This is a genomic window from Chromobacterium vaccinii, assembly GCF_001855275.1.
Taxonomy (GTDB): Bacteria; Pseudomonadota; Gammaproteobacteria; order Burkholderiales; family Chromobacteriaceae; genus Chromobacterium; species Chromobacterium vaccinii.
On sequence record NZ_CP017707.1, the window covers coordinates 4,430,925 to 4,546,267 of the forward strand.

The 115,343-nt window shown below is 65.8% G+C and carries 90 protein-coding genes, 2 tRNA genes, 4 rRNA genes and 1 riboswitch (2 of these 97 cut by a window edge); of the genes, 42 read left to right on the plus strand and 54 right to left on the minus strand.

The window, feature by feature from the left end; translation table 11 throughout:
* The 7 genes from BKX93_RS20575 to BKX93_RS20605 form a co-directional block, all read right to left on the minus strand.
* Positions 1-677: the 5' portion of an isochorismate synthase gene (locus tag BKX93_RS20575; protein ID WP_070981149.1), read on the minus strand. The gene continues 502 nt to the left of window position 1, outside the view; only the first 677 of its 1,179 coding nucleotides appear in the window; the start codon lies at positions 675-677; its stop codon lies off the left edge, out of view.
* Positions 678-879: 202 nt separating this feature from the next.
* Positions 880-4,782: a non-ribosomal peptide synthetase gene (locus BKX93_RS20580; protein ID WP_070981150.1), complete on the minus strand. Its 3,903-nt coding sequence runs from the start codon at positions 4,780-4,782 to the stop codon at positions 880-882.
* A 154-nt stretch (positions 4,783-4,936) separates the two neighbouring features.
* On the minus strand, positions 4,937-5,704 hold the full coding sequence (locus BKX93_RS20585) for an ABC transporter ATP-binding protein (protein ID WP_070981152.1): 768 nt from the start codon (positions 5,702-5,704) through the stop codon (positions 4,937-4,939).
* Positions 5,701-6,768, minus strand: coding sequence for a FecCD family ABC transporter permease (locus BKX93_RS20590; RefSeq protein WP_070981154.1), 1,068 nt, complete (start codon positions 6,766-6,768; stop codon positions 5,701-5,703). The genes BKX93_RS20585 and BKX93_RS20590 overlap by 4 nt, the downstream gene beginning before the upstream one ends.
* Entirely contained in the window at positions 6,765-7,874 is a 1,110-nt protein-coding gene (locus BKX93_RS20595) for an ABC transporter substrate-binding protein (RefSeq protein ID WP_070981156.1), read from the minus strand. The genes BKX93_RS20590 and BKX93_RS20595 overlap by 4 nt, the downstream gene beginning before the upstream one ends.
* A 10-nt stretch (positions 7,875-7,884) precedes the next feature.
* A complete protein-coding gene (locus BKX93_RS20600) occupies positions 7,885-8,166 on the minus strand; it encodes a DUF2218 domain-containing protein (RefSeq protein WP_046158729.1) in 282 nt (93 codons plus the stop codon).
* 116 nt (positions 8,167-8,282) lie between these two features.
* Complete coding sequence (locus BKX93_RS20605; protein WP_244887282.1) at positions 8,283-10,415, minus strand: TonB-dependent receptor domain-containing protein; 2,133 nt, start codon at positions 10,413-10,415, stop codon at positions 8,283-8,285.
* A 460-nt stretch (positions 10,416-10,875) separates the two neighbouring features.
* Between BKX93_RS20605 and BKX93_RS20610 the strand changes: the two genes are divergently transcribed.
* The 4 genes from BKX93_RS20610 to BKX93_RS24220 all read left to right on the plus strand — a co-directional run bounded on the left by BKX93_RS20610 (position 10,876) and on the right by BKX93_RS24220 (position 16,007).
* Positions 10,876-13,512 carry a family 20 glycosylhydrolase gene (locus BKX93_RS20610; RefSeq protein ID WP_070981160.1) on the plus strand — a complete coding sequence of 879 codons (2,637 nt, stop codon included), beginning with the start codon at positions 10,876-10,878 and terminating at the stop codon, positions 13,510-13,512.
* Positions 13,513-13,833: 321 nt separating this feature from the next.
* On the plus strand, positions 13,834-14,310 hold the full coding sequence (locus BKX93_RS20615) for an FKBP-type peptidyl-prolyl cis-trans isomerase (RefSeq protein WP_046158732.1): 477 nt from the start codon (positions 13,834-13,836) through the stop codon (positions 14,308-14,310).
* A 360-nt stretch (positions 14,311-14,670) separates the two neighbouring features.
* On the plus strand, positions 14,671-15,096 hold the full coding sequence (locus BKX93_RS20620; RefSeq protein ID WP_046168557.1) for a lipocalin-like domain-containing protein: 426 nt from the start codon (positions 14,671-14,673) through the stop codon (positions 15,094-15,096).
* A gap of 179 nt (positions 15,097-15,275) precedes the next feature.
* Positions 15,276-16,007: a substrate-binding periplasmic protein gene (locus BKX93_RS24220; protein WP_186009456.1), complete on the plus strand. Its 732-nt coding sequence runs from the start codon at positions 15,276-15,278 to the stop codon at positions 16,005-16,007.
* A gap of 450 nt (positions 16,008-16,457) precedes the next feature.
* On the opposite strand, the gene BKX93_RS20630 is transcribed toward BKX93_RS24220, so the two are convergent.
* From BKX93_RS20630 to BKX93_RS20655, 6 genes are read right to left on the minus strand one after another with little or no spacing between them, the layout of a single operon-like run.
* Complete coding sequence (locus tag BKX93_RS20630) at positions 16,458-17,558, minus strand: ABC transporter ATP-binding protein (protein ID WP_070981162.1); 1,101 nt, start codon at positions 17,556-17,558, stop codon at positions 16,458-16,460.
* Positions 17,546-19,165 carry an ABC transporter permease gene (locus BKX93_RS24910; protein ID WP_046168555.1) on the minus strand — a complete coding sequence of 540 codons (1,620 nt, stop codon included), beginning with the start codon at positions 19,163-19,165 and terminating at the stop codon, positions 17,546-17,548. The genes BKX93_RS20630 and BKX93_RS24910 overlap by 13 nt, the downstream gene beginning before the upstream one ends.
* On the minus strand, positions 19,166-20,170 hold the full coding sequence (locus BKX93_RS24915; protein ID WP_052717679.1) for an iron ABC transporter substrate-binding protein: 1,005 nt from the start codon (positions 20,168-20,170) through the stop codon (positions 19,166-19,168).
* A 24-nt stretch (positions 20,171-20,194) separates the two neighbouring features.
* A complete protein-coding gene (gene efeB / locus BKX93_RS20645) occupies positions 20,195-21,484 on the minus strand; it encodes an iron uptake transporter deferrochelatase/peroxidase subunit (protein WP_070981163.1) in 1,290 nt (429 codons plus the stop codon).
* Positions 21,481-22,602, minus strand: a complete 1,122-nt coding sequence (locus BKX93_RS20650; RefSeq protein WP_070981165.1) for an NHL repeat-containing protein — start codon at positions 22,600-22,602, stop codon at positions 21,481-21,483. The genes efeB and BKX93_RS20650 overlap by 4 nt, the downstream gene beginning before the upstream one ends.
* A gap of 33 nt (positions 22,603-22,635) precedes the next feature.
* A complete protein-coding gene (locus BKX93_RS20655; protein WP_222103270.1) occupies positions 22,636-24,126 on the minus strand; it encodes a carbohydrate porin in 1,491 nt (496 codons plus the stop codon).
* Positions 24,127-24,533: 407 nt separating this feature from the next.
* Between BKX93_RS20655 and BKX93_RS20660 the strand changes: the two genes are divergently transcribed.
* The 9 genes from BKX93_RS20660 to BKX93_RS20700 all read left to right on the plus strand — a co-directional run bounded on the left by BKX93_RS20660 (position 24,534) and on the right by BKX93_RS20700 (position 34,960).
* Positions 24,534-25,748, plus strand: a complete 1,215-nt coding sequence (locus BKX93_RS20660) for an aspartate aminotransferase family protein (protein WP_070981167.1) — start codon at positions 24,534-24,536, stop codon at positions 25,746-25,748.
* 139 nt (positions 25,749-25,887) lie between these two features.
* Entirely contained in the window at positions 25,888-26,907 is a 1,020-nt protein-coding gene (gene aruF / locus BKX93_RS20665) for an arginine/ornithine succinyltransferase subunit alpha (RefSeq protein WP_070981168.1), read from the plus strand.
* A gap of 12 nt (positions 26,908-26,919) precedes the next feature.
* Positions 26,920-27,966 (plus strand): arginine N-succinyltransferase, encoded by a 1,047-nt coding sequence (gene astA / locus BKX93_RS20670; RefSeq protein ID WP_070981170.1) that lies wholly within the window; start codon positions 26,920-26,922, stop codon positions 27,964-27,966.
* Complete coding sequence (gene astD, locus BKX93_RS20675; protein ID WP_070981171.1) at positions 27,963-29,423, plus strand: succinylglutamate-semialdehyde dehydrogenase; 1,461 nt, start codon at positions 27,963-27,965, stop codon at positions 29,421-29,423. Before astA ends, astD begins: the two co-directional genes overlap by 4 nt.
* Before the next feature lie 10 nt (positions 29,424-29,433).
* On the plus strand, positions 29,434-30,780 hold the full coding sequence (gene astB / locus BKX93_RS20680; protein ID WP_046157870.1) for an N-succinylarginine dihydrolase: 1,347 nt from the start codon (positions 29,434-29,436) through the stop codon (positions 30,778-30,780).
* A 662-nt stretch (positions 30,781-31,442) separates the two neighbouring features.
* Positions 31,443-32,372, plus strand: a complete 930-nt coding sequence (locus BKX93_RS20685; protein ID WP_046157869.1) for a branched-chain amino acid ABC transporter permease — start codon at positions 31,443-31,445, stop codon at positions 32,370-32,372.
* A 16-nt stretch (positions 32,373-32,388) separates the two neighbouring features.
* Entirely contained in the window at positions 32,389-33,480 is a 1,092-nt protein-coding gene (locus BKX93_RS20690; RefSeq protein ID WP_046157868.1) for an ABC transporter permease subunit, read from the plus strand.
* Between the two features lie 2 nt (positions 33,481-33,482).
* Complete coding sequence (locus BKX93_RS20695; protein WP_021478328.1) at positions 33,483-34,253, plus strand: ABC transporter ATP-binding protein; 771 nt, start codon at positions 33,483-33,485, stop codon at positions 34,251-34,253.
* Positions 34,250-34,960 (plus strand): ABC transporter ATP-binding protein, encoded by a 711-nt coding sequence (locus BKX93_RS20700; RefSeq protein ID WP_046157867.1) that lies wholly within the window; start codon positions 34,250-34,252, stop codon positions 34,958-34,960. Before BKX93_RS20695 ends, BKX93_RS20700 begins: the two co-directional genes overlap by 4 nt.
* 182 nt (positions 34,961-35,142) lie before the next feature.
* On the opposite strand, the gene BKX93_RS20705 is transcribed toward BKX93_RS20700, so the two are convergent.
* On the minus strand, positions 35,143-35,859 hold the full coding sequence (locus BKX93_RS20705) for a substrate-binding periplasmic protein (RefSeq protein ID WP_046168470.1): 717 nt from the start codon (positions 35,857-35,859) through the stop codon (positions 35,143-35,145).
* 445 nt (positions 35,860-36,304) lie between these two features.
* Here BKX93_RS20705 and BKX93_RS20710 point away from each other — a divergent pair, with 445 nt between their 5' ends.
* Positions 36,305-37,075 (plus strand): substrate-binding periplasmic protein, encoded by a 771-nt coding sequence (locus tag BKX93_RS20710; protein ID WP_021478330.1) that lies wholly within the window; start codon positions 36,305-36,307, stop codon positions 37,073-37,075.
* Positions 37,076-37,128: 53 nt separating this feature from the next.
* Positions 37,129-37,887, plus strand: a complete 759-nt coding sequence (locus tag BKX93_RS20715) for a YdcF family protein (protein ID WP_070981173.1) — start codon at positions 37,129-37,131, stop codon at positions 37,885-37,887.
* Between the two features lie 122 nt (positions 37,888-38,009).
* On the opposite strand, the gene BKX93_RS20720 is transcribed toward BKX93_RS20715, so the two are convergent.
* Positions 38,010-38,270, minus strand: coding sequence for a hypothetical protein (locus tag BKX93_RS20720; protein WP_070981174.1), 261 nt, complete (start codon positions 38,268-38,270; stop codon positions 38,010-38,012).
* 203 nt (positions 38,271-38,473) lie between these two features.
* Positions 38,474-39,598, minus strand: coding sequence for a multidrug effflux MFS transporter (locus BKX93_RS20725; protein ID WP_070981175.1), 1,125 nt, complete (start codon positions 39,596-39,598; stop codon positions 38,474-38,476).
* A 95-nt stretch (positions 39,599-39,693) separates the two neighbouring features.
* Between BKX93_RS20725 and BKX93_RS20730 the strand changes: the two genes are divergently transcribed.
* A complete protein-coding gene (locus BKX93_RS20730; RefSeq protein WP_070981176.1) occupies positions 39,694-40,458 on the plus strand; it encodes an AraC family transcriptional regulator in 765 nt (254 codons plus the stop codon).
* On the opposite strand, the gene BKX93_RS20735 is transcribed toward BKX93_RS20730, so the two are convergent.
* The 8 genes from BKX93_RS20735 to pdxR form a co-directional block, all read right to left on the minus strand.
* A complete protein-coding gene (locus BKX93_RS20735; protein ID WP_070981178.1) occupies positions 40,455-41,096 on the minus strand; it encodes a hypothetical protein in 642 nt (213 codons plus the stop codon). The two genes, BKX93_RS20730 and BKX93_RS20735, sit on opposite strands and share 4 nt — an antisense overlap.
* Positions 41,097-41,148: 52 nt before the next feature.
* On the minus strand, positions 41,149-42,507 hold the full coding sequence (locus BKX93_RS20740; protein WP_070981180.1) for an alkaline phosphatase: 1,359 nt from the start codon (positions 42,505-42,507) through the stop codon (positions 41,149-41,151).
* A gap of 20 nt (positions 42,508-42,527) precedes the next feature.
* Positions 42,528-43,988 carry an alkaline phosphatase gene (locus BKX93_RS20745; protein ID WP_070981182.1) on the minus strand — a complete coding sequence of 487 codons (1,461 nt, stop codon included), beginning with the start codon at positions 43,986-43,988 and terminating at the stop codon, positions 42,528-42,530.
* 97 nt (positions 43,989-44,085) lie between these two features.
* Positions 44,086-45,225: an HD-GYP domain-containing protein gene (locus BKX93_RS20750; protein ID WP_046157859.1), complete on the minus strand. Its 1,140-nt coding sequence runs from the start codon at positions 45,223-45,225 to the stop codon at positions 44,086-44,088.
* Positions 45,226-45,298: 73 nt separating this feature from the next.
* The gene (hrpA, locus tag BKX93_RS20755; protein WP_070981184.1) at positions 45,299-49,234 is read right to left on the minus strand and encodes an ATP-dependent RNA helicase HrpA; all 3,936 of its coding nucleotides are present in this window, start codon (positions 49,232-49,234) and stop codon (positions 45,299-45,301) included.
* Positions 49,235-49,309: 75 nt separating this feature from the next.
* Positions 49,310-50,521 (minus strand): zinc metallochaperone GTPase ZigA, encoded by a 1,212-nt coding sequence (gene zigA / locus BKX93_RS20760; protein WP_070981186.1) that lies wholly within the window; start codon positions 50,519-50,521, stop codon positions 49,310-49,312.
* Between the two features lie 29 nt (positions 50,522-50,550).
* Positions 50,551-51,174: a DUF1826 domain-containing protein gene (locus BKX93_RS20765; protein ID WP_046157857.1), complete on the minus strand. Its 624-nt coding sequence runs from the start codon at positions 51,172-51,174 to the stop codon at positions 50,551-50,553.
* A 106-nt stretch (positions 51,175-51,280) separates the two neighbouring features.
* Positions 51,281-52,705, minus strand: a complete 1,425-nt coding sequence (gene pdxR / locus BKX93_RS20770; RefSeq protein ID WP_070981187.1) for a MocR-like pyridoxine biosynthesis transcription factor PdxR — start codon at positions 52,703-52,705, stop codon at positions 51,281-51,283.
* A gap of 98 nt (positions 52,706-52,803) precedes the next feature.
* Between pdxR and BKX93_RS20775 the strand changes: the two genes are divergently transcribed.
* Both BKX93_RS20775 and BKX93_RS20780 read left to right on the plus strand, forming a co-directional pair.
* Positions 52,804-53,652, plus strand: a complete 849-nt coding sequence (locus BKX93_RS20775) for an isocitrate lyase/PEP mutase family protein (RefSeq protein WP_070981189.1) — start codon at positions 52,804-52,806, stop codon at positions 53,650-53,652.
* Positions 53,653-53,689: 37 nt separating this feature from the next.
* On the plus strand, positions 53,690-54,154 hold the full coding sequence (locus BKX93_RS20780) for a carboxymuconolactone decarboxylase family protein (protein WP_070981191.1): 465 nt from the start codon (positions 53,690-53,692) through the stop codon (positions 54,152-54,154).
* Between the two features lie 60 nt (positions 54,155-54,214).
* On the opposite strand, the gene BKX93_RS20785 is transcribed toward BKX93_RS20780, so the two are convergent.
* A complete protein-coding gene (locus BKX93_RS20785; protein WP_145929356.1) occupies positions 54,215-54,874 on the minus strand; it encodes a hypothetical protein in 660 nt (219 codons plus the stop codon).
* A 329-nt stretch (positions 54,875-55,203) separates the two neighbouring features.
* On the opposite strand from BKX93_RS20785, the gene BKX93_RS20790 reads away from it, so the two are divergent.
* From BKX93_RS20790 to BKX93_RS20800, 3 genes are read left to right on the plus strand one after another with little or no spacing between them, the layout of a single operon-like run.
* A complete protein-coding gene (locus BKX93_RS20790; RefSeq protein WP_145929357.1) occupies positions 55,204-56,478 on the plus strand; it encodes a sensor histidine kinase in 1,275 nt (424 codons plus the stop codon).
* Complete coding sequence (locus BKX93_RS20795) at positions 56,475-57,602, plus strand: sensor histidine kinase (RefSeq protein ID WP_070981196.1); 1,128 nt, start codon at positions 56,475-56,477, stop codon at positions 57,600-57,602. Before BKX93_RS20790 ends, BKX93_RS20795 begins: the two co-directional genes overlap by 4 nt.
* Positions 57,569-58,237 (plus strand): response regulator, encoded by a 669-nt coding sequence (locus BKX93_RS20800; protein ID WP_244887201.1) that lies wholly within the window; start codon positions 57,569-57,571, stop codon positions 58,235-58,237. Before BKX93_RS20795 ends, BKX93_RS20800 begins: the two co-directional genes overlap by 34 nt.
* 20 nt (positions 58,238-58,257) lie before the next feature.
* On the opposite strand, the gene BKX93_RS20805 is transcribed toward BKX93_RS20800, so the two are convergent.
* The 3 genes from BKX93_RS20805 to BKX93_RS20815 all read right to left on the minus strand — a co-directional run bounded on the left by BKX93_RS20805 (position 58,258) and on the right by BKX93_RS20815 (position 61,746).
* Positions 58,258-59,130: a hypothetical protein gene (locus BKX93_RS20805; protein ID WP_046168452.1), complete on the minus strand. Its 873-nt coding sequence runs from the start codon at positions 59,128-59,130 to the stop codon at positions 58,258-58,260.
* Between the two features lie 191 nt (positions 59,131-59,321).
* Positions 59,322-60,833 carry a methyl-accepting chemotaxis protein gene (locus BKX93_RS20810; protein WP_046157849.1) on the minus strand — a complete coding sequence of 504 codons (1,512 nt, stop codon included), beginning with the start codon at positions 60,831-60,833 and terminating at the stop codon, positions 59,322-59,324.
* Positions 60,834-60,963: 130 nt separating this feature from the next.
* A complete protein-coding gene (locus BKX93_RS20815; RefSeq protein ID WP_046168450.1) occupies positions 60,964-61,746 on the minus strand; it encodes a DeoR/GlpR family DNA-binding transcription regulator in 783 nt (260 codons plus the stop codon).
* A 155-nt stretch (positions 61,747-61,901) separates the two neighbouring features.
* Here BKX93_RS20815 and BKX93_RS20820 point away from each other — a divergent pair, with 155 nt between their 5' ends.
* On the plus strand, positions 61,902-62,681 hold the full coding sequence (locus tag BKX93_RS20820; RefSeq protein ID WP_070981198.1) for a Cof-type HAD-IIB family hydrolase: 780 nt from the start codon (positions 61,902-61,904) through the stop codon (positions 62,679-62,681).
* A 321-nt stretch (positions 62,682-63,002) separates the two neighbouring features.
* Positions 63,003-63,767: a hypothetical protein gene (locus tag BKX93_RS24920; RefSeq protein ID WP_145929358.1), complete on the plus strand. Its 765-nt coding sequence runs from the start codon at positions 63,003-63,005 to the stop codon at positions 63,765-63,767.
* 117 nt (positions 63,768-63,884) lie between these two features.
* Here the strand turns inward: BKX93_RS24920 and pta are convergent, their stop codons facing one another.
* The 3 genes from pta to BKX93_RS24925 are packed head-to-tail and all read right to left on the minus strand — an operon-like array spanning position 63,885 to position 67,375.
* Positions 63,885-65,966, minus strand: coding sequence for a phosphate acetyltransferase (gene pta / locus BKX93_RS20830; protein ID WP_046168449.1), 2,082 nt, complete (start codon positions 65,964-65,966; stop codon positions 63,885-63,887).
* Positions 65,967-65,981: 15 nt separating this feature from the next.
* Positions 65,982-67,175: an acetate kinase gene (locus BKX93_RS20835; protein WP_046168468.1), complete on the minus strand. Its 1,194-nt coding sequence runs from the start codon at positions 67,173-67,175 to the stop codon at positions 65,982-65,984.
* Positions 67,172-67,375: a hypothetical protein gene (locus BKX93_RS24925; protein ID WP_145929359.1), complete on the minus strand. Its 204-nt coding sequence runs from the start codon at positions 67,373-67,375 to the stop codon at positions 67,172-67,174. Before BKX93_RS24925 ends, BKX93_RS20835 begins: the two co-directional genes overlap by 4 nt.
* A 410-nt stretch (positions 67,376-67,785) precedes the next feature.
* Between BKX93_RS24925 and BKX93_RS20840 the strand changes: the two genes are divergently transcribed.
* The 18 genes from BKX93_RS20840 (at position 67,786) to BKX93_RS20925 (ending at position 87,194) form a co-directional block, all read left to right on the plus strand.
* A complete protein-coding gene (locus BKX93_RS20840; RefSeq protein ID WP_046157844.1) occupies positions 67,786-68,895 on the plus strand; it encodes an aromatic ring-hydroxylating oxygenase subunit alpha in 1,110 nt (369 codons plus the stop codon).
* Positions 68,896-68,971: 76 nt separating this feature from the next.
* Positions 68,972-69,496, plus strand: a complete 525-nt coding sequence (locus BKX93_RS20845; protein WP_046168447.1) for a hypothetical protein — start codon at positions 68,972-68,974, stop codon at positions 69,494-69,496.
* Between the two features lie 96 nt (positions 69,497-69,592).
* A complete protein-coding gene (locus BKX93_RS20850) occupies positions 69,593-70,405 on the plus strand; it encodes a DMT family transporter (RefSeq protein WP_046157881.1) in 813 nt (270 codons plus the stop codon).
* 47 nt (positions 70,406-70,452) lie between these two features.
* On the plus strand, positions 70,453-70,809 hold the full coding sequence (locus tag BKX93_RS20855) for a SpoIIAA family protein (RefSeq protein WP_046157842.1): 357 nt from the start codon (positions 70,453-70,455) through the stop codon (positions 70,807-70,809).
* Positions 70,810-70,868: 59 nt separating this feature from the next.
* Entirely contained in the window at positions 70,869-73,181 is a 2,313-nt protein-coding gene (locus tag BKX93_RS20860) for a Tex family protein (RefSeq protein WP_070981201.1), read from the plus strand.
* A 445-nt stretch (positions 73,182-73,626) separates the two neighbouring features.
* Positions 73,627-75,162, plus strand: a 16S ribosomal RNA gene (locus tag BKX93_RS20865).
* 93 nt (positions 75,163-75,255) lie between these two features.
* Positions 75,256-75,332, plus strand: a tRNA-Ile gene (locus BKX93_RS20870).
* A gap of 3 nt (positions 75,333-75,335) precedes the next feature.
* Positions 75,336-75,411 (plus strand) — tRNA-Ala (locus BKX93_RS20875).
* A 255-nt stretch (positions 75,412-75,666) separates the two neighbouring features.
* Positions 75,667-78,557 (plus strand): 23S ribosomal RNA (locus BKX93_RS20880).
* Between the two features lie 123 nt (positions 78,558-78,680).
* A 5S ribosomal RNA gene (gene rrf / locus BKX93_RS20885) occupies positions 78,681-78,795 on the plus strand.
* Positions 78,796-78,884: 89 nt separating this feature from the next.
* A 5S ribosomal RNA gene (rrf, locus tag BKX93_RS20890) occupies positions 78,885-78,999 on the plus strand.
* Together the 16S, 23S and 5S rRNA genes with 2 tRNA genes alongside form the textbook arrangement of a ribosomal RNA operon.
* Positions 79,000-79,404: 405 nt before the next feature.
* Positions 79,405-82,998, plus strand: a complete 3,594-nt coding sequence (gene putA / locus BKX93_RS20895; RefSeq protein WP_070981202.1) for a trifunctional transcriptional regulator/proline dehydrogenase/L-glutamate gamma-semialdehyde dehydrogenase — start codon at positions 79,405-79,407, stop codon at positions 82,996-82,998.
* Positions 82,999-83,131: 133 nt separating this feature from the next.
* On the plus strand, positions 83,132-84,358 hold the full coding sequence (locus BKX93_RS20900; RefSeq protein ID WP_070981204.1) for a branched-chain amino acid ABC transporter substrate-binding protein: 1,227 nt from the start codon (positions 83,132-83,134) through the stop codon (positions 84,356-84,358).
* Between the two features lie 112 nt (positions 84,359-84,470).
* Positions 84,471-84,824 (plus strand): cysteine-rich CWC family protein, encoded by a 354-nt coding sequence (locus BKX93_RS20905; protein WP_083340622.1) that lies wholly within the window; start codon positions 84,471-84,473, stop codon positions 84,822-84,824.
* Positions 84,825-84,985: 161 nt separating this feature from the next.
* Positions 84,986-85,438 carry a hypothetical protein gene (locus BKX93_RS20910; protein ID WP_145929360.1) on the plus strand — a complete coding sequence of 151 codons (453 nt, stop codon included), beginning with the start codon at positions 84,986-84,988 and terminating at the stop codon, positions 85,436-85,438.
* 18 nt (positions 85,439-85,456) lie between these two features.
* A complete protein-coding gene (locus tag BKX93_RS20915) occupies positions 85,457-85,783 on the plus strand; it encodes a DUF4180 domain-containing protein (protein ID WP_070981208.1) in 327 nt (108 codons plus the stop codon).
* Positions 85,784-85,978: 195 nt separating this feature from the next.
* A complete protein-coding gene (locus tag BKX93_RS20920; protein WP_070981209.1) occupies positions 85,979-86,761 on the plus strand; it encodes an enoyl-CoA hydratase/isomerase family protein in 783 nt (260 codons plus the stop codon).
* Positions 86,762-86,771: 10 nt separating this feature from the next.
* Complete coding sequence (locus BKX93_RS20925) at positions 86,772-87,194, plus strand: VOC family protein (RefSeq protein WP_046158480.1); 423 nt, start codon at positions 86,772-86,774, stop codon at positions 87,192-87,194.
* 61 nt (positions 87,195-87,255) lie between these two features.
* Here the strand turns inward: BKX93_RS20925 and BKX93_RS20930 are convergent, their stop codons facing one another.
* The 22 genes from BKX93_RS20930 to cbiB all read right to left on the minus strand — a co-directional run bounded on the left by BKX93_RS20930 (position 87,256) and on the right by cbiB (position 112,703).
* Positions 87,256-88,347: an SGNH/GDSL hydrolase family protein gene (locus BKX93_RS20930; RefSeq protein ID WP_070981213.1), complete on the minus strand. Its 1,092-nt coding sequence runs from the start codon at positions 88,345-88,347 to the stop codon at positions 87,256-87,258.
* Between the two features lie 97 nt (positions 88,348-88,444).
* Complete coding sequence (gene bluB, locus BKX93_RS20935) at positions 88,445-89,089, minus strand: 5,6-dimethylbenzimidazole synthase (RefSeq protein WP_070981214.1); 645 nt, start codon at positions 89,087-89,089, stop codon at positions 88,445-88,447.
* Entirely contained in the window at positions 89,086-90,378 is a 1,293-nt protein-coding gene (locus tag BKX93_RS20940; protein WP_070981215.1) for a cobyrinic acid a,c-diamide synthase CobB, read from the minus strand. Before BKX93_RS20940 ends, bluB begins: the two co-directional genes overlap by 4 nt.
* Positions 90,378-90,980 carry a cob(I)yrinic acid a,c-diamide adenosyltransferase gene (gene cobO, locus BKX93_RS20945; RefSeq protein WP_070981216.1) on the minus strand — a complete coding sequence of 201 codons (603 nt, stop codon included), beginning with the start codon at positions 90,978-90,980 and terminating at the stop codon, positions 90,378-90,380. The genes BKX93_RS20940 and cobO overlap by 1 nt, the downstream gene beginning before the upstream one ends.
* Before the next feature lie 29 nt (positions 90,981-91,009).
* The gene (locus BKX93_RS20950; RefSeq protein WP_244887202.1) at positions 91,010-92,032 is read right to left on the minus strand and encodes a FecCD family ABC transporter permease; all 1,023 of its coding nucleotides are present in this window, start codon (positions 92,030-92,032) and stop codon (positions 91,010-91,012) included.
* Entirely contained in the window at positions 92,029-92,997 is a 969-nt protein-coding gene (locus BKX93_RS20955) for an ABC transporter substrate-binding protein (protein ID WP_070981217.1), read from the minus strand. The genes BKX93_RS20950 and BKX93_RS20955 overlap by 4 nt, the downstream gene beginning before the upstream one ends.
* On the minus strand, positions 92,994-93,785 hold the full coding sequence (locus tag BKX93_RS20960; RefSeq protein ID WP_070981218.1) for an ABC transporter ATP-binding protein: 792 nt from the start codon (positions 93,783-93,785) through the stop codon (positions 92,994-92,996). The genes BKX93_RS20955 and BKX93_RS20960 overlap by 4 nt, the downstream gene beginning before the upstream one ends.
* A 3-nt stretch (positions 93,786-93,788) precedes the next feature.
* Complete coding sequence (locus BKX93_RS20965; RefSeq protein WP_070981219.1) at positions 93,789-94,895, minus strand: CobW family GTP-binding protein; 1,107 nt, start codon at positions 94,893-94,895, stop codon at positions 93,789-93,791.
* Positions 94,892-96,436, minus strand: a complete 1,545-nt coding sequence (cobJ, locus tag BKX93_RS20970; RefSeq protein WP_070981221.1) for a precorrin-3B C(17)-methyltransferase — start codon at positions 96,434-96,436, stop codon at positions 94,892-94,894. Before cobJ ends, BKX93_RS20965 begins: the two co-directional genes overlap by 4 nt.
* Before the next feature lie 167 nt (positions 96,437-96,603).
* On the minus strand, positions 96,604-97,350 hold the full coding sequence (locus BKX93_RS20975) for a cobalamin biosynthesis protein (RefSeq protein ID WP_070981223.1): 747 nt from the start codon (positions 97,348-97,350) through the stop codon (positions 96,604-96,606).
* Positions 97,347-98,150, minus strand: coding sequence for a precorrin-4 C(11)-methyltransferase (gene cobM, locus BKX93_RS20980; RefSeq protein WP_046167310.1), 804 nt, complete (start codon positions 98,148-98,150; stop codon positions 97,347-97,349). Before cobM ends, BKX93_RS20975 begins: the two co-directional genes overlap by 4 nt.
* Positions 98,147-98,875, minus strand: coding sequence for a precorrin-2 C(20)-methyltransferase (gene cobI, locus BKX93_RS20985; RefSeq protein WP_070981225.1), 729 nt, complete (start codon positions 98,873-98,875; stop codon positions 98,147-98,149). The genes cobM and cobI overlap by 4 nt, the downstream gene beginning before the upstream one ends.
* Positions 98,872-100,005: a cobalt-precorrin-5B (C(1))-methyltransferase CbiD gene (gene cbiD, locus BKX93_RS20990; RefSeq protein ID WP_070981226.1), complete on the minus strand. Its 1,134-nt coding sequence runs from the start codon at positions 100,003-100,005 to the stop codon at positions 98,872-98,874. Before cbiD ends, cobI begins: the two co-directional genes overlap by 4 nt.
* Positions 100,002-101,567, minus strand: a complete 1,566-nt coding sequence (locus BKX93_RS20995) for a precorrin-8X methylmutase (RefSeq protein WP_070981230.1) — start codon at positions 101,565-101,567, stop codon at positions 100,002-100,004. Before BKX93_RS20995 ends, cbiD begins: the two co-directional genes overlap by 4 nt.
* Positions 101,564-102,265 (minus strand): cobalt-precorrin-7 (C(5))-methyltransferase, encoded by a 702-nt coding sequence (locus BKX93_RS21000; protein WP_011135120.1) that lies wholly within the window; start codon positions 102,263-102,265, stop codon positions 101,564-101,566. Before BKX93_RS21000 ends, BKX93_RS20995 begins: the two co-directional genes overlap by 4 nt.
* The gene (cobA, locus tag BKX93_RS21005; protein WP_070981231.1) at positions 102,262-103,023 is read right to left on the minus strand and encodes a uroporphyrinogen-III C-methyltransferase; all 762 of its coding nucleotides are present in this window, start codon (positions 103,021-103,023) and stop codon (positions 102,262-102,264) included. The genes BKX93_RS21000 and cobA overlap by 4 nt, the downstream gene beginning before the upstream one ends.
* Position 103,024: 1 nt before the next feature.
* On the minus strand, positions 103,025-104,935 hold the full coding sequence (locus tag BKX93_RS21010) for a putative cobaltochelatase (RefSeq protein WP_070981233.1): 1,911 nt from the start codon (positions 104,933-104,935) through the stop codon (positions 103,025-103,027).
* Positions 104,932-109,056, minus strand: coding sequence for a cobaltochelatase subunit CobN (locus tag BKX93_RS21015; protein WP_070981234.1), 4,125 nt, complete (start codon positions 109,054-109,056; stop codon positions 104,932-104,934). The genes BKX93_RS21010 and BKX93_RS21015 overlap by 4 nt, the downstream gene beginning before the upstream one ends.
* Positions 109,053-109,382 (minus strand): (2Fe-2S) ferredoxin domain-containing protein, encoded by a 330-nt coding sequence (locus BKX93_RS21020; protein ID WP_046158466.1) that lies wholly within the window; start codon positions 109,380-109,382, stop codon positions 109,053-109,055. The genes BKX93_RS21015 and BKX93_RS21020 overlap by 4 nt, the downstream gene beginning before the upstream one ends.
* The gene (locus tag BKX93_RS21025; protein WP_070981236.1) at positions 109,379-110,425 is read right to left on the minus strand and encodes a HoxN/HupN/NixA family nickel/cobalt transporter; all 1,047 of its coding nucleotides are present in this window, start codon (positions 110,423-110,425) and stop codon (positions 109,379-109,381) included. The genes BKX93_RS21020 and BKX93_RS21025 overlap by 4 nt, the downstream gene beginning before the upstream one ends.
* Positions 110,426-110,533: 108 nt before the next feature.
* A riboswitch (cobalamin riboswitch) is annotated at positions 110,534-110,717 on the minus strand.
* 56 nt (positions 110,718-110,773) lie between these two features.
* Entirely contained in the window at positions 110,774-111,772 is a 999-nt protein-coding gene (cobD, locus tag BKX93_RS21030) for a threonine-phosphate decarboxylase CobD (protein WP_046158465.1), read from the minus strand.
* Entirely contained in the window at positions 111,765-112,703 is a 939-nt protein-coding gene (gene cbiB / locus BKX93_RS21035; protein ID WP_070981931.1) for an adenosylcobinamide-phosphate synthase CbiB, read from the minus strand. Before cbiB ends, cobD begins: the two co-directional genes overlap by 8 nt.
* A gap of 133 nt (positions 112,704-112,836) precedes the next feature.
* Between cbiB and BKX93_RS21040 the strand changes: the two genes are divergently transcribed.
* The gene (locus BKX93_RS21040; protein WP_070981933.1) at positions 112,837-114,318 is read left to right on the plus strand and encodes a cobyric acid synthase; all 1,482 of its coding nucleotides are present in this window, start codon (positions 112,837-112,839) and stop codon (positions 114,316-114,318) included.
* Between the two features lie 47 nt (positions 114,319-114,365).
* Here the strand turns inward: BKX93_RS21040 and BKX93_RS21045 are convergent, their stop codons facing one another.
* A protein-coding gene (locus BKX93_RS21045) for a hypothetical protein (protein ID WP_070981238.1) crosses the window boundary here: on the minus strand, positions 114,366-115,343 show its 3' portion. The gene runs 237 nt beyond the window's last position; 978 of the gene's 1,215 nt are visible here — the last part of the coding sequence; its start codon lies off the right edge, out of view; its stop codon occupies positions 114,366-114,368.

A 115,343-nucleotide genomic window follows, 5' to 3' on the forward strand; every position in this document is an offset into this window, starting at 1 on the left:
AGCCTGGCGCTGGCGGCGGCGTCGGCCGCCGGGTCGCTCTGGCGCTTGGCGGAACCGGCCAGCGGGAAGGTGCGCACGCGCGCGCCTTCCTTCTGCAGCAGCAGCTCGGGGCTGACGCCCACCAGGCGGCCGCCGTCTGAGAGCGGCAGCTGGAACTGGTAGCCGTTGGGGTTTTGCGCGCACACGGCGTCGAACACGCGTTCCGCCGACACCGGGCGGTCGAAGTCCACCTCCAGCACGCGAGACAGCACCGCCTTGCGGATTTCGCCATGGCTGAACTGTTCGATGGCTTGGCTGACGGCGGCCTTGAAGCCTTGCTCGTCCGGGATGCTGCGCGAGCCGACCACCTTGCTGCCGTCGCCGGCGCGCTGGGCGGCCGCCTGCAAGCGTTCTTGGCGGTCGAAGAAGGCGTGGCGGGCGGGGATGAACAGTTCGGACGGCTGGTCGATGTCGAAGGGAATGGCGCCCATCAGCACCGGGGAGGCGATGCCGTCGGCGCGGGCGCGGGCGAAGGCTTCCGCCACTTCTCGGGAGAACGCGCTGTCCGGATCGAGGGCGCCGCGTGCGGGGGTGTGGATGCGGGCATGTACACCGGCGGCCTTCAGGCTGCGGTGGGACGACATGAAATAAAACTCGCCGTCTTCGGCGCTGCCGGTCGTGGCCGACTGGGTGTGCATGGCTTGACTCCGATGATAATGATAATAATTATCGTTCAATGTATATTCAAAGTAATCGCCTGTCAATCGCCGAATACCCCTGTTCATGCCTTGGGAATATTGGAAAATTGCGCAATCGGGCTTGGATGGAAAATAAAATCCATTTTGCCGACGCAGGGGAGGGGCGAAGCCCGGCGCGAGAGCGCGCGCCGGGCGTGGGGCTTCAGGCGCGGTTCAGTCGGCGCGACAGTTCCTCGCCGATGCGGCGCATCGGTTCCGGATCGCTCATGCCGAAGTGGTCGCAGTCCAGCTCCATGCAGTCCAGCTTGCCCTGTAGATAGGGCTGCCAGTCGGCCGGCGTCGGCGCGTCACCGGGATGGCGGCCGGCGCGGAACAGCAGCATGTCGCCGGTGTAGGTCGGCGTGCGGCTGTCGCGGAACAGCCGCATGCCGTGCAGCGAGGCCTGGCCCAGCTTTTCCAACGCGGCGCGGCCCAGCGGCGCCAGCGGGCTGCCGGCGCGCAGCAGGCGCTGGTAGATGGCGTCGTTGTCCAGCGGCAGGCCGTCGGCGTCGGCGTCCACCTCGCCGTTGACGCTGAGCACCGTCACCAAGGCGTCGTGCAGGGTCGGCTCGGGCCGGCCTTGCCAGCTGCTGACCGGGTAGCTGTCCATCAGCGCCAGCAGCTCAACGGTTTCGCCGGCGTCGGAGAGCGCGGCGGCCATCGCCTGCGCCAGCGCGCCGCCCAGCGACCAGCCCAGCAGCCGGTAGGGGCCATGCGGCTGGACGTCGCGCATGCGGGCGACGTAGTCGGCCACCATCGCGTCGAAGCTGGCGGGCAGCTCGCCCTGGATGCCGGTGGCCTGCAGGCCGTAGATGGCGGTGTCCGGCAGGTGCCGCGCCAATCCCAGGTAGCACCAGGACAGGCCTTCCGCCGGATGCAGGCAGAACAGCGCCGGCAGCTTGCCCGGCTGAATGGTCAGCAGCGGCGCGAATTCGCCGCCCTGGCTCGCCGATGGCGGCCGGTGCGCTGCCGGCGCGTTCAGCGCCTGCGCCAGCGCGGCGACGGTGTTGTAGCTGAACAGCGCGGATACGGCGACTTCGCGTTGCAGCAGCTGGGCCAGCCGGTTGGCGGCCTGGATCGCCTGCAGCGACTTGCCGCCCAGCGCGAAGAAGTTGGCGTGCGGGCCTTCCGGCATGCGGCCCAGCACCTGGCTCCACACTTTCATGATCTGCCGCTCCAGCGGCGTGGCCTCGGCGGCAGGGGACGCGTTGCGGTCCGGCGCGTCATCCATGGCGGCCAGTTGCTTGCGGTCTATCTTGCCGTTGACGTTGCGCGGCAGTTGCTCCAGCCATTGCCAGCGGTCGGGAATGGCGGCGGCGGGCAGCCGTTCGGCCAATTGGCGGCGCAGCGCGCCGGCGTCCGGCTCCGCGTCGGCGGCGAGGAAGGCGGCTAGCGTGCAGCCGCCGCCGGCCAGCGGCAGGCCGATCACCGCGGCCTCGCGCACGCCGGGGCAGGCTAGCAGCGCGTTTTCCACTTCGGCCGGGTCGATGCGCAGGCCGCTGATCTTCAATTCGTGGTCCAGCCGGCCGAGGAAGCGCAGCTGGCCGCCCTGCCAGACCGCGCGGTCGCCGGTGCGGTAGGCGCGCGGCGCGCCGGGCAGCGCGTCCAACGCCACGAAGCGGCGGGCGGTCAGCTCGTCGCGGCCCAGGTAGCCGATGGCCAGCGCGTCGCCCAGCAGGCACAGCTCGCCTTCCTCGCCCTGCGCCACCGGCTGCAGGCCTGCGTCGACGATGGCGGCGCCCACGCCGGGGCGCGGCAGGCCGATGGGAATGTCGTCGCCGCCGTCCCATACCGCGGAAGGGCCTGCCAGCGCGGCGCCGGTGGCGATGATGGAGGTCTCGGTGGGCCCGTAGCTGTTGAGCAGCGTGGCGTCCGGCAGCAGCTCGCGCCAGCGGCGCGCGCGCTCTGGCAGCGCGGCCTCGCCGCCGATGATGGCGAGGCGGACGCGGGACAGCCGGCCGGCCAGTTCCGGCGTCAGCGCGTAAGCGAACTCATGCCAGAAGGCGGTGGGCAGGTCCAGCACGTCTATCTTCAGCCGTGCGATGGCGTCGGCGAAGGCGGGCATCGATTCCAGCATCGCGTCGTCGCGCAGCGCCAGCGTGCCGCCATGGCACAGCGCCAGGAAGATTTCCTCGATGCTGGCGTCGAAGTGCAGCGGCGCGAACTGCAGGATGCGCTCGCCGGCCCGGACGCGGTAGAACTGGCCGGCGCTGGAGACGAAGTGGGCCAGCGCGCGGTGGCCGACCAGCACGCCGTTGGGCTTGCCGGTGGAGCCGGAGGTGTAGAGCAGGTAGGCCGGGCTGTCGACGCCGGCGGCGCAGGCGTGCAGGCGCGGCGCGTCTTCGCCCGGCGCTTCGTCCAGGCACAGCGCCGGCGCGTCGCCGCACAGCGCGGCCCAGCGACGATGGGTCAGCGCCAGCCGGGGGCGGGCGTCGTCCAGCGCCATGGCCAGGCGGGCCGATGGGCCGAGCGGATCGAGCGGGACATAGCAGCCGCCGGCCCACAGCGTGCCGAGGATGGCGACGATGGCGTCCACCGAGCGCGGCAGCAGGATGGCGACGCGCTCGCCGTCCTCCAGGCCCTGGGCTTTCAAGCGGCCGGCCAGCGCCCGCGCCCGGTCCAGCAGCGCGCGGTAGCTGAGGGCCTGGCCTTCGCCTTCCAGGGCGGTCGCGTCCGGCCGGGCGGCGGCCTGCGCGGCCAGCCGCTCCATCACCGGGACCGCGGGCTGCTCCAGCGCCGGGCCTTGCAGGATGGACAGCGGCGGCAAATCCGGCAGCAAGCTCGCCAGCGGCGTGGCGGGCTCGGCATGGGCCAGTTGGTCGAGCCACTGCGGCAAGTCATGCCACAGCGCGTCCAGGCGTTCAGCCGGATAGGCGTCCGGGTGGGCTTCCAGGCTCAGCCGCCACTCGGTGTTGAGCAGGCTGATGTTGATCGACAGGTCTTCCACCGGGCCGGAGCTGATCGGCCGGATGCGGGTTTCCAGGCCGTCGAACGGCGCGTGGCGGTCGAAGGGCATCAGGTTGAGCACCGGGCCGAACAGCCGCTGGCGGCCGTCCAGCCGGCCCAGATCGCCGCGCAGCCATTCGTAGCGGTAGCGCTGGTGGGGGCGGATGTCGCGCAGGCCGGCGGCGGCCTGCCGGGCCAGCTCTCCCAGGCTGCGGGCCGGGTCCAGCCTCAGGCTGAGCGGCGCGATGTTCATCGCCATGCAGGGCACGCCCAGCGCGGCCGAGCCCATGCGGTTCATCACCGGCAGGCCCAGCGTGATCGCGCGCTGCCCGCCGTGCCGGGCCAGCCAGGCCGCCGCCGCCGCCATCAGCCAGGCGGCCCAGTTGACGCCGCAGGCCTTGGCCGCGCGCTGCCAGGCGTCGATCTGGCCGGAAGTCAGCGCGCGGCTGGCCTTGCGCACGCCGTCGGCCAGCGGCTGGGGCGGGGCCAGCGTGGCGGCGGCGGGGAAGGTTTGCTGCCGCGCGGTCCAGAACGCCTGGTCGCGCTCGCGCTGTGCGGACGCCTGATAAGCCTGGTCTTCCGCCAGCACCGGCTCTAGCCGCCAGTCGGGCAGCGGCGGCGCGTCCTGTCCGCGCAGCGCGGCGTTGTAGCGCGCGGCCACGACCTTGCTCAGCAGGCCGTAGGCGAAGCCGTCCAGCGCGATGTGATGGGTTTGCACGTACCACAGGCAATGGCGCGGTCCCAGCTGGATCAGCGCGCTGCGGTACAGCGGATCGACGGCCGGATCGCAGGGCTGGGACAGCGCCCCGCGCATCCAGGCGGCGGCCGCGGCTTCGGGATCGGATTCGCCGCTCAGGTCGTGCCAGGGCAGCGGCTGGGGCGAGCTGCGCCGCGGATGCTGCCACAGCGTCTCGCCGTCGAACTCGAAGCGCATGTTCAGCGCCGGGCAATGGGCAAGCGCCTCGGCGGCGCAGGCGCGCAGAATGCCGGCGTCCAGCGGGCCTTTCAGCTCGATGGCCTCGGCGGTCCAATAGCCGGGATTGTCGGGCGCCAGGCGCTGGCCCATCCAGATGCCGTGCTGGGCGTAGCTGACGGGAAGGCGGGGGGAGGTCTCGGTCATGAGGATGTCTGCCTGTTATTGTTCCGGCCGCTTGGGCGGCGCTTGAGCGAAGGCTGACATCATAAATGCGATTGAATATCAATTTCAATCGCATTGCGTGAGAAAAGAGAGAATTCAATCCGGCGGGACTACGCTGGCCGTCCCGCCGGGAGGGTCAGCCTGCGGCCAGGCCGTCCACCAGCACGTGGGGCACGCCTTGCGAGCAGCGCTCCACCCGGCCGTTGACGCCGTAGACCGCTTGCAGCGTGGCGGCGTCTATCACCTGGTCCGGATCGCCGTTGGCCAGCAGTTGGCCGGCCTTCAGCATCAGCGCTCGGTCGGCGTGGCGCAGCGCCGCGTTCAGGTCGTGCAGCACGATCACCGTCACCATGCCGCGGCGGCGGGTCTCGCGCCGCAGCAGGTCCATCACGTGGAACTGGTAATTCAGGTCCAGCGCCGACAGCGGCTCGTCCAGCAGCAGCACAGCCGGCTCGCGTATCAGCGCCTGGGCGATGCCCACCAGCTGGCGCTGGCCGCCGGAGAGCTGGTCGAGGAAGCGCAGCGCCAGGTGGTCGATTCCCAGCGACTGCAGCAGCGCGAACACCTGCTGGTCGTCGTGGCGGCGGAACAGGCCGGCGGCGGTGGCCTGGCCGGCCACCATCAGCGATTCGAACACCGTCAGATGCACGCAGGGCGGCAGCGTCTGCGGCAGGTAGGCCACCTCGCCGCGTTGGCGGCTGAGCGGGCGGCCGCGCAGGCGGACCAGGCCGTCGCCGCCCTGCAAGCCGGCCAGCGCGCGCAGCAGGGTGGACTTGCCGCTGCCGTTGGGGCCGAGCAGGGCGGTGACCTCGCCCGCCCGCATACAGGGGACGGACAGCTTGTCGATGACGCGGCGCTTGCCGTAGCTGACCGACAGGTTTTCGATGGACAGCTGATCGCTCATGTCCGGCCTCCGTTGCGCAAGACGATGACGATGAAGAAGGGGATGCCCACCAGCGCGGTGACGATGCCCACCGGCACGATGACGCCGGGAATCAGGTTCTTGGTGACCACCGAGGCCATGGACAGGATGGCCGCGCCGGTCAGCGCGCTCACCGGCAGGTAGAAGCGGTGATCCTCGCCCACCAGCTTGCGGGCGATGTGCGGCGCGATCAGGCCGATGAAGCCTATGGTGCCGACGAAGGCCACCGCCAGCGCGGTGAGCAGGCTGGCGCGCAGCAAGGAGGTCAGCCGCAGCCGGCGCACGTCGATGCCGAAGCTGGCGGCGCGGTCCTCGCCCAGGCGCAGCGCGGTCAGCCGCCAGGAATTGGCCAGCGACCACGGCAGGATCAGCGCGAAGGCGGCGAAGATCAGGCCGATCTTGGGCCAGTCGGCGCGCGACAGGCTGCCCATCAGCCAGAACACCAGGTCCTGCAGCGCGTCGGCGGTGGAGACGAATTGCAGCAGCGAGACCAGGGCGTTGAAGCTGAAGAACAGCGCGATGCCGAACAGCACCACTCCGCTGGCCGCCATCCGCGTCCAGCGCGCCACCAGGTCGAGCAGCAGCGCCGAGCCCAGCGCGAACACGAAGGCGTTGACCGGCAGCATCCACGAGGCGGGAATGCCGGGCAGGCTGATGCCCAGCAGCAGCGCCAGCGCCGCGCCGAAGGCGGCGGCCGGCTGCAGGCCCAGCGTGAACGGGTCGGCCAGCGGATTGTGCAGCACGGTCTGCATCTCCGCCCCGGCCAGGCCCAGCGCCAGGCCAGCGCCGACGGCGATCAGCGCGTAAGGCAGGCGGATGTCCCAGACGATGACGGCGGTGGCCGGATCGGCGGCGGACGGCTCCAGCAGCGTGCGCCAGAACTCGGCCAGCGGCATGCCGCTGGCGCCGGTGGCGACGTCCAGAGACAGCGACAGCGCCAGCAGCGCCAGCAGGCCGGCCACCAGCAGCAGCCGGCGCAGCAGCGCGCGGCGGTAGTCGCCGCTCACCGCGGCGGCGGTGAGCGGGGGCAGGGCGGACTCGCTCATTTGCCTCCCTTGACCCAGTAGGTGCCTTGCGGCGGGATCGCCAGGAAGTCGCGGTGCAGCTGCTGCCAGCTGGCGTCCGGGTCCAGCTTGGCGAAGCGCGTCGGCTGCAGCGTCTTGGCGAAGGCTTCCAGCAGCACGATGTGGTAGGGCGTGTTGTAGAAGTGGTGCCAGGCGCCGAAGGTGCGGCCGTCGCGCACCGCGGCGAGCGCGCCCACCGGCTTGCGCGCGGCGGCGCGGGCCAGCGATGCGCGGGCCTGGGCCGGCGAGATGTCGGCGCCGAACTGGATGCCGATCTTGTCGGCCGCGTCGGCGGTGCCGGTGCCGATGTACCAGTCGGGCTTGGAGGCCAGCACGTGCTCCATGTTCACCTCGCCCACCGCGCCGGGAATCAGCTTGTCGCCGATATTGACGCCGCCGGCGGCGTCCACCAGCTCGCCCAGGCTGCCCTTGCCGGCGCTGGTGACGTTGGGGAAGGCTGCGGCGCGCAGGTCAAGGAAGACCTTGGGCTTCTGCTGCGCGGGGATGGCGGCCACCGTCTTGCGGATGGCGTCTATCCGGCTTTGGTAGAAGCGGATGAAGCGCTCGGCTTCGGCCTCGCGCTGCAGCGCCTGGCCCATGATGCGCAGGCTGGGCACGGTGTGCTCCAGCGGCGCGTTGCGGAAATCGACGAACACCACTGGAACCTTGGCCGCCTGCAGCTGCTGGACGATGGGGTTGTTCAGGCCCGGGCCATGGCCGGAGATGCTGAAGATGGCGATGTCCGGCTTCAGGGTCAGCACCTTTTCGGCGCTGACCGAGTTCTCGCTGGTCTTGCCGATCAGCGGGATGCGGTCGATCTCGGGAAAGCGTTTCTTGTACTGGGCGTAGGTTTGCGGGTCCAGCTGGCGGAAATCGCCCTGCCAGCCGGCGACGCGCGCCAGCGGCTGTTTGCCTTCCAGCAGCGCCAAGGAATAGAACAGCCGGCCTTCGCCCAGCAGGATGCGGTTCACCTTGGCCGGCACTTCCACTTTGCGGCCGGCGATGTCGGTGACGACGGCGGCTTGGGCCGATAGCGAGGCGGCGGCGATCAGCGCGGCGGCCAGCAGGCGGGAGAATACGGTCTTCATCGGGCGCCCTTTACTTTTGCCAGTCGAGCTTGAGTTCCGGTTGCTTGGCCATCAGGCCCAGGTGCTCGTCCATGATGAATTCGATCTTGGCCAGCTTGTCGGCCGCGTCCGCCGCGCACACCATGTCCAGCGTGTCGCCTTCGCGCTGGATGTCGCAGGTGCCGATGGGGAACTGCACGTGGGCGCGCTCGGTGTCGAAATCCACCGGCACCTTCAGCGCGTAGTGCTTGCACAGTTTGTACAGCACCTTGTCGGCGTTGGCGGTGGTGAGGGAGGCGCGGCTGCTCAGCATGATGATTTCTCCATTCTTTTAAAACGGGAACAGGCAGTTGGCGGACCGATGGGGTCCGGCAACTGCCGTGCGTAGCTTCCCGTCCGCTTTTGCGGCGCGGACGGGGAGCGCGGGGTTTAGAACTTGCCGGTCAGGGTCAGCCAATAGCGGCGGCCCTCGTCGACCATCCAGTTGCCGTTAAGCGGACCGTTGCCGGTTTTGGCTCGATTGCCAGGGCGGTCGTCGATGGCGACTTTGCGGTCGCCGATGTTGTATACGGCAAAGTTAACGTCGAAGGTCTTGTTGATGTGGTAGGTGCCGCCCAGGTCCCAGGTGCTGGAACCGCCTCGGGTCCGCACTCCATTGGCACCGTTGCGGTACGCCGCGTAGTACTGCTTACCTTCGAAGTTCAAGCGAGTGTACAGATCCAGCTTCTCTACCGGATTCCAGGCCAGCTTGACGTTGCCGGCGTGCTCCGGTGTCTTGTCCAGCGGCATGCCCTCCAGCGACTGGCCGGAGAAGGTGGTTTCCTTGCCGCCGTGGCGTTTGGATTTGGTGTAGGTGTAGTTGCCGGACAGAGTCCAGCGCGGCGCGAATGTCCAGCTGCTAGAGAACTCCAGACCATGGATGTTTACGGAGTCAACATTGTCGTAGACATACACTTCAGTCATCTGGCCTGCTTTGGTGACTAGCTGGCTTGTGTACTGGCTGGTGCCATAACTGACGACTTTATTTTTAAACTGGTTGTAAAACAGCGTAGCGTTGGCTTGCAGGTCTCGATTGTTGTCGAAGTGCAGGCTGGCTTCGTAGGAGGTACTTTCCTCCGGCTTCAGTTTCCCATTGCCGCACAAAAGCCCGGCGCCTTTATTGGTGCTGATGCAATAGCCCTCAGTGCTTTGGCGTATGGTTGGCGCTTTAAAGCCCTTGCCAATGCCTCCTTTTAGCGTCCAATTCGCGTTCAGTTGATCTACCAGATACAGGCGTGGCGTGAAGTGGCTGCCAAACACGCTGTGATGGTCAAGGCGACCGCCGCCGGTCAGCTTCAGGCTGTCGGTAATGTCGTAGGTGTCTTCGGCAAACAGCGCCCAAGTGTTGACGGTGATTTTGTTCGGATTGGCGGGACCATTGAGACCGGGAATGTCGTCCTGCGCGCGCATCTTGTCGCCAACCTGCTTGCCGATTTGAGTGCCGAGCTTCAGTGTGTGCCTGTCGAACAGGAAGGAGAGCTGACCGTCCAGCGTGGTGTTGGTCAGTTTCATGCCTTTGCCGTCATCGACATTGTTGGCGCTGTGGCTCGGTTTCTCGATTTCCTGATATAGCGCGACATTGGAACGGATGATGCCGTACTTGCCGTTATGGCTCAGGCTCCAGTGGTCTCGAGTGTCGAAATAGTCGTCCTTACTACCACTAGGTGCAACGCTTTTGCCAGGGGTGGTGGTTTTACGCAGCTCGTTATGGCCTGCCTCAAACGTGATTTCATGATCCTTGCTTGGAGTGAAGCTAAGTTTGGCATTGATGTCGCCGACGTGGGCGGCATCCTTCCCGCCATCTAAGCTTTTCGAGTAGTAAATATTGTCTTCGGCCTGGTTGTTCAGCGCGCCGTACAGTTGCAGCGACAGCAGGTCTTTCACCAGCGGGCCGCCGACCCAGAAGCTGCTCTGGCCGGTGTTGCCTTCATCGGAGTGCTCGGTGATGGTGCCGCCCAGCGTCATCGAACCGTGCCATTCCTTGGGAGCCTTGCGGGTGATGATGTTGACTACGCCGCCCATCGCATCGGAGCCGTACAGCGACGACATCGGGCCGCGCACCACTTCGATGCGCTCGATCGCTTCCATCGGCGGGATCTGATACTGCTGGAAACCGCCGGTGCCGCGGCTGCGGGATTCGCGGGTGTTCTGGCGGCGGCCATCCACCAGGAGCAGCGTGTATTCGCCGGGCAGGCCGCGGATGGAGATGTCCTTGTCCCCCGGACCGGAGCCATTGATGCTGACGCCTTCCAGATCCTGGATCGCGTCGGCCAGGTTGGTGAACGGTTTCTTTTCCAGATCTTCGCGGGTAATCACCGAGATGCTGGCCGGGGCTTCCTTGATTTTCTGCTCGTAGCCGGTGGCGGTCACCACCACCGAGGGCAGCACCGTTTCGGCGGCGTGCGCGGCGGGCAGGTAGAGGGCGCCGACGGCGGCGGACAGCATGGCCAGGCGGAATGCCGGGCGCGCGAGGTGCGGGGAGCGCTTGTTTTTCATTGTATTGGTCATACCCAGAGTGTTCATCACGGAACGCATATCCAATTGGCAAGCCGGCTGGCGCATCGCAAGCCGTTCCGATCATGACGCCGGATTAGATTTGCGCAATGAATGTCAATTGAGCGGACCATTATCACATCGACTTATTTTGAACACAAATAGGAATCGTTTTTATTCGCATAAAGACCGCGCATGACGGGCTTGGCAAGCGCATCGAGCGTGCGCAAGAGCATGAATTTGTTGGGGATTGGCGTGAAATTCCACCATGTTGCAAGAAGATGACATCGCAACGGCGTTTTTACGGAATCCGCGCAAGCCCATTGCGCAAAGTTTGCATTGCGCCAGTCCTAATTGGCAGTACCGCTTGCGCGCCACTCAGAATACCAATTAAATACCAATGCCGTTTGCATCGCGCATGGCCGGGCAACGGCGAGAGCTCCGGACGCGCGCGCCCGGAACGCCATGGTGGATAGCGAGGGAGTGGACGATGGGCGTGAAGCGATTACTGGGCGCGGCCGTGCTGGCCGCCTTGTCGGCATGGGCGTGGGCCGCGCCGGATGCGGCGGCGCTGGGGCAGAGCCTGTCGCTGAAAATTGCGGTGGACACCAATAAGGGCGCGGCCGCCGGCGCGCCGTGCTCCGACCTGGGGGCGGACTGGGCGTCCTGCCTGAAAGGGAGGCTGATCCTGGAGAACAAGGGCGGGCAGGCGGTGGCGCCCGGCGGCGGCTGGAACCTGTATCTGCACAGCATCCGCCGCATTTTGAAGCTGGACACGCCGCAGTTCTCCCTCCGCCACATCACCGGCGACCTGTACCAAGTCACCCCCACCGACGCTTTCCAGGGCCTGGCGCCCGGCCAGAAGCTGGAACTGCCGCTGATAGACGAATACTGGATCCTGCAGGAAAGCGACGTGCTGCCCCGGCCCTATGTGACGGTGGACGGCCAGCAGCCGGCGCTGCTGCGGCACGACAGCAGCGACGAGGCCAGCTATCTGCTGCCGCTGGCCGGCGACAACTGGAAAAATCCGGCCGGCGAGCTGCGGCCGCTGGCCACGCCGGAACAGCGCTACCGCGCTTTCAGCCAGCGCGGCCCGCAGCTGTCCGCCGCGCAGGCGGCAAACCGCGTCATCCCGGCCACATTGCGCCAGCAGCTGGGCGGCGGCGAGCTGCTGGTTCGCGGCCTTAACCTGAACCTGTCCGGGGTCAGCCCGGCGCAGCGGGACGCGCTGGCGCTGCGCGCGGCGCAGCTGGGCCTACGCAACGAGGGCGTCAATGTCAGCGGCGGCGTGGCCGGCGCCCGCCTTCCGGCCGACATCGCCGTGTCCGGCGGCTACCGGCTGCTGATCGGCCAGCAGGGCGTGAAGGTGGAAGGCTTTGACGCCGCCGGCGTGTTCTACGGCGTGCAGACCCTGCTGGGCCTGCTGCCGCAGGGCGGCGGACAGGTGCGCTGGATGACGGTGGAGGACGCGCCGCGCTATGTCCACCGAGGCTTCATGGCCGACCTGGCGCGCAACTTCAAGCAGCCGGCCACCGCGCGCCGCCTGATAGACCAGATGGCCGCCTACAAGCTCAACAAGCTGCATCTGCATCTGTCCGATGACGAAGGCTGGCGTTTGCAGATTCCCGGCCTGCCGGAGCTGACCGACGTCGGCGCGCGCCGTTGCCATGACTTGAGCGAAACCCAGTGCCTGGTGCCGCAGCTGGGCTCCGGCCCGGCCAACCAGTCCGGCGGCGGCTATCTGACCCGCGCCGACTACATCGCGCTGGTGAGCTACGCCCAGGCCCGCTTCATCGAGGTGATTCCGGAGTTCGACATGCCGGCGCACGCCCGCGCCGCGGTAGTGTCGATGGAGGCGCGCTACCGCAAGCTGATGGCCCAGGGCCAGCCGCAGGCGGCGGCCGAATACCGGCTGCTGGACCCGCAGGACCAGTCCAACACGCTGTCGGTGCAGTTCTATGACCGCCGCACTTATTTCAATCCCTGCGTGCCGGGCAGCGGCCGCTTCGTGTCCAAGCTGGTGGCCGAGGTGGCGCAGATGCACCGCGAGGCCGGCCAGCCGCTGCAGACCTGGCACTTCGGCGGCGACGAGGCCAAGAACATCTTGCTGGGCTCCGGCTTCCAGGACGCCAGCGGCAGCGACCCGTCCAAGGGCAAGGTCAATATGGCGCAGCAAGACAAGCCGTGGGGCCGCTCGCCGGCCTGCCAGGCGCAGATCGCCAAAGGCAAGTTGAAGAGCGTGGACGACCTGCCGCTACGCTTCGCGCGCGAGGCCAGCCGCATCGTTACCCAGCAGGGCATTCCGACGATGGCGGCGTGGCAGGACGGGGTGGCCGGCTCCAGCGGCGCGTCCGATTTCGCCACCCGCAACACCATGGTCACCGAATGGGACACGCTGTACTGGGGCGCGGCGCAGGCGGTGAACGGCTACGCCGCCAAGGGCTTCAAGACCGTGCTGGCGCTGCCGGACTACCTGTACTTCGACTTCCCCTACGAGCTGAACCCGCGCGAGCACGGCTATTACTGGGCCTCGCGCGACACCGACAGCTACAAGGTGTTCAGCTTCGCGCCGGACAATCTGCCGCAGAACGCCGAAGTGATGCCGGACCGCCAAGGCCAGCCGTTCGCAGTGACCAGCTCCGCCGCGCCGGCGCGGTACGCCGGCATCCAGGGCCAGGCCTGGACCGAGGTGATGCGCACCGACGCCGAGTTCGAAACCATGGTCTATCCGCGGCTGTTGGCGCTGGCCGAGCGCGCCTGGCACAAGGCCGGGTGGGAGCGGCCGTACAAGGTGGGCGAAACCTACCAGCTGGGCGTCACCAAGCTGGTGGACAAGGCGGCGCTGAACGCAGACTGGCAGCAATTCGCCGCGGTGCTGGGCTGGCGCGAGGCCGGCAAGCTGGAGCGCGCCGGCATCGGCTACCGGGTATCGATGCCGGCTGTGCTGCCGGACGCCAACGGCATTTCGGTGACGACCGAGTGGCCGGGCGCGCGCCTGCAGTATTCGCCCGATGGCCATAGCTGGCAGAACTATCTGCCCGGCTTGCAGGTACAGGCGCGCTACTGGCGCGGCGTCACCCAGGATGGCCGCCGAGCCGGAAGGGTGGAGGTTCTGTCCGGGCAGTGAGCGGCATGGGGCGCGGGCAAGACGCTTGACCGCGTTTTGAAAGCCGAGGTCTTCGCATGGAGTTCGCGGATTGACTGGAAAGGAACGGCGGGTCGTCGGCCCGCTGTTTTCGTTGGAGTGGAGATTTGAAAAGCATGGGCTTGGCCAAGCTGCCGACTGGCAGCATCTCGGCCAAAGTTGTCCCCGCATGCGGGATGAAAGATGGCTGTTTTCGCATTGGAAGCCGCCGTATAAGCATCTGGCAAACGGAGGGCGATTCAGTTGACACTCCCCCGCTGAACTGCGAACCTTCCGGCTTCAATTTCTTTGCCATTTCCCGCCATGAAAATCACCGCCAACACCGCAGTCACTCTGCGCATGAAAGTCACCGACAGCCAGGGGCTGGTTTACGACGATGGCAAGCACCCTGTCTCCTATCTGCACGGCGATTACGACAACCTCTTCCCCAAACTGGAAGCTGCGCTTGAAGGTCAGGAATCAGGCTTTCAAACCACGCTGGAGCTCGCGACTGAAGACGCCTTCGGCGCACGCGACGAAGCTCTGGTCACCACTATGCCCAAGACCGACTTCCCGCCCGGCGTCAAGGTAGGCGGACAGATCCAGCGCCTCGGCCCGGATGGCGAGCCGCGTTACTATTTCGTCACCAAGATCAAAGGCCCGACCGTATTGCTGGACGGCAACCACCCGCTTTGCGGCAAAACCCTGCGCTTCGCCCTCAAAGTTGTGGACGTGCGTGAGGCAACCGCCGAGGAAATTGCCCACCAGCATGTGCATGGCGAGCACGGGCATCAGCACTGACACAGCCCGCCCCGCACAAACAAAGCCCTCCCCATCCGGGAGGGCTTTGTTTTGCCTGGCCCCCGCCTTCTATTGGGAGGGAGTGATCTGCTCCTGATTCGCGCCGCTTGCTAGCTCAGCTTGGAGAGCTCGACGCGCTCCCTTTCGGATGGCCGCACTTTATTCCTGGCGCGGATAGCGGCCATTCTTGATTGCTGCGAATTGATCAGAAGTTCGGCCGAATCGGCCAATCATGCTCTTGTGCTAGCATGAGTGTTATCGATCACCAGCGGCGCTTTAGCCTTCCGGGAACGGATTGGCGGCAACCTGCCCGGTATTCGACAGGCAGGCACATTCAGGCGAGCGGCGACAGGATGGAATATGTCTGAGCGCGACATCAAACTACATGGCAGCTGGCGGTTGGTTTCTTTTGATCTGGAGCTGCGGGAGTCCAAGGAACGCACCCAACCATGGGGCGCGGAGCCCAATGGCCACCTTATTTTCGGCGCCGATGGACGGATGATGGTGCTGGTCACTGCCAAGGAGCGGGAGCCGGGGAGCGCCGACGCGCAACAGGCGGCGCTGTTCCGTACCTTGATGGCCTATACCGGACGGTATCGGATGGATGGGGACAGCTTCATCGTCAAGGTGGATACCTGCTGGAACGAGGCCTGGAACGGCACCGAGCAGCAGCGTTTCTACAAGCTCGACGGCGACGCGCTGGAAGTCTTCACCGCCTGGATGCCGAACCCCTTGGCGGCGGGGAATGCAATGGGAAGAGGCGTGCTTGGGTTTGCGCGGGAGTAGTTGCCTGCGCAGAGTGGGCAGCCAGCTATTTCCTGGGCCAGAGTTTGGCTATTTGCTCTAAAGTAATAAACAATAAGCAAGTTCTAAGCAGGTGGGGTTGTCCGCGTTGTTTAATGCAAATGGATGTGACTGTGCGGTGCAAAATGAAATTGACATCAATATCAATGGCACTCCTTTGTATGGCATTCATTGGCACTGCTGCTGCCAGCTCATTTGTCGTGGGCGTAGAAGAGATTGACTATTATCCGCTGCATAGCTGCATCAATGGAAAATTTTCCGGGTATGGCAGGGATTTGCTTGATGCATTTGCAAAGCAATCCGGCCATTCATTTACTTATACGCCACTTCCGGTTTCAAGGTTATTCCATACATTTCTGAACGACAGTTCGATTGATTTCAAATATCCAGACAACCCGCATTGGCAAGCTGATCTGAAAAAAGGAAAATCCGTCCTCTATAGCGATCCAGTCGTGAATGTGATTGAAGGGTTGCTAGTGAAGCCTGAGAAAGTGGACCAGCTATCACCGGCTTCCCTTAAAACCATCGTGACCATGCGGGGGTTCACGCCTTGGCCTTTTGAGCAGGCCATGCGGCAAAAGATCAATAATGGAACCATCCGGGTCTATCAGGAGGATTCATTCAGCAAGGTGATCAGTTTGGGGATGACTGGACACTACGATGCCGTCTATGCCAGTCCGATAGTCATCAATTATTACCTTGATGAGATTGTCCACAAGCCAGGCGCGCTAGTCTTTGATAGAAAGCTTCCCTTTGAAAGCAGTGATTTTTCTCTTTCCAGCATCCGGCAAGGCGATGTAATCAAGCAATTCAATGAATTTCTTGCCAAAAACCAGCCTTTGGTTATGGAGCTCAAGAAAAAGTACCGGCTGACTGACAAAGCGACTCAATGAATTAAGGCGAGTAGCTTGGGTTGAGCTTGCGAAGCCCAGCCTAATAGGATTTTCGATGAGTATCTCGGTAAATGTTGGGCTTCATTGCATTCAGTTCAACCTACGTTCCACTACCTATAATCTTGAATTGTAGAAGGCTGATATCTATCTATGGACAGCAGCCGCCATGGCTGAAAATGGGAGAAAGTCAGAATGCTAAGCTCTATCAAACCTGGTCCGAAACCGAAGAAGGAAGATGGGACGGATGATCGTCGCCGGCATGTAGATCCGCCGAACGCACCAAAGCATCCGACACTGCCAGTCCACGATCCAAAGAAGAAGTAACTGGGTACTCAGAGCCTGCATAGTAGTACGACTAATAGTGATCAGAACAAAAAAGCCTTCCCATTTCGGGAAGGCTTTTTTACAAGTACTAGCCCCGTTCTCTGTTGAAGATAAGCCTCACTTTCCCTACCGAAACAAGGCCGGGCTGTGCTGCAAGCGAGTCGTGGCGATGCCGCCGCCGCTGCTTGAACTGCCGGCCGCCGCGAAACAGGCGGCCTCGCCTTCCACCTGCAACGCGACAGTTTCGCCCGGCTGCGGGCAGCGGTGGCCGGGGACGCGGGCGGCGAGCAGGCCGCCGTCGTCCAGTACCAGCCGCACGCTGGCGTCGTGGCCATAGAAGCTGATGTCCAGCACCCTGGCCTGCACGCCGGCGTCGCCGGCTGGCAGCAGGCGGATCTGTTCCGGGCGCAGCAGCACGGTCACGTCTCCCTGCGGCATGCCGTCCAGCAGCGGCAGCCGTCCCAGCGCGCATTGCGCTTCGCCGCCGTGGGCGCGGCCGGGCAGCAGCACGGCGTCGCCGACGAAGTCTGCCAGTTCCGGGCTGGCCGGGCGCTGGTACAGCGCCAGCGGCGCGGCCACCTGCAGCAGCCGGCCTTGCCACAACACCGCCACCCGGCGGCCCATGGTCAGCGCCTCGGCCTGGTCGTGGGTGACCATCAGCGCGGTAGTGCCGCTGGCGGCCAGCGCGTCGGCCACCGCCTGACGGGTTTCGGCGCGCAGCGCGGCATCCAGCGCAGAGAAGGGCTCGTCCAGCAGTACCAGAGCCGGCTTGGGCGCCAGCGCGCGCGCCAAGGCGACCCGCTGTTGCTGGCCGCCGGACAGCTGCTGTGGCGCGCGGCCGGCGAAATCGGCCGGCAGGCCCACCATGTCCAGCAGCTCCGCCACCCGGCGCCGTTCGCGGCGCTCGGCGCGCGGCAGGCCGAACACGATGTTGTCGGCCACCGACAGGTGGGGAAACAGCGCGCCTTCCTGCGGCACGTAGCCGATCTGGCGTTTTTCCGGCGGCAGGTGCAGCTGCGGGCTGCTGACCAGCTTGCCGCCGATGACGATGCTGCCCTCGTCGCAGCGCTCGAAGCCGCACAACAGCCGCAGCAGCGTGGTCTTGCCGCTGCCGGACGGGCCCAGCAGCGCCAGCAGCGAGCCTTGCTCCACGGTGAGGCTGATGTCGTCCAGCACCCGGTGCGTGCCGAAGCGCTTGCCCAGCTTCTCTATCTTCAGTTCCGACATGGCGGCTCTTCCTGTTGATTCCATGGTTGCGCCTGGCCGCCCAGCACCGCGCCGCGTCCCAGGCAGGACATCAAGAGCCAGGTGGCGGACAGCGACAGCGCGATCAGGATGGCCGCGTACGGCGCGGCGGCGGCGAAGGCCAGCGCGGCGGTGTCGGCCCATACCTGGGTGGCCAGCGTCTCGGTGCCTATCGGCGCCAGCAGCAGGGTGGCGGTCAGTTCGGTGATCACCGAGATGAACACCAGGCTGGCGGCGGCGCCCAGGCCGGGGGCGGCCAGCGGCAGCACCACCCGCCACAGCGATTGCCACCAGTTGAGCCCCAGCGAGCGCGCCAGCTCCTCCAGCCGGCTTTCCGCCTGCAGCAGCGCGCTCCTGACGCTGACCAGGGCCAGCGGCAAAAACATGATGGCGTAGGCCAGGGCCAGCATGGCCGCGGTCTGGTACAAGGGTTTCAGCCACTGGATGGCCAGGTTGACCAGCGCCAGCGCGATGACGATGCCGGGCACGCCCTGGGCCAGATACACCACCCGTTCCAGCAGGTGGGCCAGCCTGCCCGGATGGCGCGCCAGCAGGTAGCCCAGCGGCAGCGCCAGCAGCGTGGTCAGCGCAGCGGCGGACAGGCCCAGGCCCAGCGAAGAGGCGGCGGCGGACAGCAGCAACTGCGGCGACACCTCGGCCGGCGTCACTGCGTCCGCGCCCGGCTGCAGCGTCCAGTACAGGATGGTGGCGATGGGCGCCAGCAGCGTGGCGGATGCCTGCAGCAGCAGCCAGGCCAGCGCCGGCCAGCGTTTCCAGCCCAGCTCCAGCCGGCCGGCGGCGCGCCGCGCGCCGCGGTCCAGTCGCTGGTAGCGGCCCTGGCCGCGCACGCGCAGCTCGGCCAGCAGGATCAGCACGCCGGCCGCCATCAGCACGCTGGCCAACAGCGAAGCGCCGGCGCTGTCGAAGCTGGCGCGGTATTCGGCGTAGATCTCGGTGGTGAAGGTGTGAAAGTGCAGCAGCATGAAAGCGCCGAACTCGGACAATGTGGACAGCGCCACCAGCAGCATGCCGCCCAACAGCGCCGGCTTCAGCTGCGGCAGCGTCACCCGCAGGAAACAGGCCCATGGCGACAGGCCCAGCGCGCGCGCGGTTTCCTCCAGCGCCGGGTCCATATTGCGCAGCACCGCCGACACCGGCAGGTAGACCAGCGGCGTGTAGGCGGTGGTCAGCACCAGCCAGGCGCCCCAGAAACCCTGCAGCTCCGGGCTGATGGACACCCAGGCGAAGCTGGTGATGAAGGGCGGAATCGCCAGCGGCGCGACGCACAGCAGCGCCCACAGCTTGTGGCCCGGCAGCCGGGTGCGCTCCACCAGCCAGGCCGAGGCGGTGCCTGCCGCGGCGCAGCTGGCGGTGCTGGCCAGCACGATCAAGACGGTGTTGCCGGCCAGCCGGGCGACGATGGGGCGGAACAGCAGCTCGGCGGCGGCGCCGCCGCCGTAGCTGATCGCCTGCCACAGCGTGAAGCCCAGCGGCAGCAGCACCAGCGCGGCCGCCAGCGCGGCGCAGGCGGTGAGGCCCAGCGGCCGCCGACGGGCGCCGGCGGCCAGGCGCAGGACCGCGGCGTTCATTTACAGCAGCCCCGCCTGGCGCAGCAGCTTGGCCGACTGGCTGTCGTCGCCCAGCTTCTGCATGTCCAGCGGCGGCGGGTTCAGCTGGTTGAAGGGCTTCAGCTGCGGGGCCGGGGCCACGCTGGGCAGCAGCGGGTATTCAAACGAGATGTTGCTCTTGGCGATCAGCTGCTGGGCGCGCGGGCTGACCAGGTAAGCCAGGAACTTGTGCGCCGCGTCGGCGTTGCGCGCGGTTTTCAGGATGCCGGCGCCGGACACGTTGATCAGCGCGCCGACGTCGGCATTGCCGAAGTGGTAGAGCTGGCTGTGCATGCCCTTGCTGCCCAGTTGCATCTGCAGGCGGGTCCAGTAATAGTTGTTGATGATGCCGACGGCGACGCCGCCGCGGTTCACCGCCGCCACCACGCCCTCGTTGTCGTCGAAGGTCTGGGCGTTGTCGCGCAGGCCCTTCAGCCAGGCCAGCGTCGCCGGCTCGCCCTTCAGCGCGCGCACCGCGCTGACCAGCGGCAGGAAGTCGCCGTCGGACGGGGCGATGGCCAGCTTGCCCTTCCATTGCGGCTTGGCCAGATCCATCATCGAGGCCGGCATCTGGGCGCCGGCGGCCAGCTTGGTGTTGAAGACCAGCACGTTTTCGCGCGCCATCACGCCAACCCACTCGCCCTGCGGCGAGCTGAAGCGCGCCGGGATGGGCGACAGGGTGGCGGCCGGCAGCTTGGCCAGCATCTGCTTGCCTTCCAGCAGCATCAGCTCGGGCGAGTTGGAAGCGAAGTAGACGTCGGCCGGCGAGGCCTTGCCCTCGGCCAGCAGCTGGGCCGACAGCTCCGGTCCTTCGCCGGAGCGGATCTTGACGCCGATGCCGCTCATCTTCTCGAAGTCGTCTGCCAAGAGCTTCACCGTCTGCGGGTGCTGGGCGTTGTACAGCACCAGGCTGGCGGCAAGCGAGAGCTGGCTGGCCGCCAGCAGGCCGCCGGCGAGCAGCGCGGCGATCAGTTTCTTGGTGTTCATTTGTCTTTCCTTTGCAAGCGGGGGTTACAGGCCGGCGAACAGCGTTTCGCCGATATGGCCGCCGGGGCGCGCGCCGGGCGGGCAGGCGAAGACGGCGCTGGCCACGTGGGTGATGTACTGGTTCATCATGTCCATCGCCGCCAGCTTCTTGTTGATGCGGATGAAGCCGGTGCGCGGGTCGCGCTGGTAGGCGAGGAAGAACAGGCCGGCATCGTATTCGATGCCCTGGCGCCAGGGCGGCCAGCGCTCGGCGGTGAAGTTGGCGCCGTCGTTGTACGAGTAGGCGCGGCGCAGGATGCGGGCGCCGTCGTTCTCCTGCGGCGAAGCTACGCGCGAGTGGGCGGTGTCCGGAATCACCGGGTTGCCGTCCTTGTCCACCGCGTCCAGCTTCAGCGGCTCGAACTCATGCTGCTGGCCCAGCGGCGCGCCGCTGTCCTTGTAGCGGCCCACCACTTCCTGCTGGAAGCCCAGTTCGGTCTTGTCCCAGTGTTCCAGCGCGATGCGGATGCGGCGCGCCACCAGGTAGCTGCCGCCCTTCATCCAGCCGCCTTCGTCGCCGACCCAGACGAACTGGCTCATCAGCGCCGGGTCTTTCGGCGACGGGTTGTTGGTGCCGTCCTTGAAGCCCATCAGGTTGCGCGGGGTGCCGCCGCCGGGCGCGCCGCTGGCGAAGCCGGTCTGCGCCCAGCGCACGGCGGCGACGCCGTCGGCCAGCGCGGCCAGCTGCCGCACCGCGTGGAAGGCCACCTGCGGATCGTCGGCGCAGGCCTGGATCGACAAGTCGCCGCCGCTCTTCTCCGGCACCAGCTGGTCGCCGTTGAACTTGGGCAAGTCCACCAGCGCTTCCGGCCGGCGCGCGGCCAGGCCGTAGCGATCCACGCCGTTCTTGCTGAACAGGCCGGGGCCGAAGCCGAAGGTGAGGGTCAGCCGCGCGGTGGCGAGGCCGACCGCTTCGCCGGAGTCCAGCGGCGCTTGGTGGGCCTGGCTGCTCAGCGCGCGCGCCGGCTGGCCGCGCGTCAGGCGGCCGGCGGCCTCGGTCCAGGCTTTCAAGAGCGCGATCACGTCTTCGCGCTTGGCGGTGTCGGCCAGGTCGAAGGCGGCGAAGTAGCTGTTCTGCTGCTGCGGGGTGAGGATGCCGCCCTGGTGCGGGCCGTAGAAGGGCTCCTGGTCCTTGGCCGGCGCGGTCTTGGCGCGGCCGGCCGCCGCGCGGGCTATGCCCGGCGCTCCGCCCAGCCAGCCGGCCAGCGCCAGCGCGCCGCCGCCGGCGAGAAAGCCGCGCCGGGTCGATTGCTTGGGTGCTTTGCTATCGCTCATTTCGCCAGCACCAGATTATTGTTGTCGTCGGTGACGTAGTAGAAGCCGTCGCCCTCCGGCGTCAAGGCGATGCCGAACAGGTCGCCGTTGCCGGGCGGGGTTTGCGCCTTGTTGGCGTCTATCCAGCGCGCGCCCAGCTGTTCGCCGGTGGCCGGGTCGATTTCCACCACCTTGCCGTTGGAGCCATTGGTGGCCAACAGGTGGCCCTGCGGCGTGGCGGTCAGCGCCAGCGGGCGCAGCAGCAGGCCGTCGTGGGTCAGCGTGCGGCCGACGCCGGCGCTGGTGGTGCGGCTGGCGGCGTCCCAGATCTCGCTGATGCGGTTGCCCAGCGCGTCGGACACGTAGAGCTTGTCGTCCTTGCCGTAGACCAGGCCGGTGGGGCCGATCAGGAACACGCCCTTGTCGGCCTGCTCACCGAAGCCGCTGGCGACGACGGTGCGGCCCGCGATCCTGGGCAGCTTGCCGGCCGGGATCTCCAGATCCAGCCGCAGCACGGTGGCCTGGTTGATCACCGGCGGCGCGCCTTTGGCGCTGCCGACGCCGAAGCCGGCGTTGCTGACGAACAGCGTGGCTTTGTCGCCGTTGTCTATCACCGCCATATTGCCCCAGGGATCGTTGATGTCCGAGCCGGACCACACGTCCACCAGCTTGCCTTCGGTGTCCAGCACCATCAGGCAGCCGGCGCCCTTGGTGTCGGTGGTGCCGTCGTTGCTGGGCGTGCTGCCGACGATCACCCAGCCGCTCTTCAGCACCGCCATCGCGGTGGACAGGCCGACGCCGCCCGGGCACTGCGCCAGCGTGCGCGGAATCTGCGCGAACAGCGTCAGGCTCTTGCTGTCCGGGTGGTAGTCGACGATGGTGCTGCCCATGCCTTGCAGGTTGGCGGCGTTGTTGAAGTTGTCCACCAGCACGTCGCCGGCCTTGATCTTGCCGGAAGTGATCGGCGAGACGACGATGGCGTACGGGTTCTGGTCGCCGTTGTCCGGCACGGTGTTGGTCAAGACGGTGTGGCGCTTGATGCCGGCCAGGAAGGCGTCGCCGGCCTGGGCGCCGCCCGCCAGCGCCAGCAGGGCGCAGGCGGCGGCGAGCAGCTTGCGCTGCGGAAATTCCAGTTTCATCGTTGCATTCTCCAATGGGGCGGAGGCCCGCGCTCAGAAGGTGATGTTGGTCTTCAGGCCCACCACCCAGCTGTTGGGGATGCGCTGGGTCTGAGTCGGATCATTCGGCGACACCACGCCGGCGCCGACGTTGCGCACGTACTGCACGTCGGCCTGCCACTGCCACCACGGGGTCAATTGATAGATATAGGTGGCCTCGACCTGGGTTTCATCGCCGCGCGCCGGATAGGCCGGGTTGCCGTTGGCGATGCCGGTGTCGGCGTCGTTGCCGGCGGCGTGGTTGCCCACCTTGACGTAGCCGAAGGCCAGGCCGACGGTGTCGTTGTCGCGGCCGGCGAACGGCGCGGTCAGCGTCACGCCAGCGTTGGCGGAGAAACTGACCAGGTTGCGGTCGCCGGGCGCGCCCATCAGGCGGGTGAACACGTTCAGCGTCCGCGCGCTGTCCTCGGCCGGCCGCCACACGGTTTGGTCGGCCACCGCGTAAACGCTGTAGTTGCCGCTGTGCAGCTGCGGGCTGGCCAGGTTGAGCGCCAGCGGCTGGCCGTTGACGTCCCAGCGGGTATCGGCGGTTTTCTGGTTCAGATACCAGAAGCCGATCTTGTAGGTGCCGGGCAGGCCGCCGATGCCGTTCAGCGGGCGCGGAGTTTCCAGCGCGCCGTTGGACGGCAGGTTGCGGCCGTACTGCAGCTCGCCGATGAACAGCGTGCCGCCGTGGCGGCTGAAGGTGGTGCCGTGCTTGTTCAACTGCTGCGGATCGGCCGGATTCTGGCTGACGTCGCGGGTCGGGTCGCCGGCGAAGGCGCCGCCCAGCCAGGTGAGGTTGTCGCCTATCTTGCCGCGCAAGCGCACGCCCAGGCCAGACAGCGGGTAGGCCGGGCCGCCGGCGGGCAAGTCGGCGGACGGCACCGCCGGCCAGCCGAACATGGTGCCGATGAAGGCGCCGCCGTACTGGGTGGCCATGAATTCCTGGTCCAGGCTCTGCTGGCCGATCTTCACATCCAGCCGCTCGCCGTCCAGCTGCTGCTGGAACCAGGCCTCCCACAGCCGGGTGGCGCGATCGGCCTCGATGCCGCTGGCGCTCTGGATGCTGCCGACGTGGTCGGCGCTGAACGGCTTGCCGTGGATATCCAGCGCGCTGACGTTGAAGCTGCCGCCGCTCCACCAGCCTGCGCGCTGGGTGTCCAGGCCCAGCGTCAGCGTGGAGAGGCCCTGATAGGCGCCGCCGTATTGCGCGCCGCCGCTGACGTTGCGCAGGTATTCGCTGCTTTCCGTCAGGCCCAGGGTGACGCCGTTGCGGCCCAGCGCGGAGCGCAGGCCGCCCATGTCGCCCAGCAATGTGGAGCGGTTCCACCAGCCGGTCCACTGGGTATCGGGCTTGGCCTTGATCGCTTGGTCGGCTTCCGGCAGGTCGGCGGGATTGACGTCGGCGTCGGCGCTGTCGGCGGCGCGGGCCAGGCCGGCCAGCAGCAGGCTGGAGGCGACGGCGCAGGCCAGCAGCCGGCGGGGTGGTGCGTATCGTTTCACAGTGTCACTTTTCCCTATGAGGGTTCCATTGCATCCTGAAGTAATGCGTATCGTTCTCGTTATTCGGCCAGAACGCGCCGGCCGCGAAGCCATGACCGCCGCCGTTGTACGGCAGTGGACTGTTTCAGCATAGAAAAACGAAAATCATTCTCAATGGTTGACTGTGGTCATGGATTTTTTTGTCAGACAGCTCGCCGGGCGACAGATGGGGCGCAAGAGTGGGGCAAAGAATGGATATTGCTGATTGTCAAACATGAAACCATGTTTTAACGAATGCTTTCTGTACGGCGGTGTCGCAAACAGGATAGTGACTTCTCGTCCGCTTCCTTTAGAATCGATCGAGCATGTAAAAACAGCCGCGCGGAAAAAGCGTTGGCGCACGACAGAACAAGGAAGGAAAACCATCAATGAGCAATTCGGTAACCCGCGCTGATTTCGACCAGATCATGGTGCCCAACTACGGCCCGGCCGGTTTCATCCCGGTTCGCGGCGAAGGATCCCGCGTCTGGGACCAGGACGGCCGCGAATTCGTCGACCTGGCCGGCGGCATCGCCGTCAACTCGCTGGGCCATTGCCACCCGGAACTGGTGGCCGCGCTGACCGAGCAGGCCAACAAGCTGTGGCACGTGTCCAATGTGTTCACCAACGAGCCGGCGCTGAAGCTGGCCAGCCTGCTGGTGGAGAAGACCTTCGCCGAGCGCGTGTTCTTCTGCAACTCCGGCGCCGAGGCCAACGAGGCCGCGTTCAAGCTGGCGCGCAAGTACGCTCATGACAACTTCGGCGCCGACAAGAACCAAATCCTGTCCTGCGTCAATTCCTTCCATGGCCGCACGCTGTTCACCGTCAGCGTGGGCGGCCAGCCCAAGTACACCGAAGGCTTCGGCCCGGTGCCGGGCGGCATCGGCCATTTCGAATTCAACGACATCGAATCGCTGAAGGCGGCCATCTCCGACAAGACCTGCGCGGTGGTGATCGAGCCCGTTCAGGGAGAGAGCGGCGTGCTGCCGGCCGATCCGGCATTCCTCAAGGCCGCGCGCGAGCTGTGCGATGCGCACAACGCGCTGCTGATCTTCGACGAAGTGCAAAGCGGCATGGGCCGCACCGGCGCGCTGTACGCCTACCAGCAGTACGGCGTGACGCCGGACATCCTGTCGTCCGCCAAGGGCATAGGCGGCGGCTTCCCGATCGGCGCGATGCTGACAACCGAGAAGGTGGCCAAGAGCTTCGGCATCGGCAGCCACGGCTCCACTTACGGCGGCAATCCGCTGGCCTGTGCGGTGGCCCACAAGGTGGTGTCCATCGTCAGCTCGCCCGAGGTGCTCGCCGGGGTCGAGGCGCGCCACAACCGTCTGGTGGCCGGCCTGGAGGCGATCAACGCCAAGTACAAGGTGTTCAAGCTGGTGCGCGGCAGGGGCCTGTTGATCGGCTGCGTGCTGACCGACGAATACAACGGCCGCGCCCGCGAATTCCTGAAGGCTGCCGAGAAGCAGCAACTGATGATTCTGGTGGCGGGCCTGAGCGTGCTGCGCCTGGCGCCGTCGCTGGTGATCAGCGATGCCGACATCGACGAGGGTCTGAAGCGCCTCGACGCCGCCATCTCCGATCTGCAGTCCGCCAAGTAAGCCAGCAAGGCCGCGCCGCGTGGCTCGCCATGCGGCTTTCCCGACCAAGACGCAAACGCCACGACCCCGCTTCGGCCGGGTCGCGGCTGCGGCTGCGCCCGCGATACGCGCGGCCGCCCCAACCCAGGGAGGTAGTCCCATGTTTACCGTGCGTCCCGTCCGCACCTCGGACCTGCCGGCGATCGAGCGGCTGGCGCAAGCCAGCGGCATCGGCGTCACCAGCCTGCCGAGCAACCGCGAGAAGCTGTTCGAACGCATCCAGCAGTCGGTCAGCGCCTTCGAGCACGAAGCCACCGGCGAAGCCAGCCGCGACTACTATATGTTCGCGCTGGAGCAGGGCGGCGCGGTGGTGGGCACCGCGTCGATCTGCGCGTCGGCCGGCTTCGACGAGCCCTTCTACAGCTACCGCAGCGAAACCGCGGTCCACGCTTCCCGCGCGCTCAAGGTCAACAACCGCGTCCACGTGCTCAACATCTGTCACGACCTGACCGGCACCGTGCAGCTGTGCGGCTTCTTTGTCGACGGCGGGCTGGACGCCATCGCCGGCGAGCTGATGTCGCGCGCCCGGCTGCTGTTCATCGCCGGCGAGCGCGAGCGCTTCGGCCGCCGCATCATCGCCGAGATGCAGGGCGTGCACGACGACGCCGGCCAGTCGCCGTTCTGGAATGCGATCGGCCGCCGCTTCTTCAACCTGGATTTCCTGCAGGTGGAGCAGGCCTTCGTCAGCCATAGCAAGACCTTCATCGCCGAGCTGATGCCCAGCTACCCGATCTACGTGCCGCTGCTGCCCGACGAGGCGCAGCAGGCGATCGGCCAGATCCACCCGCACTTCGAGCGCGTTTGCCAATTGCTGTGCAAGGAAGGCTTCGAAGCCGACAACTATCTGGACATCTTCGACGGCGGCGCGGTGCTGACCGCCGAGCTGGACCGCCTGAAGACGGTGGAGCACAGCCGGGCTTACCCGGTGGAAATCCAGGCCAGCCTGCCGGCGCAGGCCAGCCTGCAGCTGGTCAGCAACCAGCGCCTGGCCGGTTTCGCCGCCACCGCCGCCCGCGTGGCGGTGGTGGACGGCGTGGCCTTCATCAATCCCGACGCGGCCAAGGCGCTGGGCGTATCCAGCGGCGACAGGGTGCGCGTCGCCGGTTTGCAGCAAGACTAAGGAGGCCTGGCCATGATGTTTATCCGTCCCGTTGAACGCAAGGATCTGCCGGGCTTGATGGAGCTGGCCAGGAGCGCCGCCAGCGGCGGCGTGGGCCTGACCTCGCTGCCGATCAACGAAGACCGGCTGCAGAAGCGCATCGCCCGTTCGGTGCTGTCTTTCTCCGGCGAGCTGGACCGCGCCGACCACGGCTACGTTTTCGTGCTGGAGGATTCGGAAAACGGCAAGGTGGCCGGCATCTGCGCGGTGGAAGCCGCCGTCGGCCTGAAGGAGCCTTGGTACAACTACCGCATCGGCACCATCGTCCACGCGTCGGAAGAGCTGGGCGTGTACAGCCGCCATGAGACATTGTTCCTGTCCAACGACCACACCGGCTATTCCGAGCTGTGCACGCTGTATCTGCACCCGGACTACCGCGTCAAGCGCAACGGCGGCCTGCTTTCCAAGAGCCGTTTCCTGTTCCTGGCGCAGTTCCCGCAGCTGTTCGGCAAGATGGTGGTGGCCGAGATGCGCGGCGTGTCCGACGAGAACGGCCGCTCGCCGTTCTGGGAGGCGCTGGGCCGCCATTTCTTCTCCATCGATTTCGCCGAGGCCGACTACCTGACCGGCATCGGCCAGAAGGCTTTCGTCGCAGAGCTGATGCCCAAGCATCCGGTCTACGTCGACTTCCTGGAGCCGGAAGCGCAGGCGGTGATCGGCCTCACCCACGAGGCCACCCGCCCGGCGGTGGCGATGCTGGAGTCGGAAGGCTTCCGCTACGAGGGCTATGTCGACATCTTCGACGCCGGCCCGACCGTGCAGGCCTACACCGGCGACATCCGCGCGGTGAAAGAAAGCCAGCGCCTGCCGGCGCGCGTCGTCGATCCGTTGCCGGACGGCGACAAGGAATGCTACCTGGTCTGCAACGACGCCTTGCAGGACTACCGCGCGGTGCTGGCGGAGTCGGTTCGGCCGCAGGGCGAATTCTGCCTGACGCCAGAACTGGCGCGGGCGCTCAAGATTAAAGACGGCGATCACGTCCGCTGCGTGACGCTGACGCCGAAGGAGGCAGCGCAATGAGCAGTCTGTTCATCGATGGCAAATGGCTGGCCGGCGACGGCGAAGCCATGGCCAAGACCAATCCCGCCGACAACGCGCCGTTGTGGCAGGGCCGCGCCGCGAATGGGGCCCAGGTGGACGCCGCCGTGCGCGCCGCCCGCGCCGCCTTCCCGGCCTGGGCACGCATCGGCGTCGACGCGCGCGCCGCCGTGGTGCGCCGCTTCGGCGAGCTGCTGACCGAGCGCAAGGCCGAGCTGGCCCGCGTCATCGCCCAGGAAACCGGCAAGCCGCAGTGGGAAGCGACCACCGAAGTGACCACCATGGCCGGCAAGATCGACATCTCGCTGAAGGCGCTGGCCGAACGCACCGGCGAGCGCGCCGCGGCGATGGGCGACGCCCAGGCGGTGCTGCGCCACAAGCCGCACGGCGTGGTGGCGGTGTTCGGCCCGTACAACTTCCCCGGCCACCTGCCGAACGGCCACATCGTGCCGGCGCTGCTGGCCGGCAACGCGGTGATCTTCAAGCCGTCCGAACTGACGCCGTGGACCGCCGAGGAAACCGTCAAGCTGTGGGCCGAGGCAGGCCTGCCGGCCGGCGTGATCGGCCTGGTGCAAGGCGCGAAGGACACCGGCGTGGCGCTGGCCGGCCATGACGGCCTGGACGGCCTGTTCTTCACCGGCAGCTCCGCCACCGGCGCGCTGCTGCACAAGCAGTTCTCCGGCCGCCCGGACAAGATCCTGGCGCTGGAAATGGGCGGCAACAATCCGCTGATCGTAGGCCCGGTGGCCGACGTCGACGGCGCGGTCCACCACGCGATCCAGTCCGCCTTCGTCTCCGCCGGCCAGCGCTGCACCTGCGCGCGTCGTCTGCTTGTGCCGCAGGGCCAGTGGGGCGACGCCTTCATCTCCCGCTTGGTCGAGGTGGCCGGCAAGCTGCGCGTCGGCAAGTTCGACGCCGAGCCGGCGCCGTTCCTGGGCGCGGTGATCTCCAACGCCGCCGCCGACTCGCTGCTCAAGGCGCAGGACGCGCTGGTCGCCGCCGGCGGCAAGCCGCTGTTGGCGATGCGCAGGCTGGAAGAGGGCGCGGCGATGCTGACGCCGGGCATCATCGACACCACCGCGGCCGCCCGTCCGGATGAGGAATTCTTCGGCCCGCTGCTGCAGGTGATCCGCTACAGCGATTTTGATCAGGCCATCGCCATCGCCAACGACACCCGCTTTGGCCTGGCCGGCGGCGTGCTGTCGGACAGCCGCGAGCTGTACGACCGCTATTGGCTGGAGTCGCGCGCCGGGGTGGTCAACTGGAACAAGCCCTTGACCGGCGCCGCAAGCAGCCAGCCGTTCGGCGGCATCGGCGCGTCCGGCAACCATCGCCCCAGCGCCTACTACGCGGCCGACTACTGCGCCTACCCGGTGGCTTCGCTGGAATGCGACAGCCTGACGCTGCCGGCGCAGCTGTCGCCGGGCATTGTGCTGTGAGGGGAATGCGATGAACGCCTATGAAGTGAATTTCGACGGCCTGGTCGGCCCGACGCACAACTACAGCGGCCTGTCCTTCGGCAACGTCGCCTCCACCAGCAACGTCAGAGCGGCGTCCAATCCCAAGCTGGCGGCCAAGCAGGGCCTGCAGAAAATGAAGGCGCTGCACGACCTGGGCTTCAAGCAGGGCGTGCTGGCGCCGCAGGAGCGGCCCGACGTGGCGTCCTTGCGCCGGCTGGGCTTTGCCGGCAGCGACGCCGAGGTGATCGCCCGCGCGGCCAGGGAGGCGCCCGCCATCCTGGCGGCGGCGACGTCGGCGTCCTGCATGTGGACCGCCAACGCGGCCACGGTCAGCCCGTCGGCCGACACCGCCGACGGCCGCGTGCATTTCACGCCGGCCAATCTGAACAACAAGTTCCACCGCTCGATCGAGCACCCGACCACCGGCCGCGTGCTGCGGGCGATGTTCGCCGACGAGGCGCGCTTCGCGGTGCATGAGGCGCTGCCGGCGCAGATGCACTTCGGCGACGAGGGCGCGGCCAACCATACCCGCTTCTGCGCCGGCTACGGCCAGCCGGGCGTGGAGTTCTTCGTGTTCGGCGCGGCGGCTTTCGACATGCGCTATTCGAAGCCAGCCAAGTTTCCGGCGCGGCAGACGCTGGAGGCCAGCCAGGCGGTGGCCAGGCTGCACGGCCTAGCCGAGGCAGGCGTGGTGTACGCGCAGCAGGACCCGGACACCATAGACGCCGGCGTGTTCCACAACGACGTGATTGCGGTCGGCAACGGCGAAGTGCTGTTCCACCATCAGCAGGCCTTCCTCAACCAGGCCGACGTGCTGGACGAGGTCGCCCGCAAGCTGGCGGCCCGCGGCGGCCGTTTCGCCGCCATCGAGGTGCCGCGCGCCGAGGTGACGGTGGAGGAGGCGGTGAAGAGCTATCTGTTCAACAGCCAGCTGCTCTCCAAGCCCGGCGGCAAGATGCTGATCGTGGTGCCGGAAGAGTGCCGCAACAGCGAACGGGTGTGGAGCTATCTGCAAAAGCTTATCGCCAGCGGCGGCCCGATCGACGAGGTCAGGGCGTTCGACCTGAAGCAAAGCATGCAGAATGGCGGGGGCCCGGCCTGCCTGCGCTTGCGCGTGGCCTTGACCGAGTCCGAGCTGGCGGCGGTGAATCCCAGGGTGCTGATGAGCGACGCGCTGTTCGCGACGCTCAACGACTGGGTGGACCGCCATTACCGCGACCGGCTGGCGCCCGAGGATCTGGCCGATCCGCAGCTGTTGGCCGAATGCCGCGGCGCGCTGGAGGAACTGACCCGCATCCTGGGTCTGGGCAGCGTCTATCCCTTCCAACTGGCCTGAGCCGCGCTTTCCGCATTGAAACCCGCCCCGGCAGCGCCGGCGCGGGTTTTTTCTTGTACGCGGATTTAGCGGCTGTTAACAAATTGCTTGCCGGCTATTCCAAATGCGGGACTATGGTGAGAATTGGCATGGATGTTGCATATTTGAATCGGCGCCGGCATGAAGTCACAGAGGGAAAGGCGATTCCGCAAGAAATTTTCTACAGTCCGGCGGTTGCAGAAAAATGGATAGCAAGTGGTACTGTAGATTGTATGCAAATGAATGATGCTCATGCGTGTATGTTCGCAATGGGTGCACGGGACGCGAGGGGCCTGTTCGAATGTGAATAAAAAGAATGGCAAATATGACTGAAATGTAAAATGGACTGTAAAAGGGAAAGAGTTTTGCCAAGTCGGGTCTATAGTAAATTTCCACATGAAGAAAACAATTAAAATCCTTTTGAAATCAAATGGATAAATTGATTTTAAAAGATGGTTTCACAGGCTGTTTTTGAGACGACTATTCGCAATTGACAGTCGATTGGATACATGGTGATAATCGGTTCGCCTGTCGGACAGAAGCCAAAAAAAACGGCGCGTCCCAGGCGGTAAAACAGGCAGCAGTCAATAAGAGGAGACATCCCGCAAAGCTGCCGGGTAGACAATCAGAGGAGATCTCCAAACGTGGACATTTTTCTGCAGCAAATCCTGAACGGCCTCGTTCTGGGCAGCATCTATGCGCTGATCGCGCTGGGCTACACCATGGTGTACGGCATCATGGGCCTGATCAACTTCGCCCACGGCGAGGTGGTGATGTTCGGCGCCATGGTCACCATCACCGTCATCACCACCCTGATGGGCATGGGCATCAACCTTCCGGGGCCGGCGCTGGTGCTGATCGGCCTGCTGGTTGCCATTCCGGCCTGCATGCTGCTCGGCTTCACCATCGAGCGCATCGCCTACCGCCCGTTGCGGGGCAAGCAGCGCCTGGCGCCGCTGATCACCGCCATCGGCGTATCCATCGTGCTGCAACAGGTCGCCATCCTGATCTGGGGCCGCAATTACATCCCCTTCCCGCAGATTCTGGACCATGACGTGGTGACCATCTTCGGCGCCAGCATCACCAAGCTGCAGATCGTGATCATCGTGCTGTGCCTGGCCATCATGGCCGGCCTGCTGCTGATGGTGGAGAGGACCAAGCTTGGCCGCGCGATGCGCGCCACCAGCCAGAATCCGGCCGTGGCCGGCCTGATGGGGGTCAACGTCAACACCATCATTTCCGCCACCTTCGTCATCGGCTCCGGCCTGGGCGCGATCGCCGGCGTGATGGTGGCCACCAACTACGAGCAGGCCCACTACTACATGGGCTTCATGATTGGCCTGAAGGCGTTCACCGCCGCGGTGCTGGGCGGCATCGGCAACCTGGGCGGCGCGGTGGCCGGCGGCATCCTGCTGGGCATCATCGAAAGCCTGGGCGCCGGCTACATCGGCACGCTGACCGGCGGTTTCCTGGGGTCCAACTATCAGGACATCATCGCCTTCATGGTGCTGATCCTGGTGCTGATCTTCCGTCCGTCCGGCCTGCTGGGCGAAAAAATGGCCGACCGCGCCTGATCCGGAGGAGAGAGACATGGATCTGAACCATCTGAGCACCGGCAAGAAAATGGCGGTATTCGCCGCCAGCGCCGTCCTCCTCGCCGTGCTGCCTTTCCTGGTCGGCGGCACGCTGGGCAATTCCTGGGTGCGCATCATCGACTTCGCGCTGCTGTACGTGATGCTGGCGCTGGGCCTGAACATCGTGGTGGGCTTCGCCGGCCTGCTGGACCTGGGCTTCATCGCCTTCTACGCGATCGGCGCGTATACCTACGCGCTGCTGAGCTCGCCGCACTTCGACATCCACTGGCTGTTCTTCCTGACCATCCCCTTGGGCGCCGCCTGCGCCTCGCTGGGCGGGGTGTTGCTGGGCACGCCGGTGCTGAAGCTGAAGGGCGACTACCTGGCCATCGTGACCCTGGGTTTCGGCGAGATCGTGCGCATCTTCATGAACAACCTGAACTCGCCTATCAACATCACCAACGGCCCGCAGGGCATCAACCTGATCGACCCGATCCACATCGGCGGCGCGTCGCTGGGCCAGACCATCGAGTTGTTCGGCCTGAGCTTCCACAACGTCTACCTGTACTACTACCTGTTTCTGGCGCTGACCGTGCTGGTGGTGATCATGGCCTGGCGCCTGCAGCACTCCCGCATTGGCCGCGCTTGGGTGGCGCTGCGCGAGGACGACATCGCCGCCGCGGCGATGGGCATCAACATCCGCAACATCAAGCTGCTGGCCTTCGGCCTGGGCGCCTTGTCCGGCGGCGTGGCCGGCGGCCTGTTCGCCTCCTTCCAGGGCTTCGTGTCACCGGAATCGTTCAGCCTGCTGGAGTCCATCATGATCCTGGCCATGATCGTGCTGGGCGGCATGGGGCATATCCCGGGCGTGATCCTGGGCGCGGTGGTGCTGACCATCGCCCCGGAAATCCTGCGCGACGTGATCGGCCCGCTGCAGATGAAAACCTTCGGCCGGATGCTGATCGATCCGGAGAATGCCCGCATGCTGCTGTTTGGTCTGGCGATGGTGGTGATGATGCTGGTCCGTCCGGAAGGGATGTGGCCTTCCAAGCGCCGCAAGGCTGAATTCCAGCACGCCAAAGAAGAAGCGGCTGCGCAGAAAGGTTAATCATGGCTGAAGTTTTGCTGAAAATCGAAGGCATTCATAAACGCTTCGGCGGCCTGCATGCGCTGAGCGACGTCGGGCTGACCATCAACAAGGGCGAGATCTACGGCCTGATCGGACCGAACGGCGCCGGCAAGACCACCTTGTTCAACGTATTGACCGGCCTTTACGTGCCGGACGAAGGCAAGTTCGCCTTCGACGGCCACGATCTGTTCCAGCAGAAACCGCACGTGGTGGTGGCCGCCGGCATCGCCCGCACCTTCCAGAACATTCGCCTGTTCGCCGAGATGACGGCGCTGGAGAACGTGATGGTAGGCCGCCACATACGCTCCAAGGCGGGCGCGCTGGGCGCGGTGCTGCGCGACAAGGGCACGATGGACGAGGAGCGGTCGATCGAGGCCAAGGCCTGGGAGCTGCTGGAGTACGTGGGCATCGCCGACGTGGCCGAGGAGCGCGCCCGCAACCTGTCCTACGGCCACCAGCGCCGTCTGGAGATCGCCCGCGCGCTGGCCACCGAGCCCAAGCTGCTGGCGCTTGACGAGCCGGCAGCCGGCATGAATCCGCGCGAGACCGAAGAGTTGAAGGCCTTAATGAGCAAGATCCGCGACGGCGGCGTCACCGTGCTGCTGATCGAGCACGACGTCAAGCTGATGATGGGTCTGTGCGACCGCATCGCGGTGCTGGATTACGGCAAGAAGATCGCCGAGGGCGTGCCGGAAGAAGTGCGCCGCAATCCGAAAGTGATCGAAGCCTACCTGGGAGCGGCCCACGCATGAGCATTCTGGAAGTCAAAAACCTGCAAGTGGCCTATGGCGGCATTCAGGCGGTCAAGGGGGTCGATTTTCACATCGACCAGGGCGAATTGGTGACGCTGATCGGCGCCAACGGCGCCGGCAAGACCACCACGCTGAAGACGCTGGTGGGCATGGTGAAGAAGTCCGGCGGCAGCATTGTCTACGACGGCAAGGACGTGGCGTCGATTCCGTCGCACGATTTCGTCCGCCACGGCCTGGCCATGGTGCCGGAAGGCCGCGGCGTGTTCGCCAAGCTAACGGTGGAGGAAAACCTGCAGATGGGCGCCTACTACCGCAACGACAAGGCCGCCATCCAGAGCGAGATCGAGCACGTTTACGAACTGTTCCCGCGCCTGAAGGAGCGCCGCCTGCAACTGGCCGGCACCCTGTCCGGCGGCGAGCAGCAGATGGTGGCGATGGGGCGGGCGATGCTGTCCAGGCCCAAGCTGCTGCTGCTGGACGAGCCGTCGATGGGCCTTGCGCCCATCATCGTCGAGAAGATCTTCGAGATCATCCAGATGGTGTCCAAGCAGGGCGTGACCATGCTGCTGGTGGAGCAGAACGCCAAGCTGGCGCTGGAGGTGTCGCAGCGCGGCTACGTGATGGAAAGCGGCCGCATCACCATGAGCGGCGACGCCAAGGAGCTGCTCAACGACGAACGCGTGCGCAACGCCTACTTGGGCGAGTGAGCTTCGCCTAAGTCACCAAATCCCCCGCCGGCTCTGCCCGCGGGGGATTTTGTTTTCGGCCGTCCGTCCGGCCTCATGATCTTGCATGCGGCTGCCGGAGCCGGGCTTGCGAGACGCAAATGCATATCCGATGCGGTCCCGCCCTTCACGCCTGCCTGATTGTGAAGATCACAGGCGGGCTTTCAGATTCTGGCCTGCTTCAGCATCTTGTCCAGCGTGCCGTCCTGCCGCATCGCATCGAGTCCGCGGTTGAAGTCCTGGATGCGTTTTGCCGCCTGCGGCTGCCGCTTGGCGATGCCCAGGCGCATCGGGTAGACGACGACGGCGGGCGGCAGCCACTCCAGTTTGGGCGCGAGAGCGGCCAGACCGCCGTCCAGCAGGTAATTGGCGACGCCGCGGTCTATCAGCGCCAGGTCGATGTGATGCGCGGCCAGCTTGGCCAGATTGCTGGCGTCGCTCAACGTTTCGTCGGTTTTCAGCCGGGCGGCGTCGAAGGTCTCGGAATTGGCGTAGCCGCGCACAATGCCTATGGTGTAAGGCTTTAGGTCGGCCAGCGTACGGTAGCGGATGTCGTTGTCGCGGCGCTTGAAGAAGCCGATGTGGTTGTCGAGGAAGGCCTGGGAGAACAGGAAGACACGTTGCCGCTCCGGCGTGGTCCACAGTCCGACGATGCCGTCCAGATGGCCGTCGCGCGCCTCGCTGACTGCGCGGGCCCAAGGCAGGTAAATGGTTTTGGCTGAATAGCCGGCGCGGCGGAAAGCTTCGCGGACGATGGCCACCGCCACGCCGCCGTTTGCCATTTGCGACGACATATAGGGCGGATATTCGGAGGCGGCCAGCGCCAGGGCATCGGCGCTTCGCGCCGCGCCGGCGAGGAAGGATAGGGAAACCACAAGCATGAGCGTGTATTTCCAGCTGGCCATCGCCTCCCTCCATGGTTGCCGCCGCGCAAGCGGCTTGGTCTGCGTGATTCGAGTATAACGACAAACCTTGGACGCGCGCGCCGGGCCGGACGGCCTCGCCTGGGACGCGCGCGCGGTATCCTCCTGGCATCTGGATGGCCCGCGGCTGCGGGCGGACATGTCGCCCGGTTTGCTGTCGGCAACCAAGCGGATGCGAGGGCAAGCTCATGATTTGTTGCGGATGGCCAGGCGCGGCGCGCCGGGGTTTGTATAGATATTCCCTGGCCGCGACAGCGGTATGGGCCTCGCTCGGGTGTGGCGGCCGCGCACATGATGAAATGCTGATATTTGCTGGCGGCCCGAGTCGCGTATCCGTTGCGGATTGAGTAAAGAGCCTTCCTTCGCTAAATTCAAGACATACCCTTCTATCGCGCAGATCGCCATGAGCCGCTTCCGCCTGCTGTTCGCCGCGCTGTCCACCGTATTGGCGCTATCGGCGAAGGCTGGCGGATTGCCTGCGCTGGATATCCTGACCGAGGATGATCCGCCGCTCACTTTCAGCCAGAACGGCAAGCCCGCCGGACTGGTGGTCGAGGTGGTGCAGGAGATCCAGCGCCGTGTCGGCAGCCATGATCCCATTACCGTCATGCCCTGGGCGCGGGGCTACCGGCTGGCGCAAACCCAGGAAAACACGGCGCTGTTCAACACCAACCGGATCGCCGAGCGCGAGCGTCTGTTCAAGTGGGTGGGGCCGGTCACCACCACGCTCGGTAGCTTCTTCGTCCGGCGCGACAGCAAGCTCAAGCTGGTTTCGCTGGATGATGCCAGAAAGCTTGGCCAGATTCTGGTGGTGCGCGACTGGTATCTGCAGCTGATGTTGTCGGCGCAGGGGTTTTCCAATCTGAACGCCATCGTCACGCCCAATCAGATGGTGTCGATGCTGATGCATGGCCGGGCAGACGTCATCGCCAGTGAGAACACCACCATGCCCACGCAGCTGAAGCAGCTGGGCTATCAACCCGCCGACGTGCGCAAGGCTTACACCTTCATTCATACTTCGGGCTATATCGCGTTTTCGCCCAAGACTTCCGATGCGGTGGTCAGGGCCTGGCAGCAGGCGCTGGACGATATGAAGCGGGACGGCAGCTTCGCCGCCATCTATCGCCGTTGGCTGCCCGGCGAGCCTGTGCCGGGGCTGACCGGCGAAAAATAGTGCAAGGCGCGTCCGCGGCGCGGGACGCCGTTCGATTTCGACAAGGGAAAACCATGTTCAGCCAGACCGTTTTTTGGCACAGCCTGCTGGGGGCCTTGCTGCTGCCGCCGATTCTCAATCTGCTGCCCATCGTCGCCGGCGCCATGCTGATCCGGCGCTGGCAGCATGTCGGCCGGCTGCTGCTGGCTTTTGGCGTGGCGCTGACTTATCTGCTGTCGATTCCGCAGACGGCGGTGTGGCTGGCGCAGGGCGTGGAGCGCTATCCGCCCATCCGCCCGGCCGATTTGTCGGCGGTGGACGCCATCGTGGTGCTGGGCGGAGGCAAGCGGGCCGCGCCGGAATTCGGCGGCAACGCGCCCAGCGGCGACACGCTGGCGCGGCTGCGCTACGCCGCCTATCTTGCGCGGCACAGCGGCAAGCCGGTGCTGGCGACCGGCGGCGCGCCGTTGGGCGGCGAGCCCGAAGGGGACGTCATGGCGCGCGCGCTGCGCGACGATTACGGCATCCGCGCGCGCTGGGTGGAGGATAAGTCCGACACCACGCTGGACAACGCGCGCTTGTCGGCGGCGATGCTGAAAGCGGATGGCGCGACGCGCGTCGCGCTGGTCAGCCAGGGTTGGCATCTGGCGCGCGCGGTGCCGTTCTTCCAGCGGCAGGGTCTGCAAGTGCTGCCGGCCCCGACTGGCTTCATCCGCTATGAAGGCCCGGGGTACCGGCGCTACATTCCCAGCGGCAAGGCGATGGAAGAGTGCCATGCCTTGCTGCGCGAATATATCGGTTTGCTTTACTACCGCATGAGGCCGGGAGCCTGAGCTTTCCCGGCAATGGCGAGCCGCCGGCGTAAATGTAAGAGCCTTGCCTGGCGAGGCAAGTCTTTTTCCATTTCAACTCAACAACGATGCAGGGCGGTGGAGGATAGCGAGTTCGGACATCCCTATGATTCGTCTGGCAGCGTCTGTGAAGGGCGGCGCAGGCCGGCAAAGATCTTTACGAAGATGGAAACCAGTATCAGCAGTGTCGCCAGCCCCGGCAGCATCAGCAGGCCGCACAGGATGAGGGCGAGCAGGGATAGCAGCGCCAGCCGCCCCCAGCCGACTTCCATCAGCCAATCAACATACAGCCGCCAGTAGATGGCTATCTTGTGGCAGGCGGCGTTGAGGTCTGCCAACGCTTCCGAGTGATTGTGCCGGTTCATGCGATTCTCCCGTGTCTGTGTGTAGCCTGACTTTAGGTTGCGGCTTGGCGCCGCGATACGGGATTGCGACGGAATGCGCCGCGCTGGGGATGGAATGGCGATAGGCGCGATGAACGGGCGGAGAGCATATGGGCTTTCCGCCCGGGATCCTGGACGCGACAGCGCTCAGGCCTGGCTTGCGTTTCAGCCGGGGCGCGCTCGAGCTACTTCGGCGACCGGCACAGCAGCGTGGCGGCGGCGCAGACGCTCAGCGCCAGGCCGAGGTTTTGCGCCAGGCCGGCCAGGCCCAGCATCACGCTCAGCAACAGATAATAGCTGAGGCCGAACAAGGCGCCGGCGGCGCCGGCCTGTTCGCGGTAATGGCGCAGCGCCTGGCTCAGCACATTGGGAATGGCGATGCCGAAGGCGATCACCACGCCGGTGACGGGCAGCAGTATCCATGCCGAATCTCCAAGCAGCCAGGCGGCCAGGCCGGACAGCAGCGCCAGCCGGCAGGCGGCCCGCACCAGCTGCGCCGGCTGCCGTCCGCTTCCCAGCAGCCTGCGGTTCAGCAGGCTGCCCAGCAGCGAGGCTGCGGCCAGCGCCGCGCCGGACCAGCCGAACTGGCTGGGACTCCAGCCCTGGCGCTCGAACAGAAACGGCGCCAGGCTGTAGTAGCTGAACAGCATCGCGTTGAACAACGCCACCAGCATCGCGTTGCGCCACAGCTCGGCGTCGCGCAGCATCCGGCCGGCCAGCCGCGCCATGTCGGGGCGGACCGTTTCGAGCGGGCGGGTTTCCTGCAGCCGCAGCGCCGCCAGCGCCAACAGCGCGAAGGCGAGCAGCAGCAGGGCGGCGAACACGCCTTGGTGGCCGAAATGGCCTGCCAGCCAGCCGCCGCTGACCAGGCCCAGCACCGGGCTCAAGGCCAGCGCCGCCCCCAGCAGCGAGAACACGCGCGCCAGCCGGATCGAATCGTAGCTGTCGCGCAGCATAGTCTGCACCACCACCGAGCCGGCCGCCGCGCCGAGCGCGGAAATCATCCGCGCCAGCAGCAGGGTGTCGAAATCGGGGGCGGCCAGCGCCAGCGCGCAGCCGGCGCCGTAGCAGGCCAGCCCCAACAGCATCGCCGGACGGCGGCCCAGCGCGTCGCTGAGCCAGCCCCACAGCGCGACGCCGGCGGCGAAGGCCAGGAAGTAGACCGACAGCGTTTGCGAAGCGCGCGTCTGGCTGACGCCGAAGGCGGAGGCGATGTCGGTCAGCGCCGGGCTGTAAATGGTTTCCACCAGTTGCGGGAACGTGATCAGCGCCGTCAGCAGCCACAGCGCCGGACGGGTCGTCGTTTTCATTGCTTTTTCCTTTCTTTCTTGACGGCCGCCAGTCTAGAGAAAGGAAAATTGTCTGATTACAATGATAAGGACTTTATCTATTTGAAATCGGACATATGGCTTTGATTTTGGCCGAACAGGAATTCGACGCCGACGGTTTCGACGCGCCGGTGATAGGCATCGCCGCCGACATGGGCCTGCACGATTCCGGCCGCCACTGCCACCGCCGCCACCAGCTGTTGTTCGCCGCCGCAGGCTGCATCACCATTGAGCTGGCGGACACGCTGTGCCTGCTGCCGCCCAGCCGAGCGGCCTGGATTCCGGCCGGCACCGCGCACCGGGTGCTGATGCGCGGCGTGGTCGCCTACCGTTCGCTGTATTTCGCCGCCGAGCTGCCGTTTCCCGCGCCGCCCTTGCAGGTGGTGGAGGTCAATCCATTATTGCGCGAGGTGATAGAGCGGATGGCGTTCTGGCCGTGGGATTGGCCCGTCGAAAAACAGGCCGGCCTGCTGGCGGTGTTCGGCGAAGAATTGCAGGCGGCGCGGGGGGAGAACTGGCGGCTGCCGTTTCCCACCGACGCCAGGCTGGCGGCTTGGCTGGACAGAGTGCATCGCGGCGAGCTGCCGCCGCGGCTGAACCAGCTGGTGGAGCAGGTGGGGGCCAGCGAGCGCACCGTCAGCCGCATCTTCATCCGCGACACCGGCATGAGCTACCAGGCCTGGCGCCAGCAGTGGCGCCTGTTGCGGGCGATGGAGCTGCTGGCCGATGGGACAAGCGCCGGCGAGACGGCGCAGCGGCTGGAGTTCGCCAGCGACAGCGCCTTCATCGCCTTTTTCCGCCAACACACCGGAGAGACGCCGGCGCGTTACGCCCAAGCCTAATCCAGCGTATCCAGGTAGTCGCGCGCCGGCCAGCCGGCGCTGCGCCGCCAGGGCGGGACGAAACCGGCCGGCAGCGGCAGCGGCTCCACGGTGATGGTTTCGCGCTGGCGGCCGTCGGTCGAGCGCAGCGACACCTGCAGCGGCATCTGCCAGCGCTCGCTCCAGCGCAAGGTCTTGCCGGCCTTGCTGTAGACCACGGCGTCCGCGCCGCCGGTTTTCCTGGCGAAGCCGCGCATCTTGGCCATGTCCACCAGCTGGCTGGCTCGCTCCCAGGAGCCGTCGAAGCCGGCGTCGCGCCATTCGCGCGGCTCGACGACGATTCTTTCCTTCTTGGCCGCATGGACGAATTCCACTTTCAGCTCGCCCTTGGCGTCGCGCCAGACGTGGCGCGGCGCGGCGGCGAAATCCAGGTGCTGGTGGCCGTCGTCGTCGTGGCGGTGCGGCGCGCCGGCGTTCAGACGTTCGCGCCAGGCATGTCCGTCCTGGCGCACCCACCGTTCGCTGTAGCGGATGGTTTTCTCGACGCCGTCGGCGCCCTGGCTGATGGTTTCGTAGCGGACGACGGCTTGCAGATCGGGCGGGGCGGCGAGCGCCTGCTGGGCGGCGAGCGCCAGCGCGGCGAGAGACAAGAATTTCATCGATATCTTTCAAAGCGAAGCGCGCGGCCGGGCGGCCGCGCGCGGGAGGGGATTACAGGCCGAGCGCGGATTTCACCAGGCCGAACACCTTGGTGTTGTCCATCACGCCCTTGAAGCCCTTGCTGCCGGCGCCGCCGGACATCAGCATCACGTCGCCGCCGCCGTGGGTTTCGCTGGACAGGCGGATGCCGGTTTCCTGCTGGTAGTCGTCGGCGGTGGCGGCGGCCGAATCCACCGACACGCGGGTCGGCTTGCGGTTGGGGCCGTTGCCGAAGACCAGCGTAGTGTAGACGGCGCCGTCGGCGTCCTTGGCCGGCTGGCCGTCCGAGTAGCCGCGCGCGATGTCGTGGATGGGGTTGCCGCGCTTGGAATAGCCGTTGATGGTCATGGTGTGGTCGTGGTCGGCGGTGACGACCACCAGCGTGTTGTTCAGGTCCACCTTGGCCAATGCGGTCTTGATCGCGTCGTCGAAGGCGACGGCGTCCACCAGCGCGCGCTTGGCGTTGGTGCCGTGCAGCGCGTGGTCGATGCGGCCGCCTTCCACCATCAGCACGTAGCCGTTGCCGTTCTTGGACAGCACGTCTATCGCCGCCGCGGTCATCTGCGCCAGGCTGGGCTGGTCCACCTTGTTCTTGACGCGGTCCAACTCGTATTCCAGGTGGTCCTTGCCGAAGATGCCCACCACGCGGCTGGCGGATTTGGCGTCGAAGGCGGCCAGATCGGCGCCGGTCTGCAGCACCGGATAGCCCTTGGCGGCGAATTCCTGCAGCAGGTTGCGGCCGTCGCCGCGCTTGCCGCCGCTGGCCTTGGGCAGCAGGAATTTGCCGCCGCCGCCCATCAGCACGTCGAGGCCGTTGCCCAGCTTGGCGTTGTAGCCGGCGCCGCCCGGCACCGCCTGGGCGATGATGTCGGATTCAGCGTCGCGGTGGCAAACGTGAGCGTAGGTGGCGGCCGGGGTGGCGTGGGTGACGCGGGTGGTGGTGACCGCGCCGATGGCTTTGCCCTTGGCCTTGGCCAGCTCCAGCAGCGTGGCGGCCGGCGCGCCGTTATTGCTGCCGCAGTTGCCGGTGCCGTCGCTGTTGGGCTCGATGGCGCGGGTGTCGGACGACATCGAGATCACCTCGTTGTTCATCTTCACGCCGGTCATATAGGCCGACATCGACGGCGCGCTGTCGGTGGTCTGCGCGTCATTGGAGAAGGTCTTGATGCGCGCGGTGCGACCAAGCTTCTCCATATTGAGCTTGCCGCTCTCGCCGTACTGGTAGATGCGGGCAGCGGTGACGGTGGCCGGCCCCATGCCGTCGCCGAGAAAAAAGATCACGTTCTTGGCCACGCCGGCGGCGTGGGCGGGGATGGCGGGCAGCGCGGCCAGCACGGCGGCGGCCAGCAGGGTTTTCATCGCGGTTTTCATTTTATTGTTCTCCAATGCGCTTACAGGCCGGCGGCCTTCTTGACCAGACCGAACACTTCGATGTTTTCCAGGAAGCCGTGGATGCTGTCCGCGCCCTGGCCGATGGCGCCGATGTAGACATCAGTGCCGCCATGGGTCTCGCCGCCGGCCGGCATCCGTATCGCCGCCTCCTGGTGGTAGTCGTTGGCCGAGACGGCGTCGTCGGTCAGCGCGGCCGCCGCGCTTCGGGCGCCGGCGACGCGGTTTTCGCCGTTGCCGAAGCCGATGATGGAGTAAGGCATGCCGTCGGCGTCGGTCAGGTTCTTGCCGCTGACGTAATCCTTGGCCAGACCCAGCACGCCCGGATTGCCCGGCGCGGTCTTGCCGGTGCGTTTGGCATAGCCATTCAGCACCAGGGTGTGGTCGTGGTCGGCGGTGACGACGATCAGCGTGTTCTTCAGACCGGGGTCTTTCTGCTGCATCGCGCTGATCGCGGCCTGGATGGCCTGGTCGAAGGCCACGGTGTCCTGCAGCGCCTTCTTGGCGGTGGTTTCGTGCAGGGCGTGGTCGATGCGGCCGCCTTCCACCATCAGGAACATGCCTTGCTTGTCGCTGCGGTTCGCCAGCAGGTTGATGGCCTTGGTGGTCATCTCGGCCAGGCTGGGCTCCTTGTTCGGGTCGCGGTCCAGGTCGTAGCTCATGTGGCTGCTGGTGAACAGGCCGACGGCGCGCTGGGTCTTGGCCGGATCGATGGCGCTGAGCGCGGTTTTGTCGGCGGCGTAGCCGTAGCCCTTGGCCTTCAGCTCCGCCACCAGGTCGCGGCCGTCGGCGCGCTTGCCGCCGGCTGCCTTGGGCAGGAAGAACTGGCGGCCGCCGCCGAACACCACGTCCACGCCGTCCTGCAGCGAGGCGTTGTATTGCGCGCCGCCCGGCACCAGTTGGGCGGCGATGTCGGATTCGGCGTCGCGGTGGCAGACGTGGGAATAGGTGGCGGCCGGGGTGGCATGGGTGACGCGGGTGGTGGTGACCACGCCGGTGGCGCGCTTGCCGGCTTTGGCCAGTTCCAGCAGCGTGGATACCGGCTTGCCGTTGCCGGCGCCGCAGTTGGACGTCAGATCGGCGGTGGGCGATTTGGCCACGGTGTCGGTGGACATCGAGATGACTTCGTTGTTCATCTTGACGCCGGTCATGTAGGCCGACATCGACGGCGCGCTGTCGGTGACCTGGGCGTCGTTGGAGAAGGTCTTGACGAAGCCGGACTCCGGCAGCGTGTCCATCGTCAGCTGGCCGTCCTCGCCGGCGGCGTAGATCCGGGCGGCGGTGCTGGTGGCGATGCCCATGCCGTCGCCGAGGAAGAAAATGACGTTTTTGGCGGCGGCCGCAGCCGGGGGCTGGGCTTCTGCGTTGTCCTGAGAGCGGGGGGCGTTGCCGCCGCCTCCGCTGCTGCAGGCGGCAAGGGCCAGCGCGGCCAGCAGGCCGGCGCCGAGAGTGAAAGTGCGCATCAAGGAATACCTTATTTTAGTAAAAATGCGCACAAATGATATTTTTAAGGTATTTCTGCCAAAATACCAAAATATTAAGATTGGATGACGAAGGGATTCAGCTCTTCCACAGATGGGCGAGGAAGGACACCCGCACCTTGGCCTCGCCGGCATGGCAGGGCGCCGTGACCTTATGCGCCGGCTTGCTGGTGTCCCGCAGCAGCGGCTCTCCGAAGGGCGGGCCGTCGGCGCGGCGTATCGCCGCCACCAGCGGCTCGCTGGGCTTGGCGCCGGCCGAGATCACCACGCAGATTTCCTCGCTGGCGATGCGCACGAAGCTGCCGGGCGGGTAGATGCCCAGTTCCTTGACCAGCATGGTGATGAAGGCCTGATCGAATTCGTTGTCCTTGCGCTGGAAGATCTGCCCCAGCGCGGTGGCCGGCAGCAGCGCCGATCGGTAGCGGCGCGGCAGCAGTTTGGCGCAGGTGATGTCGGCCAGGCGCAGCATGTGCGCCGGGGGCAGGATCTGTTCCCTGGACAGGCCGAAGGGGTAGCCGTTGCCCTGCCAGGACTCGTGGTGGGTCTGCACCAGCGTGTGCCACAGCTGGTCTTCCACCCCTGCCTCCCTGAGGATGGCCGAGCTCATGATCGGGTGGTCGAGCACCGCCCGGCGCTGGTCGTCGTCGAGGCGGGAGGCCTGGCCGAACAGCTCGTTTTGCAGCTCCACCTGAGAGATGTTCATCGTCAACGCCGCGCAGATCAGCGTCTCGCGGTGCTTGGGCGGCAGCGTGATGTGGCGGGTGAAGATGGACAGCAGCGCCGCCGCGTGCAGCGAGTGGGCGACGCTGTATTCGGAAAACGGCACCAGGAAGATGGAAGCGATCAGCGCGTCCGGAAATTTCTCGGCCAGCTGGATCAGCGACTGGGCGATCTCCATCACCTTGGCTTCGAAGTTGCGGGTGACCAGCGCATGGTGGAGCACGCTGCGCACGCGCTGTTGCAGGAAGGCGATGTCCTCGAACAGCGATGGCTTGTGATTGTCGTTGAGATTGGGCTTCTCTACCGGCTTGGCATCGGCCTTGGCTTCGGCGAAGCCCAGGCTGACCAGTTTTTGCTTTTGTTCCGGCGTCAGCACGTAATGGCCCCGCTTGAGCAGCAGGAAACCGCTCTTGGAATAGACGTCCACCGGCAATTCCTTGCCGATGGACAGCATCGATGAAGAAACCTTGGTCGGTTTCTTGCCAGAGTCAACGGTCATGTCGATAGTCGCTTGCGACGTGAAAATTCACAGCATGATAATTCAATGTCATTGCAAGCTGTACTCAATCTCGCTATCGCGGCAACTCGTTCCAGACTTTTTGCAGCCGCTTGACCGAAACCGGGTACGGGGTTTTCAACTCCTGGGCGAACAGGCTGACGCGCAATTCCTCCAGCATCCAGCGGAAGTCCAGCACCGCCGGCGCCGCCTCGCCCTGCTCCTGTTGCTCCGCCACGCGTTGTTCCCACTGCTGCCACAGCTCGCGGATTTCCGCGCCGCGCTGGCCGTCGCGCTGCGGATTGGCCGGCTGCTTGTCCATCCGCATGCTCATCGCCTTCATGTAGCGCGGCAGGTGGGGCAGCTGGCTCCAAGGCGTGGCGGCCAGGAAGCCCTTGTAGACCAGCTTGTCCATTTGCTGTTTTAGCTCATGGCCCAGCTTATGCTTCTGCATTTTATTGCTTAGCGGAACATACTCGGCGGCGATCTGCTGCAGGTACTGCGCCACCGCCTGGATCACCGCCGGCAAACGGGTGCGGGCGCGGTTCTTCTGGTCGTTGAAGGCCTTTTCATTGCGCGGCAGCGCGTCCTCGCCGATGAAGGCGCGGTCGCAGATGGCGGCGATGGCGTCGGCGAGCAGGTCGTCGGCGTTGGCGACCGCGCGCAGCTGCAGGCCGATTTGCGTCATGCCCGGCAGGCCTTTGCCGAGCTGCTTCATCTGCTCTTTCAATTGCAGCTGCAGCAGCTTCACCACGCCCTGGCGGTGATGTCTTTCCGCCACGGCCTGGGTGTCGAACAGGCGGATGGCGACGCGGTCTTCCTCCAGCGTCAGCGCCGGGTAGCCGGTCAGCTGCTGGCGGCCGCGGGCGAACTGTATGCTTTCCGGCAGTTCGCCGAAGTCCCAGGTCTTGACGTCGTCGCGCTCGAATTCGGCGCTGGTGTCGCGGAAGGTCAGCTGCGCCGCCTGGCCGAACTGCTTTTGCAGCGCGGCCAGGTCGCGGCCCATGCCGATCTCCTGCTTGCCGTCGTCGATCACGCGGAAGTTGAACAGCATGTGCTCCGGCAGTTCCTGCTTGTTGAACTCGTCGATGTCCACCTTGACGCCGCCGGTCTCGCGCAGGATGAAGCGCGCCAATTGCGGCGCGATCGGTTGTTGCAGGTCCGGATTGGTCAGCAGGAAGCGGGTGATGAAATCCGGCACCGGCACGCAGCAGCGGCGGATCTGCTTGGGCAGGCCCTTGATCAGCTGCTGCAGCTTGTCGCGCAGCATGCCCGGCACCAGCCATTCGAAGGGCCCCGGCGTCAGGCGGTTCAGGATGGCCAGCGGCACGTCGATGGTGACGCCGTCCAGCGGGTGTTTCGGCTCGAAGCGGTAGCGCAGCTTCAGCTTGCCGTCCTCCAGCTCCAGCCACTCCGGGAACTGGTTTTCGGTCACGTGCTGGGCGGCGTGGCGCATCAGCTCTTCGCGGGTCAGGTGCAGGAGCTTGGGCTCGGCTCTTTCCGCTTCCTTGCGCCAGGCTTCGAAGCTGGCGGCGTCCACTACCTCGGCCGGGATGCGTTCGCTGTAGAAGGCGTACAGCGCTTCCTCGTCCACCAGCACGTCCTGGCGGCGCGCCTTGTGCTCCAGTTGCTCCACCTCGCGGATCAGCTGCTGGTTGCGTTGGAAGAAGGGCGCGTTGCTGACGTATTCCATATTCACCAGCGCGCCGCGGATGAACAGCTCGCGCGCTTCTTCCGGCGCGATGCGGCCGTAGCTGACGGCTCGGCGCGGGATCAGCGTCAGGCTGTACAGCGTGACGCGCTCGCTGGCCACCACTTCGCCGCGGTTCTTTTCCCAATGCGGTTCGAAGTAGTGGTACTTCACCAGATGCGGCGCCAGCTTTTCCACCCATTCCGGCTCGATCTTGGCCACGCAGCGGGCGTAGAGGCGGGTGGTCTCCACCAATTCGGCCGCCACCAGCCACTTGGGCTTGGCCTTCTTCAGGCCGGAGCCGGGGAAGACGTGGAAGGCGACGCCGCGCGCGCCCTGGTAGTCGTCGCCTTCCTGGTTTTTCATGCCGATATTGCCGATCAGGCCGGTCACCAGCGCCTTGTGCAGGTTCTCATAGGCCACGGCGTCCAGTTGCTGGCGTTTCTTGGCCGACATCTGCGCGTCAGGCTGCTCGGCGTCGGCGTGGGCCTCGTCGCGGGTGATCAAGCCCAGTTCGCTGGCGATCTCGGCCAGCTGCGCGTGCAGCTCGCGCCACTCGCGCATGCGCATATACGACAGAAAGTGGTCGTGGCAGGCGTTGACCAGCTGGCGGTTGGTCTTCTTGTTCTTCAGCGCGTCGGCGAAGAAATCCCATAGGTGCAGGAAGGACAGGAAGTCCGACTTTTCGTCATTGAAGCGCGCCTGGGCCTTTTCGGCGGCGTCGCGGGCTTCGAACGGCCGCTCGCGCGGGTCCTGTATCGACAGCGCGGCGGCGATGATCAGCACTTCGCGCGCGCAGTGGAAGTCGCGGCCGGCGAGCAGCAGGCGGCCCACTTTCGGGTCCACCGGGATGCGCGCCAGCTCCTTGCCCACCGGGGTGAGCTCGCCCAGCTCATTGACTGCGCCCAGTTCGGTCAACACCTGGTAGCCGTCGGCCACCAGGCGGCTGGACGGCGCTTCCAGGAAGGGGAACTCGTCCACCTTGCCCAGCCGCAGCGCCGCCATGCGCAGGATCACCGCCGCCAGGTTGGAGCGGACGATTTCCGGGTCGGTGAAGGCCGGGCGGGCGTTGAAGTCGTCCTCGGCGTACAGGCGCACGCAAATGCCGGACTCGACGCGGCCGCAACGGCCGGCGCGCTGGCGGGCGGCCGCCTGCGACACCTTCTCCACCTGCAATTGCTCCACCTTGGCGCGCGGGCTGTAGCGGTTGATGCGCGCCAGGCCGGTGTCGATCACGTATTTGATGCCGGGCACCGTCAGCGAGGTTTCCGCCACGTTGGTGGCCAGCACGATGCGGCGTCCGCCGGACGGTTTGAAGATCTTCTGCTGGTCCTCGTTGGACAGCCGGGCGAACAGCGGCAGGATCTCGTAGCCGCGGATGCCGGACTTGCGCAGCTTTTCCGCGGTCTCGCGGATTTCGCGCTCGCCGGGCAGGAACACCAGCATGTCGCCGGGCCCCTGGCGCGACAGCTCGTCCGCCGCGTCGACGATGGCGTCCTCCATCTCCATCTCGCGCTCGTCTTCGTCGCGCTGCTTCAGCGGCCGGTAGCGCACTTCCACCGGATAGGTGCGGCCGGACACCTCGATCACCGGCGCGCCATCGAAATGCCTGGAGAAGCGGTCGGCGTCGATGGTGGCGGAGGTGATGATGATCTTCAGGTCCGGGCGGCGCGGCAGCAGCTGCTTCAGATAGCCCAGCAGGAAGTCGATGTTCAGGCTGCGCTCGTGCGCCTCGTCGATGATGATGGTGTCGTACGCTTCCAGGTAGCGGTCGGTTTGCGTCTCCGCTAGCATGATGCCGTCGGTCATCAGCTTGATCACCGATTTTTCAGACAGTTTGTCGGTGAAGCGCACCTTGAAGCCGACATGCTCGCCCAGCTGCGAACCCAGCTCTTGCGCGATCCGCGTCGCCACCGAGCGCGCGGCCAGCCGGCGAGGCTGGGTGTGGCCGATCAGGCCGAACACGCCGCGGCCCAGCTCCAGGCAGATCTTGGGGATCTGCGTGGTTTTGCCGGAGCCGGTCTCGCCGCAGATGATCACCACCTGGTTCTTGTCGATCGCGCTCTTGATGTCGGGCAGCTTCTGGTTGACCGGCAGCGCGTCGTCGAACTGGGGCTTGGGCAGGTGCGCGCGGCGCGCGTCGGCGCGGCTGCGCGAACGCTCCACCTGGCCGGCGATGTCCGCCAGCAGCTTGTCGGCGAGCTGATTCTTCTTCAGCCGGTCGCCGGCGTCGGCGAGCTTGCGGCGTAGCAGGTGGCGGTCGCGGATCAGGCAGCAGGACAGGGCGGATTTCAGGTCGGAGAGGCGGGCGGCAGGAGTCATCGGCTAAAGAACGGAGAATTGCGGAAAGCGCCGATTATAGCAGAGCGGGCGGCGGCGAGCCGCCCGCGCTTGGCATCAGGCCTCGGCCTCTTCCTCGCGGATTTCCCAGCGCGGGAACGGATCATCCAGCGTGTCCCAGGCGGCCATGCCGCCGGCCAATTCGGCATCGTTCAGCAGACAGGCGTCGAAGCCGGCCGTCAGCGCCTGCCGGTCCATGTCCATGCCGATCAGCACCAGCTCCTGCTGGCGGTCGCCGAACGGTTCGGCCCAGCGCGAGCGGATCAGCGCCAGGCTGTCTTCGTCCTGGGGCCATTCCGCGCGCTCCAGCGCCGCCCACCACAAGCCGGCGCAGGAATGGCGGGCCACCGCGCCAGCCTGCGACCACAAGGCGGCGAACTGCGGCCGGCTGGCCAGCCAGAAATAGCCTTTGGAGCGCACCACGCCGGGCCATTCCTGCCGCATCCATTGCCACAGCCGCTGCGGATGGAAGGGACGGCGCGCGCGGTAGACGAAGCTGCTTATGCCGTAGGCCTCGGTTTCCGGCACATGCTCGCCGCGCAGTTCGGCCAGCCAGCCCGGCGCCTCGGCCGCGGCGTCGAAGTCGAAGCGGCCGGTGTTTAGCACCCTGTCCAGCGGCACGCGGCCGAACTCGCTGCGCACGATGTCGGCGCGCGGGTTCAGCGAGCGCAGGATGCCCTCCAGCTCGGCCAGCGCTTCGGCGCGGATCAGGTCGGTCTTGTTCAGCACGATGACGTCGCAGAACTCCACTTGTTCGATCAGCAGATCCACCACGGTGCGCTCGTCTTCCTCGCCCAGGCTGGCCTGGCGGTCGGTGAGGCTGTCGCGCGAGGCGTAGTCGCGCAGGAAATTGCAGGCATCCACCACCGTCACCATGGTGTCCAGCCGCGCCAGATCGGCCAGGCTGCGGCCATCGTCGTCGCGGAAAGTGAAGGTTTCCGCCACCGGCAGCGGCTCGGAGATGCCGGTGGATTCGATCAGCAGGTAGTCGAAGCGGCCTTCCGCCGCCAGGCGGCGGATTTCCAGCAGCAAATCCTCGCGCAGCGTGCAGCAGATGCAGCCATTGCTCATCTCCACCAGCTTTTCCTCGGCGCGCGACAACTGGGCGCCGCCTTCGCGCACCAGGCGGGCGTCGATATTGACTTCGGACATGTCGTTGACGATCACCGCCACCCGCTTGCCTTCGCGGTTGGCCAGAATGTGGTTCAGCAGCGTGGTCTTGCCGGCGCCGAGAAAGCCGGACAGCACCGTTACAGGCAGCATGTTCATGTTTTGACTCCTTGTTTGCGGGGAGGGGGCTAGCACACGGCGTCCAGCGCCAGCAGCACCCGGGGCTCGCCCGGCGCAGGGGCCGGCGAGCGATGGATGGCGCCGCCGTTGGCTCCAGGCCATCCGGCGCCTTTCAACAGCAGCACCGAAAACGGCAGCGCCCGGCCGATGGCGGCGGCGTCGCGCACTAGGCCTGACTGCGTGTCGACGCCCAAGCGGGCGCGGTCGGCGGCGGCGTCGGGCAGCCACTCGGTGCCGGGGCCCTGATAGCAGCACAGCAGGCGCAAGCCGATCCGGTCGACGTGAAAGCGCGGGCACATCGCGCCGCTCAGCACTTCCAGCCGCGCGCCGACGCGGTCGCAACCGGTCAGCGTGGCGTACAGATCACACAGCCAGGCGATATCGGCGTAGAGCGCTTCGCGGCCGGGCAGGTCGGCCAGCGGCGCGTCGACGGCCTCGCCGGGCGTCAGCACGCGCCGCCAGCCCAGGCCTGGCAAGCCGTCGCGTCCGGCGCGGCACAGATAGCCAGCGATGTCGGCTATCGGCGGACGACGGTACAGGCAGAGTTCGACGTTGGGGTCGAAGATGGCGGCGAGATCGGCCAGATTGTCGGAAAGACGAGCGCTTGCGTATCGGTTGGCGGCGATGGTCATCTCGGTCAGGTCGTGGGAATTTTGAGATGTTATATCATTGCATTGAATATAAAGAAAGTTATAACATAACATTTTCTGCATCAATAATTGAGCCGAATAGGCATCCCTAGCGCGCGTCCAGCGCCTCCGTGAGCCGCCGCGCCAGCGCGGGCGCCTGCTCGGCCGGCACATTGGCGAAGCCCAGCAGCAGAGCCGGAGGATGGCCGCATTCCAGGCTGAAGGCGGACAGCGGCTGGCCCGCCAATCCGCTGGCGCTCAGGCGCGCCGCCGCCGCGCGGTCGTCTTCGCCGTCGGGCAGCCAGGCGGTCAGTTGCAGGCCGACCGCCTGGCCGTCCAGCCGCAGCCGCGCGCCGCATTCGGCTTGCAGGGCGGCGGCCAGCGCGGCGCGGCGCTGGGCGTAGAGCGCGCGCATCCGCTTGATGTGGCGGGCGAAGTGCCCCTGGCTGAGAAAATCGGCCGCTGTGGCCTGATCAAGGATGGATGGCGCGGGGGAGAGCAGATTGCAGGCCTCGGCGAAGCGCGCCGCCTCGCTGGCGGGCGTCACCAGATAGCCCAGGCGCAGACCGGGAAACAGGGTCTTGCTGAAGCTGCCGATGTAGAGCACCCGGCCGGAATGGTCCAGGCTTCTCAAGGCGGGCAGCGGCGGGCCGTCGTAGCGGAATTCGCCGTCGTAGTCGTCTTCGACGATCCAGGCTTGCCGCCGCGCGGCCCAGTCCAGCAGCTCGAGCCGGCGCGGCAGCGACAGGGCCACGCCCAGCGGCGAATGGTGGGAGGGCGTGCAGTAGGCCATCCGCGCGTCGGGTTCGCGGCGGATCGCCTCGTCCACTTGTAATCCATCGCTATCCACCGGCGCAGGCGCAAGCCTGGCGCCGGCCAGCCGCAGCGCGCCGCTGGCGCGGAAGTAGCCGGGGTCCTCCATCCAGACCGGGTCGCCGGGGCGCAGCAGGGTGCGGACCGCCAGCCCCAGCGCGGCCTGGAAGCCGCTGGTGATGAATATCTGATCTGCGGAGCACTGGATGCCGCGAAACAGGGCCAGGTGGCGGACGATGGCCTCGCGCAGCGGCGGATAGCCCGCGGGGTCGGGATAATTCAGCCCCGCCAGCGACAAGGCCCTGGCGCGGCGGCCGGCAAGCCGCGCCCACAGCTTGCGCGGGAAGGCGTCCAGCGCGGGCAGCCCGAGCTGGAAGGGGCGCGGCGGGGCGGGCTCGGGCGAGTCGGCCAGGACTGGCTTCGGACCGGTTGCCGAGGGGGGCGATGGATCGGGGCGTCGGGCCTCCAGTTGGGGATGGACCACGGTGCCGGCGGCGGCGCGGCTGAGCAGAAAGCCTTCCGCCAGCAATTGGCCGTAGGCCTGGTCGACGGTACCGCGCGAGATGCCGAGGTCGGCGGCCAGCACCCGCATGGCCGGCAGGCGGGCGCCCGGCGGCAGCTGGCCGGCCAGGATGGCTTCGCGGATGCGCAGATAGAGCTGGCGATGCAGCGGCGACGCGTGGCCGCGCAGCAATTCGAACTGGAGGGCGTCGGAAATCATGGCCTACTCGTTTTGACGATTTTTGGCTCTCAGCATTGTACCATCCCGCCGGTATCTTGCCGGGTAGCCAAATGACCGCCAACCGACAAGGAATGCCGATGAACCATGCCGACGCCGTATACCGCGCCCAGACCTTCCGCCGCCTGCATCAGGGCTCAACGCCGCTGTTGTTGCCCAATGTCTGGGACGCCTTGAGCGCCCGGGTGTTCGAGCAGGCCGGCTTCCCCGCACTGGCCACCAGCAGCGCCGCGGTAGCGTGGTCGCTTGGCTACCGCGACGGCGGCGAGCTGCCGCGGGAGGAGCTGCTGGCCGCCGTCTCCCGCATCGCCAGGGTGCTGAAGGCGCCGTTGAGCGTGGATCTGGAAGACGGCTACGGCGATGCGCCGGCCGGAGTGGCGGACACCGTCGCCGGGGCGATCCGCGCCGGCGCGGCGGGCGTCAATCTGGAGGACGGCCGTTACGACGCCGCTGGCCGCTTCTCGCTGCGCGGCGCGGACGAGATGCGCGAACGCCTGCAGGCCGCCCGCGCCGCCGCGGACGCGCTGGAGGTGCCCATCTTCATCAATGCCCGCACTGACCTGTTCCTGCATGGCGAAGGCCCGGCCGAAGCCCGTTTCGACGAGACGCTGGCGCGGGCGCGGCTGTATCTGGACAGCGGCGCCGACGGCGTCTTCCCCATGGGCCTGTCCGATCCCGCGCTGCTGGCGCAGCTGTGCGACGCCGTGCCGGCGCCGGTCAATGCCGCCGCGATGCCCGGTTTGCCGGGCCTGGCCGAGCTTTCCGCGCTGGGCGTGGCGCGCGTCAGCACCGCCATCGGTCCGGCGCTGGTGGCGATGCAGGCCTTGGGCCGGACTGCGACGGCGCTGCGGGACGTGGGCGACCTGTCGGCCTTGGGCGCTCTGATTTCCTATTCAGACGTCCAGGCGCTGTTCGCGCCGCGCGGCTGACCCGAATCCTTTCAAGAATCTTATAGGAGCATTGAATATGTCCCGTTTCATCGATTACCCGACCCTCGCGCCGCAAGGCTATCAGGCCCAGGCAGGGCTGGAGCGCTACATCCGCGGCTGCGGCCTTGATCACGCCTTGCTTGAGCTGGTGAAGACCCGCGTGTCGCAGCTGAACGGCTGCGCCTTCTGCATCGACATGCATACCAAGGACGCGCGCGCCGCCGGCGAAACCGAGCAGCGCTTGTACCTGCTGTCGGCCTGGCGCGAGGCGTCGTGCTACACCGAGCGCGAGCGCGCCGCGCTGGCCTGGGCCGAGGCGCTGACGCTGGTGGCCGCAGGGCATCCGGAAGAAGCGCTGCGGACCGAACTGGCGCGGCATTTCGACGACAAGGAAGCCGTCGATCTGACCTGGGCCATCGTCGCGATCAATGGCTGGAACCGCGTTTCCATCGGCTGCAGCACGCAGGCGGGAGGGTATCAGCCGGGCCAGTACGCGCTCTGAAGCCCGTCTGTCCGGAGTTTAAAGAGGCCTGTGCTATCGGCGGCGCAGGCCTTTTCCGCGTCAGAACGCGTAGCTCAGGCCCACGCCCGCGTTGAGATGGAAGCGGGTGCCGCCCAGGTCGTGGTCCAGCTTCTGCTGCGCCGCGGCCAGGTCCGACGCGGCGATGCCGCCGGCCGGATTCAGCGTGGCTTTGCCGCCGAAGCGCAGTTGCGCCCCCAGATCGGCGGTGACGCGCCAGCGGGGCGCCGCCGGCAGCGTGAAATCCCAGCCCGCGCCTAGGTACGCGCCCAATTGCCGGTATTCCACCTTGCCGTTCAGCGAACCGATGGCCGATGCGGCGTAGACGTTGCCGTTGAGGGGGTAATTGCCCGCGCCGTTGGCCGAGAACGCCAGGTCGTCCCGCGGCTTGCCGGACAGCAGCAGCCCGCCAGTCAGGCGGAAGCCGCTGCCGCGCGCCGGGCGCCAGTCCAGGCTGGCGGCCAGCCCGGGGTTGGCCCGGGATTTCAGCTGGTAGGACGAGCCGTCCAGGCTCTTGTCTTGCTGGTAGCGGAAGGTGTCGGCGATGCCGACGCGCAGGTCCAGATCGTCGTTCAGCGCGTAGCCGACGCCCAGCTCGGCGCCGGTGCCTATCTTGCCGTAGCCGAAGCTGTCCGCGGCGCGGGCGGCGGGAAGGTGCAGCGACAGCAGCGCCAAGGCGGCCAGGGCGGAATGCCGTTTCATTTTGTCGTCCTTTGTCGGATGGGCGGCCGTGGGGCCGGATGCCGCATTGTCGGCGGGCCGGGGCGGGGCGCGCATGTGCCGGAAGATAGAGGCCGCGGACATGACTAACGGCACTGTCGGGCCGATCGGCGCGGCGGCATGCTTGGCCGGATCGAGACGGGAGGCCTGCATGCTGGATGGGTTGAGATGGGCGGTGCGCTCGCTGGCGCGTACGGAGTGGGAAATGGGGGGCGGATGCCGGCGGCATGGCGTCGGCCTTGTGCTACGCTGTCGGCTGCTGCGCGGCCCTGGCCGCGCTGATCCCTCTCATGCGCCGGAATGTCGATCCAATGTCCGCTTTGCTCAACGCCGCCGTGGGCCGTCCCGGCCTGTTTCGCCGCGCCCTGTTGCTGGCCTGCCTGCTGATGATGGCGGCCGGCGCGATCGACCTCGCGCAAGCGCCTGCGCCGCTGTTGAACGCCCAGGCCGACGCCTGGCTGTGGCCGGCGCGGCTGGCGCGGGTCCTTTCCGGCTGGCTGGCCTTGCCGGATGCGGCGCTGCTGGTGTTCGCCGGCCTGATCGCGCTGTTCATGCTGTCTCTTTGGCGCTGCTTGCGCGACCAGGGGCCGCCGGCGCGTTTATGGCCATGGCTGGCGGCGCAGATGCTGATCGCCGCGGCGCTGGAGGCGTTGACCGAGCCTGGCCTTGGCTACCTGGTGGCGGCGGAGCTGGCTTTCCTGTGGCCGTGGCGCGCGGCGGCGGCGGGCTCCTTGCTGCAGGCGGCGCTGATCGACGCGGCCTTGCTGCCTTACCTGGCGCGGGTGGGCGACGGCCACCCGGCCTGCAATCTGCCAGGCGCCTTGCCGCCGCCGTTCTGGGTCATGGCGGCGCTGGATTGGCTGCAAGGGCTGGTGTTCCAGGCCTTCGCTTTTTGCGTCGGCTACGGCTGGGCCGAGGCGCGGCGCGGCAGCCGGCGGCAGGAAGCCGCCAATGCCGAACTGCAGGCTACCCAGTTGCTGTTGACTGAGGCGGTGCGTGGCGCCGAGCGCGCCCGGATCGCCGATGGCCTGAGGTTGCTGGCGGCGGATCAGCTGGCGGGTTTGCAGCTGCAGTTGCGCCTGGTTCGGGCGCAGCCGGGAGACGCGGCGGACGGCGACATCGACGCCGCCTGCGAAGCGGCGAGGCTGCTGGGGGAGGAGCTGCGCGCCGCCGGCAGGCCGGAAGCAGCCGTCCCGTTCGATTTGCCAGGCGCGCTGGCCACGCTGTGCCGCGGCATTCCGTCGCCGGCAGTCAGGCTGGACATCGCCGACGGGCTGATCCTGGACGAGCCGGCGCTGGCCCATGCGGTTTTCCGCTGCGTGCAGGAGGCCTTGAGCAATGCCTTGCGGCATTCCGGCGCCGCGAGGGCCACAGTGAGGCTGGAGCCGGCGCGCGGCGGCGTGGCGGTCACGGTCAGCGACAACGGCCGCGGGCTGGGCGCGGCGGTGGCGGAACCGATCGGCCATGGCCTGGCCGGCATGCGCGAGCGGGTGGAGGGAAGGGGCGGCACGCTGGACATCCTGTCGCCGCAGGCGGGCGGCTGCTGCCTGCGCGTCTGGCTACCGCTGGCGGGAGGCGAGCGATGAGGCGGGGCGCGTCGCCATCGCCGCTGGCACTGTTTCGCGCGGTCGCGCTGCTGTCCTGCCTGGCGCTGTGGCTGCGGCAAGCGCTGCCGCTGGCATGGCTGGGCCAGGGGGGCTTGTCCCATCTGCATCAGCGCTTGCTGCTGCTGCTGGGGCCTGCCGAGAAGTTGTGGCTGGCGCAGGCGGCCTACGGGGTGGGCTTCGCGGGGTTCGGCTGGATGCTGTGGCGCTGCGCCGCCGCGGGCGGGAAAACGCCGCGGCCGGCGGCGAGGGCCGTCTTGGTGGCGGGCCAGGTCGCGCTGGCGCTGCTGGTCGACGACAAGCTGCTGTACCTGACGGCGGCCGAACTGGCGCTGTTGCTGTCCTGGCGGGCCGCCTGGACGGCGCTGGGCGCGCAGCTGGCTTTGATGGCGCTGGCTTGCGCCTGGCAGGCGCAGCGTCTGGATGGGAACGAGCTGGTCTGCAATGTCAGCGGCTCCGAGGTCCAGACCCCGCCGTTGGAGCGGCAGCGGGGACAGTTATGGCTGGATGCGGCGCTGGGCGGCGGTTTTCAGCTGCTGACATTCGGCGTGGGCTGCCTGGGCGCGACCGAGCGCCGGCGGAGGGAGCGGCTGGAGGCCATCCATGCCAGCCTGCTGGCCGCGCGGCAATTGCTGGCCGGCGCCGCGGGCAATTGCGAACGCTTGCGAGTGGCGCGCGAGCTGCACGACGGCATGGGCCATCATCTTTCCGCTCTGAATCTGCAACTGGAGCTGATGCTGAGGCGCGGCGCAGGCAAGGCCGAGCCTCCGCTGCGGGAGGCGCGGCAGGCGGCGCGGCAACTGCTGGCCGAGGTGAGGTCCATGGTCGGCGCGGAGCGCAGCGGACGGGCCGCGCCCTTGCAGGCCGCGTTGCGCCGCCTGTGCGAGGGGCGGCGGATAGAAGCCGACATCGCGCCATTGGCGGTATCGGACGAGTTGGCCTGGCGGGTGTTCGCGGCGGCGAGGGAGGGATTGGACATGCTGGGCGATCGCCCGGGCAGGCTGAGCCTGTCCGGCACGGACGACGGCGGCGCGGCGCTGAGCCTGGGCCGATTGGATGGAAAGGACGAGGGATGGACGAAGGTGTTTCGGGAAGCCGAAGCGTGATCCGCGTCGGCGTAGTGGACGATCAGGCCTTGGTGCGCAGCGGCGTGCGCGGTCTGCTGGAACTGACCGGCGACATCCAGGTGGCGCTGGAGGCCGCCGACGGCGCCGAGGCGCTGGAACGGCTGGCTGTTTTTCGGCCCGATGTGTTGTTGCTGGATGTGAGGATGCCCGGCATGTCGGGCATCGAGCTGCTGAGGGCGCTGAATGACCGCGGCGGCGCGCCGCCCACCATACTGTTGACCACCTTCGACGACGACGAGGCCCTGCTGGCCGGCATGCGCGCCGGCGCTAGGGGATTTCTATTGAAGGACATCTCGCTGGAGCGGCTGGCCGACGCAGTGAGGCGGGCCGAGGCTGGGGAGACGCTGTTCCGCCCGGGCCTGACCGAGCGGGTGCTGGCCGGCGTGCGCGGCGGCGGCGACTTCCCGAAGCTGGACCTGCTGGAGCGGCTGACCGGCCGCGAGGTGGAAGTGCTGGCGCTGATGGCTGGCGGCTTCAACAACCGCGAAATCGCCGACGCGTTGGGGCCGAGCGAAGGCACGATCAAGAATCACGTCTCCAGCATCCTGTCCAAGCTCGGTGTCCGCGACCGGGTGCGCGCGGTGCTGCGCGGGCTGGAGCTGGGCTATATCTGAGCCGGCGGCTTCGGCCCGAGTCAGTCGCGGGCTTCGGTTTCTATAGGCTGAAATCGGATGGGATGACGCCATTGCGGAAACAGGCAGTGCCAGAGCAGCGTACCGGCGATGGCGCAGCACAGCATCGCAGCCAAGATGGGCAGCAGGCTGGATGCGCCGGCGCCGACATCCAGATTCCACACGGTGGCGAGGAGGATCGCCATCGATGCCAGTCCGCCCAGAGCTTGCGCGAGCAAGGGCTTGCTCATCGGGCGCCAGCTCGCCGGGTCGATTCGCATGCCGATGAAGACCGATGGGGCAAACCGCAGATCGGGCCGTGACGCCAGGCGCACCAGCAGCGCGAGCTTGAGCTCGTCGCCGTTGACAAAGGTCCCGCGGGAAAATCTTCGCAGCGGGATGCGCTGCATCCGGACCGTGCCTTGGGCATCGCGGTGCCAGAAAACCAGATCCCGGGTGACCCCTTGGCTGGTAGTGAATTCGGTCCGCACGTCAGGCTGGCCATCGGCGGCGGGGACGATGTCGCGCCAGGCAATGGTTCTTTCCTGTCGCGGCCCATCCAGCAGCCAGGAAGACGGGGTTTTGTAATGCAGGGCTTCGTCGCTCAGGCTGAGTTCATGATGGGGAGGATGTCGCCAGTTCCGGAGGACGGCGTAGGATCCGCCCAGCCCCAGGGCTGCTAGGAAAAGGCAAAGCAGAATGCCGGCTACAGGCTTGTTTTGTATGTCGGCAAACACGGGCATGGCCAGCATCAGCAGACCGAATAGCGCGGTCAGCGCGCCGATGATCTGGTGAATGGCGCGCAGCCGCTTCAGATTGGCCTGGCCGGCCAAATCTCCGGATGCCATTTGCAAAAACCGGTTTGACAGCGGCAACAGGCGGTCTTGCGAGGCCATGGCGGGTTTGCGATGTGATGGCGAGGGCATGCGGGCGTTTGGCTGCGGGTTTGGCTGAGAGGCGTTGCAGGCTAGGGATGGTGGGGCTCGGTGTCAATCCTGGCGGGCCGCCGAACCATTGCTTGGCTTGGAGCCGGCAGCTTCGAATAGAGACGTCCCGCCGCCTGGGGGCGGGACGTAGGGCTAAAACGTCAATTCAGGTAGGTTTCGCGGCGTGTGGCGGAAGTGGCAGGCGACGTCTCCTGCCGGCTCATCGCCTGATGCAGCTTGTCCATCTGCTCGTCCAGCCGGCGCACCGCTTCGGCGATGTTGTGGGTTTCGCCGGACAGGCTGCGGCTGGACTCGCCGACGGCGACGATGTCGCCGGCGAACTGCGAGAAGCCCTGGTTCTGGCTTGCCTCGGCCTGGGACACCTGCTGCAGCAGGCCGGCCAGCTCGCCGGCGCCGTCTATGATGCCGGACAGCTTGAGTTGGGCTTCCTTGGCGTGTCCGCGGCCCGCCTGCATCTGCTGGTTGCCGTCGCGCATCGCCACCAGCGCCTCATTGGTGCCGTCGACGATCACCCGGATCTTGCTTTCGATGTCCTTGGTGGCGTTCTGGGTGCGTTCGGCCAGTTTTCTCACCTCATCGGCCACCACCGCGAAGCCGCGGCCGGTTTCGCCGGCGCGCGCCGCTTCGATCGCGGCGTTCAGCGCCAGCAGATTGGTCTGGTCGGCGATGTCGCGGATCAGTTGCACGATGCCGCTGACTTCGGCGCTGCGCTGGCCCAGCTCCTCCAGCCGATCCGAGGCGTGGCCTATCACTTCGCCGGCGCGGCCCAACTGGTCCACCGCCTGGTTCATCGCCTTGCCGCCCTCGCGCGCGGCTTCGCCGGAGTTTTGCGCCAGCAGCGTGGCGGTGGTTGATTGTTCGGCGTTCTGGCTGGTGACCACCGCCATCTGCTGGGCGACCACCACCATGTCTTCGGAGCGTTCGCGCTGCTCGGCCATGGTGCGCGCCATGCTGCCGGTGCTGTCGGCGATCTGGCGGCTGGCGCCGGAGGCGTCGCGTATCGAATGGCCGATCTGCTCCATCATCCGCGCCAGCGCCTCGCCGGCTAGTTCGGCTTCGGCGCGCGCGGTTTCCAGCTTCTCGAAGCTCTTGCTCTTGGCCTTGTCGAAGGCCAGCGCCAGCACCAGCACCACCAGCGACAGGCCGGCCAGCGACTTGGCCTGCAGCTTGGGCAGCTCCTCATGCGGCAGCGGGCTCTTGGGCAGGGCGTCGATGCCGGACAGCCACATGATGGTCCCTACGGCGGCAAGCGACATCGCCAGCCAGAACATGCCAGAGCGGCGGGTGGCGATGAACACCGCGGTGAAGGGGATGGCAGCGAACCACATCAGACTGGTGGAGAGGATGCCGCCATTGACGAACACCATCCAGCACACCATCGCGTACATGCAGCTGGTGATGAATTCGGCGGTGACGCGCACCGCGCCGCTGAGGCGTAGCAGCAGCGGGCCGCACAGCAGCCCCAGCCCGCCTAGCGCGATGCCTTCGGCCATCGGATAGTGGCCCAGCATCAGGTATTCGACGGCGAACAGCGGCGCCATCAGGCCGGCCAGCAAGCCGACGCCCACCACGGTGCGCGCGCGTATCGCCTGTTCCGGAATCTGCCGGACGTCGTCCGGGATGAACCATTCGGTGATGGCCTGTATCGACATGGATTCCCCTCCAAAGGATGTTCCGTTTGCAAAAGCGCGCTGATTTGTAATGGTTTTATCGAGGATACGCGCCGTGCAGAACTTTAAAACAAATGTTTGATTGGAGGCAATATGCCGAAAGGGTGGAAGATCAGTCCGCGATCAGCAAAGGCGCGCCGCCCGCTTCCAGATGGGCGCGGCGGATCGGGTCGGCGTCGGGCTCGATGATCAGCGTGCCGATGTCGGACAGCGGGGCGACGATGAAGGGAGAGGCGGTGTCCAGCTTTTCATTGGTGACGGCGAGCACGGTGTGGCCGCATTGCTCCACCAGATGGCGCTTGAACGCCGCTTCGTCGGCCATCACCGTGCCCACGCCCAGCTCGCCGTCCACCGAGCAGGTGCCGAGAAAGCAGATGTCCGGCCGCATCGTGTCCAGCATCCGGGTGGCGGTGGTGCCCAGCGCGTCGCCGCTCTGATGATTGAGGCTGCCGCCCAGCACCAGCACCGACAGCTGTTTTTGGCCAAACAGCGCGGCGGCGATGGGAATGGAATTGGTGGCTACGGTCAGCGGCAGCTGCTCCGGCAGCGCGCGGGCGATTTCCAGATTGGTGGTGCCGCCGTCCAGAAACACGAACTGGCCGGGTTTGAGCAGCCGCACTGCGGCGGAGGCCAGCCTGGCCTTGCGTTCGGTGTTTTCGTGGCGGCGTTGCAGGAAGCCGTGGCGGTTGGGCGTCAGCGCGATGGCGCCGCCGTACACGCGCTGGCAGGCGCCGTCGGCCGCCAGTTCGCGCAGGTCGCGGCGTATCGAGTCTTCGGACACCCCCAGCACCGCCGCCAGCTCGCCGGCGGAAACCCGGCCGTGCAGCCGCAGCTGTTCGCGGATGTATTGATGGCGGCCGGAGGGCTGGTTGGCGCTTGCGCGTTCTTTGGACATGGCGGGGTTGAAGTCAAACGGAATGACGGGAGTGTTGCACGATCGTGCAGGCTCAGTCAAAGAAATGGCAGGATTTACGCGGGATCGTGCACAATTATTTGCCTGATTTTGCGTGATCGTGCACAATTCAGCGATGCGAACACGGAGATTACGATATGCGACTGATTGTTTCCGATCTGGACGGCACCCTGCTGGACAAGGATTCTAGGCTGGCCGACGAGACGCGCGCCGCTTTGCAGGCGGCGGCGGAGCGCGGCATTGCCCTGGCCGTCGCCACCGGCCGGCACGAGCGCCAGGTGCGGAAACTGTGGCCGCGGGATCTGCCGCCGGTGCCGGTGATCAGCGCCAACGGCGCGCGCATCCACCTGGCGGACGGCGTGCTGCTGCATCAAAGCCGGCTGTCGCCGGAGTTGCTGGCCAGGCTGCTGCGGCCGGAGCTGATCCGGGAAACCGAGCTGGGCGTCTACCGCGACGACTGCATCATGGCCTACCACAGCAAGCGCGAGTTCAGCCATTACACCGGCGAGGTGACGGAAATCGAGGACCTGGCGGGTTTCAAGGCCGACGACGTGTCCAAGGTGATTTTCTGCGGCGCGCCGGCGCAACTGAAGGAGGTGGAGGCCGACATCGCCCGCGCGCTGGGCGACGAAGTGTCCATGACTTACTCCCATGTCTGCTACCTGGAAGTGATGGCGCCCGGCGTGCACAAGGGCAGCGCGCTGCGCCGCCTGCTTGATCACCTGAACATCGCGGCGGAAGACTGCGCGGCCTTCGGCGACAACCTCAACGACGCGGAAATGCTGGCGCTGGCGGGCCTGCCGCACGTGATGGCCAACGCGCATCCGGAGTTGAAGCGCCGCCTGCCGGACGCGCCGGTGATAGGCGACCACGACCAGGCCGGGGTGGCGCGGCAATTGAGAGCCCTATTGGAATAGAGACGTGTGACTCCTTTATATCAATTAGGGTGGTATCTTGGGTTTGTTAACGGATTTGGAAATTACTCAATGAAAATACTAATTAAAATGTCTAAAAGTTGAATGTGGAAGAATAGGGGGTGATCCGGACGATGTGTCTTGGATGACTATTTGATGATGATGGGCTATGTTGAACTTTTGAGTGGCGCTGCTGGCAGTGCTCAATGTTATGGGTCATCTGATTTGCTATTTATTGATGGTGATCCTTAAGGTTGGTAGTGTGTGCTTGAATGGTACGAGAATTTCTTCATGTATAAATTGCTCTATATTGAGGATTGAATCATGAATGGTATCGTAATCATTTTTCTAAGCCTATTTTCTTTGTCTTCGATAGCTGCTGAAGTCAAGTTTGGTTTTTTTGAATCTCCATCGCAACGAGTGGAGAAATTCAAGTCATCTTTCCCTGTTGGTTCTCGCTTTTCTGAAGCAATGTCTGTTGGCAGTATGAATATACCTTTGCCCGCTGGTGATTGGGTGTTGGTTGCGGCATCTGCAGACATTCCCGTTCTGAATGATTTATCCAAAGATAGTAAATCTGAATCAGTGCCTCATGGGCGAGTGATGCTGGTTTCGGCTGATATAATTGGGGAGAGTCGGCCAAGGAAATTATTGATTTTGAGAATGCCTTTGGGAGGCTTTAAAAACAGAACCTGGTTGGCATCGGTTCCTAATTTGTGCAATCCTGACTGGGGTGGGAAAAGTATAATTGATAGAGAGCTTTTAAGTCTGGATCAAAGGTCTCTTGATTGTAGGGCTATTAGTTATGCCAAGATTTTTTCATGGAATGATTTCTTGGTAAACAGCGGAAAAGTTGGCTTGAAGTACTTAGGTGGCAGCTATGGTGGAAAGGATAATTACCTTTTGTCAATGATTTTGCTGAGCAAGAATAATTCGGTTTTTTATGCTGAATATGCGGAGCTTGTTGATGATGGCGAGTATGGCGATGTGTCGACATTCATCAAGCAGCATGATAACGAAATTGTTGGATTCAGATCGACTGAGCTTATGTTGAATGGCAAATTCAAGAATGCGTTTGATGCAATGTGATCTTGTCGTTTTATGGTTTGCTGAAGGATTGTTTTGCTGACGGTTATTGTCTTGATTCAAAAAATGCCGCGCACCTGTAAAGGTACGCGGCATTTTTTTGCGTGATCAAGTTTTAGATCAATTCGCCGGCGTCTGCTCCGCCTGCAGCGCGGTCAGGGCGATGGTGTAGACGATGTCGTCCACCAGCGCGCCGCGCGACAGGTCGTTGACCGGCTTGCGCAGGCCTTGCAGCATCGGGCCCACCGACACCACGTTGGCGGAGCGTTGCACCGCCTTGTAGGTGGTGTTGCCGGTGTTCAGGTCCGGGAACACGAACACGGTGGCGCGACCGGCGACCTGGCTGTCCGGGGCTTTCTGGCGGCCGACCGACTCCACCGAGGCGGCGTCGTACTGCATCGGGCCGTCGATCAGCAGGTCCGGGCGCTTCTCTTGCGCGATGCGGGTGGCTTCGCGCACCTTCTCCACGTCGCTGCCGCTGCCGGACGAGCCGGTGGAGTAGGAGATCATCGCCACGCGCGGGGTGATGCCGAAGGCCACGGCCGAGTCGGCGGACTGGATGGCGATGTCGGCCAGCTGTTCCGCGGTTGGGTCCGGATTCACCGCGCAGTCGCCGTACACATACACCTGTTCCGGCATCAGCATGAAGAAGACGGACGACACGATGCTGGAGCCCGGCGCGGTCTTGATCAGCTGCAGCGCGGGACGGATGGTGTTGGCGGTGGTGTGCACGGCGCCGGAAACCAGGCCGTCCACTTCGTTCATCGCCAGCATCATGGTGCCCAGCACCACGGTGTCTTCCAGCTGCGCCAGCGCCATCGGCTCATTCAGGCCCTTGCCCTTGCGCAGTTCGACCATCGGTCCCACGTACTGGCCGCGGATTTCGTTCGGATCCAGGATCTCGACCGATTCCGGCAGCGTCACGCCCTGGGTTTCGGCCACTTGCAGGATCTCGGCGCGGTTGCCCAAGAGCACGCAGCGGGCGATGCCCTTTTCCTGGCAGATGGCGGCGGCCTGGATGGTGCGCGGCTCGTTGCCTTCCGGCAGCACGATGCGCTTGTTGGCCTTGCGCGCCTTTTCCATCAGCTGGAAGCGGAAGGCCGGCGGCGGCAGACGGATTTCGCGCGGCTCGCCGACGCTTTGCTTCAGCGTGGACACGTCGAGGAATTCGGCGACGTGCTCGATCACCTTTTCCATCCGCTCCAGGTCGTCGGACGGCACCTGGTGGCTCATCGCGTTCAGCGCGCTGGCGGTTTCCATCGAGTTCAGCGAGGTCGCCAGCACCGGCAGGCCGCCGGTGAACGCTTGCTGGCACAGCTGCTGGATGCGCGGATCGGGCTCGGAGTCGCAGGTCAGCAGCAGGCCGGCCAGCGGCACGCCGTTCATCGCGGCCATCGAGGTGGCCATCACCACGTCTTCGCGTTCGCCCGGGGTGATGATCAGCGCGCCCGGCTTCAGCAGGTTGACGATGTTCGGCGCGGTGCGGGCGGCCACCACCATGTTGCGCACGCGGCGGTTGGCCTGCTGTCCGGCGTGCACCACATTGGCGTTCAGATAGCGGGCCACATCCTGGGTGCGCGGCGCCAGCAGTTCCTGCTGGTACGGGATCACGCCCAGCAGCGGCAGGCCGGCTTTCTTCAGGTTGCCGGACTCCTGCACTTCGCGCGCCAGCTCGGCGCGGTCGGCGCCGGGCAGCACGTGGTTGAGGATGTAGCCGGACACGGTTTGCGCGCCGAAGGCCTGGATGTTCATTTCCAGCTGTTCTGCGATTTCCGTCGCGTTCAGCGCCTTGACAGAACTCACCAGGATGGTCTGCGCCTGCAGGTTGCGGGCGATCTTGGTGTTGAGGAAGGTGGAGAACACCTGCTTCTGGTCGGGCACCAGGCCCTCCACGATCACCACGTCCACGTTTTGCGAGGCTTGCTGGAACAGGCTCACCACCTCTTCCATCAGTTGGTCAACCTGGCCTTGCGACAACAGGTGCTCGACGCGGTCCATGCTGATCGGCTGCGGCGGGTTCAGGCGGCAGATGGCCTGGGCGAAGTGGGTGGAGCGCTCGGCTTCGCCGTCCTTGGTGTCCTGGGCGATGGGCTTGACGAAGCCCACGCGCAGGCCGGCCTGCTCCAGCGAGCGGATCGCGCCCAGCGTGACCGAGGTCAGGCCGGCGTTGAAGCCGGTGGGGGCAAGAAAGAATGTCTGCATGATCGCTTGCCTTTCTTACTTGGCCAGACCGGCCAGTTTGGCGGTGTCCATGGCGATCATCAGTTCTTCGTTGGTGTTGATCACCAGCGCCGGCACGGAATCGGCGGCGGTGATGCGGCCGGCGTTGCCGCGGATGCACGCTTCGTTGGCGGCGGCGTCCAGCTTCAGGCCCAGGAAGCCCAGCTGATTGATCACTTCGGCGCGCAGGAAGGAGGAGTTCTCGCCGATGCCGCCGGTGAACACCACGGCGTCCAGGCGGCCCGCGCCCACGCTCATCGAGGCCACGTACTTGGCCAGGCGGTAGGCGAACACTTCCAGCGCGCGCTTGGCGCCTTCATGGCCCTTGGCGGCGGCTTCTTCCAGTTCGCGGCAGTCGTTGGACAGCTCGGACAGGCCCAAGAGGCCGGATTCCTTGTTCAGCATATTGGTGATGGACGTGATGTCCATGCCGCGCTCGGTGGCCAGGTAGCCGAACACGCTGGGGTCGATGTCGCCGGAGCGGGTGCCCATCACCAGGCCTTCCAGCGGGGTCAGGCCCATGGAGGTGTCGGCGCACTTGCCGTTGCGGATGGCGGCGATGGACGCGCCGTTGCCCAGGTGGGCGATCACCAGGCTGGTTTCATCGGCCGGCTTGCCCAGCATCTTGGCGGCTTCTTCGGCCACGAAGCGGTAGCTGGTGCCGTGCATGCCGTAGCGGCGCAGGCTGTTCTCGCGGTACAGCTTCATCGGCACCGCGTACAGGTAGGCCTTTTCCGGCATGGTCTGGTGGAAGGAGGTGTCGAACACGGCCACTTGCGGCAGGCTCGGGAATTCCTTGATCGCGGTGCGGATGCCCAGGATGTGCGCCGGGTTGTGCAGCGGGGCCAGCTTGATGCAGCGCTCGATCTCGTTGATCGCGGTGTCGTCCAGCAGCGCGGATTGCTTGAAGTGCTCGCCGCCGTGCACCACGCGGTGGCCGATGGCCTTCACGCTGTCCAGCAGCGACACTTGCTGCAGCTTCTCGATGATGGCGTGCATGGCCGCGGCGTGATCCGGGGCCGACAGCAGGGCGGTCTGCTTGCCGCCGTCGTGCTTGAAGGTGATGCAGGCGTCGGCCAGGCCCAGCTTCTCGGCCAGGCCGGTCATGACCGCTTCGTGGCTGGCGCTGTCGATCAGCGCGAATTTCAGGGAGGAACTGCCGCAATTGATGACGAGGATGCTGGAATTCATAGCTTTGAACATGTAATTTGAAAAAAAAGGATGAAATCGGTGAAATAATCCACTGCGATGCGCTTGCAGCCAATTTGCTGCCGGAGCGCCGGCGGCGGCCAGAGGGCCGCGCGCCCGGTTTCCTTACCGTGTGGTAGCGCATGGCGGGCGGTTTGGCCAGCCTGTTGTTGCGCCCGGGCATCCCGGGGCGTATCGATCATCCGCTTCGCCATATCAAGGCCTTAGCCGGGCCGATGAGCAGTCCGGCCTGGTCAAGGCGAAAATCAGACAGTCGATGTGGCAACAAAGTCGAGCCTAGTATATCACTATAAATTAATGGCTTCTAATGTTGCGGCGCACTAAACTTGGCAAGTCTTTGATTTTAATTAACCGCCATGCAGATTGTTTGCCATTGGCAGGGGGTGGGGGCATATCCCTCTACAAGTCCGTGTCTGAACAGAATTGTCACAAAGAATTAACGCTTGCCCCGGGGGAGGGGGGAGGGCATAATTCCGCCCTCGTAAGACAGGGTTCCCCCTTGTTTTGATTGATTGTTTTTGATAGTCCCGCAAACTCGTCCCGAGCGAGATTCGGCTGGTCTTATATCTTCTTCCACGGAGGTGTGGGAATAATGTCTGATCTGGCTTCTGCTCAACTGCTTCAAGCATCCGCAGCCCAGCTACCCATTTATACCTATTTCGATCCCGCGTTCTATGCCAAGGAGCAGGAGCTGCTGTTCGCAGACGCCCCGCAGTACTATGGCCATGAGCTGATGGCGCCCAACCCCGGCGACTATCACACGCTGGAGTGGCTGGGCCACGGCAAGATGCTCAAGAACGTGGACGGCGAGATCAAGCTGATCTCCAACGTCTGCCGCCATCGCCAGGCCGTCATCTACAAAGGCCGCGGCAACGGCAACCACATCGTCTGCAATCTGCACGGCTGGACCTACGACGCCGGCGGCAAACTGGTGGGCGCGCCGCATTTTCCGGAAACGCCATGCCTGAACCTGGGGCAGACCGAGCTGGCCCGCTGGAACGGCCTGCTGTTCGACGCGCGCCGCAATGTGGCGGCCGATCTGGAGAAGCTGGGCGTCGCCAAGCACATGACCTTCGATGGCTATGCCTTCCACTCGACGCACAGCGCCGATTACGATTTCAACTGGAAGACCTTCATCGAGGTGTACTCGGAGGACTACCACGTTGATCCCTTCCATCCTGGCCTCGGCAATTTCGTCGATTGCGGCGACCTGAAATGGGAGTGGGGCGACAGCTACCACGTGCAGACCGTGGGCGTGAAGAACTGCCTGGCGCGCGCCGGCTCCAGGGTGTACGGCAAGTGGCACGAGGAAGTGCGCCGCCGCTATGCCGAACAGCAGCCGGAGTTCGGCGCCATCTGGCTGACCTACTACCCCAACATCATGGTGGAGTGGTATCCGCACGTGCTGGTGGTCAGCGTGGTGATTCCGCGCGGTCCGGAGAAGTGCACGGTGATCACCGAGTTCTACTACCCGGAAGACGTGGTGTGGTTCGAGCCGGAATTCATCGAGGCCGAGCAGGCCGCCTACTTCGAAACCGCCAAGGAAGACGACGAGATCTGCATCCGCATGCACGAAGGCCGCAAGGCGCTGTGGATGGCCGGCGTCAACGAGGTGGGCCCGTACCAGTCTCCGACCGAGGAGGGCATGCAGCACTTCCACGAGTATTATCGACGCCTGATGGGCTCGGCATTGGCTGGCTGAATAGGCAAGTTAAATGCCATAATGCAGGGGCGCGGGATATTCCGCGCCTTTTTTTATCCTTCCATCGGCCAAGATCATGCCCGCAATTTTCCGCATGCTGGCGCTGGGCGCGCTGCTGGCCAGTCCGCTCGCGCTGGCGGCCACTTACGCCGATCCGGTCAGCAAGGCGCGCTTCATGCTGCCGCCGGGCTGGAAAGTGCGCGCCAGCGTCGCCAATCGGATTCGGGTGCTGAAGGTGATCCCGCCCAAGGCCGACCAGCGCGAGCGCGCCGCCATCGAGGTGCAGATCGGCGTGCGCAAGCCGGGGCGCGGCGATACGCTGCCGCGCTTGGCGGCGATGTTCCGCCAGGAAGACGGCGACCGCGAGGCGGCCAACTTCGTCCGCGTCAATCAGAAAGCGGGCCGGCTGGTCACCGAGTATCGCGATGGCCGCTTCGTGTCCAACCGGCTGTGGATCGTGCGCCATAATCTGCATGTGATCCAGTTGGTGGACAAGAACCGGCTGCTGGAGGCGCGCTGCACCGCCAACGCGTCGGAGTTCAAGACCTACCGCAGGCAGATGGAGTCCATCTGCCTGAGCGTGGCTTTGGCTAAGAAATAAGAGTATGCAATCGCGGCCTGCGGGCCGCTTGGCAGGGAAGGCGAGAAAGTGCTTGTGCGTGGCAGGTTGGCGGGTTTCCGCCTGGGTTCCGGCTGGATGGTTGTGGCCGCGGTGTTCTTCGCCCTGATGGGCTTGTTCGTCAAGTTGGGCGCAGAGCATTTCTCATCGACGGAGCTGGTGTTCTGGCGCACCTTGATCGGCGTGCTGACGCTGGGCGGCGCGGCCTTGTGGCGGCGGGAGCGTTTCGCCACGCCCTTGCTGCGCTATCACCTGCAGCGCGGCGTGATCGGCTATGCCTCGCTGCTGATGTCGTTTTACGCCATCGCCCATCTGCCGCTGGCGACGGCGTCGACGTTGACCTACACCTCGCCGATGTTTCTGGCCTTGCTGTCCGTCGCGCTGTTGCGCGAGCGGCTGCCGGCGCAGGCGCTGGGCGGGCTGGCGCTGGGCTTCGTCGGCGTGGTGTTGCTGCTGAAACCGACCTTGTCCGGCGATGTGTGGTTCGCCGGCTTGTTGGGGCTGGCTTCCGGCTTCCTGGCCGGCTGGTCCTATCTGCATGTGCGGGAACTGGGGCGGCAGGGCGAGGCCGAATGGCGGGTGGTGTTCTACTTCGCGCTGATTTCCACCGTCGGCGGCCTGTTGTTGATGTGTTTCGAGCGCTGGCACCCGGTGACGCTGGATAATGTGGGCTTGCTGCTGGGCGTCGGCGCCACCGCCACGCTGGCGCAACTGGCGATGACCCGCGCCTACAAGGTGGGGCGCAAGCTGACCGCGGCCAATCTGTCCTATCTGACCGTGGTGTTTTCCTGTCTGCTGGGCGCGCTGGTGTGGGGCGACGCGCTGACGGCGGATTCGCTGCTGGCGATGGGCTTGATCGTGGTCAGCGGCATGTTGGCTGGACGGCGCTAGAATACAGTCAAAGCGTTTGCGACAATCAAACAGGAGTGGAGAAGCAAATGATCTCGATCCGTGAGCAGGATTATGGCCTGGACGTGGCCTTGTTCAACGAGTTCACGCTGGCTGATTTCCAGCTGCTGGAGCAGGCCTTGCTCAAGCGGCTGGAGGAGCGCGACAAACCGGACATGCTGCTGGACCTGACCGAACTGAAAGACTTCACGCTGGACATGGCGATGGAGGAGGTCAAGTTCATGCGCGCGCATGAGGAGAAGCTGGGCCGCGTGGCCATTGTCGTCGGCGACGTGTGGATACGCCTGGCCACCCACATCGCCGGCTTGCTGTCCCATACTCATGTCCAGTATTTCGACCTGATAGAAGAGGCGCAGGCCTGGCTGGCGCGTCCGGTCGCGGCTTGATTTTGCGGCGGATGGCGGTACAGTAGCGGTTTTTGTTCGACGCGAAAGAATAAAAGCCGATGCTGAAAAGCCTTTCCAGCCGCCTGGCGGCTGAGCTTGCCGTCCGCGAATCCCAGGTGGCGTCCACCATCGAACTGATCGACGGCGGTGCCACCGTTCCCTTCATCGCCCGTTACCGCAAGGAAGTCACCGGCGGTCTGGACGACACCCAGCTGCGCATGCTGGCCGAGCGTCTGGTCTATCTGCGCGAGATGGACGAGCGCCGCGACAGCATCCTCAAGAGCATCGCCGAGCAAGGCAAGCTCACCCCGGAACTGGAAGCGGCCCTCTACGCCAGCGACAACAAGACCACGCTGGAAGACCTCTATCTCCCTTATAAGCCCAAGCGCCGCACCAAGGCGCAGATTGCCCGCGAGGCCGGCCTGGAGCCGCTGGCCGACAGCCTGCTGGCCGATCCGTCGCAAGACCCGAACGCGCTGGCCGAAACCTATATCAATGCCGAAGCCGGCGTCGCCGATGCCAAAGCGGCATTGGACGGCGCGCGCGCCATCCTGATCGAGCGCTTCGCCGAAGACGCCGAGTTGTTGGGCCAGCTGCGCGAAAAGCTGTGGAACGAAGGCGAACTGGCCGCCGCCGTGGTGGCGGGCAAGGAAAACGAAGGCGCCAAGTTCTCCGACTACTTCGACCATCGAGAACATATCAAGGCGATTCCGTCGCACCGCGCGCTGGCGCTCTTGCGCGGCCGCAACGAGGGCGTGCTGAGCGTCGCGCTGAAATATCAGCCGGACGAGACGCCGATCACCGAGCGCTCGGCCTATGAGCAGCTGATCGCCGCCCGCTTCGGCGTCAAGGATGCCGGCCGCGCCGCCGACAAGTGGCTGCTGGACGGCGTCCGCCTGTGCTGGCGCGCCAAGATCTTCCTGTCGCTGGAGCTGGAGCTGGTGTCGAGGTTGAAGGATGCCGCCGACGGCGAGGCGATCAAGGTTTTCGCCGCCAATCTGCACGACTTGCTGCTGGCCGCCCCGGCCGGCCGCCGCGCCACCCTGGGCCTGGATCCGGGCCTGCGCACCGGCTGCAAGGTGGCTGTGGTCGACGATACCGGCAAGGTGCTGGATACCACCGCCATCTATCCGCATGAGCCGCGCCGCGAATGGGACAAGTCCATCGCCATCCTCGGCGCGCTATGTGTCCGCCACAAGGTGGACCTGATTTCCATCGGCAACGGCACCGCCAGCCGCGAAACCGACAAGCTGGCGCAGGACCTGATCAAGGCCTTCCCGCAACTCTCCATGACCAAGATCGTGGTGTCGGAAGCCGGCGCGTCGGTGTATTCGGCGTCCGAGCTGGCGGCCAGGGAATTCCCCGATATGGACGTCAGCCTGCGCGGCGCGGTGTCCATCGCCCGCCGCCTGCAGGACCCGCTGGCCGAGCTGGTGAAGATCGATCCCAAGTCCATCGGCGTCGGCCAGTACCAGCATGACGTCAATCAGAGCCAGCTGGCGCGCGCGCTGGATGGCGTGGTGGAAGATTGCGTGAATGCGGTGGGTGTGGACGTGAATACCGCATCGGTGCCGCTGCTGACCCGCATCTCCGGCCTAAACGCCACGCTGGCGTCGAATATCGTCTCCTATCGCGACCAGAACGGCGCCTTCCGCACCCGCAGGGACTTGCTGAAAGTGCCGCGCTTGGGCGACAAGACCTTCGAGCAGGCGGCCGGCTTCCTGCGCATCGCTGGCGGCGACAATCCGCTGGACGCGTCGTCGGTGCACCCGGAGGCCTATCCGGTGGTGGAGAAGATCGTGGCCAAGGCCGGTCGCGACGTGAAGACCTTGATTGGCGATTCTTCTTTCCTTAAGTCGGTGCGCGCCACCGATTACACCGACGAGCGCTTCGGCCTGCCGACGGTAATGGATATCTTGAAAGAGCTGGACAAGCCGGGCCGGGATCCGCGCCCGGAGTTCAAGACCGCCACCTTTCAGGATGGCGTCGAGGATATCAAGCATCTGCAGCCAGGCATGGTGCTGGAGGGGGTGGTCACCAACGTCGCCAACTTCGGCGCCTTCGTCGACATCGGCGTGCATCAGGATGGCCTGGTCCACATCTCGGCGCTATCCAACAAGTTCATCGACGATCCGCGCAAGGTGGTCAAGGCCGGCGACGTGGTCAAGGTGAAAGTGCTGGAAGTGGACGTGGCGCGCAAGCGCATCGCGCTGACGATGCGCCTGGACGACGAGGTCGGTTCCGGCAATAGCCGCGGCGGCCGCAACGACAGCCGTTCCGACAACCGTCCACGCCAGCCACGCGGCCAATCCACCGCTCCGCAGAATGATACCGCGATGGCGGCGGCCTTCGCCAAGCTGCGCAAGGGCTGATTCACTATATGGATGTGTCTGGAACAGGCCGGCGGCAACGAACGCCGGCCTGTTTGTTTTGCGGTGCTCCAGCGCGGTGGATGCGGGCAGGCATGCGCTTTTTTACGGTCAGGTTCAAATACCCTTTGTTCATATCTTCTGCCGGATCAGCGGCTTGTCTGCGATTGGCCGGTTTGAGGATGAATTTCCCTGCTTTTTCTCGCAAAAGGTGTTGACGGGTCAGGGGCCCGGGCGTATAGTTCGCCTCCTCAGCTGACGCAGCGAACGAAACAGCGGAAACGAAACGGTTCCGGTGAGGACGACGCAGCGGACGGCACTGCTCTTTAACAGAACGAATAACCGATAGGTGTAAGTGCTTGGCGAAAGCCGAACACTTGCACTGCAAGAGACAAGAGATACTTGTTTATTTCTTTGAACTTGCGTGCCAGAAAATTTGCTTGAGATTGAACTGAAGAGTTTGATCCTGGCTCAGATTGAACGCTGGCGGCATGCTTTACACATGCAAGTCGAACGGTAACAGGGTGCTTGCACCGCTGACGAGTGGCGAACGGGTGAGTAATGCGTCGGAATGTACCGTGTAATGGGGGATAGCTCGGCGAAAGCCGGATTAATACCGCATACGCCCTGAGGGGGAAAGTGGGGGACCGTAAGGCCTCACGTTATACGAGCAGCCGACGTCTGATTAGCTAGTTGGTGAGGTAAGAGCTCACCAAGGCGACGATCAGTAGCGGGTCTGAGAGGATGATCCGCCACACTGGGACTGAGACACGGCCCAGACTCCTACGGGAGGCAGCAGTGGGGAATTTTGGACAATGGGCGCAAGCCTGATCCAGCCATGCCGCGTGTCTGAAGAAGGCCTTCGGGTTGTAAAGGACTTTTGTTCGGGAGGAAATCCCGCTGGTTAATACCTGGCGGGGATGACAGTACCGGAAGAATAAGCACCGGCTAACTACGTGCCAGCAGCCGCGGTAATACGTAGGGTGCAAGCGTTAATCGGAATTACTGGGCGTAAAGCGTGCGCAGGCGGTTGTGCAAGTCTGATGTGAAAGCCCCGGGCTCAACCTGGGAACGGCATTGGAGACTGCACGACTAGAGTGCGTCAGAGGGGGGTAGAATTCCACGTGTAGCAGTGAAATGCGTAGAGATGTGGAGGAATACCGATGGCGAAGGCAGCCCCCTGGGATGACACTGACGCTCATGCACGAAAGCGTGGGGAGCAAACAGGATTAGATACCCTGGTAGTCCACGCCCTAAACGATGTCAACTAGCTGTTGGGGGTTTGAATCCTTGGTAGCGTAGCTAACGCGTGAAGTTGACCGCCTGGGGAGTACGGCCGCAAGGTTAAAACTCAAAGGAATTGACGGGGACCCGCACAAGCGGTGGATGATGTGGATTAATTCGATGCAACGCGAAAAACCTTACCTGCTCTTGACATGTACGGAACTTGGTAGAGATATCTTGGTGCCCGAAAGGGAGCCGTAACACAGGTGCTGCATGGCTGTCGTCAGCTCGTGTCGTGAGATGTTGGGTTAAGTCCCGCAACGAGCGCAACCCTTGTCATTAGTTGCCATCATTAAGTTGGGCACTCTAATGAGACTGCCGGTGACAAACCGGAGGAAGGTGGGGATGACGTCAAGTCCTCATGGCCCTTATGAGCAGGGCTTCACACGTCATACAATGGTCGGTACAGAGGGTTGCCAAGCCGCGAGGTGGAGCTAATCTCAGAAAACCGATCGTAGTCCGGATCGCACTCTGCAACTCGAGTGCGTGAAGTCGGAATCGCTAGTAATCGCAGATCAGCATGCTGCGGTGAATACGTTCCCGGGTCTTGTACACACCGCCCGTCACACCATGGGAGTGAGTTTCACCAGAAGTGGGTAGGCTAACCGCAAGGAGGCCGCTTACCACGGTGGGATTCATGACTGGGGTGAAGTCGTAACAAGGTAGCCGTAGGGGAACCTGCGGCTGGATCACCTCCTTTCTAGAGAATGGCGATTGCCAAGCACTTACAGCCTATCGGTTATTTGTAGTTAAGGGCAGCCGGGTCGAGAGGCCTGGCGCAGAGAAGTTTACTGGGTTTGTAGCTCAGCTGGTTAGAGCACTGTGTTGATAACGCAGGGGTCGTAGGTTCGAGTCCTACCAGACCCACCAGTTGGGGGATTAGCTCAGTTGGGAGAGCACCTGCTTTGCAAGCAGGGGGTCGTCGGTTCGATCCCGTCATCCTCCACCACTCAATGCAAACAAAATCAAATTGAGAAGTTTGATTCTGTTTGCGTTGTATAAACGCCCGATCTTTAACAAACTGAAGAAGCCGAATATATTGAGACGGCGAGATGAAGGCATGCAGTTAATTCTGCATGCGGACAAATCGTCATCTTGGGTATTTGATTGTATCTAAGGCTGCGTCGCCATATCAAAAGGGGCGGTGCAGTCGTCGCACAAACACATCTTGTTGTTTTAGTGGTTTAGGCTGCTGAAATGATAGGGTCAAGCGACTAAGTGCATCTGGTGGATGCCTTGGCGATCACAGGCGATGAAGGACGTGTAAGCCTGCGAAAAGCGCGGGGGAGCTGGCAATAGAGCTTTGATCCCGCGATGTCCGAATGGGGAAACCCACCGCTTAGGCGGTATCCCTGACTGAATACATAGGTCAGAGGAGGCGAACCGAGTGAACTGAAACATCTAAGTAACTCGAGGAAAAGAAATCAACCGAGATTCCGTAAGTAGTGGCGAGCGAACGCGGAACAGCCTGTATGTGATAGAGATTGCGTTAGTGGAAGGTTCATGGAAAGGACCGCCGTAGTGGGTGATAGCCCCGTACACGAAAACGCATTCTTGGTACTAAGCATACGAGAAGTAGGGCGGGACACGCGAAATCCTGTCTGAATATGGGGGGACCATCCTCCAAGGCTAAATACTCGTGATCGACCGATAGTGAACCAGTACCGTGAGGGAAAGGCGAAAAGAACCCCGGGAGGGGAGTGAAATAGAACCTGAAACCGGATGCATACAAACAGTGGGAGCGGACTTGTTCCGTGACTGCGTACCTTTTGTATAATGGGTCAGCGACTTACGTTCAGTAGCAAGCTTAACCGAATAGGGGAGGCGTAGGGAAACCGAGTCCGAATAGGGCGCTTTAGTTGCTGGGCGTAGACCCGAAACCGAGTGATCTATCCATGGCCAGGATGAAGGTGCGGTAACACGCACTGGAGGTCCGAACCCACTAGTGTTGCAAAACTAGGGGATGAGCTGTGGATAGGGGTGAAAGGCTAAACAAACTCGGAGATAGCTGGTTCTCCCCGAAAACTATTTAGGTAGTGCCTCATGTATCACTTCCGGGGGTAAAGCACTGTTATGGCTAGGGGGTCATTGCGATTTACCAAACCATGGCAAACTCTGAATACCGGAAAGTGCGAGCATGGGAGACAGACGGTGGGTGCTAACGTCCATCGTCAAGAGGGAAACAACCCAGACCGCCAGCTAAGGTCCCAAATGATCAGTTAAGTGGTAAACGAAGTGGGAAGGCCCAGACAGCCAGGATGTTGGCTTAGAAGCAGCCATCATTTAAAGAAAGCGTAATAGCTCACTGGTCGAGTCGTCCTGCGCGGAAGATGTAACGGGGCTCAAACTGATAACCGAAGCTGCGGATGGGCGCGTAAGCGTCCGTGGTAGGGGAGCGTTCTGTAGGTCTGTGAAGGTGTCTCGTAAGGGATGCTGGAGATATCAGAAGTGCGAATGCTGACATGAGTAGCGATAAAGCGGGTGAAAAGCCCGCTCGCCGAAAGCCCAAGGTTTCCTACGCAACGTTCATCGGCGTAGGGTGAGTCGGCCCCTAAGGCGAGGCTGAAAAGCGTAGTCGATGGGAAACGGGTTAAAATTCCCGTACTTTTATGCAGTGCGATGTGGGGACGGAGAAGGTTAGGTCATCAGACTGTTGGAATAGTCTGTTTAAGCCGGTAGGCTGGAGTGGTAGGCAAATCCGCCGCTCCTTAAGGCCGAGAAGTGATGACGAGGGTCTACGGACCTGAAGTGACTGATACCACGCTTCCAGGAAAAGCCACTAAGCTTCAGCTGCATAAGAACCGTACCGCAAACCGACACAGGTGGGCAGGATGAGAATTCTAAGGCGCTTGAGAGAACTCAGGAGAAGGAACTCGGCAAATTGATACCGTAACTTCGGGAGAAGGTATGCCTGTTGAGGTGAATCCCCTGCGGGAGGAGCTTTGACAGGTCGCAGAGAATAGGTGGCTGCGACTGTTTAACAAAAACACAGCACTGTGCCAACACGAAAGTGGACGTATACGGTGTGACGCCTGCCCGGTGCCGGAAGGTTAAGTGATGGGGTGCAAGCTCTTGATCGAAGCCCCGGTAAACGGCGGCCGTAACTATAACGGTCCTAAGGTAGCGAAATTCCTTGTCGGGTAAGTTCCGACCCGCACGAATGGCGTAACGATGGCCACACTGTCTCCTCCTGAGACTCAGCGAAGTTGAAGTGTTTGTGAAGATGCAATCTACCCGCTGCTAGACGGAAAGACCCCGTGAACCTTTACTGTAGCTTTGCATTGGACTTTGAACAGACTTGTGTAGGATAGGTGGGAGGCTTTGAAGCTGAGACGCTAGTTTCAGTGGAGCCGTCCTTGAAATACCACCCTGGTGTGTTTGAGGTTCTAACCTTGGTCCGTGATCCGGATTGGGGACAGTGCATGGTAGGCAGTTTGACTGGGGCGGTCTCCTCCCAAAGTGTAACGGAGGAGTTCGAAGGTTACCTAGGTACGGTCGGAAATCGTGCTGATAGTGCAATGGCAAAAGGTAGCTTAACTGCGAGACCGACAAGTCGAGCAGGTGCGAAAGCAGGACATAGTGATCCGGTGGTTCTGAATGGAAGGGCCATCGCTCAACGGATAAAAGGTACTCCGGGGATAACAGGCTGATACCGCCCAAGAGTTCACATCGACGGCGGTGTTTGGCACCTCGATGTCGGCTCATCACATCCTGGGGCTGTAGCCGGTCCCAAGGGTATGGCTGTTCGCCATTTAAAGTGGTACGTGAGCTGGGTTCAAAACGTCGTGAGACAGTTTGGTCCCTATCTGCAGTGGGCGTTGGAAGTTTGACGGGGGCTGCTCCTAGTACGAGAGGACCGGAGTGGACGAACCTCTGGTGTACCGGTTGTCACGCCAGTGGCATAGCCGGGTAGCTAAGTTCGGAAGAGATAACCGCTGAAAGCATCTAAGCGGGAAACTTGCCTGAAGATGAGACTTCCCTGGAGGCTTGACCTCCCTGAAGAGTCGTTCGAGACCAGGACGTTGATAGGTCGGGTGTGGAAGCGCTGTGAGGCGTGAAGCTAACCGATACTAATTGCTCGTGAGGCTTGATCCTATCATTTGAGTGGCTTAGCAAGGCTAGGCGACGAGAGTGGATGTGCGAAGTACATCAAATACCGAATATATGCGGGTTGGTTGAATACCAGCCCAGGCTTCTTCAAGTTTGTGCCAGTTTATGTCTGGTGGCCTTAGCGAGGTGGTCCCACGCCTTCCCATCCCGAACAGGACCGTGAAACGCCTTAGCGCCGATGATAGTGTGGCATTCGCCATGTGAAAGTAGGACACCGCCAGACGCCCCATACGATAGCGCCGAGTCGATTCGACTCGGCGCTTCGCTTCGCGAGAAGCGAATCCAGAATTACGCGACAGCGTTCACGTTTTTTCTGGCGACCATAGCGAGATGGTCCCACGCCTTCCCATCCCGAACAGGACCGTGAAACATCTTAGCGCCGATGATAGTGTGGCATTCGCCATGTGAAAGTAGGACATCGCCAGATCCCCGATAAAAAGCCCCAGGCCAATGCCTGGGGCTTTTTGCGTTTTCGGCCTCGGCCAAGGTCGGAGGTGAAATTTTTTGTCGCATCCTGCCGCTGTATATTAATCTGATCTATAAAATGCAGACAGTATTCGATTGCTATCAAATCTGAAATGCGCGTCGGTTTGGCGCGATATCGGTGCGGTAAATCGGGAGGGGTTGCGGGCGGGAAGTTGGTTTGATCATGCCTTTCGGGTGGAGGCGCGTGTGGTTTGATCCGCTTGGAAAGCCTTGCGCTGGCTGATTTTGATAGCGTTTAAGTGCTAAAGAATATTTTATATTGTCAAACAAAACTGTCATCTCTTGTATACAATAGACGGTTCACCCGGACGCGAGGCCGGGGCTGCAAACAATATCGGAGAAACCCATGCAATTCGAATCCTTTGCTCATCAGCAGTCCGCTCTGCGCGACGCCATCACCGCCGCCTACCGGCGCGATGAACGCGAATGCGTACAGGCGCTGTTGTCGCAGGCGGCGATGAGTCCCGAGCAAATCGCATCAGTGCAAGACCTTGCGCGCCGACTGGTGACCGAGGTCCGCCGCGAGCGCACCCGCTCCAGCGGCGTGGACGCGCTGATGCACGAGTTCTCGTTGGACAGCAGCGAAGGGATCGCCCTGATGTGTCTGGCTGAGGCGCTGCTGCGCATCCCGGACCGCGAGACGGCCGACAAGCTGATCCGCGACAAGATTTCCCGCGGCGACTGGAAGGCCCACCTGGGCAACAGCTCGTCGCTGTTCGTCAATGCCGCTGCCTGGGGCCTGCTGGTGACCGGCAAGCTGGTTTCCTCACACAGCGCCAACGGCCTGTCGGCCGCGATGACACGGCTGATCGCCAAGGGCGGCGAGCCGCTGATCCGCAAGGGCGTCGACATGGCGATGCGCATGCTGGGCAAGCAGTTCGTCACCGGCGAAACGATTGAAGAGGCGCTGGCCAACGGCCGCGAGCGCGAAGCGCGCGGCTACCGCTTCAGCTACGACATGCTGGGCGAGGCGGCGATGACCGAGGCCGACGCGCAGCGTTATCTAAAGGACTACGTCACCGCCATCCATGCGATTGGCAAAGAATCGAACGGCCGCGGCATTTACGACGGCCCCGGCATCTCGGTGAAGCTGTCCGCCATCCACCCGCGTTACAGCCGCTTGAAGCACGAGCGGATGATGACGGAGCTGTTGCCGCGGCTGAAGGGATTGTTCCTGCTGGCCAAGCAATACAATATCGGTCTGAACATCGACGCCGAAGAGGCCGACCGTCTGGAAATCTCGATGGATTTGGTCGAGGCGCTGGCCAACGATTCGGATCTGAACGGCTTCGAAGGCATCGGCATCGTGGTGCAGGCCTACCAGAAACGCTGTCCTTTCGTGATCGACTTCCTGATCGACCTCGCGCGCCGCACCGGCCATCGCTTCATGGTGCGGCTGGTGAAGGGCGCCTACTGGGACGCCGAGATCAAACGTGCCCAGGTGGACGGCCTGCCGGGCTATCCGGTGTATACGCGCAAGGTGTACACCGACGTGTCCTATCTCGCCTGCGCCAAGAAGCTGCTGGCCGCTCAGGATGCGATCTATCCGCAGTTCGCCACCCACAATGCCTACAGCCTGGCCGCGGTCTACAATCTGGCCGCCGGCAAGGATTACGAATTCCAGTGCCTGCACGGCATGGGCGAGACCCTATACGATCAGGTGGTCGGCAAGGACAAGCTGGGCAAGGCCTGCCGCATCTACGCGCCGGTGGGTTCGCATGAGACGCTGCTGGCCTATCTGGTGCGCCGCCTGCTGGAAAACGGCGCCAACTCCTCCTTCGTCAACCGCATCGTCGACGAAAGCGTGTCCCTTGACGAGCTGGTGACCGATCCTGTGGCCGAAGCGGCGGCTTCCGCCGGCATGCCGCACAGCAAGATTTCGCTGCCGGAGTCGCTGTACGGCGACGGCCGCCGCAATTCCAAGGGCCTTGACCTGTCCAGCGAGCACGTGCTGGCTACGCTGCAGCTGGGTCTGCAGACGTCGGAGCAGCAGCGTTGGGCGGCGTTCCCGATGCTGGGCGACGGCGACGTCACCGACGGCGAGCTGCTGGAAGTGCGCAACCCGGCCGATCATGGCGACGTGGTCGGCAAGGTGCTGGAAGCCACCGCCGCCGACGTAGACCGCGCGCTGGCGCAGTCGGCGGCCATCGCCGCAGCCTGGGCCGCGACGCCGGTGGCCGAACGCGCCGCCAGCATCAAGCGCATGGCCGATCTGATGGAAATCAATATGCCGGCGCTGATGGGCCTGGCGGTGCGCGAGGCGGGCAAGACGCTGAACAACGCCATCGCCGAAGTGCGCGAGGCGGTGGACTTCTGCCGCTATTACGCGGCGCAGATCGTTTCCGAGTTCGACAACGCTAGCCACCAGCCGCTGGGTCCGGTGGTATGCATCAGCCCGTGGAACTTCCCGCTGGCCATTTTCATCGGCGAGGTCGTCGCATCTTTGGCCGCCGGCAACACCGTGCTGGCCAAGCCGGCCGAACAGACCAGCCTGATCGCGGCCTACGCGATCCGCCTGCTGCATGAGGCCGGCGTTCCGCGCGCCGCGCTGCAGTTCCTGCCGGGCCGCGGCGAGGTGGTCGGCGCCGCGTTGACCGGCGACGCGCGCATCCAGGGCGTGATCTTCACCGGCTCCACCGAAGTGGCGCAGATCATCAACCGCACGTTGGCCAAGCGCCATGACGATCCGGTGCTGGTGGCGGAAACCGGCGGCATGAACGCGATGATCGTCGACAGCTCGGCGCTGCCGGAGCAGGTGGTGACCGATGTGCTGAGCTCGGCTTTCGATTCCGCCGGCCAGCGCTGTTCCGCGCTGCGGGTGCTGTATTTGCAGAATGACATCGCCGACAAGGTGATCGCGATGATCAAGGGCGCGATGGATGAGCTGGAAGTCGGCAATCCCGCCAAGATCACCACCGACGTCGGCCCGGTGATCGACGCCGAAGCCCAGGCCGGCCTGCTGGCCCACATCGCCAGGATGAAGAACTCCGCCCGCGCGATGCACCAGACCAAGCTGTCCGCCGAGTGCGAGCAGGGCACTTTCGTCGCGCCGACGCTGTTCGAGATCGATAATCTGTCCGAGCTGAAGCGCGAGGTATTCGGCCCGGTGCTGCATGTGCTGCGCTACGCCGCGTCGGATCTGGACAAGGTGGTGGCCGAGATCAACGCCACCGGCTACGGCCTGACGCACGGCATCCACAGCCGCATCGACGAAACCATCGCCGACATCTGCGGCAAGATCAAGGTGGGCAACATCTACGTCAACCGCAACATCGTCGGCGCGGTGGTGGGCGTACAGCCGTTCGGCGGCGAGGGCAAGTCCGGCACCGGCCCCAAGGCCGGTGGTCCGTACTACCTGTACCGTCTGACCCGCACCGCCTGGCAGCCCAAGCTGGCGGCCGTGCATCAGGCCGCCGATCTGTCCGCGCTGGATGCGCTGGCCGCCGCGGCCAAGGCGCAGGGTCTGTCGTTGGACGGCGTCATCGCCGCCGCGCGCAAGGAAAGCCCGCTGGCGCATAACGTAATCTTGCCGGGCCCGACCGGCGAGAACAATGTCTTGTCCTTCGCCGGCCGCGGCCGCGTCGGCTGCGTCGCCGACGACGCGCAGGCGCTGGCCGAGCAATTGGCCGCCGTCTTCGCCGCAGGCAACCACGCGGTGGTCGCCGATGGCGAACTGGGCCGTCGATTCGCCTCCGCCTTGAACGGCCATGTATCTGTTGTGGCCGATGTGCTTGAAGCGGATGTCGAGGCGGTGTTGTATGTCGGCGCCAAGGTCGAGGAGGCCCGGCGCGAGCTGGCGGCCCGCGACGGCGCGCTGGTTCCGCTGATCCTGCGCGGCGAAAATGGCTACAATGTGCATCGGCTGGTGGTGGAGCGCGCGCTCAGCGTCAATACCACGGCGGCAGGCGGCAATGCCAGCCTGATGAGCATGACCGAATGATCAACTTGCCAGCCTCTGGCCGCGTTGGAATAATGCGGCCAGAGTTTTTACTTTAAGAGCAAGACTGGGATCCGGCCCCAAGCCGGTTGTGTAGAAGCGCGAAGTTGAAGCAACAAGGAAGAGGAACGAAGAGATGCAAGTATCCAAGCTGTCCACCCTGACCCTGGCGGTTGCCGCCGCTGTCGCCCTGTCCGCTTGCGGCAAGAAGGAAGAAGCCGCGCCCGCGGCCGGCGCCTCCGCTCCGGCCCAGGCCAGCGCAGGCGGCGACGTGATCAAGATCGGCTTTGCCGCTCCGCTGACCGGCCCGCAATCGCATTACGGCGAGGAATACAAGAATGGCGTGACCCTGGCCATCGAAGACGCCAACGCCGCCAAGCCGACCATCGCCGGCAAGCCGGTGACCTTCGAGCTCAATGCTCAGGACGACCAGGCTGATCCGAAAACCGCCACCCAGCTGGCGCAGAAGTTCGTCGACGAGAAAGTCGCCGGCATCATCGGCCACTTCAACTCCGGCACCGCCATTCCGGCCTCCAAGATTTACTCCGACGCCGGCATCCCGATGATCGCGATGGCCACCTCGCCGGTGTTCACTGCCCAAGGCTTCAAGAACACCTTCCGCTCGATGACCTCCGATACCCAGCAGGGCAGCGTGATGGGCAAGTTCGCGGTTGAGAAGCTGCACGCGAAGAAGATCGTCATCGTCGACGACCGCACCGCTTACGGCCAGGGCCTGGCGGATGAGTTCGAGAAAGCGGCCCGCGCTTCCGGCGGCGACGTGGTGAAGCGCGAGTTCACCAATGACAAGGCCACCGACTTCACCGCCATCCTGACCTCGATCAAGGGCGCGAATCCGGACGTGGTGTTCTACGGCGGCGCCGACGCGCAGTCCGCGCCGATGGTCAAGCAGATGAAGCGCCTGGGCCTCAAGGCTCCGTTGATTTCCGGCGAAATGACCAAGACCCCGACTTTCCTGCAACTGGCCGGCAAGGAAGCCGACGGCACCATCGCTTCGCTGGCGGGCCTGCCGCTGGAGCAGATGCCGGGCGGCAAGGACTACGAAACCCGCTACAAGGCCCGCTTCAAGGCCGACGTGGCCACTTACTCTCCGTACGGCTACGACGCCACCCGCGCGCTGATCCAGGCGATGGAGCAAGCCAACTCGGCCGATCCGAAGGCCTACCTGCCGGTGCTGGCCAAGATCACCCACCAAGGCGTGACGTCCAGCAACTGGACCTATGACGACAAGGGCGATCTGAAGGACGGCGGCATCACCGTCTACAAGGTCCAGAACGGCCAGTGGACCGTGATGGAAACCGTGGGCGGCGGCGCGGCGGCCAAGGACGCCTCCGCAGCCAAGTAAGCGGATTCGCTGCACGGCAAACGGCGCGGATATCCGCGCCGTTTTTGTGTGCGCGGACAAGCGGCAAGGCCCGCGCTAATATCGTCAACGACACATTCAAAGGGAGAGGCGCATGAAACGGGCAAGCATGGAAACGCCGCCGCCGTCGCCCTGCATCGGCGTATGCCGCCTGGACGACGGCGGGCAGGTCTGCACCGGCTGCCGCCGCACGCTGGACGAGATCGCCGGCTGGTCCAGCTACGACAAGGAGCGGAAGGAGCAGGTGTGGCGGCGGCTGTTGGCCTTGCCGCTGCCGGTGCAGGCCAAGACCTGTCCGCAATGCGGCAATGGCTTCACCTGCGGCGCGGGCGGGGAGAGCGGCGGTTGCTGGTGCGCCGATCTGCCGCTTGAGCTGTCGCCGAGCGGCGCGGACAGCGACTGTCTGTGCCCGGTTTGTTTGCAGAGGCGGCTGATATCCGGCAGTTGACGCAGGTGCCATGCGGCGTTTTCTTTGTTCTCTCTCGTGTTTTTGCGGCGGAGCGTGTCGTTTGGGCTTGCCATGGATGCGGAGCGCGGATTTAAATGCCATTGTGCTTGATGCGATGTTTCAGAATGGCATGATCGGCTGATCGCAACGGAGATTCCACCATGAGAGCAAGCGGAGCGGAAGCGGGGGCGGCATGGCCGTCCAGCTTGGACGAGGCGTTGGATGACAGGCTGGCGATGTTGAGGCGGCAAATACGGGAGCGGGCGCAGGAGATTTCCAGCGGCCAGTCCGGTGGCGGCCCGGCCGCGGCCGGGATGGACATCAGCGCGCTGGGCCAGGCGGTGGACGAGCTGCTGCAAGGGCGCTCGGTGGCGGAGCGGCCTGGCTTCTTTGATCTGTTTCCCCCTTTTACCTGCGTATGCGCGCTGCTGTGCCTGGCTTTCGCCAGCTTTGGCCTGCTGTTTCCATTGTTCGCCGACTCGGTGGCCGGCGCAGGCAAGGGCTCGGCGCTGGTGGCCGGTTTCCTGGACATCGCCAAGATTTTCGCCGGCGCGATCGTCGGCTCCACTTCTTCCGTCGTGCTTTCGGCGTCGCGCGCGCGCCGTTCCGGCTGATTTCGCTTGGGAAAGAATATGGCTTATCAAGTGTTGGTTTCGGGCGAGCATCGCGCGCTGGAATGGTGTGGCGAGTTGAGCGACGCGTCCCAGGCAGTCGAGCTTGTCTCCGCCTGCATCGGCGAACGCTGCGAACGCTTGCTGATTTCGCATGAGGTTTTGCCGGCGGCTTTTTTCCAGCTGAGCAGCCGGTTCGCCGGCGAATTCCTGCAGAAGCTGCAGAATTATCGGCTGCAGACCGCGGTGGTGATAGACGCGGAGCGGGACTATGGTGAGCGCTTCGGCGAATACCTGCGCGAAGCGAGGCGCGGGCGTTTCTCGCGGCTGTTCCTGAGCCGGGAGTAGGCGCTGGAATGGCTGGCGGCGCGCTGATAGTTTCCGCCGCGCTGTCGATAGATTGGCGCGGGCGCCCGCAAGCTTCGCCGGCGGTTGATTCGAGGCAGGCCGCGCCTGTTCGGCGTGGACGAGCCCGGAGGTTCCGAAGGCTCGATCTTACAACTTGATGCCGCGCCCTGGCGGCGCGGCAGGCACGGAGGCGGGATGCTGGAACGGGATGTGGTGCGCAGCAAGGCGGAGGGTGGCATCGCGCGGCTGGAGCTGAACCGGCCGGACTGCCTGAACGCGATGAACCGCCAGTTGCTGCGGCAACTGCTGGCCGCGCTGGAGTGGGCGGCGGCCGACGACGCGGTGAGGGCGGTGATCATCACCGGCCATGGCCGGGTATTTTCCGCGGGTGCCGACATCCGCTATCTGAACCGGGCGCCGGCGGCCGAAGTGCGGGAGCTGGCCAGGCTGGCGGTGGCGGTCACCGGCCGGATCGAGGCGCTGGGCAAGCCAGTGCTGGCCGCGATCAACGGCGACGCGCTGGGCGGCGGCCTGGAGATTTCCGAGGCATGCGCTTTGCGGGTGGCGGCCTCTCACGCCCGCTTCGGCCATCCGGAAGTGAAGATAGGCGCGGTGGCCGGTTTCGGCGGCACCACCCGGCTGCCCAGGCTGATCGGCAAGGGCAGGGCGGCGGAGATGTTGCTGACCGGCAGGCTGATAGACGCCGACGAGGCATGTCGGCTGGGCCTGGTCAACCGGGTGGTGGCGGCCGAAGCGTTGATGGCCGAGTCCGAGGCGCTGCTGGGCGAGGTGCTGGCCCAATCGCCGCTGGCGGTGAGGCTGAGTTGGGAGGCGATGCATCGCGGCCTGTCCTTGTCCGAGGACGAATCGGCGCGGCTGGGCGCCGATTATTTCGGCCTGGCGGCGCAGAGCGAGGACTTCCGCATCGGCACCCGCGCCTTTCTGGACAACCGGGCGCCTAAGTTCAAGGGGCGCTGAGGAGGCGATCATGAAGCCGCGCATCACCTTGCTGACGCTGGGCGTAGACGATCTGGAACGTTCGCTGGCGTTTTACCGCGACGGGCTGGGATTGGCGAGCGAGGGCATCGTCGGCGCCGAGTTCGAGCACGGCGCCGTCGCTTTTTTCGAGCTGGAAGGCGGGCTGAGGCTGGCGCTGTTTCCGCGGGAGAGCCTGGCGCGCGACGCCGGCCTGCCGAAGCAGCCGGCCAGCGCCACCGAGTTGACGATAGGCCACAACGTCGCTTCCCGCGCGGAGGTGGACGCGGTAATGGCGCAGGCCAGCATGGCCGGCGCGGCCATCGTCAAGCCGGCCCAGGATACGTTCTGGGGCGGCTACGCCGGGTATTTCCAGGACCCGGACGGCCATTTGTGGGAAGTGGCGTGGAACCCTCAGTGGGAAGTCGGGGACTGATTTGCGGGGGCATCCGGTTTTGCCGCGGCTGGCGAGTGTTCGCAAGCCCGGCGGAGCCGGCTTAGTTGTCCCAGACATTCCCCAGCGTGCGGATGGCGGCGTCCATCTGCGTGGCCATTTTGGCGTGGTCGGATAGGCTGGGGTGCCAGTTGCAGCCGGTCAACTCGATATTCTGCCAGTCTACGTAAGCCACCGTCGTCCCCTGTCGTCTTTCCTCGTCGGCGATGCGGCTGACCAGCGGCCGCATCCGGTCGGCCGGCCATAGATAGGTGGCGGCCAAGAGGAAGGCCGGATTGCCGTAGCGCTGTTTCAACTGGGCGATCAGGCCGTGGTAGGCTCGGACGTAATCATCGGCCAGTTGCTGTTGGCTGCGCTTTTCATCGGGACCGACATCGGTGCCGAAATCGTTGACGCCCAGCGCGATCACCACCAACTGCGGCCGCCAGCCATAACGGCGGCCTGCGTTGTTGCCAGGGGCGGTTTCAGGCAAGTTCTGCAGCAGGCGGGGGTGGTAGCTGCGGTAATCCACTTGCGGCATATTGCCGCCCCAGTTGCGCACCATGCCCATGCCGGACATGCCGTTGTTTTGGATTTGGGCGCCATAGAGCTTGCCCAGATAGGCGGCGAAGCTTTGGCTGGCGTCGCTGCGTTCGACGATCTGCCGATCGGTGCAGTCGCGGGTGGCGGACAGATTGCCGTAGGCCACGGTCCAGGAGTCGCCGATGAATTCTATTTGGCGGCGCGGTTTGGGCGGAAGCCCCAAGGGCCATCCCTGGCGCAGCGAAAACCCTTTGAACAGGCCCGGATTGTCTGGCGACTGGGTCAGCTTGAACAGGCGCACGGCATGGGGCTTGCTGTCGGGCAGATCTTGCCAAATGGTTCGCTCGCCGGCGGCCGGGCTGATTTTTTGCACGGCTTTGCCGTCCACCTCCAGCGCGTAATAGTTGACCGCATCCTCCAGCGTGACGCCCACCGCCTGTGCGGCGACACGGACATTCCAGTTTGCGCCGGGCCAGGTGGCTTGCCAGCCGTCGGCGTGGCGAACTTGCCGCCCTTCGGTTTGCACCGCCCAGCTCGGCACGGACGAGGCGGCATGGGCAAAGGGAACGACGGACAGCAGGCATAGCGCCGCCAGGAATTTTACATTTTTCATCATTTTCTCCATTTAAATGCCATTTGAATTATTGGACGCAATTAAATAAATTCAATGGATATTTTCATGGAGGACAGATCTCGAGCGGCGAGCCCGGTCAGTCTTTGCCCGACCAGCGGTCCTCGTAGACCAGATCGGCCAGGTTTTGCCGCCGCGCCCAGTTTTCTTGTTCCAGCATCGGCTTCTCGTAAAAAGCCTCGACGTGGCCGATGCATAGTATCGCCACCGGCCGCGCGCCTTCCGGCATGGCTAGCAGGGCGGCGAGCGTGTCCGGATCGAAGATCGATACCCAGCCCAGGCCCAGGCCTTCGGCGCGGGCGGCCAGCCACATGTTCTGGATCGCGCAGGCCACCGAGGCCAGGTCCATCTCCGGCAGCGTGCGGCGGCCGAACACGTGGCGCTCGCGGCCGTCCATCAGCGCCGCCACCAGAACTTCGCCGCATTCGAGCAAGCCTTCCACCTTCAGCCTCATGAATTCTTCTTCGCGCTCGCCCAGCGCGCGGGCGGTCTGGATACGCTCCTCTTCTACCAGCGCGTGCAGTTGGCCACGCAGTGAGGTGCTGCGGATGCGGATGAAGCGCCATGGCTGCATGAAGCCGACGCTGGGCGCGAAGTGGGCGGCGGCGAGCAGCCGCTGCAGGGTGTCGGGATCGACCGGATCCGGCTTGAAGTGGCGCATGTCGCGGCGTTCGCGGATGGCGCGGTAGACGGCGTCGATGTCGGATTGCGGGTAACGGCTCATTTCAGGAACAACCTTGCTGCGGCGATCGGGTTCGAAGGGAAATAGGCGTGGAAATAGCTAGCCAGCAGGCTGCCGCGGCGGTACAGCGCCTCGCCGGTTCCGGCGCCGCTGGCGCGCGTCGCGCGGGCGATCGGCTCCAGAGCCGTTTCCAGCCGGGTGTAGTGGAAGGTATGGCCGCGCAGCGCGCCGCCGGGGAAGTCCATTTGCTGCAGGCCCAACCCGCACAGCCGCTCTTGCAGCCTGGCGTGACCGGGCAGCAGCCCCAGCATCGCCGCGCTGTCGTTATCGCGGTTGGTCAGCCTGTCCAGCAGGTAGAGCATGCCGCCGCACTCGGCGTACAGCGGCTTGCCGGTCTCGATGTGCCCGTGCAGCGCCGCTTTCAGCGCAGTATTGGCGGACAGCGTTTCAAGATGCAGCTCCGGGTAGCCGCCGGGCAGGTAGACCGCGTCGCAGTCGGGCAGCGCGGCGTCGGCCAGCGGAGAGAAGAAGGCCAGCTCCGCGCCCAGTTGGGCCAGTGTTTCCAGATTGGCCGGGTAGACGAAGGCGAAGGCCGCGTCGCGGGCGATGGCGATGCGCTTGCCGGCCAGCAGTTTCGGCACGTCAGCTTGTGCGACAGGGGGAAACGCCACCACCGGCGGCAACTCGGCCAGTGCGGTGGCGGCGATCTGCGACGCCGCGCGGTCGAGGCGTTCGTCCAGATCGGCGATTTCCCGCGCCTGCACCAGGCCCAGATGGCGTTCCGGCAGCCGCGCCGCCTCGTCGCGGCGCAGCGCGGCCAGCAGCGGCAGGTGCTCAGGCAGTTGCTGGGCCAGCATCTCGGCGTGGCGCTCGCTGGCGACGTGGTTGGCGATGAGGCCGTGAAAGGCCAGGCCGGGGCGGAAGCTGGCCAGGCCGTGGGCGATGGCGGCGAAGGTCTGCGCCATGCCGGCGGCGTCTATCACCGCCGCCAGCGGCACGCCGAGCAGGGCGGCCAGGTCGGCGCTGCTGGGCGTGCCGTCGAACAGGCCCATGCTTCCCTCGATCAGGATCAGATCGGCGTCGGCGGCGGCCTGATGCAGCCGGGCGCGGCAGTCGTCCTCGCCGTTCATCCACAGGTCCAGGCCAAAGACGGTGTGGCCGCTGGCCCGCTCGAGAATATAGGGATCGAGGAAGTCCGGCCCGGTCTTGAACACCCGCACCCGGCGGCCTTGATTGCGGTGATGCCGCGCCAGCGCCGCCGTCACCGTGGTCTTGCCCTGGTGCGAGGCGGGGGCGGTCAGGAGCAGCGCCGGACAGCGGCGGGCCGTCATCAGAACTCCACCCCGCGCTGCGCCTTGATGCCCTGCTCGCGGTACGGGTGTTTGACCAGCCGCATCTCGGTGACCAGATCCGCGGCTTCCAGCAAGGCTTCCGGCGCGTGGCGGCCGGTGACCACCACGTGCTGCATCGCCGGCCGCGCGGCGAAGGCGGCCAGCACCTCGTCCAGCGGCAGGTATTCGTATTTCAGCACCACGTTCAATTCGTCCAGGATCACCATGTCGTAATCGTCGCTTGCCAGCATCGCCAGCGCCTGTTCCCAGCCCTTGCGCGCGGTGGCGATGTCGGCTTCGCGGTCCTGGGTGTTCCAGGTATAGCCTTCGCCCATGGTGTGGAAGTCGCAGTTGTCGAAGCCGCCCAGCAGGTCGCGCTCGGCGGTGTGCAGCGCGCCCTTGATGAACTGCACCACGCCCAGGCGCATGCCGTGGCCGACGGCGCGCAGGCCCATGCCGAAGGCGGCGCTGCTCTTGCCCTTGCCGGTGCCGGTGTTGACGATGAGCAGGCCCTTCTCGCCGGTGGCGGCGGCCTTTTTCTTTTCGAAGCCCGCCTTGCGTTTCTCGGTCATGCGCTGGTGGGAGGCCGGATCGGTTTTCATAGTGTCGTCCTTGTGTGGGGCCGGCGCCGTCAGCGGCGCAGCAGCCAGATGAAGAAGGCGCCGCCGACGGCGGCGGTGCCGACGCCGACCGGGATGTCTTCCGGCGCGATCAGCGTGCGCGCGGCGGCGTCCACCCAGATCAGGAACAGCGCGCCCAACAGCGCGCAGGCCGGCAGCAGCCGGCGGTGGTCGGCGCCGACGCAGCGGCGGGCGATGTGCGGAATCATCAGGCCGACAAAGCCGATCGCGCCGCTGACCGCCACCATGGTGCCGGTCAGCAGCGACGACGCGGCGAACACCGCCAGCCGCAGCCGGGTCACGCGTATGCCCAGCGTGACCGCGGTCTGCTCGCCGGCCATCAGCGCGTTCAGCGGCCGCGCCACCGCCAGCAGCGCGACCAGGCCCAGGCACAGCGCGGCCAGCGGCGCCGGCAGCAGCTCCCAGCGCGCCTGGCCCAGGCCGCCCAGCATCCAGAACAGCACCGCCGAGGCCGAGCGATGGTCGCCCAGATACAGCATCAGATTGGCCAGCGCCATCAAGAGGAAGGACACGGCCACGCCGGCCAGCAGCAGCCGTTCGGCCTGCAAGCGGCGCTGGCGCACGGCGATGCCGGTGACCAGCAGGGTGGCCAGCAAGGCGCCGGTGAAGGCGGCCAGCGGCAGGGTGGCGCCGCCCAGCACATTGCCGCTGAACAGCAGCACCGTCACCGCGCCCAGCGTGGCGCCGGAGCTGACGCCCAGCAGGTGCGGGTCGGCCAGCTGGTTGCGGGTAGTGGCCTGCAGCGCCGCGCCCACCAGCGCCAGGCCGGCGCCGACCATGCCGCCCAGCAGCACGCGCGGCAGCCGCAGCTGCCAGATGATCAGATCCTGGCCTGGCTGCCAGGCCGGCGCCACCGGCAGGCCCAGCTGGTGCAGCAGCACATTGGCGCTGACGGAGAATGCCACCGGCGCGGCGCCCAGGCCGGAGGCCAGCGGCAGCGACAGCGTGAGCAGGGCCAGCAAGGCGCCCAGCAGCGGCCAGGCCGGCGGACGGTTGACGGCGGTGCGGATCACTTGGCGAAGGCCTCCGGGTGCAGGCCGCGCGCCAGCGCGCTGATCGCGTCGGCATTGGCGATGCCGGGCGTCGCGCTGTCGTAGGGCAGCACGATGAAGCGCTTGTCGCGTACCGCCGCGATCTTGTTCAGCGCCGGGTGTTTCCGCAGGAAGGCGATCTTCTGCTGCGCGGTGACCTTGCCGTAATCGATGATCACGATGGCCTGCGGATTGCGCGCCACCACGGTTTCCCAATCGACGCGGGTCCAGCTGGCGTTGACGTCGCTGAGGATGTTGCGGCCGCCGGCGGCCTGGATCAGCGCGTCGGGCATCGCCAGCCGGCCGGCGCTGAAGGGGCGGTCCTCGCCGCTGTCGTAGACGAAGACCGACGGCGTGGCCTTGCGCTTGGCGACGCGGGCGGAGACGCCGTCCACCTTGGCGCGCATGCCGGCCACCACCTTTTGAGCGCGCGGCTCCACATCGAAGATGCGGCCGAGGGCATTGATGTCGCGGTAGACGTCGTCAAGACTGGAGGCCGGGCGCTTCATCACGTGGGCGCAGGATTCGCTGAGCTCGTAGACATTGATGCCCAGGGGCGCCAGCGAGGCCGGCGTCACCGGACCGCCGACGCGCAGGCCGTAATTCCAGCCGGCGAAGAAGAAGTCGGCGTTGCGGGCCAGCAGCGCTTCCGACGACGGGTAGTCGCCGGCCAGCTCCGGCAACGGGCCCAGCGCCCGCTTCAGCGGCGCGTTCAGCTTGTTCCAGGCGCTGATGCCGGTGTAGCCGACCATGCGGTTCTGCAGGCCCAGCGCCACCATCATCTCGGTCAGATTGATGTCGTGGCTGACGGCGCGCTGCGGCGCGCGCTGGAAGGTGACCTTGCGGTTGCAGCTGTCCACGGTGAGCGGGTAGCGGGTGGCGTGGACTTGGGCGGACAGCAGCGCGGCCAGGCCGCAGGCGATGAGCAAAGGCGGATTCAGTTTCATGCGTTATCTTCTTCCAACAGGGTGATGCGGGGATGGCCGGCCTGCGGGTGGCGATCCACCAGCGCGCGCACGCCGAACACCTCCGCCAGCAAGGACGGCGTCAGCACCGCTTCCGGCGCGCCGCTGGCGACGACGCGGCCGGCCTTCAGCGCGTACAGCCGGTGGCAGAAGGCGGCGGCCAGGTTCAGGTCGTGCAGCGTGGCGACGGCGGCGATGCCCAGCCGGCGCACCAGGCGCAGCAGCGACAATTGGTGGCGCAGGTCCAGGTGATTGGTCGGCTCGTCCAGGATCAGCAGCTCCGGCTTCTGGGCCAGCGCCCGCGCCAGCAGCGCGCGCTGCTTCTCGCCGCCGGACAGGGTGGCGAAAGGCTGGTGTTGCTGCGACGTCAGGCCCACCTGGGTCAGCGCCTCGTCGACGATGGCGTGGTCGGCGGCGCTGCCGCCGCGCAGCAGCGACTGGTGCGGAATGCGGCCCATGTCGGCCACTTCGCGCACGGTCAGGCCGAAGTCCTCGGGGAACTCCTGCAGCACCACCGCCACGCGGCGGGCGAAGGAGGCGGCGGATTGGCCCCAGATGTCGGCGCCGTCGAGTTTGGCTTTACCCGCCAGCGGCTTGTTGAAGCGGAAGGCGCAGCGCAGCGTGCTGGTCTTGCCGCTGCCGTTGGGGCCGATGACGCCGACGAATTCGCCGGGCCGGACGGTGAGCGCGATGTCGCGCAGCAGCCTCGCCTCAGGCGCTGTCGCCGCGTCAGGCGACCAGTCCAGGCCGCATAGTTCCAATGCGCTCACCGGCTAGCTCCAGTGCGCGCCGGTGATGTCGCGCAGCAAGGCCACCACGCGCGGGCGGCTGGGGTGGTAGCCGATGAACACCAGCTGCGCCTGGCGCGGCGCGGCCAGCGCTTGGTCGCGGCTCAGTTCGATGCGGTTGCGCACGCCCTGGGCCAGCAGCCGGCCGGCGCCGTCGGCGCAGGCGGCGAAGCCCTTGATGCGCAGCAGCGGCTCCTCGCGGGCGATGGCCTCCAGCGCGGCGGCCAGCTTGTCGGCGCGCTGCGGCTCCTTGCTGCGGATCATGAACGATTGCCAGCCCGGGTCCTGATCGTGGAAATGCTTGTGGGTGGACAGACCGTGGCTGTGAGCGGCCTGGCCGCCGTGGCTGTGGCCGTCCAGCAAGGCCTGGTTGGCCAGCGGCCGCATCGCGAGCCCCGGCATGCTGGCCACCGGGCCGTAGTGGCGGTGCGCGGCCGGCGAGGCCTCGTGCAGATGCAGGCCCAGCGTCAGCCGGGTGTCCAGCTTGGCTTCATAGGCCAGTTCGATGAAGCGGATCGACGGCGCCTGCCGGCGCACAGCTTCCTCCGCCGCCAGCAGATCGTCGGCGGACAGCGCGTCTATCTTGTTCAGCACCACGATGTCGGCGTGGCCCAGCTGCTGGTAGAACAGCTCCGCCACCGCGTCGGTCTTGCCGCCGTCTCCGGCCGGCGCGAAATGGCCGGCCAGCAGCAGCGGGGTGTCGACCACCGCCAACGTGGCGTCCAGCACGAAGTAGGGCGCCAGCGCCTCGCTCTGCAGCTGGGCCATCACCGCGCTGGGCAACGCCAGGCCGGAGGTTTCGATCAGCACGTGGTCGATCTGCTGGCGGCGCTGCCACAGCGCCAGCATGGTGGGCAGGAAGTCGGCGTCGTCGTCGTAGGCGACCAGGCCATTGGCGAGGTCGTGGATTTCCACGCCGCCGGCGTCGGCGTCGCGCAGCAGCCCGCCGTCTATCGACACCTCGCCGAACTCGTTGACCAGGATGGCCAGCCGGCGCTGCTTGTTGTTCTCCAGCAGCTTGGACAGCAGCGTGGTCTTGCCGGCGCCGAGGAAGCCGGTCAATACGGTGACGGGAAGGCGCGGGGCGCTCATGCCTGGCCTCCCTGCGGCAGGGCCGCCAGCACGGCGTCAAAGTCGCTGAATGTTTGCGGATAGTCCAGTCGCGGTCGGTCGATGACGATGAACGGGATGCCCAGCGCCGCCGCGGCAGCCGCCTTGGCGTCGAAGCCGCCGGCCTCGCCACCGTCCTTGCTGATCACGCAGTCGATTTCCCAGTCGCGCCACAGCGCCTCGTTGGCGGCCTGCGAGAAAGGGCCCTGCATCGCGCAGACGCGCGCGCGCGGAATGCCCAGGTCCAATGCCCGCTGCAAATGCTGCGGGTCAGGGGCCAGGCGCACGAACCATTGCTGTTTTCGCTCCGCGTCGGCGGCGAGGAAGCGGTGCAGCTCCTTGCTGCCGGTGGCGAGGAAGACGCGGCGTCCTTTAGCCATCGCCAGCCTCGCGGCTTCGTCGCTGTCGGCGCAGCGGATGACTGGATGCGCGCTGGCGCTGGCCGGCCGTTCGTAGCGCAGATAGGGCAGGGCGAGCTCCTCGGCCAGCGCCATCAACTGCTGCGACATCTCGCTGGCGTAGGGGTGGGTGGCGTCGACGATGGCCGAAGCCTGGCTGCCGGAGAGCAGCTCGCGGCGGCGCTCCACGCCCAGCCGGCCGCTGACGGTGGCGACGCCGGGCACGGCCTGCTGCGCCTGTTCGTTGCCGTAATCGCTGGCGCTGCTGATCACCACGGGGCGGCCGGCGTCGGCGATGGCGCGCGACAGCGCGTTGCCGTCGCTGGTGCCGGAAAACACCCAGGCGGCGCCGGCGGGCAGCGTGTCGGCCTTGACCGTGTCGCTGGTGTTGTCCCAGTTGAAGTAGCCGCGCGGGGTGAACATCCAGTTGCGCTTGCGGCGGGTGAAGCGGTTGCCGATGACGATGCTGGTCAGCATGTCGAAGCGGCGGGTCCGCAGCTCGGCCAGCGTGACGATCTCCACCGCCTGGTCTTCGCGGTAGGCGTTGCGGACGATGCCGCACAATGTCTCAGGCTTCTTGTGCTCCAGCATGATGTCCAGGATGCGGTAGACGCCTTCCTGGCGCTGGCGGCTTTGCACGTTGTAGAACACCACCGCCAAGTCTGCCTGGGCGATGTGGCGGGCGCGGGTTTCGATCCATTCCCACGGGCACAGCAGGTCCGACAGGCTCAGGGTGGCGAAATCGTGCGACAGCGGCGCGCCTAGCAGCGACGCGCAGGAGTTGGCTGAGGTGATGCCGGGGATCAGCTGCACGTCGAACACATCGTCCTCGCGCATGTCTTCGTAAGCCAGCGTGGCCATCGCGTAGACGCCGATGTCGCCGCTGGACAGCAGAGCCACGGTCTTGCCGGCGCGGGCCTCCTCCAGCGCCAGCTGGGCGCGCTCGCGCTCCTGGGTCAGCGGCAGCGTGCGGATGTCCTTGCCGGCGATCCACGGTTGCACCCAGGTCAGGTAGAGGTCGTAGGAAACGATCACGTCGCTTGCCGCCAGCGCCTGGCGGGCGAGGTCGGGGATCAGTTCGGCGCGGCCGGGGCCGACCGAGACGAGGTAGAGTTTGCCGGTCATGGATGTGTTCTCTTGATTTTGCATTCTGTAATTGTTTTGGCGCTGTTGATGTGTGGTTCCGCCCGGCGGGCGGGCAAGGGGGGCTGGCCGCGCAGCCCCCCTTGCCCCTGGCGGTGGAACCGCCCCTAAATGATGCCTGCAAAGCAGGCACAACTTGTTTTTTGAACTCAAACAATTGGCCCATCCTCCACCACCGCCACCGTCACCCCATCCAACGCAGTCTTGGGCACGATCAACCTCCCTCGCGGGCTGGCGATCAGCGCGCAGGGCTCGCACACGCCGTCCACACCCACGTTCTGCCGCACCCAGTCCGACGGCGCGCCGGCCCAGCCGCGGGCGGCGACGTCTTCGCGGGCGATGACGCGCAGCGGCAGCGCGTGGCGGGCGCAGAATGCCAATAGGCCTTCTTCGTCGGCCTTCAGGTCTATCGTCGCCGCTTCGCGCACGTCGGACAGCGGCCGGCCGGCCAAGGCTTGCAATACCGCTTGTTCGATGGCTTCGGCGCTTTTGCCGCGGCGGCAGCCAATTCCCAGCGTCAGCGGCTTGACGGCCTCGGTGGCGGTGGTGACGGCCGGGATGGCGCCGGTCAGCCGCGCCGCTTCGTAGGCAAGGTCATTCGCTCCGCCTTCGTGGCCGGACAACAGCGGGATGGCGAAGCGGGCGGCTTCGTCCATCACCACCACCGCCGGATCGCTGTACTTGCTTTGCGGCAGGCCGTCCAAGTAGCGGACGGCGATGCCGCTGGCCATCACCAGTACCCAATGGCTGTGCGCGTGGAAGGCGGCGCGGAATTGCTCGCGGCCGCTGGCATCCGCCTCCAGCCACGGCTGGTACAGCCGGGCGTCCAGCGCCGAGGCCAGCTTCTGCCCCAAGGGCAGCGCTTCGGCGCGCACCAGCCACACGGCGCGGCTCATGCCTGGTTTTCTTTCTGCAGGCTGGTCCGCTTGGCCTTGCGCTCGTCGCCGTCGCGGAAGATGTGGGTGAAGCCGGCCGCGTACAGGCTGGATTCGACGCCGCCTTCGCGCGACAGCGCCTCGCCCACCAGCAGCAATGTGGTCAGCAGCCAGTCTTTCTGCTTCACCTCGGACAGCATCTTGCCCAGCGTGGAGCGGTGGACGGACTGGTCCGGCCAGCTGGCGCGGCGCACCAGCGCCACCGGGGTGCTGGGCGGGTAGTGCAGCGACAGGTCGGCGACGGTCTGTTTCAGCCGCTGGCCGGACAGGAAGATGCACATCGTCGCGCGGTGGGCGGCGAAGCTGGCGATCGACTCGGTCTCCGGCACCGCGCTGGCGCGGCCGCTGGTGCGGGTGAGGATGATGGATTGAGACACCTCGGGGCGGGTCAGTTCGCTGCCCAATGCGGCGGCGGCGGCGGTGAACGAGGACACGCCGGGGACCACTTCATAGGCGATGCCAAGCGCTTCCAGCCGGCGCATCTGCTCGTTGGTGGCGCCGTAGATGGCCGGGTCGCCGGAGTGCAGCCGCGCCACGTCCTTGCCCTCGGCCTGGGCGCGGCGGTACAGCGCTTCCTGCTGGTCCAGGTTCAGCTCGGCGGTGTCGTGGATTTCAGCGTCCGGACGGCAGTGGCTGAGCATCTCGGCCGGCACCAGCGAGCCGGCGTACAGCACCATGGGGGCTGAGCCCAACAGGCGGCTGCCGCGCAGCGTGATCAGGTCGGCGGCGCCGGGGCCGGCGCCGATGAAATACACTTTCATGAATGGCGTCTTTCTCTGGCTGTCTTGCGGATCAGCATGGTGGCGAGGTAGCCGCTGGCCTCGGCCGTCAATTGCGAGGCGTCGGCGCACAGCACTTCGCCGGGCAGGCCGATGCGGCGGGCGAAGGCGCACAGCTGGGCGATGCCCATCTGGTTCAGCAGCGCCAGCACGTCGGGCAGCCGCTTGCCTATCTTCATCAGCACCACGATGTCGTGGCTTTCGATATCGGCTTGCAGCTCGGCCATGTCGTCGGGGCAGGGCAGGATCAGGATGCGTTCCTTGCCTTCGCCCAGCGGCCAGGACAGCGCCGACGCGGTGGCGGCGAAGCTGGTGACGCCGGGGAAGGTCTGCGTCTCCAGCGTCGGCAGCATTTCGCGCAGCGCCGCCAGCAGATAGCCGTAGGTGGAGTAGGTCATCGAATCGCCTATGGTCAGGTAGGCGACGTTCCGGCCGGTTTTCAGTTCGGCGGCCAGTCGCTCGGCCAGCGCGCCGTAATGGCGCGACAGCGCGCCGCGGTCCGGATTCATTTCGAACTCGATTTCGCGAAAGCGGCTTTCGTCCAGCCCCAGTCCGGCCAGGCATTGGCGGGCGACGGACGTGTCGCTGGAGGTGGCGCGCGGCAGGTAGACGATGTCGGCCTCGCGCAGGGCAGCCAGCGCCGCCACCGGAATCAGCCCGGCCGGGCCGGGGCCCACGCCTATGCCTATGAGCGTGCCCAGCTTCATGCGGCTTCTCCCAGCGGCGTGCCGTCCATGCTGAACAGGCGCACCGCCACTTGCCGCACGCTGGGCACCTTGCTCGCCATCCGCGCGGCGGTGCGGCGTTCTATTTCCATCCAGTAGCCGCGCGCGTCCGGCTGGCTGCTCATGATCTGCACTACGTTCTCCACGGTATTCGCTTGTTTGATTTGCGCCACCAGCTCGGGCGCATGGCCCAGGTCGGCGGCGACGCCGGCGACGGCGTCCATCGCCATGCCGCTCTTGCCGGAGTGGGTGTCCCATACGCCGTCCAGCAGCTTGGCGATCTTGCCCGGGTGGCCCAGCACCCACAGCGTGTCCAGGATGCGGCCCTGTTCGACCAGCACCGACTCGGCGAAGTCCAGTGAGTCGCCGACGAAGTTGGCGATCTGGACGACCTGTTTCTTCTGAAGCCCCAGCGTGTCGGCGGCGTAGCCGCGGCCTATCTTGCCGGGGGTGAGGGCGATGGCCGGCGGCAGCTCGCCCAGCGCCACCCGCACATAGACTTCGATCGACGCGATCCACGCCGCCTGCGACATCGGCTCGACGATGCCGCTGGTGCCCAGGATGGAGATGCCGCCGACGATGCCTAGCATAGGGTTGAAGGTGCGCTTGGCGATCTTGTCGCCGTCGACGCAGCCTATCGCAAGGTCGAAGCCGGGGTCGGGCCGGCCGGCCAGCGCTTCATCCACCGCCATCCGCATCATCTGCCGCGGCACCGGGTTGATCGCCGGCTCGCCGGGCGGGATGCGCAGGCCGGGCTGGGTGACCATGCCGACGCCGGCCGCGGCGAGGAAGCGCAACGCGCCGGTGTCGTTCAACTTCACCTCGGCGAATATCGTCGCGCCGTCGGTGTTGTCCGGGTCGTCGCCGGCGTACTTCAGCACTTCGGCGCGCACGGTGTTTTCGTCCAGCCAGGCCACGCTCTGCACCGGCACCGCCAGGTAAAAGTCCGGGTCCGGCAGGCTGATGAAGACCTTGTCGGCGTCCACGCCGTCCAGCAACAGCATCAGCGCCGCCTTGACGGCGGCGGTGGCGCAGCTGCCGGTGGTGCGGCCGCGGCGCATGCCGTTGGGCGCGGGGGCGGCGAGGTCGTAGGGCTGGCGCACCGGGCTCATTCTTCCCGTTGCTGCTGCTGATGGACGTGTTCGATCGCGTCTATCATCAGCGCGTTGACCACGGTGGCCGCCCACGGCGAGCCGCCGCGGGTGCCGCGGTTGGTGATGCGCGGCACTTGCAGCAGCGCGCGCAGCTCTTCCTTGCATTCGCGGGTGCCGACGAAGCCCACCGGCAGGCCGACCACCAGTTGCGGCCGCCAGCCGTGATCGCGCACCAGGCGCACCACTTCGCGGATGGCGGTGGGCGCGTCGCCTATCGCCACCACGCAGTCGTTGCCGAACTTTTGCCAGGCGCGGCGGATGCCGGCGGCGGAGCGGGTGAGGCCGCTGGCCTCGGCCAGCAGCCGGGTTTCCTCGTCGTGCACGCCGCACCAGGTTTCCACTTCCAGCTGGCGCAGCACTTCGCGCTTGAGGCCGGTTTCCACCATGGTGACGTCGGTGACCACGCGGCGGCAGCGCAGCAGCGCGCGCATGCCGGTTTCGCAGGCGCCGGCCGAGAAGAACAGGTCGTCGACGCTGTTGAAGTCGCCGGTGGTGTGCACCAGCCGCATCAGCGCGGTGCGCTGCTCGGCCGGGAAGGCCGACCAGTCGCGGCCTTCATCTATGATGCGCATGCTTTCGGCTTCGATCGGATGCGGGGTGTAGCGCTTCCAGGCCGGCGGCTGATTGGCGGTTGGCTCGCGTTCCAGCAGGCCGCGCACCTTGCCGTGGTGGCCGCGCTGCGGCTCGCCCACTTGCTGCTCGAAACCGACGATTTGCACCCGGTACTTGCACAGCGCGCAGTTCATCGCCGCGCGGCCTTCCACGCCTTGCTGCGCCCGCTCCAGGAACACCTCGGCCACTTGGGCGTCCGGGCCCAGGTAGCCGGCGCTCAGCACCTCGATCTCCGGATGGCGCGCCGCCAGGTCCGCCGCCGCGCCGTAGATGCGCTTGACCAGCACGCCGTCGAACAGGAAGTAGGGCAGCACCACGATGCGGCGGTAGCCCAGCATGGCGGCGGCGCGCAGGCCGTCGGCCACCAGCGGCTTGGCGGTGCCGGAGTAGCAGACGAAGGAGGCGGCGAAGCCCAGGCCTTCCTCCAGCATCCGCGCGAGCTTGGAGATTTCGGAGTTGGCGTCCGGGTCCGAGGTGCCGCGGCCGACGACGACCAGACAGGCGTCATTGCGCGACACAGTCTGCGGCGACGCGGCCTCGGCCTCGACGATGCGCTGGCGGCACAGCGCCAACAGCCGCGGATGCAGGTCCAGCGCCGCGCCGAAGTGGAAAGTTACGCCGGGATGCGCCTGCTGCAGCGCCAGCAACTCGCTGGGCATGTCGTTCTTGGCGTGGGTGGCGGCCAGCAGCACGCCGGGCACCATCACCACGGTCTTGGCGCCGGCGGCGATCACCTGCTCCACCGCCTCGTCTATGGTCGGTCGGGCGAATTCCAGAAAGCCGTGGGCGACGGGGCGGTCGCCGGCGCGCGCCTTCAGCGCGTCCACCAGCTGCATGAATTCGTTCACCCCGTCCGGGTCGCGGCTGCCGTGGCCGGCGAGCACGATGGCGTAGTCTTGCGCGCTCATTTGTGGGTCGGCTCGATCTGGCTGTCCATCGGCGCGAGCGTGCGGATCAGCATGATGCTCATGTCGGAGAAGCGCTGCTCTGCGCACTCGGCCAGGGTGCCGCGCCATTCCGCCTCGTTGCGGGTCAGGTTTTCCCACACCTCCACCGGCTGGCCGGCCGGGATGCCGTTTTCCAGCAGATAGGCGGCGATGTGCCAGGGCATGAAGGAGCGCGCCTCGTCCCAGGGGCAGGGGATCACGATGGCGTTGCGGCCATCCTGCAGCACGTGCACCAGATGGCGCTTGAACGGGGTCAGGTCGCCGCGGCGGTGGAAGGTGATGAAGCTGGTTTCGTCGAAGCACACCTTGCCGCGCGAGGCCAGGATCTGCGCCGACGAGATGCCGGGTATCGTTTCCACCGGGTGGCCGCAGGCGCGTTCGACCCGCTCCAGGTACTGGAAGCCGCTGAAGTGGATGTCGCCCATGAACACCACCACGCACTTCTTGCCGGCATGGTGGCGCTCGGCGACGATGTCCAGCTGGGCCACCTGGTCGCGGTAGCCCATCTGGATCACTTCGGCGCTGTCGGGGATCAGCGGGCGGACCACGTCCACCACCGCGTTGAAGCCGGCCACCACGTCGGCCTCGCGTATCAATTGGGCCGAGCGCTGCGGCAGGTAGCCGATGTCGCCGGGGCCGGCGCCTATGCAGATGATCATGCGTATTCCTTCCTTGTTTCGTTGGCGGCGGACGGACTACAGGACGCCAGCGCCACCGTCGGTCCGATGACGATCAGCGCCGGGCTGTGGATGCCGGCCGCGCTCATGTCTTGTTCCAGCGCGTCCAGCGTGCTCAGCACCTGGCGCTGCTGCGGCAGCGTGCCGTTTTCTATCGCCGCCGCCGGGGTGTCGGGTTTCAGGCCGTGGCGCAGCAGTTCGGCGCGGATCCAGGGCAGCCGCTTGACGCCCATATAGATCACCAGCGTCATGCCGCTTTGCGCCAGCGCCTGCCAGTTGGGCTCGTCGCCGTCCTGGTGCGGGTGGCCTGAGACGAAGGTCACGCCGTGGACGAAATGGCGGTGGGTCAGCGGGATGCCCAGCGTGGCCGGCACCGCCAGGCCGGCGCTGAGGCCGTTGACGATTTCCACTTCGACCCCGGCCGCTTGCAGCGTCAGCATTTCCTCGCCGCCGCGGCCGAAGACGAAGGGGTCGCCGCCCTTGAGGCGCGCCACCGTCCTGCCGGCCCGCGCCTCGTCTATCATTCTTTGCTCGATGGCCGCCTGGGGCGTAGACGGGCAGCCGCCGCGCTTGCCGACCGGCACGATTTCGGCGTCCGGCCGCAGCAGGGTGCGAATGTCCGGATGCACCAGATCGTCGACCAGCGCCACGTCGGCCAGCTTCAGGCAACGCGCGGCCTTCAGCGTCAGCATGTCCAGGTCGCCGGGGCCGGCGCCTATCAGGTAAACCTTGCCCGTCATCTCAGCGGCCCAGTCTTTGTTGAATCGTCAATGTCAGCTGCTCGCCGGTGAGGGCGTCGCAAGCCAGGTATTCCGCGCCCAGCGCCTCGGCCAGCTCGCGGGCGCGGCCCAGGCGGACGAAGTCCTGCTCGGTGTCCAGCACCAGCGCCGGCGCGCCGGCCAGCTGGCCGGCCAGGTCCAGCGCCTGCCGCCACGGGTCGCCGTCGCCGTCCAGCGCCACATTGGCGCGGCCGTCGCTGAGGATGACCAATAGCGGCGCCGGGCCGCCGAGCTGGCGGGACAGCGTGTCGGCGGCCAGCGCCAGCGCGTGCGCCAGCGGCGTGCGGCCGCCGGTGGGCAGCTCGCGCAGCGCCAGTTCGGCCTGCTCGACGCGGTTGCACGGCGGCAGCAGCAGCTCGGCCTGCTGGCCGCGGAAGGCGATCAGCGCCACCTGGTCGCGGCGGCGGTAGGCGTCTTCCAGCAGGCTCAGCACGGCGCCCTTGACCTGTTTCATCCGCTGGCGCGCGGCCATCGATCCCGAGGCGTCCACCACCAGCAGAATCAGATTGCCCTGCTTGGCGACGCGCACCTTGTCGTGCAGGTCGGCGCGGGTGACGGCGAAGTGGTCCGGATCGCGCAAGATCGCGTGGCGCAGCGTGGCGTCCACCGCCAGCTGGGCCGGCTGCGGGTTGGCCTCGGCGCGCACGTAATGGCCGCGCTGGCGGCTGGCGCCGTCGCTGCGGCGGCCGGCCGCGTCGCCGGACGAGGGCGCCTGGACGCGGATGCGGGCGATGTCGCCGGCCGGCGCCGCGGCGAAGATCTGCTCCGAACCATGGCCGGAAGGCCTCGGCTCCTGCTCGCCGTCGGCGTCCGGCGGCGGCTGCGTGGCGTCGCCCTGGTCCTGCGGCGGCGGAGGGGGCGGATTGGACGCCTGCCGCGTCATCTGCTCCAGCTTGTCCTGGTCCAGCCCGCTTTGTTCGAAGGGCTTGCGGCGGCGGCGGTGCGGCAGCACCAGCCGGGCGGCGTCGCGGATGTCTTCTGCGCTGGCGTCCGCGCGGCCGTCCAGCGCGGCCAGCGCGCGCGCGGCCTTGTTCAGCACGATGTCGGCGCGCAGGCTGCTGACGTCGAATTCGCAGCACAGCTCGCTGACGAAGTGGAACAGGCTATCGCTGAGCCGGGTTTGCGGCAGCAGCGCGCGGGCGGCGGCGATGTTTTCGCGCATCGCCTCGCTGTGGGTCTGCCATTGGGCGGCGAAGCCGGCCGGGTCGGCCTCGAAGGCCAGGCGGCGGCGCACCACCTCGGCGCGCAGGGCAGGCTCGCGCGGCGCGGCCACGTCCACCATCAGGCCGAAGCGGTCCAGCAACTGCGGCCGCAGATCGCCTTCTTCCTGGTTCATGGTGCCGAGCAGCGTCACCCGCGCCGGGTGGCTGACCGCCAGGCCCTCGCGCTCCACGGTGTTGACGCCCATCGCGGCTGCGTCCAGCAGCACGTCCACCAGGTGGTCGGCCAGCAGATTCACTTCGTCGATGTAGAGCATGCCGCGGTGGGCCGCCGCCAAGAGGCCGGGTTTGAACGCCTGCTTGCCGCCCTGCAGCGCCTTTTCGAAGTCCAGGCTGCCCAGCACGCGGTCCTCGGTGGCGCCCAGCGGCAGGTTGATGAAGGGCACCGGGCCGTCATGCAGCGCGCGCGCGTCGCCGGAGCACACCGGGCACAGCGGCAGCGGATGGTCGGGCTCGCAGTTGTAGCCGCAGCCGGTCGCCCGGCGTATGGCCGGCAGCACGGCGGCCAGGCCGCGGGCGGCGGTGCTCTTGGCGCTGCCCTTGTCGCCGCGCACCAGCACGCCGCCGACCGTCGGATCGACGGCGCAGATCAGCAGCGCCTGCTTCAGTTGTTCCTGGCCGACGATGGCGGCGAAGGGGTAAGTCGAGCTCATGCTTGGTTTTCTCCGCGCGCTTCCAGCAGCGCTTCGCTATCCAGGTGCAGCTGGCGCAGGGCGGCCAGCGTGGCGGGGTCCGGCTCCGCCCACAGCTGGCGCTGCGCGGCTTCCAGCAGGCGGTCGGTGATGGCGTTCAGCGCCCATGGGTTGCTGTCGGCGAAGAACTGCTGCATAGACGGGTCCAGCGCGTAGCTTTGCGCCAGCTGCTCGTAGACCCAGTCGTCCACCACCTGGGCGGTGGCGTCGTAGCCGAACAGGTAGTCGACGGTGGCGGTCAGCTCCAGCGCGCCCTTGTAGCCGTGCTTCTGGATGCCGGCGATCCACTTGGGGTTGGCCACCCGCGAGCGGAACACGCGCAGCACTTCCTCCTTCAGGCCGCGCACCGCGGGCGCTTCCGGATTGTGGCTGTCGCCGAAGAAGGCGCGCGGCTGGCGGCCGCTGAGGCTGCGTATCGTCGCGATCATCCCGCCGTGGTATTGCAGGTAGTCGTCGCTGTCGAAGATGTCGTGCTCGCGGTTGTCCTGATTGTGCAGGGCGACTTCCACGCCCGCCAGCCGGTGGCGCAGCGCATCGCGGGCGTCGGCGCCGTTGGCCTCGCGGCCGTAGGCGTAGCCGCCCCAGTTGACGTAGGCGGTGGCGAAGTCGGCGTCGTTCTGCCAGTTCTGCTCGTTGATCAGCGGCAGGATGCCGGCGCCGTAGCTGCCGGGCTTGGCGCCGAACACGCGGTACAGCGATTGCGCGTCGGCGTCGGGCAGCTTGCCTAAGAGTTCGTTCTTCAAGTCGGCCAGGTAGTGCTTGCGCAGGAAGTTCTGCTCCGCCGGCTCGTCCAGCCGCGCCACGGTGTGCACCGCCTCGTCCACCAGCGCAATCAGATGGGGGAAGGCGTCGCGGAAGAAGCCGCTGATGCGCACGGTGACGTCGATGCGCGGCCGGCCCAGCTCGGCCAGGGGAATGATTTCCAGGCCCTGCACGCGGCGGCTTTCCTGCTGCCAGCGCGGCTTGACGCCGAGCAGCGACAGGATTTCGGCGATGTCGTCGCCGTGGGTGCGCATCGCGCTGGTGCCCCACACGCTGATGGCAACTGATTCCGGATATTGGCCGGTTTCTTTCAGATGGCGGGCCAGCATCTCGCGCGCCAGGCCGTCGCCGATGCGCCAGGCGGCTTGCGAGGGCAGGCTGCGCGGGTCCACCGAATAGAAATTGCGGCCGGTGGGCAGGATGTGGGCCATGCCGCGCGTCGGCGCGCCGCTGGGGCCGGCCGGCACGTAGCCGCCCTCCAGGCCGCGCAGCAGATTGTCTATCTCTTCGGCGGTGCGGGCGAGCTTGAGACACAGCTCGGCGCAGACGAAGTTCAGCACCCGTTCCAGATCGGCGTTCGGCTCAATGCCGGGCAGTACACATTCGACGGCGGCCGGGATGGCGGTGGCGTCGTAGCCGCGCGCGGCCAGCTCGGCGATCAGCGCGCGCGCCAGCTTCAGCACCGCGTCGTGCGCGTCGGCGCGGGTGACCAGGGCTTGGCTGGCCAAGGTCTGCAAGGCAGTGGGCGTCTCAGAGAGGCGCTTGCCCTGGTCTTGCTGCCACAGCGGCCAGTCGCCGCCGCAGGCCGCCGCCACGCTGGCGGGCAGGCCGGGGATGCCGAGGTTGGGCAGCCGGGTCAGCGCCAGCAGCATGTCGATCAGCGCCTCGCCCCGCGGGGCGTTGCCGAGCACGTGCAGGCCGTCGCGGATCTGCGCCGCGCCCAGCTCGCACAGATAGCCGTCTATGTCCTCGATCAGGTGGGCGACGTCCACGCCGTCCATCTTGGCCAGGCTCAAGGGCACGCCTTCTTCGTTCAGCGTGTCGTCCCAGTCGTGGTCATGGTCGTGGTGGTCGTGGCCGTGATGATCATGATGATGGTGGTCATGGTGGTCGTGGTGATGGCCATGGTCGCCATGATCGTGGTGGTGATGGTGCCCATGGCCGTGCTCGGCCTTGGCCGGGCGGTATTTCGCCGCCGCGGCCGTCGCCGGTTTCATCGCGGCCGTCGGCTTGGCCGCTTGCGGCCGGTATTTGCCGTGGACGGCGGCGGGCGCATGCTGGTGTCCGCCATGCGGGTGATGGTCGTGGCCATGGTGATGGCCATGGTCGTGATCGTGTTCATGACCGTGGTCATGGTCGTGCTTCAGCATCGCCGCCAGGTCGGTGTCGAGCTTGGCTTCCTTGATCAGGTCCCAGATCTGCTGCTGCAGCAGCGGCAGTTTGTTCGGGTCCAACAGCTCCACTTGGTAGTACTCGTCCACCAGCTGGGTCAGCTGCGCCAGCGGGCCGTAGCTGTCGGCGGTGGTCATCGTCGGGGTCAGGTGGTCGATGATCACCGCGTGGCCGCGGCGCTTGGCCTGCGAGCCTTCGCCCGGATCGTTGACGATGAAGGGGTAGAACAGAGGCATGTCGCCCAACAGCGCGTCCGGGAAGCAGTTCTGCGACAGGCCCACGCCCTTGCCCGGCAGCCATTCCAGCGTGCCGTGCTTGCCGACGTGGACGATGGCGTCGGCCCGCCAGTCGTCGCGCAGCCAGCGGTACAGCGCGTAGTAGTGGTGGGTGGGCGGCAGGTCCGGGGTGTGGTAGATGGCGTCCGGGTCCATGCCGTAGCCGCGCGGCGGCTGCAGCGCGACGAAGACATTGCCGTAATCCAGGCCGGAAAACACCAGTTCGTCGCCGTCGACGTAGGCGCCGCCCGGCGGCTGGCCCCAGCGCTGCAGCATCTTGTCGCGCAGCGCGTCAGGCAGCTCGTCGAACCAGGCTTGATAACGCTTGGCCGGCACGCGGGCGGCGGCGTTTTTCATCTGCTCGGCGGTCAGGTAATCCTGATCGTAGGCGCCGCGGTCTATCAGCTCGTGCATCAGCGCGTCGCTGTCAGGCGGCAGCTCCGCCATCTGGTAGCCGCGTGTCTGCATGCCGCGCAGCATCGAGTATAGAGACGCGGGCGAATCCAGGCCCACCGCGTTGCCGATCTGCGAGGCCTTGCTGTTGGAGTTGGTGAAGATGAAGGCGATGCGCTTGCCGGCGTTTTCCACATGGCGCAGCCGGGCCAGCCGGGCGGCGATGCCGGCCAGGCGGCGGGCGCGGTCCGGCAGCGGCGCGTATTGCTCGGCCTGGCCGGCCTCGGCCGGCTGCTTGAAGCTCAGCGGCACGCCGATGATGCGGCCGTCGAACTCTGGCAGCGCCACGTTCATCGCGGTGTCCAGCGGGTTGAAGCCGCGGTCGGACGCTTCCCACTGCTCGCGGGTCATGCTGCTGGTGATGGCCTGCAGCACTGGCAGATCCAGCCGGTCCGACGCCTCCACCGCCCAGCCGGGCTGGGTGGGGCCGTCGTTGTTGATGTCGCCCATCGCGAACGAGGTGGTGTTGATCAGCAAGGACACCTTGGCGCGCGGATCGGCCAGCAGCGCCAATGCCGCCGGCAGGCCGCCTTCCTGTATCGTTCGCAAGGACGAGGTGAACACCGGCAGCGCGTTGACGCCGCGCTCGGCCAGGCAGTCCACCAGCAGATCGATGAAGCGGGTGTTGCCGGACAGCCAGTGGGCGCGGTAGAAGCACAGTCCGACGGTCGGCCAGTCCGGATGGCGGATTTCGAGCCAATCTTCCAGCGAGCAGGGCGCGGCCAGCTCCGGGTGGTAGACGCCGTGCTCCGGCAGCGGCAGCGGGCTCTGGTAGCCGAAGCCGGTCAGCAGCAGTCTATCCGCCAGGCAGCGCATCATCTCGCCCAGGTTGGCGCTGCCGCCGGCCTGCAGATAGGCGTGGACATCCTGCTGCAGCGATACCGGCGCGCTGCATAGCGCTTGCAGTTCCGGATCCGGCTCGCCTGTGCCGCTGACCACGATGACGGCGCATTGCACGCGGCGGGCGTGGGCCAGCAGCCGCTCCAGGCCGGGTATCGCGTCGGCGCGGCCCAGCACGCGCAGCACGATGGCGCGGGCGTTGGCAAGCTGGCCGTCCAGCAGTGTCTGCATCGCGGCTTCGTCGGCTATGCCTTGCAGCGCGATGCCGGCGACCGCGGGGAAATCCTCAGGCCAGCGCGCGCGCGACAGCGCGGCGAGGTCGGTGCCGGCGTGGCTCAGCAATGCGATTTCGGCGCTCATGCCTGGGTCTCCGGGGCGATGTCGCCGATGCCGGTTTTATGGAAGATCAATTCTTCGACGGGCGAGCCGTCCTTCAGATGCTGGCAGACGATGCGCTCGACGTCGGCTTCGCTGACCTTGCGGTACCAGACGCCGTCCGGGTACACCACCATCACCGGGCCTTCCTTGCACACGGCGAAGCAGTGGCTGCGGGTGCGCTTGGCGCGCAGGCCTTCGCAGGCGTCTATGGTGCGGCCCAGGTGCAGGAACATCGCTTCCGAGCCCTGGCCGTCGGGCGTGCAGCGCGGGCCGGTGCACATCAGCACGTGTTTGTCGTGGGTTCTCATCGCGCCTCCGGCGTCAGTTGGTCGAAGCGCTTCCATTTGTAGATGCCGGCGGAGGCGATCCAGGTGAACAGGAAGACGGCGACGACGAAGTAGCCGAAGTGGGCCAGGTCGTCGTTGAGCGCGGCGATCCAGTCCCAGAAAGCGCCGGTGAGCTGCAGCTTGTCGGCCAGCAGGCCCAGGCCTTCCAGCCCGCCGATGCCGACGGCGACGATGACGGAGACGAAGGTGATGGTCAGGTTGTACCACAGCTTGCGCACCGGCTTGACGAAGGCCCAGCCATAGACTTCCACCATCATCATGCTGTCCAGCGTGTCCACTAGCGCCATGCCGGCGGCGAATAGCACCGGGAATACCATGATGTGCCACAGCGCCACGCCGTGGGCGCTTTGCGAGGTGGCGATGGCGAACAGGCCGATCTCGGTGGCGGTGTCGAAGCCAAGGCCGAACAAAAAGCCGATGGGCAGCATGTGCCAGCTCTTGGTCACCATCTTGAACAGGGGTTTGAGCATGCGCGCGATCAGGCCGCGGTTGTTCAACAGCAGGTCCAGCTGCTCGTCGCAGATGGCTTCTCCGGCGCGGGCGCGGCGGAAGGCGCCCCACACCGCGCGCAAGGACGACAGGTTGATCAGCGCCAGCGTCAGCAGGAAGAAGGCCGACACGCTGGTGCCGATGACGCCGCCTATTTCCTTGAAGCCAGTCACGCGGCTTTGCAGCGCGCTGGCGGCGAACACGATCAGCGCCACGGCGATGACGACCACCGCCGAGTGGCCCAAGGAAAAGAACAGGCCCACCGTCGACGGCCGGCGTTTTTCCTGCATCAGCTTGCGCACGGTGTTGTCGATGGCGGCGATGTGGTCTGCGTCCACCGCGTGGCGCAGGCCGAACAGGTAGGCCAGCAGCGCGGTGGCGAGCTGGGCCGGGTGATCGGCGAAGGCGGCGAACGCCCAGGCCCAGGCCAGGAGATTGGCCAGGATCAGACCGGCGAGAATGGGCGCGTGGCGCGCCAGGCGACGGCCGGCGGTCGGCGCGGTGGATGGATGCATGGTGCCCTCGGAGACGATTCACGTCGCGCAAGCGAGGGCACAGTCCGCTGGTTTTTCATGGGCGGCGCATGTGCGTATCCCCCGGTACACCCCGCCCGGTTTCTGCTTGCGTCGACACGTATGACGGCCGGTCTCCTGGCTCGCGCGTCGTCGTCCGGCGCCGCCTTCCCGACCTTGCTAGGGGCCAGTGGCGTCAGGCGTGGACTCTGCGCTTACAGTTGCGGGGGCAGCCGCGGTTTCGCACCGCGTTCCCGTTTCACCCTCTAGGGGCACCGTCATTGATTGGACTGGATCATACGTGACAACGCCGATGCTGTGAACCGCCGCGCCGGGCTCCGTCGCGTTCGCTCAATCGCGGATGTCGTGCCGCCGCCAGTCGGTGAGCGCCTGCTCCAGCCGAACCCAGTCGGCGTCGGTCTTGGGCAGGCCGAAGCGCAGGCTGGGGATGGATTCGAAGTAGCGGGTCAGGATGCCGCGGCCGGCCAGGTAGCGGTGCGTTGAAAGGCTGCGCGCGCCAGGTGCCCACTGGAACAATTCGCAGCCGCCGGCGGGCGGCAGGCCGTGCCGCTCCAGGCAGCGTTGCAGCCTGGAGCTGTCGCGCTGCAGCTTGGTTTTCATCGTCTGTTGCCAGGCGATGTCGCGCAGCGCCAGCTTTACCGCCTCGCGCGCCGGGCCAGCCACCGTCCATGGCCCCAGCTCCTCGGCCAGCGCCTGCAGCAGTTCCGGCCAGCCGAACACGAATCCGGCGCGCGCGCCGGCCAGGCCGAAGAACTTGCCGATCGAGCGCAGCACGATCAGTCCCGGCTTGCCGATGCGCGGCAGCATGCTGTCCTCCGGCGCCGCATCCAGAAACGCCTCGTCCACCACCAGCCAGCCGCCGCGCGCGGCCAGCCGCTGCCGCCAGCTTTCCAGCAGCGCCGGGCTGAAGCGGTCGCCGGTGGGGTTGTTGGGATTGCACAGCAACACCACGTCCAACTGGTCGATGCCGGCTGCCAGCTCGTCCGGAGACAGCCGGAACAGCTGGTGTCCGCGTTTCTGCCAGTGGTGGGGATGCTCGGCGTAGCACAGCGCCAGCATGCCGACGCGGCAGGGCGCGCGCAGCCGCGGCAGCAGCTGGATCGCCGGCTGAGAGCCGGCCACGGCCAGCAGCTTGTCGCTGCCGTAATATTCCGCCGCCGCCGCCTCCAGCCCGTCATGGTTTTGCGGCAGCCGCAGCCAGCTGTCAGCGGATAAAGTGGGCACCGGCCAGCCATTGGGATTGACGCCGGTGGACAGGTCCAGCCAGTCTCCGGCCGGAATGCCGTATTCGGCCGCGGCGCGCAGCAGGCCGCCCCCGTGTTCAAGCATGGATCGCTCCGATCAAGATGGCGGCCGCCAGCGACAACGCCGCCCATAGCCACATGCCCCGGTTGACCAGCCGCACCGCGCGGCCGATGTCTTCATGCGTGGGAGTGGGACCGCAACCGAGCGGCGGACGTTCCTTCCATTGGCCGTGATAGCGCGCGCCGCCGCCCAGGCTGACGCCCAGCGCGCCGGCGCCGGCCGCCATCACCGGGCCGGCGTTGGGGCTGTACCAGGTCGGCGCCTGGGTGCGCCAGCAGCGCCAGCCCTTGGCGGCATGGCCCAGCAGCAGATAGGTGAGGGCGGCCAGCCGCGCCGGGAGATAGTTCAGCGCGTCGTCGAAGCGGGCGGCGGCCCAGCCGAAGTGCAGGTAGCGATCGTTCTTGTAGCCCCACATCGCGTCCAGCGTGTTGGCCAGCCGGTACAGTACCGCGCCGGGCGCGCCCAGAACCAGAAACCAGAACAGCGCGGCGAAGACGGCGTCGCTGCCGTTTTCCAGCACCGACTCGATCGTCGCGTGGGCGACGCCGGCTTCGTCCAGTTCGCTGGTGTCGCGGCTGACGATCCAGCCCACCCGCTCGCGGGCAAGTTGAAGATCGCCTTCGGCCAATGCCTTGCGCACCACCTCGGCGTGCTGGGCCAGGCTGCGAGCGCCGACTGCCAGATAGAGCAGGGCAACCGGAACGATAATCTCCAGCAGCGGCAGCTTCGCCAGCGCCCAGGCGGCCAGCGTGAAGGGCGCCAATAGCAGCGAGATGGCGGCCGCGCCGCGCAGCCGCATGCGCCAGACCGGCTCAGCTTCCGGCGCGGCCGGGTAGGCCAGCCGCTCCATGGCCTTGACCAGCCGGCCGAAGCCGACCAGCGGATGCCAGCGCGGCGGTTCGCCCAGCAAGCGGTCCAGCAGCAGCGCGATCGGCAGAAACAATGCGGAATTCAACAAGCGGCCCTATATAATGGCCGGCCGCCGCTCGGTATTATCCAATGCGCAAGTCTGTCGCGCTTTGGGCGGCCGGAATGAATCAAGCCGCCATTCTAAGCGTTGTCAGCCATCCATGCGCAGGGAGATCACCATGACCGCCAAAACCATCATGATCCAGGGCGCCACGTCCGACGCCGGCAAGAGCGCGCTGGCCACCGGCCTGTGCCGTCTGCTGGCCCGGCGCGGCGTGAGGGTGGCGCCGTTCAAGCCGCAGAACATGGCGCTGAACAGCGCGGTGACGGCTGACGGCGGCGAGATCGGCCGCTCGCAGGCGGTGCAGGCGCTGGCCTGCCGCGTGGAGCCGCACACCGATATGAACCCGGTGCTGCTCAAGCCCAACAGCCATACCGGCTCGCAGGTGATCATCCAGGGCCGCGCCATCGGCAATATGGAGGCGCGCGGCTATCACGGCTACAAGCCGGTCGCGATGCAGGCGGTGCTGGAGTCGCACGCCAGGTTGGCGGAACAGTATCAATGCATCGTCGCCGAGGGCGCCGGCAGCCCGGCAGAGATCAATCTGCGCGACGGCGACATCGCCAATATGGGCTTTGCCGAGGCGGTGGACTGCCCGGTGATTCTGGTGGCCGACATCGAGCGCGGCGGCGTGTTCGCCCACCTGGCCGGTACGCTGGCGTTATTGTCCGAATCCGAGCGCGCGCGCGTGGTCGGCCTGGTGATCAACCGCTTCCGCGGCGATCCGTCCCTGCTCCAGACCGGCGTCGACTGGCTGGAGCAGCACACCGGCAAGCCGGTGCTGGGCGTGCTGCCCTATCTGTACGACCTGCATCTGGAGGCCGAGGACAGCATGGGCCTGGACAAGCCCGGCGGCGCGTCGGGCGGCGGCGACAAGCTGCGCGTGGTCGCGCCGGCCGCGCCGCGCGTCAGCAACCACACCGATTTCGATCCGTTGCGCCTGCATCCGCAGGTGGAGTTCACGCTGGCGCGTGCCGGACAGCCCATCCCGGCGGCCGACCTGATCGTCCTGCCGGGCAGCAAGAACGTGCTGGCCGACCTGGCCTGGCTGCGCGCCCAGGGCTGGGAGGAGGCGCTGCGCCGCCATCTGCGCTACGGCGGCAAGGTACTGGGCATCTGCGGCGGCCTGCAGATGCTGGGCAAGAAGCTGCACGATCCGGATGGATTGGAAAGCGAGCCGGGCAGCGGCGACGGCCTGGGCTGGCTGGACATGGAAACCACCCTGGCGCCGGAGAAGCGGCTGACGCGGATGCGCGGCCGGCTGACATTGGATGATGTCGAAGCCGCCGGCTACGAAATCCACATGGGGGTGAGCCAAGGGCCGGCCTTGGCCAGGCCCGCGGTGAGATTCGACGACGGCTCGGCCGACGGCGCGCGCTCAGAAGACGACCAGATCTTCGCCACCTATCTGCACGGCGTGTTCGACGAACCCGCCGCCTGCCAGGCCATCCTGCGCTGGGCGGGGCTGGCCGAGCCGGAGGCGCTGGACTACCCGGCGCTGCGCGAGACCAATATCGACAAGCTGGCGGACATGCTGGAGAAGCATCTCAATCTGGAGCCGATAGCGGCGTGGTTGCCAAGCGGCGTCATACCAGCCTGATCAGTAAAAAAAGAGGGCGCAACGCGCCCTCTCGATCGGCAGCCTTGTCAGGCCAGCAACACTTTTCGCATCACGCCATCTGCGTCCTTGATTTCCATGAAGCCGCTTGCTACCCACACCTGGCGTTTTGCGTCGTCGCTGCCTTTGACCTCGATAAAGCGGGCCTCAGCCGGCGTGCCCGCACGATAGCTTGCGCCTAATTGGATGTACCCTTCTGGGCCTTTGGGGCGTAGCGCCAGATCAATGCTCTGATCTTTTCCGTCGACAGAAACGAGCGCGGGCTTGCCGGTTTGGCTGCCTTGCAGGAATACGTGGTTTTCGGCGTCGTCCTGATTTCGGATTTCCGCTTGCAGGCCGCCGCCAGTGTTGAAGTAGACGCTTTCATGTGTTGCGGTATCCACGCGCAGCGGTCCTCGCGTTGCAAGCAGGCGGCCTTGATCGCCGGCGGTGTCCAGCGTGGCGTAGTGATTGCATGTTCCCAATGTGTCTTGCTGGGAATCCACGCCGTAAATCATGCCGCTGCCATCCGCGCATTCCCAGCCAAATCTGCCGTTGCTCCGGGCTTGTCCGCCCCAGGCTTCGACGACTCCTCTGAACAATGAGAAATAGCCGGATCCTAGATTGTTCTCGCTGATGGTGTTGAGCGCGCGGGTGACGAAACCGGACAGCGCGGCAAAGCCGCCGTTCAGGTTGCCGCTCGCATAAGCGCCTTCGCAGTCGATCTGCGATGCGTATTCGGCCTGAAAGCCGTAGCCCCATTGATTGTCCCGGTCCACGCAATTACTGGAGCGGGCATGGCGGGCACTGATTTGCGATCCGCAAAACGCCCAGATGCCGACATCGCCGGCATTGCTCACCTGAGCGAAATCCGCGTTGATGGTCGAGCCGTAGGAAGCATTGATGCCGTAGTAGAAATTGTTGACCTGGATTTTGCTTCCCAGATTGATGTAAGAACCGTTGACGGCGATGATGCCAGACACATTGTTGGGCTTGCCCGCCTTTTGCGGCAGATCCACGCGGAAACC

Excerpts from the sequence above, each read along its gene's own strand:
- BKX93_RS20720 (WP_070981174.1), bottom strand. The coding sequence starts at position 38,270 with ATGAACCGGCACAATCACTCGGAAGCGTTGGCAGACCTCAACGCCGCC.
- BKX93_RS20595 (WP_070981156.1), bottom strand. The coding sequence starts at position 7,874 with ATGAAGACCGTATTCTCCCGCCTGCTGGCCGCCGCGCTGATCGCCGCC.
- BKX93_RS20650 (WP_070981165.1), bottom strand. The coding sequence starts at position 22,602 with ATGAAACTGGAATTTCCGCAGCGCAAGCTGCTCGCCGCCGCCTGCGCC.
- BKX93_RS20730 (WP_070981176.1), top strand. The coding sequence starts at position 39,694 with ATGGCTTTGATTTTGGCCGAACAGGAATTCGACGCCGACGGTTTCGAC.
- aruF (WP_070981168.1), top strand. The coding sequence starts at position 25,888 with ATGTTTACCGTGCGTCCCGTCCGCACCTCGGACCTGCCGGCGATCGAG.
- BKX93_RS20630 (WP_070981162.1), bottom strand. The coding sequence starts at position 17,558 with ATGTCGGAACTGAAGATAGAGAAGCTGGGCAAGCGCTTCGGCACGCAC.
- efeB (WP_070981163.1), bottom strand. The coding sequence starts at position 21,484 with ATGAGCGATAGCAAAGCACCCAAGCAATCGACCCGGCGCGGCTTTCTC.
- BKX93_RS20785 (WP_145929356.1), bottom strand. The coding sequence starts at position 54,874 with ATGAAACGGCATTCCGCCCTGGCCGCCTTGGCGCTGCTGTCGCTGCAC.
- BKX93_RS20740 (WP_070981180.1), bottom strand. The coding sequence starts at position 42,507 with ATGAAAACCGCGATGAAAACCCTGCTGGCCGCCGCCGTGCTGGCCGCG.
- BKX93_RS20700 (WP_046157867.1), top strand. The coding sequence starts at position 34,250 with ATGAGCATTCTGGAAGTCAAAAACCTGCAAGTGGCCTATGGCGGCATT.
- BKX93_RS20820 (WP_070981198.1), top strand. The coding sequence starts at position 61,902 with ATGCGACTGATTGTTTCCGATCTGGACGGCACCCTGCTGGACAAGGAT.
- BKX93_RS20845 (WP_046168447.1), top strand. The coding sequence starts at position 68,972 with ATGCCCGCAATTTTCCGCATGCTGGCGCTGGGCGCGCTGCTGGCCAGT.
- BKX93_RS21040 (WP_070981933.1), top strand. The coding sequence starts at position 112,837 with ATGACCGCCAAAACCATCATGATCCAGGGCGCCACGTCCGACGCCGGC.
- cobO (WP_070981216.1), bottom strand. The coding sequence starts at position 90,980 with ATGAAAACCGATCCGGCCTCCCACCAGCGCATGACCGAGAAACGCAAG.
- BKX93_RS20850 (WP_046157881.1), top strand. The coding sequence starts at position 69,593 with ATGGTTGTGGCCGCGGTGTTCTTCGCCCTGATGGGCTTGTTCGTCAAG.
- BKX93_RS20710 (WP_021478330.1), top strand. The coding sequence starts at position 36,305 with ATGAGCCGCTTCCGCCTGCTGTTCGCCGCGCTGTCCACCGTATTGGCG.
- BKX93_RS20605 (WP_244887282.1), bottom strand. The coding sequence starts at position 10,415 with ATGAACACTCTGGGTATGACCAATACAATGAAAAACAAGCGCTCCCCG.
- BKX93_RS20790 (WP_145929357.1), top strand. The coding sequence starts at position 55,204 with ATGTCCGCTTTGCTCAACGCCGCCGTGGGCCGTCCCGGCCTGTTTCGC.
- bluB (WP_070981214.1), bottom strand. The coding sequence starts at position 89,089 with ATGAGCCGTTACCCGCAATCCGACATCGACGCCGTCTACCGCGCCATC.
- BKX93_RS20775 (WP_070981189.1), top strand. The coding sequence starts at position 52,804 with ATGAACCATGCCGACGCCGTATACCGCGCCCAGACCTTCCGCCGCCTG.
- putA (WP_070981202.1), top strand. The coding sequence starts at position 79,405 with ATGCAATTCGAATCCTTTGCTCATCAGCAGTCCGCTCTGCGCGACGCC.
- BKX93_RS20955 (WP_070981217.1), bottom strand. The coding sequence starts at position 92,997 with ATGAAACTGAATCCGCCTTTGCTCATCGCCTGCGGCCTGGCCGCGCTG.
- BKX93_RS20910 (WP_145929360.1), top strand. The coding sequence starts at position 84,986 with ATGAGAGCAAGCGGAGCGGAAGCGGGGGCGGCATGGCCGTCCAGCTTG.
- cobJ (WP_070981221.1), bottom strand. The coding sequence starts at position 96,436 with ATGACCGGCAAACTCTACCTCGTCTCGGTCGGCCCCGGCCGCGCCGAA.
- BKX93_RS20765 (WP_046157857.1), bottom strand. The coding sequence starts at position 51,174 with ATGACCATCGCCGCCAACCGATACGCAAGCGCTCGTCTTTCCGACAAT.
- BKX93_RS20810 (WP_046157849.1), bottom strand. The coding sequence starts at position 60,833 with ATGTCGATACAGGCCATCACCGAATGGTTCATCCCGGACGACGTCCGG.
- BKX93_RS20610 (WP_070981160.1), top strand. The coding sequence starts at position 10,876 with ATGGGCGTGAAGCGATTACTGGGCGCGGCCGTGCTGGCCGCCTTGTCG.
- BKX93_RS21025 (WP_070981236.1), bottom strand. The coding sequence starts at position 110,425 with ATGCATCCATCCACCGCGCCGACCGCCGGCCGTCGCCTGGCGCGCCAC.
- BKX93_RS21020 (WP_046158466.1), bottom strand. The coding sequence starts at position 109,382 with ATGAGAACCCACGACAAACACGTGCTGATGTGCACCGGCCCGCGCTGC.
- BKX93_RS20690 (WP_046157868.1), top strand. The coding sequence starts at position 32,389 with ATGGATCTGAACCATCTGAGCACCGGCAAGAAAATGGCGGTATTCGCC.
- cobA (WP_070981231.1), bottom strand. The coding sequence starts at position 103,023 with ATGACGGGCAAGGTTTACCTGATAGGCGCCGGCCCCGGCGACCTGGAC.
- BKX93_RS24925 (WP_145929359.1), bottom strand. The coding sequence starts at position 67,375 with ATGATCGATACGCCCCGGGATGCCCGGGCGCAACAACAGGCTGGCCAA.
- astD (WP_070981171.1), top strand. The coding sequence starts at position 27,963 with ATGAGCAGTCTGTTCATCGATGGCAAATGGCTGGCCGGCGACGGCGAA.
- BKX93_RS21010 (WP_070981233.1), bottom strand. The coding sequence starts at position 104,935 with ATGAGCTCGACTTACCCCTTCGCCGCCATCGTCGGCCAGGAACAACTG.
- BKX93_RS20925 (WP_046158480.1), top strand. The coding sequence starts at position 86,772 with ATGAAGCCGCGCATCACCTTGCTGACGCTGGGCGTAGACGATCTGGAA.
- BKX93_RS20600 (WP_046158729.1), bottom strand. The coding sequence starts at position 8,166 with ATGCTGAGCAGCCGCGCCTCCCTCACCACCGCCAACGCCGACAAGGTG.
- BKX93_RS20860 (WP_070981201.1), top strand. The coding sequence starts at position 70,869 with ATGCTGAAAAGCCTTTCCAGCCGCCTGGCGGCTGAGCTTGCCGTCCGC.
- BKX93_RS20780 (WP_070981191.1), top strand. The coding sequence starts at position 53,690 with ATGTCCCGTTTCATCGATTACCCGACCCTCGCGCCGCAAGGCTATCAG.
- BKX93_RS24920 (WP_145929358.1), top strand. The coding sequence starts at position 63,003 with ATGAATGGTATCGTAATCATTTTTCTAAGCCTATTTTCTTTGTCTTCG.
- BKX93_RS20965 (WP_070981219.1), bottom strand. The coding sequence starts at position 94,895 with ATGAGCGCCCCGCGCCTTCCCGTCACCGTATTGACCGGCTTCCTCGGC.
- BKX93_RS20735 (WP_070981178.1), bottom strand. The coding sequence starts at position 41,096 with ATGAAATTCTTGTCTCTCGCCGCGCTGGCGCTCGCCGCCCAGCAGGCG.
- BKX93_RS20660 (WP_070981167.1), top strand. The coding sequence starts at position 24,534 with ATGAGCAATTCGGTAACCCGCGCTGATTTCGACCAGATCATGGTGCCC.
- BKX93_RS20930 (WP_070981213.1), bottom strand. The coding sequence starts at position 88,347 with ATGAAAAATGTAAAATTCCTGGCGGCGCTATGCCTGCTGTCCGTCGTT.
- BKX93_RS21015 (WP_070981234.1), bottom strand. The coding sequence starts at position 109,056 with ATGAGCGCCGAAATCGCATTGCTGAGCCACGCCGGCACCGACCTCGCC.
- BKX93_RS20855 (WP_046157842.1), top strand. The coding sequence starts at position 70,453 with ATGATCTCGATCCGTGAGCAGGATTATGGCCTGGACGTGGCCTTGTTC.
- BKX93_RS20795 (WP_070981196.1), top strand. The coding sequence starts at position 56,475 with ATGAGGCGGGGCGCGTCGCCATCGCCGCTGGCACTGTTTCGCGCGGTC.
- BKX93_RS24910 (WP_046168555.1), bottom strand. The coding sequence starts at position 19,165 with ATGAACGCCGCGGTCCTGCGCCTGGCCGCCGGCGCCCGTCGGCGGCCG.
- BKX93_RS20940 (WP_070981215.1), bottom strand. The coding sequence starts at position 90,378 with ATGACGGCCCGCCGCTGTCCGGCGCTGCTCCTGACCGCCCCCGCCTCG.
- BKX93_RS20840 (WP_046157844.1), top strand. The coding sequence starts at position 67,786 with ATGTCTGATCTGGCTTCTGCTCAACTGCTTCAAGCATCCGCAGCCCAG.
- BKX93_RS20705 (WP_046168470.1), bottom strand. The coding sequence starts at position 35,859 with ATGCTTGTGGTTTCCCTATCCTTCCTCGCCGGCGCGGCGCGAAGCGCC.
- BKX93_RS20800 (WP_244887201.1), top strand. The coding sequence starts at position 57,569 with ATGGACGAAGGTGTTTCGGGAAGCCGAAGCGTGATCCGCGTCGGCGTA.
- hrpA (WP_070981184.1), bottom strand. The coding sequence starts at position 49,234 with ATGACTCCTGCCGCCCGCCTCTCCGACCTGAAATCCGCCCTGTCCTGC.
- BKX93_RS20745 (WP_070981182.1), bottom strand. The coding sequence starts at position 43,988 with ATGCGCACTTTCACTCTCGGCGCCGGCCTGCTGGCCGCGCTGGCCCTT.
- pdxR (WP_070981187.1), bottom strand. The coding sequence starts at position 52,705 with ATGATTTCCGACGCCCTCCAGTTCGAATTGCTGCGCGGCCACGCGTCG.
- BKX93_RS20975 (WP_070981223.1), bottom strand. The coding sequence starts at position 97,350 with ATGAGCCGCGCCGTGTGGCTGGTGCGCGCCGAAGCGCTGCCCTTGGGG.
- BKX93_RS20715 (WP_070981173.1), top strand. The coding sequence starts at position 37,129 with ATGTTCAGCCAGACCGTTTTTTGGCACAGCCTGCTGGGGGCCTTGCTG.
- cbiD (WP_070981226.1), bottom strand. The coding sequence starts at position 100,005 with ATGAGCCCGGTGCGCCAGCCCTACGACCTCGCCGCCCCCGCGCCCAAC.
- BKX93_RS20995 (WP_070981230.1), bottom strand. The coding sequence starts at position 101,567 with ATGAGCGCGCAAGACTACGCCATCGTGCTCGCCGGCCACGGCAGCCGC.
- BKX93_RS20695 (WP_021478328.1), top strand. The coding sequence starts at position 33,483 with ATGGCTGAAGTTTTGCTGAAAATCGAAGGCATTCATAAACGCTTCGGC.
- BKX93_RS20920 (WP_070981209.1), top strand. The coding sequence starts at position 85,979 with ATGCTGGAACGGGATGTGGTGCGCAGCAAGGCGGAGGGTGGCATCGCG.
- cobM (WP_046167310.1), bottom strand. The coding sequence starts at position 98,150 with ATGAAAGTGTATTTCATCGGCGCCGGCCCCGGCGCCGCCGACCTGATC.
- BKX93_RS20835 (WP_046168468.1), bottom strand. The coding sequence starts at position 67,175 with ATGAATTCCAGCATCCTCGTCATCAATTGCGGCAGTTCCTCCCTGAAA.
- astA (WP_070981170.1), top strand. The coding sequence starts at position 26,920 with ATGATGTTTATCCGTCCCGTTGAACGCAAGGATCTGCCGGGCTTGATG.
- BKX93_RS20815 (WP_046168450.1), bottom strand. The coding sequence starts at position 61,746 with ATGTCCAAAGAACGCGCAAGCGCCAACCAGCCCTCCGGCCGCCATCAA.
- BKX93_RS20905 (WP_083340622.1), top strand. The coding sequence starts at position 84,471 with ATGAAACGGGCAAGCATGGAAACGCCGCCGCCGTCGCCCTGCATCGGC.
- cobI (WP_070981225.1), bottom strand. The coding sequence starts at position 98,875 with ATGAAGCTGGGCACGCTCATAGGCATAGGCGTGGGCCCCGGCCCGGCC.
- BKX93_RS20750 (WP_046157859.1), bottom strand. The coding sequence starts at position 45,225 with ATGACCGTTGACTCTGGCAAGAAACCGACCAAGGTTTCTTCATCGATG.
- BKX93_RS24220 (WP_186009456.1), top strand. The coding sequence starts at position 15,276 with ATGGCATTCATTGGCACTGCTGCTGCCAGCTCATTTGTCGTGGGCGTA.
- BKX93_RS20805 (WP_046168452.1), bottom strand. The coding sequence starts at position 59,130 with ATGGCCTCGCAAGACCGCCTGTTGCCGCTGTCAAACCGGTTTTTGCAA.
- pta (WP_046168449.1), bottom strand. The coding sequence starts at position 65,966 with ATGCAGACATTCTTTCTTGCCCCCACCGGCTTCAACGCCGGCCTGACC.
- BKX93_RS20915 (WP_070981208.1), top strand. The coding sequence starts at position 85,457 with ATGGCTTATCAAGTGTTGGTTTCGGGCGAGCATCGCGCGCTGGAATGG.
- BKX93_RS21000 (WP_011135120.1), bottom strand. The coding sequence starts at position 102,265 with ATGATCATCTGCATAGGCGCCGGCCCCGGCGACATCGGCTACCTGCCG.
- cobD (WP_046158465.1), bottom strand. The coding sequence starts at position 111,772 with ATGCTTGAACACGGGGGCGGCCTGCTGCGCGCCGCGGCCGAATACGGC.
- BKX93_RS24915 (WP_052717679.1), bottom strand. The coding sequence starts at position 20,170 with ATGAACACCAAGAAACTGATCGCCGCGCTGCTCGCCGGCGGCCTGCTG.
- BKX93_RS20725 (WP_070981175.1), bottom strand. The coding sequence starts at position 39,598 with ATGAAAACGACGACCCGTCCGGCGCTGTGGCTGCTGACGGCGCTGATC.
- BKX93_RS20590 (WP_070981154.1), bottom strand. The coding sequence starts at position 6,768 with ATGAGCGAGTCCGCCCTGCCCCCGCTCACCGCCGCCGCGGTGAGCGGC.
- BKX93_RS20615 (WP_046158732.1), top strand. The coding sequence starts at position 13,834 with ATGAAAATCACCGCCAACACCGCAGTCACTCTGCGCATGAAAGTCACC.
- zigA (WP_070981186.1), bottom strand. The coding sequence starts at position 50,521 with ATGAACATGCTGCCTGTAACGGTGCTGTCCGGCTTTCTCGGCGCCGGC.
- astB (WP_046157870.1), top strand. The coding sequence starts at position 29,434 with ATGAACGCCTATGAAGTGAATTTCGACGGCCTGGTCGGCCCGACGCAC.
- BKX93_RS20900 (WP_070981204.1), top strand. The coding sequence starts at position 83,132 with ATGCAAGTATCCAAGCTGTCCACCCTGACCCTGGCGGTTGCCGCCGCT.
- BKX93_RS20580 (WP_070981150.1), bottom strand. The coding sequence starts at position 4,782 with ATGACCGAGACCTCCCCCCGCCTTCCCGTCAGCTACGCCCAGCACGGC.
- BKX93_RS20585 (WP_070981152.1), bottom strand. The coding sequence starts at position 5,704 with ATGAGCGATCAGCTGTCCATCGAAAACCTGTCGGTCAGCTACGGCAAG.
- BKX93_RS20620 (WP_046168557.1), top strand. The coding sequence starts at position 14,671 with ATGTCTGAGCGCGACATCAAACTACATGGCAGCTGGCGGTTGGTTTCT.